This window comes from Streptomyces antibioticus (assembly GCF_002019855.1).
GTDB classification, from domain to species: domain Bacteria; phylum Actinomycetota; class Actinomycetes; order Streptomycetales; family Streptomycetaceae; genus Streptomyces; species Streptomyces antibioticus_B.
In genome coordinates this window covers 4,571,971-4,681,818 of the sequence record NZ_CM007717.1, presented here as the reverse complement: position 1 = coordinate 4,681,818, position 109,848 = coordinate 4,571,971, and the positions used below count along the sequence as shown (strand labels likewise).

The window sequence follows — 109,848 nt, the reverse complement described above, 5'->3', positions numbered from 1 at the left end:
AGACCGCCGCCCGCCTGGCCGTCGACCTCGGTGTTCGCCAGTTCCTCCTGGGCGCGGGCCAGGTCCTGCTGCATCTTCTGGGCCTGCTGGAGGAGCTGCTGCATATTGGGCTGGCCACCACCGGGAATCACGATCAGCTCCTGTTCCGTACCGCCGTCGGGGGCGGGTTTTCCCGCCTGGCACGAGCCTACGTGCTCTGTGCGGGTGTCGCCCCAGCACTCTTTCGAGTGAGTTCACCCGGCGGCGTATACCTGATCAAGGCCCACTTCCGGGCGGAAAGCAGGCGAAACCTTCCTCTTCGCCACCCATTGGGCGGTAGGAAGGATCCGGAGCATCAGCAGTATCGGTGTCATCGGACGTCACGGGAGTCCCACGCGGCGTCACCGTCCGTGATCGGTGACGGTCGGCCGTGTTCGGCTCGCGTTCGGTTCGCGTTCCGTTCGCGTTCCGTTCGGGACAGGCCGAGTCGGCCGGGATCGGCCGGGATCAGTCGTGACTGGCCGGGATCGGTCGGATCAGTCGGGATCAGTTCGGGATCAGTCGGGATCAGTTGGGAGTGCCGGGTGGCGCAGCAGCCGGAGATGCAGCCCGAGGGTCCGCCTCAGGACGGGCGGGGCGGTGAGGGCGCGGCCGGGCTGCGGCCGGGCGATCTGACCGGGCGGACGCTGCCGCTCGGGGACTGGGGCGAGCCCGCGGAGCGGCTGGACGAGCTGTACCGGTGGGTGGAGCGCGGGGCGCTCCAGACCGCGGCCTGGTATCTCTCCGACCGGGTGTGGAAGCGGCGCGGCGCGCGGGCGCTGCGCGGCGGGGCGGCGGCGGGGGCGGTGACCGGGGCGGCGCTGCCGCTGCTGGATCTGACCGGGGTGCTGAGCGGGTCGGCGCCGTGGGGGTATCTGGCGCTGCTGGTGGCGGTGGCGTGTGTGGGGGTGGACCGGTTCTTCGGGGTGACGTCCGGGTGGATGCGGGACGTGGCGACGGCGCAGGCGGTGCAGCGCAGGCTCCAGGTGCTCCAGTTCGACTGGGCGTCGGAGGGGGTGCGGGAGGTGCTGGGCCCGGCGGAGGGGACGGCGAGCGAGGCGGCGGAGCGGTGCCTGGGGGTGCTGCGCAGGTTCTCCGAGGACATGACCGAGCTGGTGCGCGCGGAGACGGCGGACTGGATGGTCGAGTTCAGGACCGGGTCGGCGCCGCTCGGCATCCAGGCGGCGAACGGCTTCGGGGGCCGGGCGGAGGGCACCGGCGGCCCGGGCCGCTTCCCACTGCCACCGGGGACGAACGCCAGACCGAACATGCCACGCCAACGACCACCGGAACCACGCTGAACGACCCACCGGCCGGGGCGGCGGCGGGCGCGGCCGACCGCACCGCCAGGACGGGGCGCTTCCCGCTACCGCCGGGGGCGAGCGCCCGGCCGAACATGCCACGCCAGCAACCCCCAGAGCCACGCTGAACGACCCACCGGCCCAGGGCCCCGCGGGCGTGACCGCACAAGGCGCCCCGCCACCACCAGAGCCGCGCTGAGCGGCCCCGTGGCCGGAGGTCAGCGGCGGGTGTAGGTGAGTTTCTCGCCGGTCTCCCCGTTGACGCGCTGGAGGCGACCGTCCGACAGCAGGCTGATCTGGGTGGCGGCGCCCGGGGTGCAGGAGGACAGGGGGCGGCCGGTGGTGACCGTGGACGGGCCGATCTCCAGGGGACCCGAGCCGTTGGGCTTCGCCGCGAGCTTCGCGGTGAACTCGCAGTGGTAGGAGTCGCCGTCGGCGATCAGGGTGAGGACCGCGTCGCCCACCTCGCCCTGGGTGAGGGTGAGGCGGCGGGTGTTGTTGCCGGTCTCGTTGTCGATGCTGGCGGTCCAGACGCCGAGGTAGCCGTCCGGGACCGTGCCCTTCTCCTTCTTCGAGGAGGACGGGGACGGGGACGCCGACTCCTCGTCCGTGGCGGCGGGGTCGGGGGTGTCCGGGCCGGCCGCGGCGGAGGTACGGGCGCCGGTCGGGGTGGCCGTGGTCCCGCCGTCGTCGCCGTTCAGGTAGGCGTACACCGAGCCGCCGGCCGCGAGCGCCACGATCACGGCGATCACCACGAGCAGGACGGTGCCGCGGCCGCAGCGCGGCGACTCCGGCTCCTCGAAGCCGGGGACGTGCGGGGCGGCGGGGCCGAAGGGGTCGAAGGGCTGCACGGCCCGGCCGGGGGCGGCGGGCTGGCCGGGGTGCGGGGCGTACGCGTTGTGCGGGGTGTACGAGTGGTGGGCGTTCGGCGTGGTGTACGGGTTGTGCTGGGCGGGGGTCGTCGGCCAGGGGGCGGACGGCTGGTGCTGCTGGGGGAAGGCGGGGGGCTGCGGGTGCTGCTGCGGGCCGCCGCCGTACGCCGGGTGCGCGGCGGGTGCCTGGGGCGGACGGGGGGCGACCATCGTGCGGATCCGGTCGCCGGAGGCGTCGTCGCCCTGCCGTCCGCCGTGCTCGGGCGTGGCGTCCGGGTCCTCCGCGTCCAGCAGTTGTACGGCGTGCCGGCCGAGCTGGGCGACCAGCGCGCCCGGCAGCCAGGGGTCACGGGAGTGGCCGTCGGTGACGGTGTCCTGGACGCCCGTGCGCTCCAGGATCCAGGCCAGCGAGGGCCGGTCCGCCGGGTCCTTGGCCAGGCAGGCCCGGACCAGCTCGGCTATGCCGCCGGGGACGCCTTCGAGGTCCGGTTCCTCCTCGGCGACCCGGAACAGCAGGGCGTGCACTCCGCTCTCGGTGCCGCCGAAGGGGAGGGTGCCGGTGGCGGCGTAGGCGAGGACGGAGCCCAGGCAGAAGACGTCGCTGGCCGGGGTGACCGCCTCGCCGCGGACCTGCTCGGGCGCCATGAAACCGGGCGAGCCGATCACCGCGCCGGTCATGGTCAGACCGCTCTCGGACACCGACTCCAGGGCCCGCGCGACACCGAAGTCGATGACGCGGGGGCCCTCGATGGTGAGCATCACGTTGGACGGCTTGAGGTCGCGGTGGACGATCCCGGCGGCGTGGATGTTGGTGAGGGCGTGCGCGAGTCCGGCGCCGAGGATGCGCACCGAACGCTCGGGCAGCGGGCCGAAGTCCGTGCCGACGACCTGCTGGAGGCTCGGCCCCGCGACATAGCCGGTGGCGACCCAGGGCACGGCGGCCTCGGTGTCGGCGTCGAGGACGGGCGCGGTCCAGTAGCCACCGACCCGCTGGGCGTTGCGCACCTCCTGCCGGAACCGGGCCCGGAACTCCTCCCGGGCCGCCAGTTCCGTCCGCACCAGCTTGACCGCGACGGTCCGCCCCCGGTCCGAACGCGCGAGGTAGACCTGCCCCATCCCACCGGCACCGAGCCGGCCCAGCAGCCGATAGGCGCCGATCCGCTGCGGATCCCCCGGGCCCAGCTTCTCCATCGCCGCCTCACCTTCTCCCCACACATGCGATCGGGGCGAGGATAATCGGCCTTTTCGGGGAGACGGGCGACACGGGGTCCACGATTGCGTAACAGGACCGGGCCGACGTCCGTCGGTGGACCCGGTCATTCCAGCTCGGCGGGCGTCGGGGGACCCAGTTCCTCCAAGACCCGGGTCAGGCGGTGCAGGCCCGCTACCAGGGCTGCCAGGTCCTGCTCGCCGTATGCCTCGGAGAGGCGGGTCGCGAAAGCCGCGTGGCCCGGGTCGATGCGGGTGATCGCTGTTCGGCCCTCCGGGGTGGGGGCCAGGAGTTTGGCTCGGCGGTGGGACGGGTTGGGGTGGTATGCGGCCAGGCCGCGGTCGACCAGGAGGTCGGCGATGCGCTGGACGCTCTGGCGGGTGATGCCCATGGCGCGGGCGATCCCGGACACCGGCAGCGGCTCGCCGAGCACCGCGCCGAGCACCTGCCACCAGGCGGCGGTGAGGCCGGCCGGGCGGGCCAGTTCCTCGGCGACGGCGAGGAACTGGCCGTTGAGGCGGAAGACCGCGAGGGCGCTGCCGCTCAGCAACTCCTGGGGTTCCCGGTCGCTCACCGCGCCCCGGCCTTCTCCAGGACGGCGTACGCCTCCGGGTCGGAGTCGTGGAACAGCCGGTACCAGGCGTCCAGCACCTCGCCCTCGTACACCCCGAGCAGCCCGAGGACCTCACGGGCGAACGCGACCGGCTCGGTGGGGCCCGCGGTGATCAGGCCCCGGTCGGTGACGGCGTCCTTCTCGACGTACCGTCCGCCGCCGTCGTAGCCCGTCGCGGCCAGGTAGAAGGAGACCGCGCTCGTGTGGTCCCGGTCGTCGAGCAGGCCCTCGCGGGCGAGCCCCGCGGTGGCCCCGCAGATCGCCGCGACCGGCGTGCCCGCGGCGAGGAACGCGCGGGCCGTGCGGGCGAAGGGCGCGAGGTCGTCCGAGGTGTCCCACAGGTCGGCGCCCGGGAGGATCAGCAGGGCGCCGTCCTCGGGGCGTACGTCGTCCAGTGCCAGGTCGGGCCGGACACGCAGCCCGCCGATGCTGGTCACCGGGTCCGTGGACGGGCCGACGGTGCGGATCTCGTACCCGCCCCGCGCGAGGTACGCCGTCGCGTGCCCCGTCTCCCAGTCGGCGAACGTGTCGTACACGGCGAGATACACGGGCTTGCGGCTCATCGTTCCTCCAAGGTCCGGTGTTTCTTCGTATGACAGGATGCTGTCAGTTATGCAGCATGCTGTCAATCCCTGCTCCCCGCTCCCCCACGCGCTCCCCCACGCCCGACAACCTGTCGCGGAAAGGCCCCGACCGCAGACAGGACGCCGATACCGCTTCCGCATCGCGGACATCTACGCTCGCGCCATGACCCCTCAGACCGACCCCCGGGCCGGCGCGGCCGTGAAGGCCGCCGACCGCGCGCACGTCTTCCACTCCTGGTCAGCGCAGGACCTCATCGACCCGCTCGCCGTGGCCGGCGCGGAGGGGTCGTACTTCTGGGACTACGAGGGCAAGCGGTACCTCGACCTCACCAGCGGGCTCGTCTACACCAACATCGGCTACCAGCACCCGAAGGTCGTCGCCGCGATCCAGGAGCAGGCCGCGCGCCTGACCACCTTCGCGCCCGCCTTCGCGGTCGAGTCCCGCTCCGAGGCCGCCCGGCTGATCGCCGAGCGGACCCCCGGCGACCTGGACAAGATCTTCTTCACCAACGGCGGCGCCGACGCCGTCGAGCACGCGATCCGCATGGCCCGCCTGCACACCGGCCGCCCCAAGGTGCTCTCGGCCTACCGCTCGTACCACGGCGGTACGCAGCAGGCCGTCAACCTCACCGGCGACCCCCGTCGCTGGCCCTCCGACAGCGGCTCCGCCGGGGTCGTACGGTTCTGGGCGCCGTACCTGTACCGCTCGCGCTTCTACGCCGAGACCGAGGAGCAGGAGTGCGCGCGGGCGCTGGAGCACCTGGAGACGACGATCGCCTTCGAGGGGCCCGCCACGATCGCCGCGATCATCCTGGAGACCGTCCCCGGCACCGCCGGGATCATGGTCCCGCCGCCCGGCTATCTCGCGGGCGTGCGGGAGATCTGCGACAAGTACGGGATCGTCTTCGTCCTGGACGAGGTGATGGCCGGGTTCGGGCGCACCGGTGAGTGGTTCGCCGCCGACCTCTTCGGGGTCGTCCCGGACCTGATGACCTTCGCCAAGGGCGTGAACTCGGGATACGTCCCGCTCGGCGGCGTCGCCATCTCCGGCGCCATCGCGGAGACCTTCGGCAAGCGCGCCTACCCCGGCGGCCTGACCTACTCCGGGCACCCGCTGGCCTGCGCCGCGGCCGTCGCGACGATCAACGTCATGGCGGAGGAGGGCGTCGTCGAGAACGCCCGGAACCTGGGCGCGTCCGTCGTCGAGCCCGGCCTGCGGGAACTCGCCGAACGGCACCCGAGCGTCGGCGAGGTGCGCGGCGTCGGCATGTTCTGGGCGCTCGAACTGGTCAAGAACCGCGAGACCCGCGAACCGCTGGTGCCGTACAACGCGTCCGGCGAGGCCAACGCGCCGATGGCCGCCTTCGCCGCCGCCGCCAAGCAGGCCGGCGTGTGGCCGTTCGTGAACATGAACCGCACCCACTTCGTGCCGCCGCTGAACACCGGCGAGGCCGAGTTGAAGGAGGGCCTCGCGGCCCTGGACGCGGCCCTCACGGCGGCCGACGCGCACACGGAGGGGTGAGGAGAGGGGTACAGAGGGCCGACGGAGGGCTGACAGAGAGCCGAGAGTGGAGTGACAGGCGGCGCACATGTTTCGCGCCCCGTTCGCACCGGCTCTTGAATTCCTCGAACGCGTAAGGTGGCGTGCTCGTACACAACGGCGAGCACGCCATCGACCCGTACGAGGGAGACACCCCGAACATGCCCGGCAGCAGTGGCAACGGCGCCGTGACGCGCAGCACCCTGCGGCAGCAGATCGCCGACGCGCTCCGCGACGAGGTGCTGGCGGGACGGCTCCAGGCCGGGCAGGAGTTCACCGTCAAGGAGATCGCCGAGCAGTACGGCGTCTCCGCCACCCCGGTCCGCGAGGCGCTGGTGGACCTCTCGGCGCAGGGGCTGCTGGAGGCCGACCAGCACCGCGGCTTCCGGGTGCACGCGTACTCGGTCGCCGACTACCGGGGCATGATCGAGGCCCGCGCCCTGATCATCGAGGGGATGTTCCTGCGCATGGAGCAGGACAGCGAACGCTTCCACCACCCCGACGACCCCCGGATAGCGGCCGCCGTCGCCGGGGTGCGGCGGCGCGGCGAGGAGGCCCAGCGGGCCGCGACCGCCGGCGACCTCACCGTGCTGATCGGCTACGACCTGCGCTTCTGGCGGGAGCTGTCCGCCCTGTTCGGCAACCCCTACCTCGCCGACTTCCTGCACCGGCTGCGGGTGCAGACCTGGGTGTGCACGGTGCAGCATCTGCGCCGGCTGAGCGATCTGCGCGGTCATCTGTGGTCCGGGCACACCGACCTCGTGGACGCCCTGTACCGCCAGGACACCGGCACCGCCCGCGCGATGCTCGCCGCGTACAACGCCGACTCCGTCGCGCTGATCGAGCGCCTGGCGGCCGGATGAGCGCGGAGGGCGCGCTGGAACAGCGGGCGGGCGACCTCCCCGGCCCCGCACCGGCCCACACGGCACCGGCCGACCCTCCACCGGCCCACACGGCACCGGCCGACCCCCCACCGGCCCCCTCCGGCACCGCCGTCCCCGACCTGTCCGTCGTCGTCCCCGCCTACGACGAGGAGCAGCGGATCGGCCCCACCCTCGACGCCGTCACCCGGTATCTCGGGGCGTCCGGCGGGAGTTGGGAGGTCGTGGTCGCCGACGACGGCTCCACCGACGGCACCCGCGAGGTGGTCACCGGCCGACGGGACCCCCGGATCCGGCTCGTCGGCGACCCGGTGAACCGGGGCAAGGGGCACGCCCTGCGGCTCGGGATCGCCGCGAGCCGGGGCCGCCGGATCCTCGTCATGGACGCCGATCTCGCCGCGCCCGTCGAGGAGTTGGCGCATCTGGAGCGGGCGCTGTCCGAGGGCCGCGCGGCGGCGATCGGCTCCCGTGCGGTGCCGGGCGCCACGCTCGGCGCGCGCCAGCGCCGGATCCGCGAACTCCTCGGCACCGCGGGCAACTTCCTCATACGCGGGACCACCCTGCGCGGCATCCGCGACACCCAGTGCGGCTTCAAGCTGTTCGACGGCGACAAGGCCCGCACCGCGTTCGCCGCCTCCCGGCTGGACGGCTGGGCCGTGGACGTGGAGGTGCTGCGCCACTTCCGGCGGGCCGGATGGCCGGTCGCGGAGGTCCCGGTGCACTGGTCGCACCGGCCCGGCTCCAAGGTCCGCCCGCTGGACTACCCGCGGTTCCTGCGCGACCTGGTACGGCTGCGGCTCCCCTCCGTACGGCCCGCGGACGCCCTGGCCGTCGCCCTCTTCCTGGTCCTGTCCGTCGCGCTGTACTCGGGGCGCGTGTTCGACCCGGCCCACCGCTATCTCACCGACTCCCTCCAGGACCAGAACCAGTGGGAGTGGTTCTTCGCGGTGACCGCCGACAACGTGGCGCATCTGCGCAACCCGCTCTTCACCGGCCTCCAGGGCTTCCCCGACGGGGTGAACCTGATGGCCAACACCACCATGCCGGGCCTGTCGGTCCCCCTCACGCCCGTCACCCTGCTCCTCGGCCCGGCCGTCACGCTCAGCCTGGTGATGGTGCTGGGCCTGGCCGCCACCGCCGCCGCCTGGTACCGGCTGATCCTGCGCCGGCTCGTCCGGGGGCGCGCGGCCGCCTTCACCGGCGCCGCGCTCGCCGCGTTCGCGCCCCCGTTGGTCAGTCACGCCAACGCGCACCCCAACTTCGTCGTCCTGTTCATGATCCCGCCGATCGTCGAACGCGCCCTGCGCCTCACCAGCGCCGGCACAGCGCGGACCCGGGACGCGGTCGTCCTCGGCCTGATGGCGGCCTACCAGCTCTTCCTGGGCGAGGAGGCCCTGCTGCTCGCCGCGCTGGGCATGCTGCTGTTCGCCCTCGCCCACGCCGCCGTACGCCCGGACGTGGCGCGCACCGCCGTACGGCCGCTGCTGCGCGGTCTGGCGGTGGCCGCCGCCGTCTGTCTGCCGCTCGTCGTCTACCCGCTGGCCTGGCAGTTCTCGGGACCGCAGAGCTACACCGGGATCGAGCACGGGCCGGGCACCGCCAACACCGTGCGCGCGCTGCTCACGTTCGCCGAGCGCTCCCTGCTCGCGGGCGACGCGGCCCGCGCCGACGCCCTGTCCCTCAACCCGACCGAACAGAACGCCTTCTACGGCTGGCCCCTGGTCCTGCTCGCCCTCGCGATCACCGTACGGCTGCGGCGGCGGCCCGTCGTCGTCGCGCTGGCCCTCACCGCGCTCGCCGCCGCCGTGCTCTCCCTGGGCTCCGCCGTGCACGTCCCGTTCACCCAGGTCACGGTCCCCGGACCGTGGGCGCTCCTGGCCGGGCGGCCGCTGTTCGAGTCGGTCATCGAGAGCCGGGTCGCGCTGGTCTGCGCCCCGCCGCTCGGCATGCTGCTCGCCCTGGCCGTCGACCGCCTCACCCACGCCCGCCGCCCCGGCACCCGGTACGCCGGACTGGCCGTCGTCTGCCTCGCGCTGCTCCCGCTCGTCCCCGCCCCGCTGCGGTCCGAGCCGCGCGCCGAGGTGCCCGCCTTCTTCACCGACGGGACCTGGCGGTCGTACGTCCGCGACGGCGAGACCCTGGTCCCGGTGCCGCTCGCCGAACCCGCCGACGCCGAGGCCCTGCACTGGCAGACCGCCACCGGCCTGGGCTTCCGGATGCCCGGCGGCTACTTCAACGGCCCCTACGGCGACGGCGACCGCAGCGGTGTCTACGGCGTCCCGATGCGGTTCACGGCCGGTCTGCTGCACGACGTCCGGCAGACCGGTGTCGTCCCGGTCGTCGACGACGGCGCGCGGGCCGCGGCGCGGGCGGACCTGGCGTACTGGCGGGCGGGGGCGCTGGTGCTCGGGCCGCAGCCGCACGCGGACGCGCTGCGCGAGACGGTCGACAAGCTCGTGGGCCGCCGCGGGGGGCGGGTGGGCGGAGTGTGGGTATGGGACCTGCACGGGAGGAGCTGAGAGGGGCTGTACCGACTACTCTTCCCTGACTGTCCGATGACTGTCCGACGCACCATGGGGTACACCGGGTGACACCGGCCCGCTGCCGCCGACCCGCTGAGTGAGGAGCTCTCTTTGGCCTGTGACCTGTGGCTGGTACCGCTCGTCGACGTGTTGTGCCACACCCCCGACAACCCCTTCGCCGACGAACTCGCGCAGTACAACGACGTGCTGGCCGCCTCGGGGCTCCCCCCGGTGCCGGTGTTCCAGTACATGCCGGGCCTGTCCGGCGAGGTCGCCCCGGTGGCCGGCTTCGACTACGACGCCCTGCACTTCCTGCGCCGCGTCTATCTGCTCCAGGTCTGCGGACTGCCGGTGACCCCCGTGGACGAGCTGGGCGGCGACTACGAACAGCTCCTGGAGATGTTCGAGTCGACGGCCCAGCAGTCGCATCTGGTCTGGCACTACGACCACGCGGGCGCGTACGTCCCGGTGGACTTCCCGCAGCCGCTGGCCAACGACGAACTGCTCGCCGGGGGCGGCCCGTTGGGCTCCGCGCAGGCCCTGCTGCGGGAACTGGAGTTCGTCGCGCCGGCCATCGGGATCGATCCGGCGAACCCGCCCTCCGCACCGCAGGCGCCGTCCGCGCCCACGGAGTTGGAGGAGCCCGCCGTCCCGGCGCCCTACGACCCGAGCCCCTTCGCGCGCGAGCGGCACGTCTGGCTCGGACTGCACGCGGCGGCGACCCGGAGCCTGGCCCAGGGATCGATGATCGTGTTCAGCTAGAGGCCGGCCGTGCGGCTCAACGCCCCAGCTCCGAGAGGCCCTTCTGCACGTCCGCCATGTCCATCACCGGGCTGTAGGTCAGCTCGCCGTTGAGGTTGAGGAAGAACGGCTCGCTGATCACCGGCAGCTTGGAGGGGTCCTCCAGGTCGAAGACGATGAAGGCGGTGCGCCGGCCGTGGTCGGTGGTGAAATAGGCGGCCTCGGGCTTGATCTGCTCCATCGTCTCCTGCATCAGCTTGCCCAGCGTGCCGTTGCGGATCGCCTCGTTCGCCTTCTCCGTGTCCATGCTCGCCTTGAGCAGTACGCGCATCGCGCTCACCTTCTCCGGGAGATTGCGGCAGTTTCAGGTTATTCCGGTTTGCCGGACATCACCCTCCGGCCGGTCCCAGCCGTAGATCAGCACGGCCCCCAGAGAGACCACCACCGCCTCGACGGCCGGGACCAGCCACCAGGCCAGGCCGGTCCACACGCCGAGGAGCCCCAGGGCGACGGACACGCTCACCGTCAGGATCAGCAGCCGCCTGCCGTACGGCCGCCAGGCGAACCACGGGTTCGGGCCCGGTCCCAGCAGCCGCGCGCCGCCGAACACCAGCGCCAGGGCGGCCAGCAGGCCGAGGCCGGTACCGAGTGCGGCCGGCATCTGGGGTTCGTCGCGCGGGGCGTCGGAGGTGCGCTGGCGGACGCCGCGGGCGTCGCTCTCGGCGATCGACACGACCTCGCCGCGCCAGACCGTGCCGGTGATCCGGTCCCCGGGCCGCAGCTCCTCCAGCACCGGGCCGGGATCGCCGAAGACCACGCCACCGTCCCAGTAGGGGGTGCCGGACAGGGTCGCGCGGAGTCCGCCCCTCTTCCCCCGGTCGACCTTCGTGGCGTCGACGGTGAACGTCACCGTCCGCAGACAGTCCTCGTAGGCCCGCACGGGCGCGCTGCCGGGGCAGGGCGGGGCCGTCTCGTAGGCCCGGTAGGTGACGCGGTCCGAGACCAGCCAGGTGGTGAAGGCCGCCCGGCAGCCCAGCGCGGCGAGCACGGACAGCGCGAGCAGCGCCAGCCCCTTGAGCCGGGTCCCGATCATCGCCGCCCCCTTCCGTCGGGGGGACAGACGATCACCAGGGGTCGAACAGTTGCACGGGCGGGTCAGGGCCGGCCGATCAGCGTGATCTCCGGCGGCCACAGCACCCCGCTCGCCAGCAGCAGACAGGGCCCCAGATGCACCGCGCAGACCCGCAGCGCGGGCAGCCGGTACCGGGCGACCTCGAAGACGGCGGGGTCGTCACAGCCGGTCCCGCCGGCCTGGTCGCCCTCACCGCCGTAGGGGCCGCGGCAGCGGGCGTTCCGGTGGACGCTCATCTCTCGATTGTCCTTCGCCGGAACGCCCGTCACCTGGCCTACAGGAACGAGTTGATCTCGATCGTCTCGTCCCGGCCCGGGCCCACGCCGATCGCGGAGATCGGGGCGCCGGACATCTCCTCCAGCGCCTTGACGTAGTTCTGCGCGTTCTTCGGCAGGTCGGAGAACGACTTGGCCTTCGTGATGTCCTCGGACCAGCCCGGCAGGGTCTCGTAGACCGGCTTCGCATGGTGGAAGTCGGACTGCGAGTACGGGAGTTCCTCGACGCGCTTGCCGTCGATCTCGTACGCCACGCAGACCGGGATCTGCTCCCAGCCGGTGAGGACGTCGAGCTTGGTGAGGAAGAAGTCCGTCAGGCCGTTCACCCGGGTCGCGTAGCGGGCGATGACCGCGTCGAACCAGCCGCAGCGGCGGTCCCGGCCGGTGGTGACGCCCCGCTCGCCGCCGATGCGGCGCAGCGCCTCGCCGTCCTCGTCGAACAGCTCGGTCGGGAACGGGCCCGAGCCGACGCGGGTCGTGTAAGCCTTCAGGATGCCGATGACCCGGCTGATCTTCGTCGGGCCCACGCCCGCGCCCGTGCAGGCGCCGCCCGCGGTCGGGTTCGAGGAGGTGACGAAGGGGTACGTGCCGTGGTCGATGTCGAGGAGCGTGCCCTGACCGCCCTCGAAGAGGACGACCTTGTCGTCGTCCAGCGCCTGGTTGAGGACCAGGACCGTGTCGGTGACGTACGGAGCGAGCTTCTCCGCGTAACCGAGCAGTTCCTCGACGACCTGGTCGACGGCGATCGCGCGCCGGTTGTACAGCTTGGTCAGGAGCTGGTTCTTGCCGTCGAGCGCCGCCTCGACCTTCTGGGTCAGGATCGACTCGTCGTAGAGGTCCTGGACCCGGATGCCGACCCGGTTGATCTTGTCGGCGTAGGTCGGGCCGATGCCGCGGCCGGTGGTGCCGATCTTGCGCTTTCCGAGGAAGCGTTCCGTCACCTTGTCGACAGTGACGTTGTAGGGCGTGATGATGTGCGCGTTGCCGCTGATGAGCAGCTTCGACGTGTCGACTCCGCGCTCGTTCAGACCGCTCAGCTCGGAGAGCAGGACCGACGGGTCGACGACGACGCCGTTTCCGATGACCGGCGTACAGCCGGGGGAGAGGATCCCGGAAGGGAGGAGGTGGAGTGCGTACTTCTGGTCACCGACGACGACCGTGTGGCCGGCGTTGTTGCCGCCCTGGTAGCGCACTACGTAGTCCACCGAGCCACCGAGCAGATCGGTGGCCTTTCCCTTGCCTTCGTCACCCCACTGAGCACCGAGCAGCACAAGTGCGGGCACGCGCGTACACCCCTTCCGGGTGGGGCATGTCCAAGGTCAGGGGCGTACGCGGCGGCTTTTCACACCACCGCGTGCACCGCGACCGTCGTTGGCCGCAGCTCGGCGACCGTCGTTGGCCGCACCGCGACCGTCGCCGGTCGCACACCGTCGGACCCGGATGCCCCGGAATAGACGAAGCCCCTGGCGCAATAGCGCAAGGGGCTCTTGCACAAAGATGCTACCCGAGGAAGCGAGGCAGGACCGAGGTGGCGACTTTCGCGACGCCGGACCAGCTACTGGTGATCATCGATCCGGTCGCTCGGAGCACGGACGGGGAGTCCGTACGGATCGCGAAAGACGTGCTCGGCGCGGGTGCGGCGAGTACGAAGGTCTGTCTGCCGGAGAGCCCCGAGGAGTTCGCCCGGATGCTCCAGCGGCGAGGGTCCCGGCGGCCGGTACTGATCGGTGACGACCGTGCGCTGGTGCGGACGGTGGCCCTGCTGCACCGGCGCCGGGAACTGGCCGGATGCGTGCTGTCGGTGGTGCCGGTGGGCCCGGTGCTGGGCGTCGCGCACGCGCTGGGGGTGCCCACGGGCGCGGTGGCGGCGGCCCGGGCCGTCCTGGACGGCACCGAGCGGCGTCTCGACGTGCTGGTGGACGACAGCGACGGGGTGGTCCTCGGCGCGCTGCGGATCCCGCCGCTGCCGGCGGAGTCCTCGGCGGCGGATCCGTCCGGCGCCGGTTCCTCCGGCGCTCCGTCCTCCGGCGGCGGGCCGCACGGGCGGCCCTGGCTGCACTCCCTGGTCCGCACCCTCGCGCACTCCCGGACCGCCCGGCCGTCGCGGCTCGCCGCGGCCCCGCCGTCGCCCGGCCCCGCCCGGCTGCGGGTCGAGGTGGACGGGGAGACGCTGGTCGACCTGGACCAGCCGGTGGAGGCCGTCTCGGTGACACCGGGCGCCTCCGGTACGGCGGAGGTGGTCGTCCGGCCGCTGTCGCTGGGCGCGGACGCGGCGCCGATCGAGGCCCGGGGGCGGACCGTGACCGTCTCCGGGGCGGACTTCCGCTACCGCGCGGACGCGTCGGTGGCGGGTCCGGTACGGCGACGGACGTGGACGGTGCGGGAGGGGGCGCTGGGGCTGATGCTGCCGGAGCGGTGAGACCTCGCGCTCAGGGCGTGCCCCGGCTCTCGCCGAAGAGCTGCTCGCGATGGGTGCGCCAGCGTTCCATCATGGCCGCGACCTCGCCCTCGACGAACTCGAAGAAGGCGAGGGTCTCGGCCATCCGGCGGCCCGCGGGCGTATCCGCGCCGAGGCTCGCCACGCCGTCGCGCAGGGCGGCCTCCCAGCGCTTGATGACCGCCTCACGGTTGGTCAGGGCCTCGTACCACTGGTCGCCGCGCACCCGGTAGCGCTCACGGCGCGAGCCGGGTTCCCGCTCGCGGGAGACCATGTGGGTCTGGGCGAGGTAGCGCACCGCGCCCGAGACCGCCGCGGGGCTGATCCGTAGCTGTTCGCCGAGTTCGGCGGAGCTGAGCACGCCCTCGTCGGAGGAGAGCAGCGCGGCGAACACCCGGGCGGGCATCCGCTGCATCCCGGCCTCGACGAGCTGGGCCGCGAAGCCCTCGACGAACCTCGACACCGCCTCCGCGTCCCGCCCGCTCTCGCTCATACGCCTCATCCTAACTTCGGTTCACGCACTTCCTTAACTTCACAAATTTCTGAAAGAAGCGTACGTTCGGAGCATGACGAAGGCCATCACCGTCTCCGGACTGCACAAGTCCTTCGGCCGCACCCACGCCCTCGACGGCCTCGACCTGGAGGTCGCCTCCGGTGAGGTGCACGGCTTCCTGGGCCCGAACGGCGCCGGCAAGTCGACCGCCATCCGGGTGCTGCTCGGCCTGCTGCGGGCCGACGCCGGCACCGCCCGGGTCCTCGGCCGCGACCCCTGGGCCGACGCGGTCGACCTGCACCGCCGTATCGCCTACGTCCCCGGCGACGTCACCCTGTGGCGCAACCTCTCCGGCGGTGAGGTCATCGACCTGTACGGCAGGCTGCGCGGGGGCCTGGACCCCGCCCGCCGCGCCGAGCTGACCGCCCGCTTCGAGCTGGACCCGACGAAGAAGGGCCGCGCCTACTCCAAAGGCAACCGGCAGAAGGTCGCGCTGGTCGCCGCGTTCGCCTCGGACGTCGACCTGATCGTCCTGGACGAACCGACCTCGGGCCTCGACCCGTTGATGGAGGAGGTCTTCCGGACGTGCGTCGAGGAGGAGCGGGCGAAGGGGCGCACGGTGCTGCTCTCCTCCCACATCCTCAGCGAGGTCGAGGAGTTGTGCGACCGGGTCAGCATCATCCGCAAGGGCCGCACCGTCGAGACGGGCTCCCTGGCCGACCTGCGCCATCTCACCCGGACCAGCGTGACCGCCGAACTCGCCACCGAGCCAAACGGGTTGACCGGGCTGCCCGGGGTGCACGACCTCGACATCCAGGGCAAGCGGGTGCGGTTGCAGGTCGACACCGATCAACTGGACGCCGTGCTGCGGTCGTTGACCGCCTCCGGCGTACAGTCGCTGACCTCGACCCCGCCGACGCTGGAGGAACTCTTCCTCCGCCACTACCGGGACGACGAGGTGACGGCCCGATGACCGCCCTCACCGGCACCGGCACCCTGCTGCGCTTCGCGCTCCGCCGCGACCGGCTGATGATCCCGGTCTGGGTGGCCGTCAACGCCCTGATGGTCCTCTCCATGCCGGGCACCCTGGAGAGCCTCTACGACAGCCCCGCCGACCGCGCGGACCTGCTGCGCCAGATGGACACCAACGCCTCCCTGCGCGCCCTGATCGGACCGGTCTTCGGCGACTCCGTCGGCGCGCTCACCGCCTGGCGGGTCGGCGTGTACGCGGGCGCGCTGGCCGCCGTGACCGGCCTGCTGGTCGTCGTACGGCACACCCGGGACGAGGAGGAGAGCGGCCGGGCGGAGCTGATCGCCTCCGGTGTGGTCGGCCGCCGGGCCTCGCTGACGGCGGCACTGCTCGCGGCCGGGGTCGCGAACGGCGTGCTCGCGCTGCTGGTGACCGCCGGTCTGGCCGACCGGGGTGCGGCGGGGGCGGCGGCGTTCGGGCTGGGGCTCGCCGGGGTGGGGGTGCTGTTCGCGACGACCGCCGCGATCGTCGCGCAGCTCACCGAGAGCGCGCGGCTCGCCCGGGGGCTCACGGCGGCGGTGCTCGGCGCGGCGTTCGTGCTGCGCGCGGCGGGCGACTCGGCGCGCGCGGACGGCTCCTCGCCGCTGACCTGGCTGTCCCCGCTCGGCTGGCTGGAGAACCTGCGGCCCTACGCCGGCGAACGCTGGTGGGTGCTGGGCCTGTTCGCCGCCGCCATCGCGCTCCAGACCACCGTCGCCTATGTGCTGGCCGGGCGCCGGGACGTCGGCATGAGCTTCCTGCCGACCCGGCCGGGACCGGCGTCCGGCCGCCTGGGCTCGGCGGGCGCCCTCGCCCGGCGGCTCCAGCGGGGCGCGGTGACCGGCTGGAGCGTCGGCTTCCTGCTGGCCGGCGTGGTCTACGGCGGACTCACGGACGGCGCCGCCGACCTGGTCCGCGACAACGACAAGGCCCGCGAGATCTTCGAGCGGATGGGCGGCACGGCGGGGCTCACGGACACCTTCCTCGCCTCGATGATCGGCATGCTCGGCCTCATCGCCTCGCTCTACATCGTGGGATCGGTGCTGCGGCTGCACGGCGAGGAGACCTCCGGACGCGCCGAACCCGTGCTCGCGAACGCGGTCGGACGGCTGCGCTGGGCCGCCGGCCATCTGGTGATCGCCTTCGGCGGCGCGGCCCTGATCATGCTGCTCGCCGGCCTCGGCTTCCTGACCGGCCTCGGCCTGGTCGGGGACCTCGGCGACCGGGCGGGCCCGGTCCTGGGCGCCTGTCTGGTGCAGCTCCCCGCGGTGTGGGTGATCGGCGGACTCACGGTCCTGCTGTACGGGACCGCCCCACGGCTCGCGCCCGCCGCGTGGGGCGTGGCGGGCGCGGTCCTGCTGATCGGCTGGGTCGGCCCGGCCCTGGACGCCCCGCGCGCGGTGCTGGACCTGTCACCCTTCGGCCATCTGCCCAAGCTGCCGGGCGGGGAGATGGAGTGGCGGCCGGTGCTGGTCCTGACGGGGCTCGCGGTGCTGCTGGTGGCGGGCGGGCTGGTGGGCCTGCGGCGCCGGGACGTGACGACCTGAGGCTCTTCCGACTGACGGCTGTTGGCTGACGGCTGTTGGCCTCCGGCTCACACGGTGACGTCGAGGCCCTCCAGTCCCCGGATCACGAAGTTCGGCTTGCGGCGGGGTTCGGAGGCGAGGGCCAGGCCGGGGGCGCGCTCCAGGAGGGCCGTCATCGAGGCGGCCAGCTCGATCCGGGCCAGCGGGGCGCCGATGCAGTAGTGGATACCGGCGCTGAACGAGATGTGCGGGTTGTCGGCGCGGGTGAGGTCCAGCCGCTCGGGGCGGTCGAAGACGGCCGGGTCGTGGTTGGCCGACCCGAAGAGCATGGCGATCTCCGCGCCCCTCGGGATCGTCGTGCCGTCGATCTCGATGTCGTCCAGCACCCAGCGCTCGAAGAGCTGGAGCGGGGTGTCGTAGCGCATCAGCTCCTCCACGGCGGAGGGGACCAGGGTGTGGTCGGCGCGCAGGGCCGCGAGCTGGTCCGGGTTGCGGAAGAGCGCCCACCAGCCGTTGACGGTGGCGTTGACCGTCGCCTCGTGCCCCGCGTTCAGCAGCAGCACGGCCGTGGAGATCAGCTCCTGCTCGGTGAGCCGGTCGCCCTCGTCGTGCGCCTCGATCAGGCCCGACATCAGGTCGTCGCCCGGCTCCTTGCGGCGGGCCGCGATCAGCTCGCGCAGATAGTCCGAGAACTCGACCGACGCCCGCACCGCCCGCGCCGCCGTCTCCTCGGAGGGGTTCAGCTCGTACATCCCGCAGATGTCCGCCGACCAGGGCCGCAGGGGTGCCCGGTCCGACTCCGGGATGCCCAGCATCTCGGCGATCACCGCGACCGGCAGCGGCTCGGCGACATCGGCGAGCAGATCCCCGCCGCCCGCCTCCACCAGCCGGTCGACCAGTTCCCCGGCGAGCCCGGCCACATACGGCTTGAGCCGCTCGACCGTGCGGGGCGTGAACGCCTTCGACACCAGCCGCCGGATCCGGGTGTGGTCCGGGGGCTCCAGGTCGAGCATCCCGTGGTCGTTCAGCGTGTGGAACGGCTCGTGCTCGGCCGGCGGCGCGGTCCGCCCGAAGTCCTCGTGCGTGAACCGGTGCTGGTAGGTCCGGCCCAGCCGCCGGTCCCGCAGCAGCGCCGACACGTCCGCGTGGTGCGGCACCAGCCACTGGTCCGTCGGCCCGTACCGGATCACCCGCCCGCGCTCCCGCAGCTCGGCGTAGGCCGGATACGGGTCGGCCACGAACGCCGGGTCCCAGGGATCGAAACGAAGCTCGTCGACTGCTGCCATGCACGGACGCTAGCCGCTCAGGGGCCCGCTGACCAGGGTGGTCCCACCCACCGCACCGCCCGCTGCCACACTGAGTCCCGGGCGGCGGCACTGGCCCGGTACCCGGCCTAGCCCGGTGTCACCAGGCGGGCCTCGTAGGCGAAGACGGCTGCCTGGGTGCGGTCGCGCAGGCCCAGCTTCACCAGGATCCGGCTGACGTGGGTCTTGATGGTGGACTCCGCGACCACCAGCCGGCCCGCGATCTCGACGTTGGACAGACCGTGGGCGATCAGGACCAGCACCTCCGTCTCGCGCTCGGTGAGGTCGCCGTAGGACGCCTGGGCGGGGGCGAGCCGGGGGACGTCCGCGAGCTTGGAGAACTCGGTGATCAGACGCCGGGTGACGGAGGGCGCGAGGAGCGCCTCGCCGGACGCCACCACCCGCACCCCGTCCGCCAGTTGCCGGGCCGAGGCGTCCTTGAGCAGGAAACCCGAGGCTCCCGCCCGCAGCGCCTGGTAGACGTACTCGTCCAGGTCGAAGGTGGTCAGCACCAGGACCTTCGCCGCGCCGTCCGCCGCCACGATCTCCCGGGTCGCCTCGATGCCGTTCAGCTCCGGCATCCGGATGTCCATCAGGACCACGTCCGGGGAGAGTTCCCGGACCCGCTCGACCGCCTCACGGCCGTTGACCGCCTCGCCGACGACCTCGATGTCCGGCATCGCGTTCAGCAGGACGGAGAAGCCCTCGCGCACCATCATCTGGTCGTCCGCGATCAGTACCCGGATCGTCATGCCGCACCCTCGCTCACGGGAGGCACCGGCAGGAACACCGTCACCTCGTAACCGCCCGCCGGGGTCGGCTCCGCCGTCATCTCGCCGTTCAGCATGGTGACCCGCTCGCGCATCCCCGTGATGCCGTGCCCCGCGCCGGGCGACGGCTTGACCAGGGACGGGTTGGGCGGCGGGTCGTTGACTATCCGCAGCCCCAGCCCGCCGAGCACATAGCCGATCTCGACCCGGGCGCCCGCGCCGGGCGCGTGCCGCAGGCTGTTGCTCAGCGCCTCCTGCACGATCCGGTACGCCGACAGCTCCACACCCTGGGGAAGCTCGCGGACCGCCCCGGTGACCGTCTTCTCCACGGCCAGGCCCGTCTCCCGGACGTTGGACAGCAGGCCCTCCAGGTCGGCCAGGGTGGGCTGCGGGGTGTCCGGCGCCTCGTAGTCCTCGGCGCGGACCACGCCCAGGACCCGGCGCAGTTCGGTGAGGGCCGCCACCGCGTTCTCCCGGATGATGGCGAACGCCCGCTCCAGCTCCTCCGGCGGGTTCTCCACCCGGTAGGGGGCGGCCTCGGCCTGGATGGCGACCACCGACATGTGGTGCGCGACCACGTCGTGCAGCTCACGGGCGATGGTGGTGCGCTCCTCCAGCAGCGTGCGCCGGGAACGCTCCACCGCGGTCACCGTCTGCTGGGCCGACACGTCCTCCTCGGCCTGCCGGCGGATGTGCCACACGGTGACCGCCAGCAGGAGGATCGCGGAGAGCACCAGCATCGGCGCGGCGTTCGACCCGTAGTAGCTCTGGAACGCCGTCTCGGCGACGAAACCGTAGAACGCGGTCAGCACCCACATCCAGGCCGCCGTGCGCGGCCGGGTGCGTATCGCGACGACCGTGAGCACCAGCAGGTGCGAGACGAAGCTCGGCGGCGGCCAGGGGTAGTCGCCGGACGAGCTGCCGACGGCGCCGACGACCACGGTCGAGACCAGCGACAGCCAGAACGCGCCGACCGGCCGCACCAGCGTCAGCAGCACCGGCGCCACCGCGAGCAGACCGATCACCGTGGAGAAACCGGTGCCCCCACCGGCCCCCCAGGCGACCATCATCGTCAGCAGCGCGCCCGCCACCACCAGAGCGTGCCGCGACCAGGTGGCGTACTCCCGCTTGCGGCCCTTGAGCCGGCCGCTGACCGGGCCCTTGGGCTCCCTGCGGGGCAGCGGGCGGTAGGCGAAGGCGTCGAGGAAGAGGTCCTGCCGCATGCCGCGCAGGGCGTCCATGGCCGCCCGGATCTCCGGGCTCCTCGGCTGATAGGCGCCGTGCGGGTCGTCCTGTGGCGTCATGTGCGTCTGCGTCGTCTCGGTCACGGTGAAAACGGTAGGCGGAGGAGGGTACCGCGGTCGTCACCAGCAAGAGGGGTTCCAGGGCGTCCGCCTCAAGTACTACGGGGCTGACGGGAGGCCCCTCAAGAGCGCCGCGGCATGCGGCCCGCTCAGTGTCCCGAGGGTCTCACCAGCCCCGATTCGTACGCGAACATCGCCGCCTGCGTACGGTCCCGCAGGCCCAGCTTCACCAGGATCCGGCCCACGTGCGTCTTGACGGTCTGCTCGGCGACGAAGAGGTGCCGGGCGATCTCCGCGTTGGACAGGCCCTGCGCGATCAGGGTGAGCACCTCCGTCTCGCGTTCAGTGAGATCCCCGACGCGCTCCTTCAGGGGCGCCCTCGGGGTGCCGTTCAGCCGGGAGAACTCCGCGATCAGCTTGCGGGTGACGCCGGGCGCGAGCAGCGCGTCGCCGGCCGCCACCACCCGGACCGCCTCGGCGAGCTGGTCCGCGGAGGCGTCCTTGAGCAGAAACCCGGACGCCCCGGCGCGCAGCGCCTCGTACACGTACTCGTCGAGGTCGAAGGTGGTGAGCACCAGCACTCTCGTGCCGGGGTGGGCGGCGGTGATGATCCGGGTCGCCTCGATGCCGCCCATCTCGGGCATCCGGATGTCCATCAGGACGACGTCCGGGGAGAGTTCGGCGGCCCGGGCGACCGCGTCCACCCCGTCCACCGCCTGCCCGATCACCTCGATGCCCGGATGGGCGTCGAGCAGCACGGTGAAGCCCTGCCGGACCATCTGCTGGTCGTCGGCGATCAGTACACGGATGGTGGCACCGCTGGTCATCGTCGCTGGTCTCCTGCTTCTCCTGCCGGGGGTTTCACGTCTGCGGTCGGGGACGAGTCGCCGTCTGCTGTCGAGGGCGGGTCGCCGTCTGCTGTCGGGGGCGGGTCGTCGTCCGGGAAGATCAGCTCCAGGCCGGGCGGTGGGTCCAGGTCCCGGACCGGCGGCTTGACGCCGTCCTTCGGGAGGAACGCCGAGACGATGAACCCGCCGTGCAGCGTCGGATGGGCCATCACATGCCCGCCTAGCATCACGGCCCGCTCCCGCATGCCGAGCAGACCGTGCCCGGCGCCCGGGGAGGGCCGCACCGGGGCCTCGGGGCGGGAGTTGAGTATCTCCAGATACAGCCCGTCGGCCATGTGGCTGACCGTGACACGCACCGCCGAACCCGGCGCGTGCCGCAGCGCGTTGCTCAGCGCCTCCTGCACGATCCGGTACGCCGAGAGCTGCACGCCCGGCGGGTACGCCGCCGCCTCGCCCGCGACGACGGAGGTGACGTCGAGCCCGGCGGCCCGGGTGTTGTCGAGCAGGGCGTCGAGCCGGTCGAGGGTGGGCTGCGGGGTGTCCGGCGCGGCACCGGTGCCGGCCGCGCCGAGACCGTAGGGGTCCTCGGGGTTCTCGGACCGCAGCACGCCGAGCACCCGGCGCAGTTCGGCGAGGGCCTCCAGGGCGTTCTGCCGGATGCCGGCGAGGTTTTCCTTCAGCTCCTCCGACGGGTTCTCCACGAGGTGGGGGGCGACCTGGGCCTGGATGGAGATCACCGACATGTGGTGCGCGACCACGTCGTGCAACTCCCGTGCGATGCGGTTGCGTTCCTCCAGCAGGGTCCGCCGGGCCCGCTCCTCGGCGGTGATGCCGGCCTGTTCCACCAGTTCGTGACGGGCCTCCCGACGGCCGCGCAGGGCGGCGCCTATGAGGACCACGACCGCGAACAGCGCCACCGCCAGCACACCGGTCGGCGTGTGGTTCGCGCCGCCGATTCCCCCCTGGATCAGGTACGTGAGCAGCGCGGTCAGCACCAGTGCCTCCACCGCCACCCTGGTGCGCACCCGCAGGGCGAGCAGCAGCAGCACCACGCAGTGCGCGACCATGCCGGGCGGGCCCCACGGCCAGCCCGGCAGCTCCGGATGCCCGGCCGGCCGCGGCGGGTCCAGGAGCCCGCCGCCGAGGGAGGGGAGATCGGCGAGCAGCTCCCCGCGGGCCCCCAGGGCGGTCAGCGCCCACACCGTGAGCGACAGCCACCAGGCAGGCACCGGACGCCACAGCGCCAGCACCACCGCACCGCCCTGCGCGAGCGCGCACAACGTGCCGAACTGCGGCCCGAGCCGGTAGCGGTCCGCCAACTGGTCGAGGTTGGCGATCGTCGTACCGAGCGCGACCAGACAGACCAGGCCGTGCGGCAGCCACCTCAGCCAGACGGACGGCGGGAGGGGGTCGGCCTTGGCCGTCCACAGGTCGTCACGCAGGATCCGCAGGGCCCGGATCATCCAGCTCTGCACCCTGGTCAGCACTCTCTCCACCCCGTTCGTCCGCCTCACCCTAGTCACGCCGTGCCCTCCGCGCGTCCACCAATTCCCGCCGCCCGCCGGTCAGTACGACCCGCGACCGGTCACGACGGTCCGCGCCGCTCCGGCCGTGCCGATCACGCCGGGTGCGCCGCCCTCCGCCGCTCTCGAAGCCGTGGAACGCCGCCCGGCAAACCCCTAGCACCAGCGCGAACACCGGCAGCCACAGCAGCCGGAGCGCGGCCCAGGCCGGTCCGTCGGGGACCGTGTGCAGGCCGGGCAGTCTGCCGACGAGGAGGCCCAGGGCGGTGGTGGCCATCAGAGCCGTCTGGTGCCAGAGGAACACCGTCATCGCGGAGAGGTTCACCAGCGCCACGGCCGCCCAGGCCAGGGGACGGCGCATCACGCGGCGCAGCCGGTCGCGCAGCAGCAGCGCCAGTCCGCACTGGGCGAGACCGAAGGTGACGGCGGCCAGCGTCGGCGGGTCGAGGTTGGAGACGGCCGCGCCGGGCACGCCGACCATCGACGCCGGATAGCCGGCGAAACCGACCAGGACCGCCGTCGTCACCGCACCGCCGAGCAGCAGGGTCCAGGCCGCGCGCGGCCGCTCCAGCTCACCCCGGGCCCAGGCGGCGCCCAGGGTGTACGGCACCAGCCAGCCCGCGAGGACGTTCACCCAGCCGAGCCAGGCGGGACCGCCCAGACCGAACCGCACCAGGTCGACATGGAGGACGACGGCCAGCGGCCACAGCGGACTGAGCCGGGCCAGCAACGGCGTCGCCGCCGTCAGCACCGCGAACACCAGCAGGAACCACATCGGGGACAGCGCCAGTTTGACGACGGTGTGCACGGTGACGAACGACGCGCCGCCGAGCAGCAGCCCGGCCGCGGCGACCGACCACACCGCGAGGACCGCGAGGACCGGCCTGAACAGACGCTTCAACCGGGCCGCCAGCCAGGTGCGGTGGACACCGGCGTGGATCCGGCCGTGAACGCCCGCGCGGGTGTGGGCCGAGGCAAGACCGCGGGTCGCCACATGGCCGCCCACCATGAAGAACACCGCCAGCGTCTGGAACACCCATGACACCGGGGCCAGCCAGGGCATGTGCCCGAGCGGGCTCGCGGCACGCAGCGCGCCGCCGTCCGCGACGAGCGCCGTCACCAGCCAGTGGCCCAGGACGACCCCGCCGATCGCCAGGGCCCGCAGGGCGTCCACCGCACGGTCCCGCCCGGGCGGGGTGGCGGCGTCGATCCGGACGGCCGCCCGCCTGATCGTCGTCGGCTCACGCACCGGTCACCTCCGCGGTCTCGCCGAGGACGATCCGGGCGAGGTTGGCCAGACAGACCGAGCCCGGAGCGAAGTAGTCGCTGTGCCCGCCGGGTCCGGCGGCGAAGACCCGGGCACCGAAGGACGGGGACACCGGGTCGGTGCCGAAGCCGACGGTCGTGCCGAACAGGCCGGCGCTGACGTGCGGGACGTTCTCCACCCAGTCGCCGCCTCCGATCGCGGCCCAGATCCGCGCGTCGGTGCGCAGGTCCGCCGCCGAGTCCACGCCCGTGCCCGGGCTGCCCAGCAGGACGATGTCGGACACCTCGAGCCGGGGCGCGGCACGGCCGCACACGACCGTGCCGTACGAGTGGCACAGGAGGGTGACCTGGGCCTTCGGCCCGCTGACGGACCGCAGTTCACGCACGAACGCCCGTAGTGCCGGGGCGGCTTCGGCGGCGCGGTCCGGGGTGATCGCCGTGGTGCTGACCGTGCCCGGTGTGGTGTAGCCGAGCCAGGCCACCACGGCGGTCCGGGTGCCGGGCGGAGCCTCCCGGGCGAGCTGTCTGTGCATGGCTGCGGCGGCCCGGTGGAAGCGCTCGTAGGTGTCCAGCGAGGTGTCCGAGCCGGGGACGAGGACGGCCGTGCGGTCCGCGTGCGCGAGGTCGCCGAACACCTCCACGGCGCGGCCCGCGCCTCTGCCGTCGAAGGCGAGCAGCTTGCGGGAGGGGGAGGCCAGGGTCCGGTCGGACGCGGCGCGATGCCGGTCGCCGTGCGCCTCGGCCATCCGCGCGGCCAGTGCGGCGTTGGCCCGGTTGGCGGTGTACGCCTCCTCCAGCGTGCCCGCCGTCAGGGGGCCGAGGCTGGCGGGTGCCGGGGCGGGGATGCGGGGGCGGACCGCTGCGGTGAGCGGGACGACCACGGCGGCGGTGACGAGCCCGGCGAGCAGCAGCCGTACCCAACGGCTCCAGCGGAACCCGCCCCGTCCGCGAGCCGTTCCTCGGAACCCGGCACGTCCGTGATCCGCTCCTCGGAACCCGCCCCGCCCGCGAGCCGTTCCTCCCTCGGCACGTCCTTCGACCGCTGCCATCCCGCCCCTCCCCCGCCGGTCGGCCCGCTCATCGGGCCTGCCTGACTGGGAAGTTACGGATCATCAGCCGTCACCCGCGTCCCACCGGGGAGCCGTTCTCCGCCGTAGCTCTCAGGTACTACGGGTACGACGGGGGCCCCTCGGACACCGACGCCACCGGGACACCCTCGCCCCCACCCCGACCCTCACCCCGACCCCCGCCCCCACCCTCACCAAGCCAACTGCGCGATCTCCTCCGCCACCACCGCGCACGCGTCCGCCGCCGGGTCGATCAGCGGGAAGTGGCCGACGTCCTCCAGCAGGGTCAGACCGACCACCTCGCCCGCCTTCGCCGCCGCGTCCGCGTACGCCTCGGCGACCGCCTGCGGTACGACGAGGTCCGTGCGTCCCTGGACCAGGGTCGTGGCGATGCCGGTCGGCAGCAGGAGCGCGGGGTCGGCGTACGGCCGCCGCTCCTCGAAGTGCTGCTCGCCGCCCAGGAGTTGGCGGACCGCGCCGCCGCAGACGTCCAGCTTCTCCGCGACCGCGAAGTCCGCGATCGGGGCGAGGGCGACCACGCCCCGCAGGGGGACGGGGCCGTCGGCCCGCCAGGGCGCACCGGGCGGCAGCACATGCCGGGCCGCCGCCCACAGGGCGAGGTGGCCGCCCGCCGAATGCCCGGTGAGGACCACGCGCCGGGCGTCGGCCTGGGGCAGGACCTTCGCCACCAGCGCCGGAACCGCGTCGAGGGCGGCGGCGACATCGTCGAAGGTGTCCGGCCAGCGCCCGGCGACGGCGGATGCGGCAACGGCGGGTGCGGCGTCGGCCGGCCCGCGCCGGTACTCCACGCTGGCCACGGCGAACCCGCGCCGGGCGAGGAAGTCCGCGAACGGGCTGACGTGCCGACGGTCGTACGGCGCGCGCCACGCCCCGCCGTGCAGGACGACGACGAGCGGCGCGGCACCGCCCGGACCGGCCTCGGTCTTCGGGGCGTAGAAGTCGATCACCTGGTCGGGGTGGTCGCCGTACGGGGCGGTGGCGTCGGGGTCGACCGGCGGGTGCGAGAAGGCCGACTCCTCCTCGGCGGCGGCCCGGGCAGCGACGACGTCGTCCGGCATGCTCCAACCTCTCAGCGGTTCAACGGATTTGGACGGGCAGGGGGTGGCCGACCAGGTGAGAATCCGGCCGTTGGCCGGGACGGTATCAGGCCCGTGACGTGCGCGAACATGCGGATGTCACGCACGGTGAAGGGGAGACGGCTCTGCCGATTTGTCGACTCGAACCGGCAGAACCGTTCCCCCGCACCACACCCCCTCCCCCCTCACCGCCTACAGCACAGCCGCCAGCGTCCGCGCCGCCCGCTCCACGTCCCCGAAACCGACGTACAGCGGCGTGAACCCGAACCGCAGCACGTCCGGGTGGCGGAAGTCCCCGACCACCCCGCGCGCGATCAGCCGCTCCATGACCTCCCCGGCGTCCGCGCAGCGCAGCGCCACCTGGCTGCCGCGCTCCTCGTGCCGTACCGGGGTGAGCGACTCGACGCGGCCCTCGGGGACGTACGCGGCCACGCACTCCAGGAAGAAGTCCGTCAGCGCGAGGGACTTGGCGCGGACGGTGTCGACGGAGACGCCGTCCCAGACGTCGAGCGCCGCCTCCAGGGCGAGCATCGACAGGATGTCCGGCGTGCCGACCCGGCCGCGCAGGGCACCCTCGGCGGGCCGGTAGGCGGGCCGCATGCCGAAGGGTTCGGCGTGCGAGTTCCAGCCGGGCAGCGGGGAGTCGAAACGGTCCTGGAGTTCACGGCGCACATACAGGTACGCCGGTGAACCCGGGCCGCCGTTCAGGTACTTGTAGGTGCAGCCGACCGCCAGGTCCACGCCGTGCGCGTCGAGGCCGACAGGCAGCGCGCCCGCGCTGTGGCAGAGGTCCCAGACGGCGAGCGCGCCCGCCTCGTGCGCGGCGGCGGTGAGACCGGGCAGATCGTGCAGCCGCCCGGTGCGGTAGTCGACGTGGTTGAGCAGCACGGCCGCCGTACGGTCGGACAGCGCCGCGGGCACCTCCGCCGGAGTCACCGGACGCACCGTACGCCCGGTCATCCGGGCCGCCGACTCGGCGATGTAGCCGTCGGTGGGGAAGGTCGTCGCGTCGACGAGGATCTCGTCCCGGCCGGCGTCCGCGAGGCGCACCGTGCCGACGAGCGCCTTGAAGACGTTGACGCTCGTGGAGTCGCCCACCACGATCTGCCCGGCCCCGGCGCCCACCAGCGGGGCGATCCGGTCGCCGATCCGCTCGGGCGCCGTCCACCAGCCGCTCTCCGTCCAGGAGCGGATGCGCAGCTCGCCCCACTGACGGCGGACGACGTCCTCGACCCGGCCGGGGACGGCGGCGGGCAGCGCGCCCAGCGAGTTGCCGTCGAGGTACACGGTCTCGTCGAGGAGGAACTCGGCGCGCTTGGCGGCCAGCGCGTCACCGGCGTCCAGCTCGCGCGCCTTGAAGGCGAAGTCCGCGGCATCGGACGCAGACGTGACAGAAACGATGGGCGGGGTGTCAGACATAGGACCGCGCCGTCCACAGCTCGGGGAAGACGTTGTTCCGCGCGCGCTTCTCCAGCCAGGCCACCCCGGCGGAGCCGCCCGTGCCGGTCTTCGCGCCCATCGCACGCCGCGTGGCGACGAGGTGGTCGTTGCGCCAGCGCCACACCAGTTCGGCGACATCGGTCAGCGCCTCGCCGAGACGGGCGACCTCGCTGTTCGCGTCACCGGAGTAGACGGCCGTCCACGCGCGCTCGACCTCGGGCGAGGGCTCGTAGCGCCGCGAGACGTCCCGCTCCAGGACGGACTGCGGGATCTCCGACCCGCGGCGGGCCAGCAGCCGCAGCACCTCGTCGTAGAGGCTGGGCTCGTGCAGGGCCTTCTCCAGCTCCGCGTGGACCCGGGGCGCGCCGCGGTGCGGTACCAGCATGGACGCGGACTTGTCGCCGAGCAGGAACTCCATCCGCCGGTACATCGCCGACTGGAAGCCGGAGCCCTCGCCGAGGGCGCCGCGGTAGGAGTTGAACTGGGCCGGGGTGAGCTGGCCGAGCGGGCGCCAGGAGGAGTTCAGGGCCTCCAGTTCCCGGACGGAACGCTTCAGCGCGTCGATCGCGACGGGCACGTCGTCCGCGCGCAGGGCACGGGCCGCGGTCTCCCACTCGTGCACGACGACGGTGAACCACAGCTCCATGACCTGGGTCGTCACCAGGAAGACCATCTCTCCGGGATCGTCGGAGAGGGTGTGCTGCAAATGGGTGAGTACGTCGGCCTTGACGTAGTCCTCGTACGGCGTGGTGCCGGCGAAGTCGAGATGCGGGGTCTCGGGCTCCGAAGCCTCGTGGGGCTGAGCCTGCTGGGACATCGCTGTCTCCTGATTGTGCTCCGGGTAGCGGTCCGCCCCTGCCGTTACCGACACGGGGGCCCCGGTCCCCACCCGCATCTTGCGCATCGCACCCGCGTTCGTGCAAGGCCCGCCCTGATCACACCGGATCCGGGGCGGGCCTTTCCGCACGCGGGACAGCTACACGTGAGACAGCTACACGCGGGACGGCTATCCGAGGGTCTGCGCCGCGGTCGGCGAGGAGTCCTTCAGGAACTGCGAGCAGCGCTCGTACTCGCCCTGCTCACCGATCGACTGCGCGGCACGCGCGAGGGCGTGCAGAGCGCGCAGGAAGCCGCGGTTCGGCTCGTGCTCCCACGGCACCGGGCCGTGGCCCTTCCAGCCGCCCCGGCGCAGGGCGTCCAGGCCGCGGTGGTACCCCGTACGGGCGTACGCGTACGACTCCACCACGCTGCCCCGCTCGAACGCGTCGTCGGCGAGCTGCGCCCAGGCCAGCGAGGACGTCGGGTACTTCGCGGCGACGTCGGCGGGCGCCGTGCCGTTCGCGAGCAGCTCGCGCGGCTCCGGGTCGTCGGGGAGGTGGGTCGGGGGCGGACCCCCGAGGAGGTTCTCGTGAATGGACATGCCTCCAGTCTCCTCCACGCGCGCGTGCGTCGGGCCTCCACCCGGCCCCCTCCACCCGGCCCCCTCCACCCGGCCCCCCCCTCCACCCGGCCCCCCTCCACCCGGCCTCCTTCCACCCGGCCTCCTTCCACCCGGCCCCCTGGAAAGCCCCTACCCGCCGATCCGTTTCCCCACCGGCCGCCCCTCCAGCGGAGGAGCCATGACACTCCCGTGGGTGCGGCATTCCGGGCGGGTGCAGTCGGGGGCCGGCCGGCGGACCGTCGCGAAGGCGAGGAACGAGCCCAGCACCAGCACCCCCGCGCACCACCCCATGGCCTGCCGGAACGCCGTGTCGAAGGCGTCCGGCGAGCGGTACGCCTCCGGGCCCATCCCGGTCAGCACGGGCAGCGCGGCGACGGCGACCAGGCCGGCCGCGCGGGCCGCCGCGTTGTTGATCCCGCTGGCCAGACCCGCGCGCGAGACGTCCACCGAGGCCAGCACGGTCGCGGTCAGCGGGGCGACCAGGGTCACCATGCCCAGGCCGAGGACCAGCACTGCGGGCAGCACATCGGCGGCATAGGAGGCGTCCGGCCCGACGCGCAGCATCAGCAGCATGCCCGCCGCGCACAGCAGCGGGCCGACCGTGAGCGGGATGCGCGGCCCGATCCGCTCCCCGAGCTGACCTGAGCGGGCGGAGAGCAGCAGCATCAGCAGGGTGGCCGGCAGCAGGGCCGTACCGGCCGCCAGCGCCGACCAGCCGGAGACGACCTGGAGCTGGACCACGGCGAGGAAGAAGAACCCGCCGAACGCGGCGTAGACGCACAGCGTGACCAGGTTGACGGCGGTGAACTGGCGGGACGCGAAGATGTCGGGCGGCATCATCGGATCGGCGCGCCGCCGCTCCACGACGACGAAGGCGACCCCGGCGGCCACCCCGCCCACCGCCGCGACGACGACGGCCGGGGAGAACTCGTCCGCCTCGATCAGCGCGTACGTCACCAGGGCGAGGGCCGCCGCCCCCAGGACCGCCCCGAGGACGTCGAACCGGCCGTGCGCGCGGCTGTCGCGGGACTCCGGTACGTGCCGCAGCGCGACCGGCACGCACACCAGCGCCAGCGGCACGTTCAGCAGGAACACCCAGCGCCAGCCGGGGCCGTCCACCAGCCAGCCGCCCACGAACGGGCCGACGGCCGCGCCGATGCCCCCGAAGCCCGACCACAGGCCGACCGCCCGGCCCCGGTCGTCGGGGTGGAAGGACGCCTGGATCAGCGCCAGCGAACCGGGGGTGAGGAGCGCGCCCCCGACGCCCTGGAGGGCCCGCGCGGCGACCAGTACCGCCGCGTTCGGCGCGAGACCGCACAGCAGCGAGGCGACGGCGAACCACACCACCCCGACGACGAAGACCTTCCGGCGCCCGTAGCGGTCCCCGAGCGAACCGCCGAGCAGGATCAGCCCGGCCAGCGTGACCATGTACGCGTTGACGGTCCACTGGAGATCCGCCAGATCGGCGTCGAGGTCGGCGCCGATGCGCGGGAGCGCCACGTTGACGACGGTGGAGTCCAGCAGGGCCATGCTGGAGCCGAGCACCGTGGTGAACAGGATCCACCGGCCCTGGGGCGACGCCGTCCGGACATCGGGCATGGTTCCAGGTATACCCACGTGGACGGACATACGGCGAGCCCGGCGCCGTGAACGGCCGCCGGGCCCGCCGCACCACCGCCGGAGCGGTTACTTGATCTTCGTGCCCGCCGAGCGCAGGTTCTGCGCGGCCTCGACGACGCGCGCGGCCATGCTCGCCTCGGCCAGCTTGCCCCAGGTGCGCGGGTCGTAGGTCTTCTTGTCGCCGACCTCGCCGTCGACCTTCAGGACGCCGTCGTAGTTGCGGAACATGTGGTCGGCCACGGGACGCGTGAAGGCGTACTGGGTGTCCGTGTCGATGTTCATCTTCACGACGCCGTTCTCCAGCGCGGTGCGGATCTCGTCCTCCGTGGAGCCGGAGCCGCCGTGGAAGACGAAGTCGAAGGGCTGCGAGCCGGCCGGCTTGCCGTACTTCGCGGCCACGCCCTCGTTCAGCTCCTTGAGCAGCTCGGGGCGGAGCACGACGTTGCCCGGCTTGTAGACGCCGTGGACGTTGCCGAAGGACGCGGCGAGCAGGTAGCGGCCCTTGTCGCCCAGGCCGAGCGCCTCGACCGTACGGATCGCGTCGTCGACGGTGGTGTAGAGGGAGTCGTTGATCTCGTGCGAGACGCCGTCCTCCTCGCCACCGGTCGGGGTGATCTCGACCTCGAGGACGATCTTCGCGGCGACGGCGCGCGCGAGGAGCTCCTGCGCGATCTCCAGGTTGTCGGCGAGGGTCTCGGCGGAGCCGTCCCACATGTGCGACTGGAAGAGCGGGTTGCGGCCGGCCTTGACGCGCTCCTCGGAGACCGCGAGCAGCGGACGTACGTACCCGTCGAGCTTGTCCTTCGGGCAGTGGTCCGTGTGCAGGGCGACGGTGACCGGGTACTTCTCGGCGATGATGTGCGCGTACTCGGCGAGGGCGACGGCGCCCGTCACCATGTCCTTGCTGTACTGACCGCCCAGGAACTCGGCACCGCCGGTGGAGATCTGGATGATGCCGTCGCTCTCCGCCTCGGCAAAGCCGCGCAGCGCCGCGTTCAGGGTCTGGCTCGAGGTGACGTTGATGGCCGGGTAGGCGAACTTGCCTGCCTTCGCCCGGTCGAGCATCTCGTTGTAGACCTCGGGGGTTGCGATGGGCATCTGTCCGCTCCTTGGTATGTGCGGGTGGGCGATCTGGCGTATCTGGCGTACTACGGCCCTGACCTAGACCTGGGGGTTCGACGTCGTCGTCGGCCCCATCTTTCCAGAGATGCGCGGATGGTCCATGCCCGGTCCACGACGGGCTGTGTCCCGGTCCGCGACCGGCAGTGCTCCGGTCCACGACCGGTCCACGACTCGCCGGCGTCCGGTCCGGCGCGCCGGACAAGTCCAGGTCAACCCGGCCCGTCAGTCCAGACCCAGTTCATCCTTCGAGAAGGCGAACCGGTACGGAACGCCCGCACCCTCGCGGATCTTCTCGCCGGCGCCGGTCGCCCGGTCGACGATCGTGGCGACGGCGACGACCTCGGCGCCCGCCTCGCGCACTGCCTCCACGGCGGCCAGCGGCGAACCGCCGGTGGTGGAGGTGTCCTCGACGACGACGACCCGGCGGCCCTTGATCTCGGGGCCCTCCACGCGCCGCTGGAGCCCGTGCGCCTTCGCCGCCTTGCGGACGACGAACGCGTCCAGGCGGCGCCCGCGCGCGGCGGCCGCGTGCAGCATGCTCGCGGCGACCGGGTCGGCGCCCATGGTCAGCCCGCCCACGGCGTCGAACTCCAGGTCCTCGGTCAGGTCGAGCAGCACCTGCCCGACCAGCGGGGCGGCCTCGCCGTCGAGGGTGATGCGGCGGAGGTCGACGTAGTAGTCCGCCTCCAGCCCCGACGACAGGGTCACCTTGCCGTGCACCACGGCCTTGTCCTTGATCTGCTGAAGCAGCGCGCCACGTACGTCCGTCATGCCCTCAGCTTAGAGGCGGGTCCAGGACCAGGTCGTCGTGGCCTCCAGCGGCTCCAGCGGTGTGACCAGGCGCGGGAGGGTGTTCAGTCCGTCCGGCGGGCCGGTCTGCGGCTCCACGCACACGGCCGCCTCCTGCTCGTCGTAGACGACGGCCCACTGCTCGGGGCTGGTGACCTTCAGTTCGAGCTGTCCGGGCCAGGTCAGGGTGACGTCGACCCCGCCGGGCATCCCGAAGCAGTCGTCCCAGGGCCCCGGCTTCGGCGCGATCCGGTTGCCGGTGGGCAGATGGTCGTCGCCGCGCTCCTCCTGCCACGCGGGCTCGAAGTCGACCTGTACGTCCTGGCCGCCGAGGTTGCGGTGGAACCAAGGGTGCCAGCCGATCTGCGCCGGGAAGGAGGAGTCGTGCGCCTCCACCCCGATGGTGAGCGTGAGGGAGTCGGCGGTCAGCGCGACCACCTGGGTGACCCGGCCGGGGTAGGGCCACGGCTCCACCAGGTCGTACGTCAGCACGGTCTCGGCCGCCGAGCGGCGCGCGACCTTCCAGGCGCCGTCGCGGGCGGTGCCGTGGATGGCGTGCGGGCCGGCGTTGAGGGGCATCTGGTGCACGGAACCGCCGTCCCGGAACCGGCCGTCCCGGATCCGGCCGCACCACGGAACCATCGGGAAGCAGCCGAACCGCTCGCCCTGCCGCAGCAGTTCGAGCCCGCCGACCCGCACCCCACCGATCCGGCCGCCGTTGCCCGGCAGCACGGTCACCTCCGCGTCGCCCGCGGCCAACGTGATCTCTTCAGCACTCACGGGTCGACCCTACTCGGACGATCAGGAGCGGGGCGGACGACGGGAAGGGCCACGGGGGCCGCCTGGCCGGAAGTCGATCCCTCGGCGGGGCTAGGCCCTGTCGTCACATTCCCGCCTGCCCCGCGACGCCATGCACGCTCCCCCACTGCCTGAAAGGCGTGGGAGGTGCCCCCACTCGCCGCACCGGGCCCAGACCCAAGTACGTCCAGTACGAGGGTCAGGGCCCGGCACTCCCCCAGCCTTCGGCCGGGGGGACCCCCAGAGCACGCACCTGACGCCGCAGAGCCGCCCTGCGGGCGACGGCGGGAATGTGACGACAGGACCTAGCGCCGTCGGCGCAGGGCCCGGCCCACGACGATCGCGGACGCCACGACCAGCGCGGCCGCGGGGGCGGCCCAGCGCAGGGTGCTGTTCTGGGCGACGGTCTGCGGGGCGGGCACCGGCGCGTACCGGCCGCGCGGCGGGGCGTGATCCACCTCCTCGGCACTGCGCCCGATCATGGTGCGGCGCGCGTGCGCGGCTTCGGCGGGGGGCTCCGCCGGGGGTTCGGCGGGGGCTTCGGCCGAGGGCTCGGCGGGGGCTTCGGGATCCTCTACGGCATCGGTTTCCGCGTCGGCATCGGCTTCCGCGTCGGCGGACTCGGCAGGCTCGGCGTCGGCGGACTCGGCGGGCTCATCGGCGGCCGTGGGTTCCGCCACCGGGGCTTCCGCCGTCACCGGGGACTCCCCGGCATCCCCCTCCACCCCCGAACTCCCCGCCCCCAAGTTCTCCGCGAACCGATTCAAGATGCGGGCCACCGCCGCGATCACCGCGTCCTGCGGGAGTTCCGCGACGCGGCCGTCCGCCGAGGCCGTGCCCTCGAAGCGCAGGGTCGTACCGCCGTCGGTGTCCCGGGGCCGCACCACGAGGGCGAGCTTGACCGCACCCGAGCCGCGCACCTCGGTCGCGTCGCCCTCCACGGCATACGCGCCGTCCTCGCGGGCGGTGATCCGGGCGGTGCCGCGATAGGTGATGGTGTGCCCGGCGACGCGGACCTTCAGACGGCCGGCGACGGGCTCGGTGCCCGCGTCCTGCTGGAGTCCGGGCACCGCACGGGCCACTTGGGCGGGGTCCGCGAGGGCCGCCCTGAGCCGCCGGGCGGGAACGGGAACGAACACCTCTTGCTCCATGCTGCGCGAGCCTACCCACGGGTCGCCCCGTCGCACCCGCCGAAACGGGGATTCGGCCCACGGGAGTCCGCAAGAGAGCGGGAGCCACGGCCCGTCCAACCCTCAGTACCGCGGATGCACCAACGTCGAGGCCCGCAGCCCCGCCACCCGGGTCCGCTCCACCGCGCGCGCGTCCGCCGCGAGCCCCTCCTCGGTGAGCGCTCCGGAGGCCGCGCCGCCGTGCGAGTCGAGGCGCAGGGCGGGCCGGGCAGCGGCGGCGGCCAGCACGAACCCCCAGTCGCGGGGCGCGTGGACGGCACGGCCGGCGTCCCCGGTCACGCGGTAGGGGACGGTGCGCAGGCCGGCCGCGCGCACGGTCGTCTCGACCGTCCAGAACGCGCGCGCACGCGTCGCCACCGGCCCGCCGTGCACCACGAGCCGGCCGCCGGGGGCCAGCGCGCGGCGGGCGAGGCCGTAGAACTCCTGGGAGTACAGCTTGGTGCTGTCGGTGATGCCGGGGTCGGGCAGGTCGGCGATCACCACGTCGTACGAGGCGGCGGGGGCCTCGCGCAGCCAGTGGAAGGCGTCGGCGACGGCGACCCGGACGCGCGGGTCGTCGTAGACGTGGGCGTTGAGGCGGGACAGGGCGGGGTCGGTGCGGGCGAGGCGGACCAGTCCGGGGTCGCGTTCGACGACGTCGACGCGGTGGACGCCGGGGTGGGTGAGGACCTCGCGGGCGGCGAGGCCGTCCCCGCCGCCGAGGACGAGCACGCGCGTGTGACGGCCGGTCATGGCGGGCTGGACGAGGGCCTGGTGGTAGAGGCGTTCGTCCTGGCCGGCGACGCGGAGCCGGCCGTCGAGATAGAGGTCGAGGGGGCGGCCGCCGGTGCCGCCGGTGAGGACGACCTCCTGGACGCCGGTGCGGACCGCCACCCGGACGTCGGCGCCGTAGAGCGCCTGGCGGGCGGAGCGCTCGAAGTCGTCGACGAGGACGGCGGCGGAGCCGAGGATGCCGAGGACGGTGAGGCCGGCGATGAGCAGCAGCCAGCGGGCGCGGCGGCTGACGTCCCGGCGGAACAGGCCGAGGACGAGGGCGCCGCCGGCGATGACGTTGACCGCGCCGGTGAGCAGGGAGCTGGTGAGCTGGCCGAAGAAGGGCAGCAGCAGGAAGGGGAAGGCGAGGCCGCCGACGAGCGCGCCGACGTAGTCCGCGGCGAAGAGGTCGGCGACCGCGCCGCCCGCGTCCTGGCGGCGGACGCGCTGGATCAGCTCCATGAGCAGGGGCACCTCGGCGCCGATGAGCAGACCGATGGCGAGGGAGAAGGCGACCAGGAGGACGCGGGGGCCGTCGGCCCACAGGCCGCCCCAGTCACCCGTCCAGGCGAACACGGCGTAGAGCGCCATGGCGCTGGATCCGCCGATCAGGGCGAGGCCGATCTCCAGCGCGCCGAAGCCGGCCGCGGCGAAGCGGCGCAGCCGTTTGGCGGCGAGGGAGCCGAGGCCCATCGCGAAGACCATGACGGACAGCACGACGGACGCCTGGGTGACGGAGTCGCCCATCAGATAGGAGGCGAGCGCGACCAGTTCGAGTTCGTAGACGAGTCCGCAGGCGGCGCAGACGAAGACGCACGTGAGAACCAGGAACCGCCCGGTGTCCGGCCGGACGGGCAGCCGCGCGGGGCTGCCCCGGGACGGCGGGGCACCGGGCGGGGCCGGCGCGTGCGGTTCGATCACGACTGCGACGTTACGTCACGGCCGCGGGACGCAACGTCACCCACACGTGTGGAACCTGCGCCTCAAACCTGCCCCGCGCCCGCCCCTGAACGCGCGCTCGAACGCGCCCCTGACGCACCTCGCACCCGGCCCCCCATGCCCGGCACGCCCCTCAAATCCTGGTCTCTCATGCCCCGGCCTCTCACGCCCCGGTCCGTCCCGCCGGAACCGGTACCCGGACGCCCACCCGGGTCCGGGTGGCGACGAGCTGGCCGTCCTGCGGGTAGGCGTGCCAGGTCCGCCAGTGGACCTGGCCGTCCTGGTACTGGGCGAGGAGGGCGGTGAAGGCGTGCGGGCTGCCGGGGAAGACGCCGGCGAGGCCGTGCGGATGGTCGGAGACCAGGGCCAGCAGTTCCTGGGCGCGGCCCGCGAACTGGTTCGGCGAGAGGACCTCGACGCGCGCGGCGAACTCGTACTCCCAGTCGCCGACGCGCTTGGCGACGCCCAGTGGCAGCGGGGTGCTGCTGCCGGGGATGCAGGCCACCGTCTCGGAGCACGAGCCCCGGTCCTCCTCCAGCAGCACCTGGTGGGAGGCTCCGAGCAGTCTCAACTGAAGCTTCGCACCACCCAGTTCGAGGTCCCGGGTGGCGAGCGCGGGCAGCGGCTCACGCCCCAGGGCCCAGGCGAGATCGGCCGCGCGCGTGTCGGTGTAGGAGGTGTTCAGGGTCGTGAGCATGGATCGGCTCCGCGGTGACGCAAAGAAGAGGGTAGGTCCGGCGCACCCCGGTCGACACCGGGTGTTCGGCCCCGGTCAGCCCGGTCCGGGAAGGGCGTCCGCGTGGGACGCCGGTTGGGGTCCGAGGGCTGCGTTGGTGTTTTAGAGGGAATCATGAACGGTGGCGCCGCCACAGCGTTTTTACCCAACTTCGTGGGGTTTCCATCCCTCAGAGGGCCCCACAGCTCAACTGTTCAATCACGGCGTACGCCGGGCGGCCCTGGCGTACGCCTCGCGCACATGATCGGGGCACGTGCCCGCACCGTCCCGCACCGTCCCGTGCCGGGCGTACGGCGGGCATACGGTACGACCGCGGAGCCCGTGGTCAGGTACGGGCTCCGCGGCCGCGCGCGGCGCTCCGCGGGAAGGCGAGCCGCCCCCGTCAGCTCCCCCCGTCAGCTCCCTCCGTCAACTCCCCCCGTCAGCTCCCTCCGCCGCATCCGCCGCCGCCACCTCCGCAGGACGAACCGCCGCCGCAGGACGACGACCCTCCCCCGCAGGAGTGACCCGAATGGCCGCCGGAGCCGCAGGAGGACGACCCGCTGTCCCCCACGTCCCCGGCCCACCAGCTCCCCGAACCGCTGCTGCTGCCGCTGCGTCCGCCGACGCCTCCCCGCGACCGGCCGCCGCGGTACGACGACCGCCCCGACCGGTACGCCGACGACCGGGCGGCGCCGGCGCGGGCCTTGGCCACCAGGGCCACCACGAAGAACACTGCGACGAACGTCAGGATGATGCCGATGACCATGGCGTCACCCTCCTTCCGAATCCCCCGAAGCGGCCCCCCGTGGGCGCCTCGCTTGGTGCGTGGGCCTTGCGTGAACGGGGGATGCCCGCGTGTCTCGCCTGCCAAAGCACACTTGAGGAACTCCAGAGCTTCGGCGCAGGATGACCGGCATGACCTCCACCGCACGCCCCTTCCTCAACCGCCGCCTCGCCGAGTTCGGGACGACGATCTTCGCCGAGATGTCCGCCCTGGCGGCGAGCACCGGGTCCATCAACCTCGGTCAGGGGTTCCCGGACACCGACGGTCCCGAGGAGATCCGTGAGGCGGCGGTGCGGGCGCTGCGGGACGGGCGCGGCAACCAGTACCCGCCGGGGCCCGGCGTCCCCGAACTGCGCACCGCGATCGCCGGGCACCAGGCGCGCCGCTACGGCCTGGTCGTCGACCCCGACACCGAGGTGCTGGTGACCGCGGGCGCCACGGAGGCCATCGCGGCCACCCTGCTGGCCCTGCTGGAGCCCGGTGACGAGGTGGTGGCCCTGGAGCCGTACTACGACTCCTACGCGGCGTGCATCGCGATGGCGGGCGCCACGCGCGTGCCGGTCACCCTGCGCCCGGACGCGGAGCGGACCCGGTTCCGCCTCGACCTGGACGAGCTGCGCGCCGCGGTCACGGACCGCACCCGCCTGCTGCTGATCAACACCCCGCACAACCCGACCGGCACGGTCCTCACCCGCGCGGAGCTGACGGCGATCGCCGAGCTGGCGGTCGAGCGGAACCTGCTGGTCGTCACGGACGAGGTGTACGAGCACCTGGTGTTCGACGACGCCGAGCACATCCCCCTGGCGACCCTGCCGGGCATGCGGGAGCGCACGGTCACGATCAGCTCGGCCGGCAAGACGTTCTCGTTCACCGGCTGGAAGGTCGGCTGGCTCACGGCCCCGCCGGAACTGGTCGCGGCGGTGCGGTCGGCGAAGCAGTTCCTGACGTACGTCTCCTCGGGCCCCTTCCAGTACGCCATCGCCGAGGCGCTGCGCCTGCCGGACTCCTACTTCGACGGCTTCCGCGCCGACCTGCTCCGCAAGCGCGACCTCCTCGCCGACGGCCTGCGCGCGGCCGGCTTCGAGGTCTACCTCCCCCGGGGCACCTACTTCATCACCACCGACATCACCCCCTTCGGCGAGAAGGACGCCCACACCTTCTGCCGCACCCTCCCCGAACGCGCCGGCGTCGTCGCCATCCCCAACTCCGTCTTCTACGACAACCACGAAGCCGGCCGCACCCAGGTCCGCTTCGCCTTCTGCAAGAAGGACGAGGTCCTCACGGAGGCCGCCGACCGCCTGCGCCGCCTGACGTCCTGACGGGCCGCTCGCCGGCTCAGCACTCCTGACGGCGCAGGGCGTGCCAGGAGCACGCCGCCGCCAGGAGCGTCCACAGCAGCAGGACGGCGCCGCCCGCCGCCGGGGTCAGGTCGCCGGCGTCCTGGTGCACCTGCATCAGGCGCAGGCCCGCGCGGTCCGGCAGCAGACGGGCCAGGGGGCGCAGGTGAGGGGTGGCGGCGAGGGCGCCCGAGACGACGAACAGGAGGGGGAGCAGCACGCCGAGGGCGGTGAGGGAGCGGCGTACGACGAAGGTGAGCGCCGCCGCGAGCACCGAGAGCAGTCCCGCGTAGACGCCCGCCCCGGCCAAGGCCCGTACCGCGTCCGCGTGGAACGGGGCCGGGGCTCCGAGCACGGCGCTGCCGGCGGTCAGGGCGACGGCGCCGGTGAGCAGACCCCAGACGAGCCCGGTCGCGCCGAGGACCGCGAGTTTGGCCGTGAGCAGTCGGCCCCGGCGCGGTACGGCGGCGAGGCTGGTGCGGATCATGCCGGTGCCGTACTCGCCGCCGACCGCGAGGACCGCGAGGACCACCAGGGGCACCTGGCCGAACTGGAGGCCGGTGAAGCTGAGCCCCACGGGGTCGAGCGCCCGCTGCCGTTCGGGGTCCGCGTCGCGGAACTCGGGGCCGATGAGCGCGCAGAACAGCAGGCTCACCAGGACGGTGAGACCCGAGCCGAGGGCGAGCAGGGTCCAGGTGGAGCGCAGGGTGCGCAGCTTCGTCCACTCGGCGGCGGCGAGGTCGCCGAGACCGCCGCCCGGGCTACGCCGGTCGGATGTGTCACGCATGAACCGCGGCCTCCTGCCGAGTCGACGGCGACACAGGAGTTGTCGCCCGGTACTCCACCGCTTCCGCCGTCAGGCGCAGGTACGTCTCCTCCAAGGAGGGCCGCAGCGGGGTGAGTTCGTGCACGCTCCACGCGTTCCGGGCGGCGATGTCGCCGATCCGGGCGGCCGTCAGGCCCGTCACGACGGCCTGTCGGGCGGTGCCTTCGCCGGTCTCGTCGTACGCCACCTGCCCTCCTTCGGTGCGCAGCGCGCCGGCCAGTTCGTGGAGTCGGGGCGTGACGAGGCGGACGGCCGGCGGATCGGTCGCAAGGAGCGAGGCGAGGCTGCCGTCGGCGAGGACCCGGCCGCGGCCGATCACCAGGACGTGGTCGGCGGTGACCGCCATCTCCCGCATGAGGTGGCTGGAGACCAGGACGGTGCGGCCCTCGTCGGCGAGGGCGCGCAGCAGGCCGCGCAGCCACTGGATGCCTTCGGGGTCGAGGCCGTTCATCGGCTCGTCGAGCAGCAGCGTCCCCGGGTCGCCGAGCAGCGCGACGGCGATGCCGAGCCGTTGCCGCATGCCGAGCGAGAAGCCCCGTACGGGCCGTCGCGCGGCGGGACCGAGGCCGACGAGGTCGAGCACCTCGGTCACCCGTTCCCGGGGGATCCGGTGGGTGCGGGCGAGCCAGCGGAGGTGGGCGTGCGGGCTGCGCGCCGGGTGACAGGCCGACGCGTCGAGCAGTGCGCCCACGGTACGGAGCGGGTCGCGGAGTGCGGCGTACGGGACGCCGTGGACCAGGGCATGGCCCGCGTCCGGGGTGCCGAGGCCCAGGATCATCCGCAGGGTGGTGCTCTTGCCCGCGCCGTTGGGTCCCAGGAACGCCGTGACGCGGCCGGGCACGGCGGTGAACGACAGTCCGTCCAGGACCCGCCGCGCGCCGTACGACTTCACCAGCCCGCCGACCTCGATCACGCGTCGGCCCCCGCGCTCTTCGCGGCGCCGAGGGTGAGGGAGGTGTCCACCAGGTCCGTCAGCGGGCCCTCGGAGTGCGAGACGACGATCAGGGTGCGGCCCTCCGCCCGCCAGCGGACGAGGTCGTCACGCACCGCCCGCTCGGCGGCCGCGTCCAGTCCGTTGAAGGGCTCGTCGAGCAGCACCAGGCGCGGCTCGTGCGCGGTGGCGCAGAGATAGCCGAGCTTCTTGCGCTGGCCCAGGGAGAGTTCGCCGACGAGCACGTCGAAGCGGTCGTCGAGCCCCAGGCTGGCGGCGCGCTCCCGCAGGTTCTCGGCCCGCAGTCCCCATACCCCCGCCACCAGCCCCAACTGCTCCTGTGCGGTGAGGTGTTCGTACAGCGGCGGCGGCTCCTGGACGAAGCCGCGCACCGCCCGTACGGCGGGGTCGGCGGGCGGCCGACCGGCGACGGTGACCCGGCCCGAGTCCGGCGTGAGAAGGCCGGCGATCACATGCAGCAGCGTGCTCTTCCCACTGCCGTTCGGGCCGGCGACGCGCACCGTCGTGCCCTCGGGCACATGGGCGGTGAGGCCGCGCAGGACGGATTCCTCGCCACGGCGTACGACGAGGTTCTCGATGTCGATCACGAGGTGCTCCGGGAGGTGCCTGAGGATGCGGAGGGTGCGGGTGCTGATGTGTGCGCGGGGTCGGGCCCGGTCCCGGCCGTCGGCGACCGCAGATCGCTGCGCGCCGTGGCCCGCAGGGCGGCCCCTCCGGCCCCGAGGGAGACGGCGAGCAGCGCCGCGTGCACGAGATCGGTGCCGGCGTCCCCGCCCGGGGCGAGCGCGGCGCTCAGCCCGGCGCCCGCGGTGACCGGCAGGGTGAGGAGCGCGACGAGCAGCCCCTCCGTGACCTCGGCGGCCGGGGCCCGGGTGATCCGGCCCTCGGCGAACGCCTCGGGGCGGGGCACGAGGAAGTACGTGAGGACGACGGCGCAGCCGGTGGCGACCGCCACGACGGTCTGCGCCAGGATCGCCCGCGCCCACCCGGCCGGGCCGTGCACACCGCACAGTGCTGCGGCCCCCAGGGCGAACGGACCGGTCGCCGCGGCCACCGCCACCGAGGCGGTGACGGCCTTCGCGGCGACCCAGGCGCCGACGGCGCGCGGTGCCTGCCGCAGCATGTCCCAGCCCGCCCGGTCCGCCTCGATGCCGCACACCTGCACGACCTCACCTGTCGTGACCAGCGCGGCGGCCACGAACACCCCGCCCACGACGGCGAACGGCAGGTCCCACAACGGCCCGCCGAGCCCGACGACGACACCCAGACATCCCGCGCCCGACAGCACGCTCAGCCGCTGGAGGCGCGCCAGCCCGCCGACCGTCTGCGGATGCCCGCGCAGGAACCGGAGCCAGGTCACCCGCCCGACCAGGGCGTACGGCGACGAGGACCAGGCCCGCCCGCCCCTGCCCGCGCCGGCCGGCCGCCCGGCGGCCACGGGGCGCCCGCCGCTCACGGCGGCGTCGCGGCGCACGGTGGCGCGCAGCCGGAACACGGCCGCGGCGACCAGGACGACCGTCACGGCGGCGTAGGCGACCGCCACCCGGCCTGCTGTCTCCGGCCGGTGCGCGACGGTCCACAGGTGGGGTCGGGCGGCAGTGAGCGCGTCGCCGACGAGCCGGGCCACGGCCTCCCGGGAGGGTCCGCCGCCGCCCGTCAGGGCACGTACGAACGGTGCCGCCACCGCGCCGACGAGCCCGCCGGCCAGCGCCGCGACGAGGACGCGCGGCAGGTGGGGGATCCGGACGACCCTGACCATCAGGGCCGTCACCAGCGCGATGTGCAGGGCCACCCCGGTCATGGCCGAGCCCGCGCAGTGCAGCAGGAACACGGGCAGCATCCGGCGGCCCTCCTCGCCCGCCGCCAGCCAGGGCGCGCCGACGGCGAGGGCTGCGGCCAGGACCAGAACGGCGATCCCGGCGGCGGGGACGACGAGCCGGGCGGTCACGAGCTGCGCGCGGGAGACCGGGAGCGTGCGCAGGACGCTCGCGTCGGGCGGGCTGACCAGGGCGCGGGCCTTCGCCGGTTCGGCGGTCAGGATCTGGTGGAGGAACCACACCGCGACCGGCGTCCACGTCCAGGCCGCCAGGTCCGTCCGTACGGCGGCCCCGGGCGGGACCAGCGCGCCGAGGGTGCGTCCGACGACCGTCAGCGCCCCGAGTCCGGCGGCGGCCCCGGCGCCGACGACCACCCAGGCGGCCCGGCGCCGCCCCCGCGCCGACGGGCCCGCGCCGACGAGGAGGTTGAGCCGTCGACGCGTGTCGGCGAGGCAGAGCGCGACGACGGTACGGAACCAGGCCGGGCGGGCGTACGGCGTGAGGGGGCGGGGCGGGGTCATGAGCCGGCGCCGGCGCGTGCCGTCCCGCCGAACCTCTGGGCGGGGCACAGCAGGGTCGCCGGGACGACCAGCGCCACGAACAGCGCGGCGAGGATCTTCGGCGCGGACGCGGTCGGCAGGTACAGGCCGAGAACGCCCAGCGGCGCCCACCACAGCACGCCGCCCACGATCATCACGACGCTGCCCCAGCGGGCGAGGGCGACGAGGAGGCCGAACGCGAGCAGGACGACACCGCTCACCAGCCAGACGACGCTGAGGAGTTGGAGGACCTCCATGACGTCCCCCGGCTCGCCCTTGAGATCGGGGGACGCCTCCACGGCACGCCGGGTCCCGCCCGTCGTGGCGCGGAAAACCACCCAGTACGCGACCGCGCAGACTCCGGCCGCCGCCGCGAGCACCCCACCCGCGATCCGCACGCCGGGACGGCCGACGCCGTCGGCCACCACCGTCCGGCAACGCAGCAGAAACCGGATCAGCTTGGGGTTCCCAAGGGTGCCGAAGAGAAGGCGGTGCAGCATGGTTCTCCGAAACGCGGGGGCGAGGCAGGGCGTGAAAACGAGGCACGCCTCGGTTCCCGCCGCCACGAACCGGCGAGGACTACCGCCAGGAAAGACAGCGAGATCGTCATCACGCCGAACGTGAGGACATCCAGGAAGAGGGACGCGTAGACGCCGACGTTCCGCACGAGCGTCTTCCGGCGCGAGAGGAATCCACGTCCGACGACCGGCACGTACGGCCCGGCTTCATCCGGGCATCCCTGCGCACTCAGAAGCGACGAAAGCCCGGCCCCGGCACACGACCGTGGTGGTCGTGCGCCGGGGCCGGGCTCTCGATCGTTTCCGAGTGCGTCCGGGTGGGGCCCCGGGACTACTGGTCCTCGCCCTCCCCAGGACGGTCTGTGTTGTCGACCTCCTGCTCCAGGCCGAGCTGTTCCACGAGCCACTTGTCGAACTCGATGGCCGCGCGGACCCAGCTCACGGTGGAGGAGACGAACAGCTCGATGTTCACCCCGGCGCCGATGAGGAGCTGTGCCTCGCCGATGAGACGGACCGTGCCGTCGTCGTGGGTGTGCGTGTAGACCTTGGGCCACAGGGTGCGGCGGTTCCAGTCGTCGATCGCCTCCAGGATCTGGGGCTTGTCGTCGATCTTGTGGGGCCGGTCGTAGAACGTCCGCACCGAGTAGACCGCCTGGTCACCCTCGCCGCGGAACATGAAGTACGTACGGAACTCCTCCCACGGCGCCGCGAGGTCACCCTCGTCGTCGACGACGTACTTCAGCTCCATCTGGTCGAGGAGCTGCTTCACGAGGTCCTGATCCGGGACTACGGGGCCCGCCGGTCCCTGGGGCTGCGGCTCGGGCTGCTGGCCCCCGAAGTTCGGAATCGAGGACGGGTCGATGCTCACCGAAATTTCCCTTCGTACGGATCCCGCCATCCTCCCCCATGCGGGGAGGGGGGTGGCAACCCCGACGGGCCCTGTCAGCCCTGAGCTGACATGATCCGGCCTGTCGTATCACGGGACGGTGACGCGCGGAGGGGGAGCGGATGGCGAACGGGCGAAGCGGAGTCAGGTGGGGCGTGGTGGCCGCGGCCCTGGCGTCGGCGGCCGTGGTGGCGGTCGGGATGCCGGTGCTCGCCGGCATGCCGGCGGCGGAGGAGGACCCCGCGCGCGGGCCGGTCCCGGTGTCGTGCGCAGAGGCGCTGGCCTTCGGCGGGGCCCGGCTGCCGGCCGGCGCGCGGGACGCCGAGTGCAGTGTGCAGTCGGCGATGGACACGCTGTATCAGGCCGATTTCCGTATGCCGCGCGAGGACGTGTGGACCTGGGTGGCGGACACCTACCCCGACGCGCCCGAGCCGGGCGGACCGGGCACCCTGGCCTGTCTCAAGGGCGTGGACCACTGCTTCCAGCTCGATGTGAACGGGCGCCCCGGGACGGACGCCTACTACGTCGACCTGGCCGTGACGTACGTGAACGCCGAGACCGCGCGCGTGCGGTTCTCGGCGTTCACCACATGAGCGGCGCTACAGCGTCTTCATCGACGCCGGGCCCACGATCAGCCCGTCGCCCGCCGCGTCCACCCGGACCGTGTCGCCGTCCTTGACCTCACCGGCCAGGATCTCCTTGGCCAGCCGGTCGCCGATGGCCGTCTGGACCAGGCGGCGCAGCGGCCGGGCACCGTACGCCGGGTCGTTGCCCTCGTCCGCGAGCCAGGCCAGGGCCGCGTCGGTGACCTCCAGGGTGAGGCGCCGCTCGGCGAGCCGGCGGGCCAGGCGGTCGATCTGGAGGCGGGCGATCCGGCTCAGCTCGCTCTTGTCGAGCGCCGAGAACACCACCAGGTCGTCCAGCCGGTTGAGGAACTCCGGCTTGAAGGACGCCCGGACCACCTCCAGGACCTGCTCCTTCTTCTCCGCCTCGGTGGTCACCGGGTCGACCAGGTACTGGCTGCCCAGGTTGGACGTCAGCACCAGGATCGCGTTGCGGAAGTCGACCGTGCGGCCCTGGCCGTCGGTGAGCCGGCCGTCGTCCAGGACCTGGAGCAGGACGTCGAAGACCTCCGGGTGCGCCTTCTCCACCTCGTCCAGCAGCACCACGCTGTACGGCCTGCGCCGCACCGCCTCGGTGAGCTGGCCGCCCTCCTCGTAGCCGACGTATCCGGGCGGGGCGCCGACCAGCCGGGCGACGCTGTGCTTCTCGCCGTACTCCGACATGTCGATGCGGATCATGGCCCGCTCGTCGTCGAACAGGAAGTCGGCCAGCGCCTTGGCCAGTTCGGTCTTGCCGACGCCGGTGGGGCCGAGGAAGAGGAAGGAGCCGGTCGGCCGGTCCGGGTCGGCGATGCCCGCGCGGGAGCGCCGTACGGCGTCGGAGACGGCCTGGACCGCCTCGGTCTGGCCGATGAGCCGGCGGCCCAGCTCCTCCTCCATCCGCAGCAGCTTCTGCGTCTCGCCCTCCAGCAGCCGGCCCGCCGGGATGCCGGTCCAGGAGGCGACGACGTCGGCGATGTCGTCCGAGCCGACCTCCTCCTTGACCATGGTGTCCTTCGCGGCCTCCTCCTCCGCCTCGGAGGCCAGCTCCAAGTCCCGCTCCACGGCCGGGATCTCGCCGTACAGCAGCTTGCTGGCGGAGTCGAAGTCGCCGTCGCGCTGGGCGCGTTCGGCCTGGCCGCGCAGTTCGTCCAGCTTCTCCTTCAGCTCGCCGACCCGGTTGAGGGACTGCTTCTCCTTCTCCCAGCGGGCGTTGAGACCGCGCAGCTCCTCCTCCTTGTCGGCGAGGTCGCGGCGCAGCTTCTCCAGCCGCTCGCGGGAGGCCGCGTCGGTCTCCTTGGCGAGCGCCAGCTCCTCCATCTTCAACCGGTCGACGGAGCGCTGGAGTTCGTCGATCTCGACGGGGGACGAGTCGATCTCCATCCGGAGCCGGGAGGCGGCCTCGTCCACCAGGTCGATGGCCTTGTCGGGCAGGAAGCGGGAGGTGATGTACCGGTCGGAGAGGGTGGCGGCGGCGACCAGCGCGGCGTCCGCGATCTGCACCTTGTGGTGGGCCTCGTAACGCCCCTTGAGCCCGCGCAGGATGGCGATGGTGTCCTCGACGCTCGGCTCGGCGACCAGCACCTGCTGGAAGCGCCGCTCCAGCGCCGGGTCCTTCTCGATCCGCTCGCGGTACTCGTCCAGCGTGGTGGCGCCGACCATGCGCAGCTCACCGCGGGCGAGCATCGGCTTCAGCATGTTGCCCGCGTCCATCGCGGAGTCGCCGCCGGCGCCCGCGCCGACGACGGTGTGCAGCTCGTCGATGAAGGTGATGATCTGCCCGTCGGAGTCCTTGATCTCGGCCAGGACGGTCTTCAGCCGCTCCTCGAACTCACCCCGGTACTTGGCGCCCGCCACCATCGCGCCGAGGTCGAGGGCGACCAGCCGCTTGTTCTTGAGGGACTCCGGCACGTCCCCCTTCACGATCCGCTGGGCGAGGCCCTCGACCACGGCGGTCTTGCCGACGCCGGGCTCGCCGATCAGCACGGGGTTGTTCTTGGTGCGCCGGGAGAGAACCTGGACGACCCGGCGGATCTCCTGGTCGCGCCCGATGACCGGGTCGAGCTTGCCCTCGCGGGCGGCGGCGGTGAAGTCGGTGCCGAACTTCTCCAGCGCCTTGTACTGGCCCTCGGGGTCGGGGCCGGTGACCCGGCGGGCGCCGCGCGCGGAGCGGAACGCCTCCTGGAGCGTCTTCGCGTCCGCGCCCTGCCGGGCCAGCACCTCACCGGCCTGGCCGCCCTTGGCCGCGATGCCGATCAGCAGGTGCTCGGTGGAGAGGTACTCGTCGCCGAGGTCCCGGGCCCGCTGCTGCGCGTCCGCGATGACGGCGAGCAGCTCCCGGTTGGGCTGCGGCGGCGCGACGGTGGACCCGGCCACGCTGGGCAGACCGGCCAGCACCCGCTCGGCACCGGCGCGCACGGCGGCCTGGTCGGCCCCGGCGGCGGCCAGCAGGTCGACGATGTTCTCGTTGTCCTGGCCCTCCAGCAGCGAGAGCAGCAGGTGGGCGGGGGTGAGGTCGGGGTTTCCCGCCGATACGGCGCGACTGCCGGCCGCGTTGATCGCGTCCCGGCTCCGGTTGGTCAGCTCGGCGTCCACGTTCGCTGTCTCCTCCTTGGGGCCTTGGGGTCCGTGCGTCAGCCGCTCCCGTCACCGACTCAGACTGACTCCATAAGCGTACACAAAGTTGAGTCCGTTCCGCTCAAGGTTCGGTGGGAGGCTCGCCGGGGGCTAGATTCCGGGCCCATGGAACCCGGATCCCTTCCCGATCTTCCCGATCTTCCCGACCGTCCCGGCCCCGCGTACCTCGCCTTCTGGCGCGAACGCCATGTGTGCACCCTGACGACACCACGCCCGGACGGCGGCCCGCACGTGGTTCCGGTCGGAGTGACGTACGACCCGGAGAGCGGAGTGGCCCGGGTGATCGCGGACGGCGGCAGCAAGAAGGTGCGCAACATCCTGGCGGCGGGCCCGGACGGCGCCCTCGTCGCGGTCTGCCAGGTCGACGGCCGGCGCTGGGCCACCCTGGAGGGCCGGGCCCGGGTCCGCACGGAGCCCGACCGGATCACCGAGGCTGAACGCCGCTACGCCGAGCGCTACGGCCGGCAGCCCCGGGTGAACCCGACCCGGGTGGCCGTCGAGATCGAGGTGACGCGGACGCTGGGACGGGGGTGACACCCCGCCGGGTCGCGCCCCGGCGATTTCCGGCCAGTTCCACGGCCCTGCCGATACCCCGAAATGTCGCCACAAATAACAGCGGCGTCACCGTGTTCAGGTCACGGTGACGCCGCTGCGGGGGGAAGCACCTGAGCGATCTGTTACGACGGGGGAATCGCGTCAGGCACTGCGGGGGGTGGCTGAGATGGTGCGGGGCACGGCCGAGGGGGCCGGCTCCGCCAACTGGTGGTCCCGCTGGTCGAGATTCACAAAGATCATTCCGTACCGGATGGCGCACCGGACGGGCTGCGGCGCCCCCCGGGGCCTTCGCAGACACCGGTAGGCCCGGACGTCGTCGTCCTCGTCCCGTGTGACGACGACCGGCTCTCCGAACACGGTCACCATCAGCGAGTCACCGCTGTGGGGGATGGCGGTGACCAGGTCGATGAAGTGCCAGCCGGAGCGGTAGGCCGTGGCCATCTCGCGTCGGAAGGAACGGTCGTCCGGAGGATTCGTCATGAGCCCGCGCCCGCCACGATCACGTCCCAGTGCAGGTCGGGCGGCGCCGCCTGCGTGTCGGTGGTACCCGCGCCGGCGGGCACGCTGTCCCACCAGAGGTCCTGAAGTCCGATCGCGCCGAAGACCAACCCTGCCGAGAAGGCCACGGCAAGCACCGAGCGAAGCATTCTCTTGCGCATGTTGGCTTCGTCCTCACTTCCCAAGTCTTCTCCCCCGCCCTCAAGACAATGGCTCATCCAGGCACGTCAAAGCCACAGAAGCGGTGCATCATGTTCCTGCATGTTCAGGACCCTGGGGGGTGGAGATTTGACGAATAACCATACAAAAGGGGCACATCTCCATGGGCTGGAAGACCTGTGCGCCGACGGAAAACGCCTGTATGCCGACGCTTTGCGCCTCGGACGCATCACTCGCACCGAAGTGGACCCCGCGCCGTGTCTGGTGGAGTTCGCCCTGTTGCACCCCGACCCCGACGACCCGAACTGGCTGCTCCCCGTCCCCCCCGTGGCCGCCCTCGCCCAGCGGCTGCACCCGCTGGAGCGCGAGATACAGGAGCGCCGGCACCTCGCCAACGAACTGTCCGACGCCTTCGAGCCGTTCATGGCCATCAGCGCGCAGGGCAAGCCCAACACCCATGCCATCACGGTGCTCGAAGGGTTCAGCCGGATCAACGCGGCCATCGAACTGGCCACCGCCGAATGCCGGTCGGAGATCCTGACCGTCCAACCCGGGGGCGGGCGCAGCGAGAACGCGCTCAACGAGGCCGTCAAACTCGGCCAGCACGTCATCGCGCGCGGCATCACCATGCGCACCCTGTACCAGCACACGGCCCGCCACAGCCAGGGCACGCTCGCCTACGCGGAGCGCATGAGCCACGGCAACGTCGAGATCCGCACCCTGGAGGAACTCATCGAGCGCCTCATGGTGTTCGACCGCACCGTGGCCTTCATCCCGGCCCGGGACGACCGCAAGATCGCGCTGGAGCTGCGCCACCCGGGGCTGGTCGACTACCTGGTGAAGGTGTTCGAGCAGCAATGGGCGCGTGCCGTCCCGCTGTTGGAGGAGACGCCGTACGCTCCCCCGATCGACGGCATCAGCGGAGTCCAGATGTCGATCGCGAAACTGCTGGTCGAGGGCCATGTGGACGAGGCCATCGCCCGCCGCCTGGGGATGAACGTCCGCACCTGCCGCGCCCACATCGCCAAGCTCGCCGCCGCCCTCGGCAGCGGAAGCCGGGCCCAACTCGGCTTTCTCATAGCCCAGTCGGGGATCCTGGACCGGGAGCAGCAGGACCAGTAGGACCGGCGCGACCGGTGGACCCGGCGGCCGGACAGGACATCGAGAGGGAGCGTGACGGTGACCGTGCCGCATCCGGAGCACGGCGTGGACGATCTGTGCGCCACGGGCGCCGACCTGTACCGGCGGGCCCTGCGCGAAGGCCGGCTCCCCGCGGGGGAGGCGAAACCGGCCCCCTGTCTGCTGGACCTGGGACTGCTGCACCCGGCCCTCGACGACCTCGACCGGCTGGAGCCCGTCGCCCCCGTGGTGGCCCTGCACCGGCTGCTGCGCGTCTCCGAGGCCCGGATCGCCGACGAACGCCGCCGCGAGGAACGGCTGTCGGAGCTGTTCGCCCCGCTGATGCGGCTCGCCCAGGGCCCCGCGGCCCCCGCGCAGGAGGCGCCCACCCTGCGCATCCTCAGCGGCACGGAGCCCATCAACCGGGCCATCACCGCCGCGACCATGGACGCCGCCCGCGAGGTCCTCTGCATCCAGCCCAGCACCCATTCCCGCGGCCCGCGCGGCGAGACCGCCCAGGGCGTCGCCATGGACCGGGACCAGGCCCTGCTGGACCGGGGCTGCCGGATCCGCACGCTCTACCAGCACACCCAGCGCCACCAGCCGATGACCGTCGCCCGCTACGAGCAACTGCGCGGCGACGTCCAGGCGCGCACCCTGGACGAGGTCACCGACCGGCTGATCATGATCGACCGCACGGTCGCCTTCATCCCGGCCGGCGAGGACGGCAGGCTCGCCCTGGAGGTCCGCCACCCGGCGCTGCTGACCTACTTCGCCACCACCTTCGACCGGCTCTGGCGCCTGGCCACCCCGATGCACCCGGAGGCGGTCCGCCGGCCCACCCTGAACGGCGTGACACCCCGTCAGCAGTCCATCGCGGCGCTGCTCGTCGAGGGTCACACGGACGCCGTGATCGCCGGCCGCCTCGGCATGAACGTCCGTACGGCGCGCGTCCACATCGCCAAACTCGCCGCCACCCTGGGCAGCGTGAGCCGCGCCCAGCTCGGCTACCTCATCGCCCGCTCGGGAATCCTGGACCAGGAAGGTCAGGAAGGTCAGGACGGCCAGGACGGCCACCAAGGCCGAGACGGCGACCAGGACGGCCGGGACGGCCGGGCCGACGGACCGGGTTAGGACGAGGACCGGGACCGAGGCACCCCCACCGCCGCCTCACCCACCGGCCCGTCCAGCCCCACCTGCGCGATCCGCACCCCCAGTTGGGTCCGGCTCGCCGCGCCCAGCGTCTCCGACAGCCGGGCGATATGGGCGCGGCAGGTGCGCACGCTGATGCCGAGCCGCTCGGCGATGACCGCGTCCTGGTGACCCTCCGCGAGCAGCGCCGCGATGGACTGCTCCCGGTGGGAGATGCCCTCGATCCGGGGGTCGGGCAGCGCGGCGGTCAGCGGGATCGCGAGCCGCCACAGCCGCTCGAAGACGGTCTCCAGGTAGGCGATCAGCGCCGGGTGGCGCAGCTCCAGGGCCATCGTGCGGTCGCTGTTGGCGGGGATGAAGGCCACCGTGCGGTCGAAGAGGATCAGCCGGTCGATCACCTCGTCCAGGGTGCGCGCCTCGACCGAAGGGCCCATCAGCTCCAGGTAGTTCAGCAGGCCCTGCCCGTGCCGGGCCACATGGGTGTAGAGGTCGCGCATCCGCACGCCCCGGCCGCGCAGCTCCAGCGCCCGGTGCAGCCCCTCCGACAGTTCGTGCTCGCGCCGGATGCCGCCCGGCTGCACGGTCAGCACCTCCGTGGTGCACGCCTCCGTGGCCCGGTCCAGCGCCGCCTGGATCCGGGAGGCGCCGTCCAGCACCCGGATCGCCGCGCCCTCACCGGCGGCCGGTGCGGAGGACGGGCCGCCGAGACCGGCGTACCACTCGAAGGCGGCGACCGCCGAGCCCATACGGCGCTGCCCGGCGCTCATCTCGTCGTACAGCCCGTGCAGCAGCCGGGTCATGACCTCCTGCGGGGAGGTCGGCACCAGCCAGGCCATGTCGTCGGGGTCCGGGTGGAGCAGGGCGAGATCCAGCAGGCAGGGGACCTGTTCGGCGTCGGCGCGCGGCACTCTGCCCCGCCGTACGGCCCGGGAATACACGCGATCCCCGGCCTCGCACAGTCGGTCGGCGCCGTGTGGATGGTCCTCCGCCCCGTGCCCGGCCATCGCCCATCCCACCCCCGCCTGACACCCTTCCTACGGCTCTTCGCAGCGCAACTATGCGCGGCCCGGACCGGCTCCGCAACACGGCTCCCCCGGCCAGGGCCGTGGAAAACCTTCCATATGCGTGAGTTTCTCCCGGCCTCCGCCCCTCCCCTTGCAACAAGCTGACGGTGGTGCGCCTCGCGCGCGCGGTGCATCGTGGAACCCACTTCCCCCCGGGTGCCTGACACCCGCGGAGTCCCGGCCGGGCGACGGGGGAGTCCGGCCGGGCGGGAGTCCTCCCGCCGCTTTCGCGCGTACGCTCCCGGAAACCGGCGAGTGATCGCCGCGTCACGTACCGGCTCTAACGTCCCCTCATGGCGGACATATTCGACGCGTACGCGTTGGCCGATGCGTGGGACGAGATGTTCGAACGGCCGGGTGAGGTCAGGGCCGCCTATGAGCCGGTGCTGGCCGCACTCCAGCCGATCGAACCTGGGGAACTGCGCTTCCGGGCCGACCAGATGGCCCGTTCGTTCACCGACCGCGGCGTGACCTACGCCTTCGCGGGCGAGGAGCGGCCCTGGCCGCTGGACCTCGTCCCCCGGATCCTCGACGCGGTCGAGTGGGATTTCGTACAACGCGGGGTGGGCCAGCGGGTGCGGGCCCTGGAGTCCTATCTCGCGGACGCCTACGGGCCCTGCCGGGCCTTCGAGGACGGGGTGGTGCCCTGGCGGCTGCTGCTCGGCTCCCCGCACTTCCACCGGGCGGCCCACGGGATCGAGCCACCGGGCGGGGTCCGCATCCATGTGGCCGGGATCGACCTCGTCCGGGACGAGGCCGGCGCCTTCCGGGTCCTGGAGGACAACGTGCGGGTGCCCAGCGGGGTGTCGTACGTGATCGAGAACCGGCGGGCCATGACCCGGGTGTTCCCCTCGCTCTTCGACGGGCAGCACGTCGTCCCCGTCGACGGGTACGCGCAGCGGCTGCTGGCCGCGCTGCGGGCCGCCGCGCCCGAACGGACCGCCGATCCACGGGTGGTGGTCCTCACCCCCGGGCCCGGCAACGCCGCCTACTTCGAACACGCGCTGCTGGCCCGGCTGATGGGCGTCCAGCTCGTCGAGGGCCACGACCTGGTGTGCCGCGGCAACCGGGTGTGGATGCGCACCACGCGGGGCGAGGTGCCGGTGCACGTCGTCTACCGGCGGCTCGACGACGACTTCCTGGACCCGCTGCACTTCCGGCCGGACTCGGTGATCGGCTGCCCGGGCATCCTGGGCGCGGCGACGGCCGGGAACGTCACCCTGGCCAACGCGGTGGGCAACGGCATCGCGGACGACAAGCTGCTCTACACGTACGTCCCGGACCTGATCCGGTACTACCTCCGTGAGGAACCGATTCTCCCCAATGTCGAGTCCTACCGGCCCGACGAACCCGGCCAGCTCGAAGCCGTCCTCGACCAGATCGACCGGCTGGTGGTCAAACCGGTGGACGGCGCCGGCGGCCAGGGCATCGTCATCGGGCCGAAGGCCGACGCGCGGACCCTGGAGCGCACCCGCAAGGCGGTCGCCGCCGACCCGCGCGGCTTCATCGCGCAGCGGCCGGTCGCCCTGTCCACCTCCCCGACCCTGGCCGGCGACCGCATGGCGCCGCGCCACATCGATCTGCGGCCGTTCGCCGTGAACGACGGCGACAGCGTCTGGGTGCTGCCCGGCGGACTCACGCGCGTCGCGCTCCAGGAGGGCAACCTGATCGTCAACTCCAGCCAGGGCGGCGGCTCCAAAGACACCTGGGTGCTCGCCGAGGGCCCCGTCGAGGGCCCCTCCCGCACCGCAGGCGACGGCCCGCCGCCGCCCGTCGTCCCCCGCCAGCTCGGCCCCGACGGCACCCCCGCCCTCGTACCGGAAGGGGCGCGGCAGCAGTGAACGACGTGATCCTCTCCCGTATCGCGGAGGCGCTGACCTGGACCGGCCGGTACGTGGAACGGGCCGACGCCACCGCGCGCATCCTCGACGCCTACCTCCACCGGATGCTGGAGGACCCCTGGCGCGACGAGGACATGGCCTGCCGGTCGCTGTACGCGATCCTCGGCATGGACGCGGGGCCCGCCCCGGTCGACATGCAGCAGGTCCTCGACCAGCTCGCCTTCGACGCCCGCTCCACCGGCGCCATCGAGGGCGCCCTGGGCGCCGCCCGGCTCAACGCCCGCAGCGCCCGTGAGGCGGTCTCCTCGGCCATGTGGGAGTGCCTGAACGCCACCTGGCACGCCCTCGCCGAACAGCGCCGCGCGGCCCGCCGTACCGGCCCCTACGGCTATCTGGAGCTGGTCCGCAGCAGGGCGGCCCTGTTCTTCGGGCTCGCCGACTCCACCATGAGCCGCGACGACAGCTGGCGGTTCGTGGTGCTGGGGCGGAGCCTGGAGCGGGTGGACATGACCGTACGGCTGCTCTCGGTGCGGGTCCTGGACGCCGCGCACGCCCCGGACTGGCCGACCCTGCTGAGCGCGTCCGGCGCCGACGAGGCGTACGCGCGCGTGTACGGCGGTTTCGGCGACACCCCGCGGGTGGCCGAATTCCTGCTCCTGGACCGGGACTTCCCGCGCTCCGCGCTGCACGCCCTGACCACCGCCGAGGAGTGCCTGGCCGCCCTCGGCCGCCCCCGCCAGGACCCGGCGCGCCGCCCCATCGGCCGGCTGCGCACCCGCCTGGAGTACCTCGACACCCACGCCCTGGAAGAACAGCTCCCGCCGCTCCTGAAGGACCTCCAGACCGCCTGCATGGCCTCGGCGGAAGCGGTCGCGGAACGGTTCTTCCCGTACCAGGGGCCCGTCGTGTGGGCCCGGGAAGGAACGTGAGCGCGATGGCCGCCGCCACGACCCGCAGGCTCCGCATCCGGCACACCACCCGTGTCTCCTACGCGCGGGCCGCCGTCTCCTCGCACAACGAGGTCCGGATGACCCCGCTCACCCTGCCGGGGCAGACCACGCTGGACGCCCGGGTGACCGTCCGCCCGGCGGCCACCACCTGGTCGTACTGGGACTACTGGGGCACCCAGGTCACCGCCTTCGAGCTGATCGACCCGCACGCCGATCTCACCATCACGGCCTCCAGCCTGGTGGAGACGGCCCCGCCGGAACCGCTGCCGCCGCCCCTGGACTGGGCCGCGGTGGCCGAACGCACGGCCGGCTCCCGGCTGCTGGAGTTCGCCTCCCCGACGGCCCGTACGACGGTCCCGAAGAAGCTGGTGAAGAAGGCGCGCGGGGCGGCCGCGGGCCTCGATCCGCACGGGGCGGCGGTCGCCGTGTCCGCCCTGGTCGCCGACCGGGTGACCTACCTGCCGGGCGCCACCGGGGTGAACACCTCGGCGGCGGAGGCGTGGCAGCAGGGCGCCGGGGTCTGCCAGGACATCGCGCACCTCACCATCGCCCTGCTGCGCGGCCTGGGCCTGCCCACGCGCTATGTCTCCGGCTATCTCCACCCGGAGCGGGACGCGGAGCTCCACCGTCCGGTGGCCGGCCAGAGCCACGCCTGGATCGAGTACTGGGCGGGCGACTGGCACGGCTACGACCCCACCAACCGCACCCGCGCCGACGAGTCCCATGTGGTCGTCGGCCGGGGGCGGGACTACGACGACGTCACCCCGCACAAGGGCGTCTACCGGGGCGTGGCCGGCGGACCGCCGGACGTGACGGTGGAGTTCACGCGCGTGGCGTGAACTCCACCGGGGACCTCAGGACTACGGGTACTACGGGTACTACGGGTACTGCGGGTGCTGCGGGTGCTGCGGCTACTTCAGGCCGAGGGAGTTGCAGGCCGACTTGTACTTCTCGGTGCAGATGTCCTGCGCCGTGAAGACGCCGTCGGCGATCACGGTGTCCTTGAGGTTGCTCTTCGTCAGGGCGACCACCTGCACCAGCTTCGCCGGGATGTCCTTGTGGGTCGGGCTGTCGACCTTGTCGCGGGTCAGGGCCTCGAACTGGAGGGCGCGGCCCTGGACCTTGGCGACGGCGGCCTCGGCGGCGGCCTCCGCCTCGGCGCGGTAGGGCTTGTAGACCGTCATGTACTGCTCGCCGCTGACGATCCGCTGCACGCCCGGCAGCTCGGCGTCCTGGCCCGTGATGGGCGGCAGGTCGCTGCCGCTCAGACCGGCCGCCTCCAGCGCCTTGATGATGCCGCCGGCCATGGTGTCGTTGGCGGAGTAGACGGCCGCGATGTTGTCCTTGCCGATCTTCCCGATCGCCTCGGTCATGTGCTCCTGGGCCTTCTCCGGGCTCCAGTCGGCGGTGTCGTACTCCGCGGCGATGGTCACCCGGCCGCTCAGCTCGCTGAGCGCGCCCTCCTTGAACTGCGCGGCGTTCGGGTCGGTCGGCGAACCGTTGATCATGACGATCTTGTCGCTGGTGTCGGCGGTGCCGAGGGCCTCGGTGAGGGAACGGCCCTGCACCTCGCCGACCAGCTCGTTGTCGAAGGAGACGTACGCGTCGATCGGGCCCTGCGCGAGACGGTCGTAGGCGATGACCGGGATGTTCGCGTCCTTGGCCTTCTGCACCATCCCCGCGATCTTCTTCGAGTCGACCGCGTCGAGCAGGATGCAGTCGACCTTGTCGTCGATCATCTTCTGCATCTGCTCGTCCTGGACCTTGGCGCTGTTGGCGGCGTTGGCGTACGCCGTCTTGCCCTTGCCGTCGGTGAGCGCGGCGATCTTCTCCTTGATGATCGGGTAGTCGAACTCCGCGTACCGGGTGTTCGTCTTCTCCGGCAGGAGCACGCCGATGGTGACGTCGTTGCTGCGGGTCGGGGTCGCGTCCGCGCTGTCCGAACCGGCGTCGAGCATGCCGCACCCGGCGAGCGAGAGAGTCATCGTGGAGGCGACCACGGCTATGGCGATACGACGCATTCAGGGGCTCACTTCAGGTGCGTTCCGGACATGGGTGCGACATGTTGACCCAGGTGTCAGAAAAGACAACGCGTCGGCGCCCCCACCAGTCAAGCCGTACTACTTAACGAAGTGACAACATCACACTCCGCTTAGCATGTGAAGACGCATGGAGACCGAGCGAAGAGGGTACGCACTTCTCTTTACGGACTCTCCGCGCCGCCGGAAGCGCACGGAAAAGGGGCCCGGAGATCTCTCCGGGCCCCTTTTCCGTGTGTGTATCGCCTCAGTCGGACTGCGGGCGCTTGGGCCGCCACACCACCAGCGCGCTGGTCTGCTGGACCTCCTGGTACGGGACCAGGTCGCGACGGTAGGAGGCGTGGACCGCGGCCTCGCGCTGCTGCATGGCCGCCGCCGCGCCGTCCACGGCCGACTCCAGTTCGGCAACCCGGGACTGGAGCGCGGCGACCTGGTTCTCCAGCTCGATGATGCGCTTGATACCGGCCAGGTTGATGCCCTCGTCCTGCGACAACTGCTGGACGGTGCGCAGCAGCTCGATGTCACGGGCCGAGTAGCGGCGGCCCCGCCCGGCGGTGCGGTCGGGGGAGACCAGCCCCAGGCGGTCGTACTGGCGCAGCGTCTGCGGGTGCAGGCCGGAAAGCTGGGCCGCCACCGAGATGACGTAGACCGGGGTCTCCTCGGTCAGTTCATACGGCCCACGAAAAGTGTCACCGCGTCGACGGCCATCCATCCCTATGCTCCCTTCGCGGCCTCGAACAGGTCCGCCCTCGGATCCTCGTCCGCGGTCGCCTCGCGATACGCCTCGAGCGCGTCACGAGCCTTCCCCGTCAGGTCCTTGGGGACACTCACCTCCACGGTGACCAGAAGGTCGCCGCGGGTGCCGTCCTTGCGGACCGCGCCCTTGCCCCGCGCCCGCATGGTGCGGCCGTTGGGGGTGCCGGGCTGCAGCTTGAGGGTGAGCGACGGGCCGCCCAGGGTGGGCACCCTGATCTCCCCGCCGAGCGCCGCCTCGGTGAACGTCACCGGCACGGTCACCGTGAGGTTGTCCTCCTTGCGGCCGAACACCGGGTGCGCGCCCACATGGACGACGACGTACAGATCGCCGGCCGGGCCGCCGCGCTCGCCCGGCGCGCCCTTGCCGCGCAGCCGGATGCGCTGCCCGTCCGTCACCCCGGCCGGGATGCGGACCTGCATGGTGCGCGAGGACTTGGCGCGGCCGCTGCCCTTGCAGTCCAGGCAGGGGTGCTCGGCGATCAGCCCGCGGCCCTTGCAGTCGGGGCACGGGTCGGTCAGGGAGAAACCGCCCCCCGAGCCCCGGGCCACCTGGCCGGTGCCGACGCAGGTCGGGCACACGCGCGGTGTGCCGTTCTTGTCGCCGGTGCCGGAACACGCCTTGCACGGGGCCTGCGAGGACATCCGCAGCGGGACGGTCGCACCCTCGATGGCCTCGGTGAAGGTCAGGGTGACCTCGGTGTCGATGTCCTGGCCGCGCCGGGGCTGGGTACGGGTCGTGCCCCCTCCGCCGCGGTTGAACAGGCCGCCGAAGACATCGCCGATACCGCCGCCGAAGCCGCCGGCTCCCCCGCCCTGGGGGTTGCCTCCGAAGAGGTCGCCCAGGTCGAAGTTGAAGGAGCCGCCGCCGGCGCCCGGCCCCGGGCGGAAGCCGCCGTTGCCGAAGAGGGCGCGGGCGTCGTCGTACTCCTTGCGCTTCTTGGGGTCACCGAGGACGTCGTTCGCCTCGGAGATCTCCTTGAAGCGCTCCTCCGCCTTGGCGTTGCCCTTGTTGGCGTCCGGGTGGAACTCGCGGGCGAGCTTCCGGTACGCCTTCTTGATCTCGGCCTCGGTGGCGTCCTTGGGGACGCCGAGGACCTTGTAGAAGTCCTTCTCGATGAAGTCCTTGGTGCTCATCCTCGACGTCCCTCCTTCCGTGTCGGTTCAAGCTCAGCCCTCGTCCGGGCCACCGCTCTCCTTGTCGTCGGCCGCGGTCTCGGTCTCCTCCGAGGACTTCACGGTCTGCGCGCCCGGCTGCGGCTCGGCGACGGCCACCCGCGCGGGGCGGATGGTGCGCTCGCCGATGCGGTACCCGGGCTGGAGGATCGCCACGCACGTCGTCTCGGTGACGTCGGGCGCGTACGAGTGCATCAGAGCCTCGTGGATCGTCGGGTCGAAGGGCTCGCCCTCCTTGCCGAACTGCTGGAGGCCCATCTTCGCCGCGGTGGTCTCCAGGGACTCCGCCACCGACTTGAAGCCGCCGACGAGTTCGCCGTGCTCCCGCGCGCGGCCGATGTCGTCGAGCACGGGCAGGAGCTCGGTCAGGAGGTTCGCGATGGCGATCTCCTTGACCGCGATCCGGTCGCGCTCGACCCGGCGGCGGTAGTTCTGGTACTCGGCCTGGAGGCGCTGGAGGTCCGCGGTGCGCTCGCCGAGCGCGGTACGCACCTGGTCCAGCTGGGCCACCAGAGCCGCTGTCTGGTTCGCGTCCCCGGCCGGGGCCGCCCCCTCCGCCGAGGCGGAGGAGGGAGCGGCCGTCGGCTCGGCGTCTTCAGGGGTGGCGCCGGAGGGGACGTCGGGCTTCTCCTCGAAGCCCGGGGTCTCCTCCGTCACGCGGCACCGTCCTTGCGCTCGTCGTCGACGATCTCGGCGTCCACCACGTCGTCGTCGGCCTTCGGGGCCTCGGCGCCGGGGGCGGCCTGACCGGCCTGGGCGTCGGCGTACATGGCCTGGCCGAGCTTCTGGGAGACGGCCGCGACCTTCTCGGTGGCGGTGCGGATCTCGGCGGTGTCCTCGCCCTTGAGCTTCTCCTTCAGCTCGGCGAGAGCGTCCTCGACCTCGGTCTTGATCTCGCCCGGGACCTTGTCCTCGTTGTCCTTGAGGAACTTCTCGGTCTGGTAGACGAGCTGCTCGCCCTGGTTGCGGGCCTCGGCGGCCTCGCGGCGGCGGTGGTCCTCGTCCGCGTACTGCTCGGCCTCCTGGCGCATGCGGTCGACCTCGTCCTTCGGCAGCGAGGAGCCGCCGGTGACGGTCATCTTCTGCTCCTTGCCCGTGCCCAGGTCCTTCGCGGTCACGTGCATGATGCCGTTGGCGTCGATGTCGAAGGAGACCTCGATCTGCGGGACACCGCGCGGGGCCGGCGGCAGACCGGTCAGCTCGAACATCCCGAGCTTCTTGTTGTACGCCGCGATCTCGCGCTCGCCCTGGTAGACCTGGATCTGCACGGACGGCTGGTTGTCCTCGGCGGTGGTGAAGATCTCGGACCGCTTGGTCGGGATCGTCGTGTTCCGCTCGATGAGCTTGGTCATGATGCCGCCCTTGGTCTCGATACCGAGGGACAGCGGGGTGACGTCGAGGAGCAGGACGTCCTTGACCTCGCCCTTGAGGACACCGGCCTGGAGGGACGCGCCGATGGCGACGACCTCGTCCGGGTTGACGCCCTTGTTGGCGTCCTTGCCGCCGGTCAGCTCCTTGACCAGCTCGGCGACGGCCGGCATACGGGTCGAGCCGCCGACCAGGACGACGTGGTCGATCTCCGAGAGGGAGATGCCGGCGTCCTTGATGACGTTGTGGAACGGCGTCTTGCAGCGCTCCAGGAGGTCCGCGGTGAGCTGCTGGAACTGGGCGCGGGTGAGCTTCTCGTCCAGGTGCAGCGGGCCCTCGGCGGACGCCGTGATGTACGGCAGGTTGATCGTGGTCTCGGTGGACGAGGACAGCTCGATCTTCGCCTTCTCGGCGGCCTCGCGCAGGCGCTGGAGCGCCATCTTGTCCTTGGAGAGGTCGACGCCGTGGCCCGCCTGGAACTGCTTCACCAGGTAGTCCATGACGCGCTGGTCCCAGTCGTCACCACCGAGGTGGTTGTCACCGTTGGTGGCCTTCACCTCGACGACGCCGTCACCGATCTCCAGCAGGGACACGTCGAAGGTGCCGCCACCGAGGTCGAAGACCAGGATGATCTGCTCGTCCTTGTCGAGGCCGTACGCCAGGGCGGCGGCGGTCGGCTCGTTGACGATGCGCAGGACGTTCAGGCCCGCGATCTCGCCGGCCTCCTTGGTGGCCTGACGCTCCGAGTCGTTGAAGTACGCGGGGACGGTGATGACCGCGTCGGTCACCTTCTCGCCCAGGTACGCCTCGGCGTCACGCTTCAGCTTCTGCAGGATGAACGCGGACATCTGCTGCGGGTTGAACGGCTTGCCGTCCAGCTCGATCTTCCAGTCGGTGCCCATGTGGCGCTTGACCGAGCGGATGGTCCGGTCCACGTTCGTGACCGCCTGGCGCTTGGCGACCTCGCCGACGAGCACCTCGCCGTTCTTGGCGAAGGCGACGACGGACGGCGTGGTCCTGGCGCCCTCTGCGTTGGTGATGACGGTGGGCTCGCCGCCCTCCAGAACGCTGACGACGGAGTTAGTCGTGCCCAGGTCGATGCCGACCGCACGTGCCATGGTGATCTTCCTCCAACTGACTTGAGTGGAACGGACTCAAGTGTGCACGACGGCTCCCGCCCGGTCAACAGACCTGAGTCGCACGCACTCAACTCTTATCCGTTCCTTACACGCAAGGAGGCGCTGACCTGCGGAGACATCCGCTGTCCATGACGACTGTCACTCGATTCGGGGAGCCGTACGGCGGACTCGGATTGACGGCGCGGGGCGAAGAGGGGCGCCCTGCGGGGGTGAGTACGTGGGTTCTTGCGGGCACGCGTGTGTGCGGTCTCCTTTTCACGGGCACGCGTGTGTGCCGGCGCCTCGGACGCCGCCTCACCACCGCCCCGCGCGCGGGGCGCCTTCCGCGCCGGGACACGCAGCAGGCCCAGGACGGCGGCCAGCGCCCCGCCCGCCACCCACCACACGGCGTACGGCCCGGCCCAGCCGCTGTGCACCAGCGTCCCGACGAGCACCGCCGAGAAGGCCGCCGCGCCGAGCAGCACGGTCGCCCCCTGCGGGGTGATCCCGAGCCGCCGCAGCCGGTGGGCGAGATGGTCCGGGCCGCCGCGCAGCAGGGGCCGTCCGGCCAGCCGCCGCGCCACCACGACCAGGACGGCGTCGGCGCCGGCCACCGCGGTGAGCGCGAACAGCACGCCCGCCCCGACGGCCTCCTCGTAGCCCGCGCGGGCGGTCACGGCCGCCGAGGCGAGCAGAAACCCGGCGAACAGCGATCCGCAGCCGCCGAGCGCCACGCGCGCGGGGGGCCAGTTGTGCATGAGGAAGCCGGTCAGCGCGGCGGCGAGCACACTGAGCAGCACCGCGAGACCGTCCAGGACCTCGAACGCCGCGCACGCGGCCACCCCGAACGCGGTGACCACGCCGACCGTGCCGGCCACGCCGTCCGCGTGGTCCAGGGCCCGGAAGGCGAGCGCGACGAAGGTGATCCAGGCGACGGCCACCGCCCCCGCCCAGGCGCCGGTGTCGCCGTACGGCACGACGAAGGCCGCCGCCACGGCCGTACCGAGGACCAGGAGCCGGGTCCTGAGCCGCCACAGGTCCGCGATCAGCCCGAGCGCGGCGACGGCCGCGGCGGCCAGCACCAGGGCGCCGATGTCCGGGCCGAGCGGGGCGATGCCGGACCAGTCCCCGGCGCCCGCGACCAGACAGGTGGTGACCACCACGGCGACACCCCCGGACAGCGGTACGCGGCGCTGCCGCCGGCGCCGGTCGACGAGCCCGAGACGCAGGGCGGGCGGACGCAGCAGCGCGGCGAGGACGGCGGCGAGGAGCAGGGCGGTGGTGGCGGCGGCGATCCCGTAGAGCACGGATATAAATTAGTCATAAATGTACCAATTTGGTACGAATAACACGAAGAGATCGTGCCCGCCTGATACCCCTTTGACCGCTACGGTGACCGCGTCGGCACCCATGCGAACTGAGGTGACCCTCAGCGATTCAGATCACCCCATGGCCCGCTACAGTGCGACGCGGGTTGGGGGTAGTCTCAGACGGACTGCATAAGTTACCGCTTAGTAATTTCCCTCGCAGGCCCGAGGAGCCCCCTCATGCAACTCGCCGCGATCATCGTGTCGCTGGTCCTGACCGTGGTCGGCGTCGCGCTGCTCGCACGCGCCATCGGTCAGTTCGTCCGGTACTTCAAACTGGGCCAGCCGGTTCCGGCGGGCGCCCGTACGGACAACCCCTACGCGCGCAGTGTGACCCTGGTACGGGAGTTCCTCGGCCACACCCGGATGAACCGCTGGGGCATCGTGGGCTTCGCCCACTGGTTCGTCGCGGTCGGCTTCCTGACCCTGCCGCCGACCCTGGCGCAGGCGTTCGGCCAGCTCTTCCAGGCCGACTGGACGCTTCCGGTGATCGGCGGCTTCCTGCCGTTCGAGCTGTACATCGAGTTCATCGGCGTGATGACGATCCTCGGCATCGCCGTCCTCATCGCGATCCGCCTGCTGAACCTGCCGAGCCGTCCGGGCCGCAAGTCCCGCTTCGCGGGCTCCAAGGCCGGCCAGGCGTACTTCGTCGAGTACGTCATCCTCACCATCGGCCTCGCCATCTACGCGCTGCGCGGCCTCGAGGGCGCGATCCACCACGTAGAGCACTACGAGGCCGCGTACTTCGCCTCGTACCCGCTGGTCCTGGCCTTCAAGGGACTGAGCGTCGGCACGCTCCAGAACCTGATCTACCTCACCGCGATGGTGAAGATCAGCACCTCGTTCATCTGGATGATCGTGGTCTCGCTCAACACCAACATGGGCGTGGCCTGGCACCGCTTCCTGGCGTTCCCGAACATCTGGTTCAAGCGCGAGGCGACCGGCGGCACGGCCCTCGGCGGCCTCCAGCCGATGACCTCCGGCGGCAAGCCGATCGACTTCACCGACCCCGGTGACGACGACGTCTTCGGCGTCTCCCAGGTCGAGCAGTTCTCCTGGAAGGGCCTGCTGGACTTCTCCACCTGCACCGAGTGCGGCCGCTGCCAGTCGCAGTGCCCCGCCTGGAACACCGGCAAGCCGCTCTCCCCCAAGCTGCTGATCATGTCCCTGCGGGACCACGCCCACGCCAAGGCGCCCTACCTGCTCGCGGGTGGCGGCAAGACCATGGAGGGCGAGGAGAAGGCGAGCGAGGAGCAGCTCAAGGACGTTCCCGCCGCCGCCCTGGCCGAGGCCGAGCGCCCCCTCATCGGCACCGCCGAGGAGAACGGCGTCATCGACCCGGACGTCCTGTGGTCCTGCACCACCTGCGGCGCCTGCGTCGAGCAGTGCCCGGTGGACATCGAGCACGTCGACCACATCGTCGACATGCGCCGCTACCAGGTCATGATCGAGTCCGCGTTCCCGTCCGAGGCGGGCACGATGCTCAAGAACCTGGAGAAGAAGGGCAACCCCTGGGGCCTGGCCAAGAAGCAGCGCCTGGAGTGGCTCAAGGAAGTCGACTTCGAGGTGCCGGTCGTCGGCAAGGACATCGAGGACCTGTCCGAGGTCGAGTACCTGTACTGGGTCGGCTGCGCCGGTGCCCTGGAGGACCGGGCCAAGAAGACCACCAAGGCGTTCGCCGAGCTGCTCCACATCGCGGGCGTCAAGTTCGCGATCATGGGCGGCGACGAGAAGTGCACCGGTGACTCCGCCCGCCGCCTCGGCAACGAGCCCCTGTTCCAGGAACTCGGCATGGAGAACGTGGCCGCGCTGAACATGGCCTTCGGCGAGGACGACGAGGACGAGTCGACCAAGAAGCCGAAGTCGGCGAAGAAGATCGTCGCGACCTGCCCGCACTGCCTCAACACGATCGGCAACGAGTACCCGCAGCTCGGCGGCGACTACGAGGTCATCCACCACACCCAGCTTCTCCAGCACCTGGTGGACGAGGGCAAGCTCATCCCGGTCACCCCGGTCGAGGGCATCATCACCTACCACGACCCCTGCTACCTGGGCCGTCACAACAAGATCTACACGCCGCCGCGCGAGATCATGACCGCCGTCCCGGGCCTGCGCCAGCAGGAGATGCACCGCCACAAGGAGCGCGGCTTCTGCTGCGGCGCCGGCGGCGCGCGGATGTGGATGGAGGAGCGGATCGGCAAGCGCATCAACAACGAGCGCGTCGACGAGGCTCTGTCCCTCAACCCGGACATCGTCTCCACCGCCTGCCCGTTCTGCCTGGTCATGCTCACGGACTCCGTGAACGGCAAGAAGAACGACGGCAAGGCCAAGGAGTCCATCCAGGTCGTGGACGTCGCCCAGCTCCTCCTGGAGTCCGTCAAGACCCCGGTCGACGACGAGCCCCCGGCGGGCACGGCGGAGGCGGAGAACGCGCCGGAGCCGGAGCCGGTGAAGTAGGGCGTCGAGGTTCCCCGGGGGTCCCTCAGGGACCCCTTAGGGGATGTCACAGCTCGGCCGCAAAGCCGGGTCCGGGAGCCCGGGCCCGGCACGTCACTCTCCGGGACCAGGTACGTTCGATGACGTGGCTGGATTCAGGATCGGACGCGGCGGACGGAACGACCGCGCCCCGCAAGCGCGACCGCAACACCCTCCCTACGGGCAGCAGGCGCCCCAGGGCCCGTCGGCCGGGCCTTCGGGGCCGTCGTACGGCTACCCGCAGGCACCGCAGCCGCCGTACGGCAGACCGTCCGGGAACGCCGGAGGCGGCTGGCCGGCGGCCCGCGGCGGACACGGCGGCGGTCATGGGGGCCATGGCGGACACCACGGCGGCCAGGGCGGCCAGGGCGGTGAACCGGAGTACTTCGGCGACGGCGGCTACCCGCCCGGCCCCGGCGGACACGGCGGTCCGGACCCGTACGCGGCGAACAACCCGGGTCACACCCAGGCGTTCTCCGTCGACGACCACCACCACGCGCCCTACGGCCCGCCGCAGCCGTCCGGACCCATCGGTCCGCGCCTGCACTGGAAGGACCTGTTGCGGGGGATCGTGACCTCCCCCGACCGCACGTTCCTCCAGATGCGCGACTACACGATGTGGGGCCCCGCCCTCGTCGTCACGTTCCTGTACGGCCTGCTCGCGGTGTTCGGCTTCGACACCGCGCGCGAGGACGCGATCAACGCGACGCTGTCCAACGCCATCCCGATCGTCCTGACGACGGCCGTGGCGATGGTGGTGTCGTTCTTCGTCCTGGGCGTGGTCACCCACAGCCTGGCCCGCCAGCTCGGCGGCAACGGCGCCTGGCAGCCGACGGTCGGCCTCTCCATGCTGATCACGTCGCTCACGGACGCCCCGCGTCTGATCGTCGCGATGTTCTTCGGCGGCGACGCGTCCTTCGTCCAACTCCTCGGCTGGGCCACCTGGGTGGCCGCGGGCGCCCTGCTGACCCTCATGGTCCGCCGCTCCCACGACCTCCCCTGGCCGAAGGCCCTGGGCGCGTCGGCGATCCAGCTCATCGCGCTGCTGTCGATCGTGAAGCTGGGCACGTTCTAGAGGCGTAGAGGGCTTACAGGCATACGACGGGAAGGGCCCCGGTTCCTCTTCAGGAACCGGGGCCCTTTACGTCGTTCACGGTGTCGAGGCCCGGGACGCGGTACGGTCCGGCCCGCCCTGCGCGGGTACGGTTCCGGATCCCGCCGCCGGTCCGGGCACCTCCGGTGGCCTGCCCGTCCGCCGCAGCACGCGCCGGCAGAGGCGAGGCAGGGACGCGTAGAAGCGGTCCGGAAGGAAGACGGCGTCCGCGACGATCATCGCGCCGGAGAAGAGCGGCAGCCCCATGAGCACCGCGATGCCGAGGTGCATACCCAACAGCATGGTGAGCACCGGGTACTTGAGCCTGCCGAAGAGCACGAAGGGGAAGGCCACCTGGAGGAGCACGGTCGTATAGCCGGCGACGGCGATCGCGAGCGTGTGCTGGTCCACGAAGTGGGAGAGCGCCGGCCAGGGTCGGAAGAGTTCGAGGTTCAGGACGAAGTGGAGGGCGGTGCCGTCGCCCCAGGAACCGCCCTGGACCTTGTACAGGCCGGCGGAACCGTAGAGAAGACAGACCTGGGCCGCGATGACGAGCATGCCGCAGTTGTGCAGCACGGTGACCAAGGTGGTGCGGGCGTCGAGGAGTTGTGTCCGTACGCCCGAACGCTCACCCTCGCGCCCCGCCTTCCTCCGCCGGTGTCGGCGCGCGTCCAGGGACCAGCGGCGGCCGCACGCGGTGAGGACGAGGTAGAGGGCCATCAGCAGGACCAGGTTGTCGCCCCCGTCCGTCATGAAGATCGCGCGGGCGTGGAACGAGGTCACCATGACGGCGAAGAGGACGGACAGGACGCGGGTCCGCCAGCCCAGCGTGAACAGCGCGGCGGTGACGAGCGCGAGCGCGTAGCACAGCTCGAAGTAGGCGCGGCTGTCGGACAGGGTCAGGACGCTGAACCAGCCGGTCTGCTCGAAGAGTTGCTTGGACAGGGCCGGCGTCCACGGGGAGTCGGGGCCCCAGATCTCGGCGCGGTGCGGGAACTCGCGCAGCAGGAAGACCAGGTAGAGCAGTCCGTAGCCGATGCGCAGCACCGCCGCGCCGTACAGGGACACCGGGCGGCCGGTCAGGAGGTCCCGTCCGGCGGCGATCCGGTCGGCGAGCCTCGGGCCGACGCCTGCGGCCGCGGTCCTCCGTGTCTCACTGTGCATGGCCGGACACCTTCCACCAGGGCAGACGCCGGTTCTCGACGGGCGTCCGCGAGCGATCTCCGGCGGCGGAGCCGGACGCGGCGATGGGCAGGGTGACGACGCGGAGCTGGATGAACTCGAAGGGGTCGCCGGTGTGGGCGGCGACGCGGTCCGCGGCGATGTTGCTCAGGTACGTCCGCATCATCCGGGCGCGTTCCGTGTGCGCCGTGTCGTCGCCGCCGTGCGATTCGACGTATCCGGCCCAGGCGCGCCGCAGCATGTTCTGCGCCGTGTGGCTCGGGAACGGCTGGTGCTCGACCGCCGCCGTGTCCACGGCGGTCAGGTCGAACCAGGAACTCACCCGCGTCGATCCGTCGGAGCCGGTGTGCGCGGTTCTCACCAGAATCTGCCGGTTGACGGATTCGGGATCGGGGGCGAAAAGCCGCCAATTCTGTTCGAAAAGGGGATACACCCATGCGTTGATCAGGGGGCTGTATCGCTTGGAGACGGTATTGGCCGGTGCCACGTGAAGAAACAGCAGAAACACATGGACCAGGGCCATCGCCAGGCACAGGATCGGGAACAGAATCGCGGTGGCCCGCAGCCCGGATCTCCCCGCACGGGCGCTTCTTCGCACCTTCCCGTCCGTGCCGACATCCGCGCCGGCATCTGTGCCGGTCTCCACGCCGACGTCCACTGAGTCGATTGCGCTCGACACCCGCCTACCTGTCTTTCTCGTACGACTGCCGTCGGCGACCGCCGACGGCGCGGGGCGGACTCGGTGAGGATTCCGCCGCGCGCCGTCATCCGGTGAGCGGACTGGCCGCGGTGCGCTGTCTAGCCGTTGTGGCCCTTGGCGTGGCTGTCGCCGCCGTAGCCCTTGGGCAGGTCGCCGTAGCCGTAGTCCTTGTCGGGCTGCTTGCCGTGATCGGGCTTGCCGTGGCCGGGCTTGCCCTGGTCGTGCTTGCCCGGGTGGATGTGCGGGCCGAGGTCGGGCTTGCCGCCGTGGTGCGGCTTTCCGGGCTTGCCGGGCTTGACGCCGTGGGCGGGTCGGCCGGGCGCGTGGTCGTGTCCGCCACCGTTGCCGCCGGAGGTGTTGCCGAGGGTGGCGTTGCCGGCCGTGTTGCCCGCGGTGTTGCCGGAGGTCGTGTTCCCGGCGGTGTTGCCCGCGGTGTTCCCGGACGTGTTGCCGGCGACGTTGCCCGAGGTGCCGCCGGTCCCGACGATGGGTCCGCCCAGGAGGCCGCCCGAGACGAGTCCGCCGCTCAGGAGCCCGCCGCTGGTGGTCGTGCCCGCGGTGGTGCCGGTCGTCGTACCGGTGGTGGTGCCGGCGGTGGTACCGGTCGTCGTGCCGCCGGTGGTGGACGTCGAGCAGCCGTTGAGGAAGATCCGGTTGTTGTTCAGCGTCACTTCGCCGTTACGGGCCAGCGCCCGGCCCTCGATGGTCGCTCCCGATCCCACGAAGATCGAGGTCAGAGCCATGATGGTGCCGACGAAGGTGGAGCTGCCGCCGATGGTCGCCGAACTGCCGATCTGCCAGAACACGTTGCACGGCGAGGCGCCGTTCGTGAAGAGGATCCGGCTGCTGACGGCCGTCGTCAGGGCTTCCGGGATCTGGAAGACCCAGACCGCGTTGGGGTTGCCGCCGGCGTTCAGGATCAGGTCGCCGGTGAGTCCGACACCCGAGGTGGCCCGGTGGACGCCCGGGAGCAGCTCCTGGCCCCCGCCGATTCCCGCGGCGAGCGGGAAGTCCGGTGCCTGGCCCTCCAGTTGGCCGGCCGCATTGTTGTACGCCACGACCAGATCGCTCTTGGCCTGCGCGGCCGCGGCGTCCGCCGGGTGTACGGCCCCGAGCACCAGGCCGGGCGGGAATCCGGTGAACGCGCCGTTCGGGTGCGATCCGAGGTCGTGGTCGAGCACCGTGGGGCCGACGTTGGTGACTCCCTGGCCCGCCAGGACGGAGTAGCTGGCGGTCGTGCCCAGGGGTACGGGCAGGGCGATCGCCGACGCCGGGGTGGGCGTCACGGCGACCATCACGGTGGCGACGGTCGCGGCGAGGGCGGAGCCCAGCACGCCTGACACGGTGCGGCGGCCACCGCCTGGTTGAGGGAATTTCGGGAACTTCAGCTTCATCGAAAGGCCATTTTCTGTGGGCCGTGGCGTACCGGGCCCTACCGATCGCCCGGAAAGCCTTGATGCTGTTGCTGCCGCCGCATATTACGCACAAATAAACACGTCTCGTCACAGAAGGGACATGCGAAATGGCCACTCATTCAATCGGCGCACGACGCTACGGAAATATTGATCCGAAACGGTTTGGGTTCTGGGTCGTTGGAGGGGTGTGAGCGATCTGGTGGGGGACGCGCGGCATCTGTCGCCGTCGGCGCAGGAGGCCCTGCGGCTGCGGGCGGTGGCCGCGTTGGTGGCGGGGCGGGACCGTGAGGACGTGGCGGCGGTGTTCGGGGTGTCGCTGAAGGCCGTCGACATCTGGTGGGCGAAGTGGCTGGCCGGCGGTCGGGAGGCTCTGGTGATGCGGCCGCGTGGTAAGCCGGTCGGGGTGCACCAGGTGCTCGGGGAGGCCGAGCAGGCCGCTGTGCGGCAGGCGGTCCTCGATCACCGGCCCTGTGACGTGGGGCTGAGTGGGCAGTTGTGGACGCGGCGGCTGATCGGTGACCTGATCGCGAAGCTGTACCGGGTACGGCTGACCGAACCGGGGGTGGGCAAGTACCTGAAGCGGTGGGGTCTTTCCTTCCAGCGCCCGGACAAGAGGGCCGTCGAGCAGGACCCCGAGGCCGTCCGGCGCTGGCACGCCGAGACCTGGCCCAAGATCCGGGCGAGGGCGAAGGAGGACGGTGGGGAGATTCTCTTCGCCGACCAGGTCGGCATCCGCTCCGACCAGGTCACAGGCCGCACCTGGGGAGAGAAGGGCAAGACCCCCGTCGTGCGACGGGCCGGGAACCGGTTCTCGGTGAACGCGATGTCGGCGATCAGCACCAAGGGCCGGATGCACTTCATGGTCTTCACCGAGAGTTTCACCGCCGAGGTGATGTGCCGCTTCCTGGACCGGCTCGCCGGCCACTTCGACCACAAGGTCCATCTCGTGGTCGACGGGCACTCCGCCCACCGCTCGAAGAAGGTCCGCGACTGGCTCGCAGCCCACCCCGACGACGTCGAGCTGCACTTCCTGCCCCCGTACTCGCCCGAGCTCAACCCCGACGAACTCGTCAACGCCGACCTCAAGCACAGCCTGCCCAAGCAGCACCGAGCCCGGAACCAGGCCGAACTCGCCGCCGAGACCCGCCGCTTCTTCCGCAGACGCCAGCGCCAGCCGCACATCGTCCGCGGCTACTTCGGCGGCCCACACGTCCGCTACGTCCTGGACGAGAACCCCATGAGTTTCTGATCAATATGCTCATTCACATTTCCGACCATCACTTCGACCCTCGTCGGCGCCCTCACCTCGGCCCTCGTCGGCGCCCTCGCCCCGGCCCCCGAACGGCCGTATCAGTCGGGCCGTTGGGTGCGGTTCTCGTGGGCAAGCCCGTCCGGGTTGGCGGCGCCGAGCGCCCCGGTCCCGGCCCCGAGGGCGAGCACCAGGGCCCGCAGCACGACGGCGTCCGGCGGCAGCAGACTCGACCGGCTCGACCCGTCCGACGGCCGCAGGACCGCCCCGATGTCCTGCCAGCCCCAGGAGAGGAAGGCGTCGTGGACCACCCGGTCGGCCTGATCCACCAGGGTCGCCCCGAGCGAGGCGTGGTGGTCGGCGAGCAGGCGTCGCTGGAGCCGACGGGCGACGCCCGGGGCGTCCGTGTGCGGGTGCACCAGCGTCTCGGTGATCGCGAAGACGTGTCCGGACGCGGTGAGCTGTTCGACGCTCGGCGGAAGGGGCCCGTCGAACCCCCGCCACCAGGTCCCGTCGCGCCGCACCGGGAAACCGTAGGCGCACCCGGCGAAGGCCGTCCCTTCCGCGATCAGCAGGGCGAAGCCGGGCTGCCGTACCGCGCCGGTCAGCCGCCGCAGAAACGCCTCCCGGTCCCGGTACTCCTCGCCGGGCTGCGCCTGGGAGGACTCCACGTACAGATCGGCCAGGTCCTCCTTGAGCGTCTCGGCCTGCCAGCGGTTGAGCCGACGGAGGCGTAACGCGTCCATGGGGGTCGCGGCGCCCGCGGCGCCCGCGGCGCCGTACGGCGGCCGCTCCGGCCGGGGCGGGACGGTCACCACGCACCGCCGGCGGCGGTGAGGGGCATCCGGCGCGAGCGGGTGCGGCCGGTGAGCGCCGGGTGCAGCAGGAATCCCGAGCCCGTGATGTCGATGACGCGGGCCATGGTCTGGGACGGGTAGTGCAGCCTCAGGGACGTCCCGGCATCCGTGACGAGCCTGAACGACGCGAGAAAGGCGTTGAGTCCGCTGGCGTCGCAGAAGGTGACCTCCGTGAGGTCGACGTCGATGCCACGGATGCCGTCGCCGAGGCACCCGGCGAGCGCCGCGGACACGAGGGGTGCGGTGGTCAGGTCGATCTCTCCGGCGAGGGTGATCAGAGCGTGGTTGTCGCGGTCGTGCCGGTGAACGTTCAGTTGGGGAGGGTGCATGGGTCCTCTGTTCGGACGCAGGGGGGTGAAGGCGGGGGCGGACGCAGGGTGTGGGGGCGGACGGTGGTCGCGGTGACGGTCGCGCTGAACTTCCGTTGGGGCGGACGCTGTTACTCAGCGCGGCAGCCGAACTCGGTCATCGAACCCGGTCACCGAACCCGGTCACCGAACTCGGTCACCGAACTGGGTCACCGGACCCGGTCGTCCGCACCGCGGCCGCGTCGCGGCTGGGGCTCGGGCTCGGCCGGCCGCCTTCGGAGTCCCAGACGGCTTCCACGGCCCGGTCGGTCTCGGACACTGCCGCCCGCGTGCGCGCCGCCGCCTCCTCCATCAACCGGCTCGCGGTCGACGTACCCGACGGGTCGCTCGCGGCGGCCATCAGCCAGGCGGCCGACGCGGGATCCGTCTCCGGCGGGATCACCAGGAGATTCCAGCGGCCCGTTCCGTAGGAGAGCAACATCAGTTCGTGCGGGTCCTGTTCGGCCCCGAACCAGCCGACGTGCATCACATGCCCGGCGACGGGCACCTTGCGCGGGACGACCGGCCAGTGGGTCGGATTCACCGTGACGCGGGTGATCCGCCCCCACAGCGGATCCAGTACGGCGGCCAAGGCGGGGAGTTCCGCTTCGAGATCACGGGAACGGGGCCACCACGCACCGTCCAGCAGGGCCGGTGCGGGGCCGTTGGGAGCGAGCGACAGTCGTAGCGAGGACGAGGATGCCTGGGCGGACCGGGCGGACCACGTGGACGGGTCTTCGGCTTCGAGTGTCGGCGAGAGGGAGATGGTCGCAGTCATGACGCGAACCCTGCCCCGGGTCGACCACAGCCGACCCGGCATATTGGATCGCCGAAAACGACACGAGCTCGGAAGCCGGTGCACAAAATATCCTCGGTGCCTTCGAGCCTACTCCCCGAACCGGCCGAACGGACCGTGGCGTCGGCCGTTGTCCGAAAGAGGCCGACCGAGGAAGGCGCCTAGAGCGACGCACGAGGGGGAACTACGCACGAGGGGGAGGAGTAGCCTGAAAGTGGGTCGGAGCACTCTCACGTGCGACCGCCCGGAAGGGCGACCCCGGTGTGTATACGCCGGGGTCGTTGAAGCGTCGGGATGTCGGGCCGTCGGGGTGTCGACGTACGCCGCCCGCCCGCCCGTCAGGCGTCCAACACCTGCCCGCTCCGCCTGACCACCGGAGGCAGGACACTCCACGGGAAGTTGATCCACTCGTCGGTGCGCTTCCACACGTACTCGCATTTCACGAGGGAGTGGGACTTCTCGTAGATGACCGCGCTGCGGACCTCGGCGACGGTGTCGAGGCAGAAGTCGCGGACCAGTTTCAGGGTCTTGCCGGTGTCGGCGACGTCGTCGGTGATCAGGACCTTCTTGTCGGAGAAGTCGATCACGTTCGGCACGGGCGCGAGCATGACCGGCATCTCAAGGGTCGTGCCGACGCCCGTGTAGAACTCCACGTTCACCAGGTGGAGGTTCTTGCAGTCGAGGGCGTAGGCCAGCCCGCCGGCGACGAAGACGCCGCCGCGGGCGATGGAGAGGACGATGTCCGGCTCGTAGCCGTCGTCGGCGATGGTCTGCGCCAGCTCACGGACGGCGGTGCCGAAACGCTCGTAGGTCAGGTTCTCGCGGAGGTCGGTCATCCGGCCCTCACACCTGCGTGCGGTGGAAGTTGAGGAAGGACCGGGAGGCGGTCGGCCCACGCTGCCCCTGGTAGCGGGAGCCGTACCGCTCACTGCCGTAAGGGTGCTCGGCCGACGAGGAGAGCCGGAACATGCAGAGCTGCCCGATCTTCATGCCGGGCCAGAGCTTGATGGGCAGGGTGGCGAGGTTCGACAGTTCGAGGGTCACGTGCCCGGAGAAGCCGGGGTCGATGAACCCGGCGGTCGAGTGCGTGACCAGTCCGAGCCGGCCGAGGGAACTCTTGCCTTCGAGACGCGACGCCAGGTCGTCCGGGAGGGTGATCACCTCGTACGTGGACGCGAGCACGAACTCACCCGGGTGCAGGATGAACGGCTCGTCCCCCTCCGGCTCCACGAGCCGCGTCAGATCGGCCTGCTCGACGGCGGGGTCGATGTGGGGGTACCGGTGGTTCTCGAACACCCGGAAGAAGCGGTCGAGACGTACGTCGATGCTCGACGGCTGCACCATGGATTCGTCGTAGGGATCGATCCGCACGCGCCCGGCGTCGATCTCGGCCCGGATGTCCTTGTCTGAGAGAAGCACGTCCCGAGGATACGCAAGGCGCGCGGACCGCCCGCCACCGGACGTCCGCGCGCCTCTGGCCTACGACCTGTCTCCTACGCCTTCCCGATGCCCACGGCCACCGGCACGGGCACCGCGCTGCGGAGCCGCGCACAGCGGGGACACCGGACGAGCCGTCCGGGACCGAGCCGCTCGGCCTGCTGCATCGGGAACGAAGTGGTGCTGAACACGTGCCCATCGGCACAACGGACGACGGTGCGCTCCATCAAGTCCTAGAGTCCCTTCCCCAAGAGCCGCGTCCGACTGCTGCTCGCCGGACACCGAAAGCCACATTACGGGACGAACGGGACGACCCTCCAGGCGGCACTCCGACCCCGTCGGACCCCGCTCGCGGGCCCCCACGGTACGCCCCAACTCCGCCCGCCCGCACCCGGATCCCACCCCCTGAAACGCACTCAGCCCCCGGGCTTCGACGCCGGGGGCCGCGCATGAGGTAGAGTGACGGGGCGATCGGACACCGGACGAATCCGGCGTCTTACGCGGGTGTAGTTTAATGGTAGAACATCAGCTTCCCAAGCTGAGAGCGCGAGTTCGATTCTCGTCACCCGCTCCAACATCCCAGCCCCTAGGTCACTGACCCGGGGGTTGTTTGCTGCCCGAGATCGGCCGTACGAATCGTCCGCCTCACGACGGCCAGGCATCGGCGACCACGAACGAGACCACCGTTCCGCCGAAGCGGCTGGGTCCGGAATGCCACGACTCGGCGATCGAGTCCACCAGGAGCAGCCCGCGCCCGTGTGCGTCGTTGGCGTCCGGGTGCCGCAGTCGCACGTTCGCCGGAAAGCCGGGGTTGTGGACCTCGATCCGGAGTGCGGTGCCGACTCTGAACCACTCCACCCGCACCAGCCACGGCTCGTCGGCGTGCCCATAGCGGATGGCATTGGTCACCAGCTCCGAGATCATCAAGGAGCAGTCGTCGATGGAGCAGGCCGGGTTGTACGGGGCGATGAACTTCCGGAATCAGCGCCGCGCCCGAGGAACCGACTCCGGAGCCGGATGCAAGGTCATCGCGCCGAGCCGAGGCGAGTCCTCGCAGGGGTAGCGGTCGATCGTGTAAGCCATTCGCGCTCACTCCTTGCCGCTGCCGCCGCAGTCGGGACAGCGCCGCTTCGATGTGGCACGGACGCGGTCGGCGACTCGTCACTCCATGCACTTCCGATCAAGTGGCCTTAGCCACTTACTGGATAGTGGCATTGGCCACTTGCGGCGCGCAAGCAGTTCTCCCGGACGACAGCCCATCAGGTGAGCGGATAGCCCTGTTCGAACGCCCAGCGATGCGGCGGATAGGTGGCTTCGGCGAACTCCAACGGCCGGTCCTGGAGGTCGAAGACGACGTGGTGCACGATCAACACCGCTGTTCCCGCGTCAAGCTGGAGGTCAGCCGCCTCCTCCTCGGTCGCCTGCCGAGCACACATGCGGTCCTCGGCGTAACTCCCCTGCCGTCCGGTCATGTTCTCGACGTACAGCAGAGTGCCCTCCTGGATCCGTTCCGGCTCCAGGAGCTTGGGCGCACGCCGACCGGTCTCCGGCGCGAACCACGAGGTGGACAGCGTGATGGGCCCGTCCTGGTCGCTGGTCACCCGTCGGCGGCGCACCGCCCGCCGGTCCTTCACCAGGCCCAACGCCTCGGCAACATGATCCGGCGCATCCCGCCACCCCGCCGACGTGATCACGGCGTACTCACCAGACGTGTAGATCTTCCCGGTCTGCCGAGCCCGCCCGTACAACTCCCGCGCCCGCCGATTCACTTCGAGGTTCCGCACGTATGTGCCGGATCCCTGCCGCTTCTCGACAAGCCCCTGGTGACTCAGCGCCTCCAGTGACCGTGCGGCCGTAGGCCGGGACACCTTCCAGTCCGACGCCAACTGCCGCTCCGAGGGGACCTCGTCTCCGGGCCGCAGATCGCCCCGCAGGATCTGATCGCGGATGAAGTGAGCGATCTGGAGATACTTCGGCTGCGTCTCCTCGATCTGAGGCATGTGCCCTCCTGGTACAAGTGGCTATAGCCTCTAGCCACTATAGGGTGAGTGGCCGACGGGCAGCCCCGTAGTCTTGGCCCCATGACGCGGTTGATCGTCGCAGCAGGAGGAGGGGGCGACGCGGTCGCCGCCGCAATGCTTCACGCCGCCCTGTACGGCGACGAAGGCCCGGCGGTAATCCTCACGTACGCGTGGGACCGCCTACTGATCGACCCGGTACCGGGCCCTCGATACGCCGACGACTTCACCGGCCTCGAACCCCTCACCCCGGCCGTCTGGAAGGTGCCGGAGGAGGCCCGCCCGATCGCACCGGCAGGCTCGACGCTCCCACGCCTGGCGGCAGAACTCCCGCACACAATGGTGCTGCTGGACCCGATCCGCGGCGCCGAGGGCATCACGCGCCAGCTCGCCGAACTGGTCACTCACCTACGGCCGGCCTCGGTCGATCTCCTGGACGTCGGCGGCGACGTGCTGGCCCGGGGCGACGAACCGACCCTGAAAAGCCCACTGGCCGACTCACTGACACTGGCAGCGTGCGGCCAAGTGAACGTACCTGTCCGTCTGTTGATCGCCGGCCCCGGCTTGGACGGCGAACTGTCCCACGAGGACCTGCGAAACCTGCTCGGCCCCACCGTCCACACCTTCACGACGAAAGACACGGACCCGATCGCCCCGGTCCTGGACTGGCACCCCTCCGAGGCGACAGGCATGCTCGCGGCAGCCGCCCGAGGCGTACGCGGCACATGCGAGGTCCGGGACGCCGGCCTCCCCATCCCTCTGACCGACGAGAGCCCGACCGTCCACGAAGTCGACCTGGACGAGGCCCTGAGCCGCAACGAACTCGCCCACGCACTCATGTCGACCACCACCCTGGCCGAGGCAGAGTCCCTCAGCCGCGAGATCTGCGGCTTCTCCGAAATCGACTACGAGCGCAGCAAGGCCTTCCGGCTCCAGGGGCAAAAGCCGACGATGCTCGACCCCGAATCGGCACTCCGCCAACTCGCCGAGTTCGAGGCAGAGGCCCGAAGCCGCGGAGTCACTCACACAACGTTCCGCCACCTCACCGAGATCCTGAACCTCGACGGCTCACAGCGTGACGACCTACGTCGGCTTCTCATCAGTAGCCGACCAGAGCAGCACGCGGCTCCATTGTGGAGCGTGAACCAATGAGTGCCTAGGGCGGCAGTCCGGACCTTCGAATACAGAACATGACTGGCACGGCGCAGAAATCGACGTTGTCACCAACCTCCTTCACAGGTTCAAGACGGCTCACTCCGCTCCCGACCCAAGGTCCCGCTCCCACCCGGCCGTGCAGCTTTCCAAGCTGAGAGTGCGAGTTCGATTCTCGTCACCCGCTCCAACATCCCCACGCCCAGGTGACAAACCCCGGGCCAGTTCGCTGCCCGACCCAGGTCACCGAGACCGGCCATCACGGCGCACGGAAGGGCTGCGCCTCGAACACACGTGCCTGATGGCCCATGACCACGTCATGCTTGGACATGGTCTCTGAACCTGACGCTGCTCCGTCGACGACCACTCACGTGAACGTGGTGACCGATGGGGTCACCCGCGTCTTCACCTGGGAGGACGACGCACGCATCGAGGTCCGCAACCTGGGTGGGGAGATCATGATCGAGGCCAACGCTGCCGGGCTGAGGACCCTGGCGGCCACCTCCTCCCGCTCGCCCAGGACGGCACACCAGATGGCGCCCACCTCCACGTGGAAGACAGCAATGGGCTCGAAAGGGGCTCCGCGAGCCTGGTCCTGGAAAGGTGCGACGGCGAATGAGTCGGGCCTGGCCCTGCCAGGATCCGGATACCGGTATTCCGGATCAGACCTTCTCCGCGCTCACGCGTGAGTGGTCGGCGGTGAGCAGTTCGATGTCTTCCACGTCCGAGGTCAGGATCGTCACCCTGCCGGGATGCTGGAGGGCGGTCGCGCACAGTATGGCGTCGATGGCGTACTTGTGGCCGTGCAGTCCTGCCGCGCGCAGCAGGGCGGCAGCGGATTGTGCGACGGATTGGGTCACCGGCTCGACATTCAGGCGGGACAGGGTCCACTTCAGCGCGGCGTCGTTGATCTTCGGGTGGATCACCTCGACCAGTACGGCGGCCGACGTGATCACCGGCAGGTCCGCGTCGCGAGCCGCAGTCAGCCACTCGTGGATCTCCCGATCGCGCTGTACGGCCTTCGCAAGGCTCTCGCTGTCCAGGACCAGGGCACCGCTCATGCGGCCGCGCCGGCGTTCGAGGCGCCGCCGGTCAGGCGGGCGCGCTTGGCCGCCACGGCGTCGGGGTCGGCCGGGCCGTGTGTCTTGTCGAAGTCCGCGATCAGCTCGTCCAGGTTGTCCCGCTCGATCTGCCGCTGGGCCGCCTTCTCCAGATAGGCGGAGACGCCTCGCTTGCCGACCCGCTCACGGATCGCCTGCAGAGTTCCGGCGGTCAGGGTGACGGAGATACCGCTGGTAGGGCCGTCGCCCGGCTGGAAGTCCATGTCGTCACCAGTCATGGTTCGAGTATGCCATTTTGCATGGCATAGCGTGGACGGCTATCGCTTTGCTCTTCGCGTCAGCTGTCGGCCGTGCGTGCCGTGATGTGTCCCCGGTGGCGGTCCGCGCGGAGTACTGCTCTGGCCGCTGTGAGGATGTCTTCGTCCAGGTTCAGTTGGGTGGTGAGGACCTGGAGGAGGCGGGTGTGCCAGACGTCGGGGTCCGTGTCGTAGGCGTGGAGGACTCGGGTGCCGTAGGAGTCGCGTAGGCGGTGGTGGAGTTTTTCCTTCAGTGTGGCGTGGAGGTCTTGGACGGTTCCTGGGGCGGTGCCGGTCAGGCCGGGTGCCGCTCCTGTGGCCAGTGCCGTGGCCACCAGCTCCGCTTCGGTCACGCGGGCCCCTTCGGTTGTGCGGGTTGTGCGATGTCGTGGCCGTCACGATGGTCGGGGGTGCTGCAATTCTGATGAAATTCCGATGACGTCGGCGTGAGAGAGCGGGGGTTCCGGGTGTTGCGGTTCGAGGTGCTCGGGCCGTTACGGGCGTGGCGTGGCGGGGATCCGCTGGAGCTGGGGCCGGTCAAGCGGCAGGCCGTGCTCGCCGCTCTGTTGCTGCGGCGGGGCGCCGTGGTCAGTCATGGCCGGCTGCTCGACTCGGTGTGGGGTGAGGAGCCTCCCGCCGGGGGTCACAAGGTGCTGGCCACGCACGTCAACTCGCTGCGCAGGGTGGTCGATTCGGCTCACACCCCGCCCGCGCAGTCGGCGATTCGCAGCGGCAAGGGGTGGTATCGGTTCGTCGTCGACGGGGTTGGGCTCGATACGGCGGATCTGGAGGAACGGGGCGACCGTGCGCTGCGGGCGGCCCGGGGTGGTGATCTGCCCGCCGCTGTCGGCCAACTCTCCGATGCGCTCGCGCTGTTCCGGGGGGAGCCGCTCGCCGGGGTGCCCGGGCCCTTCGCTCAGGAGGAGCGGGAGCGGTGGGAGGAGCGGCGGCGGACGTTTCGGGTGGAGTGGCTCAAGTGCCTCGTCACGTTGGAGCGGTTCGGGGAGGCGCTTGATGATCTGAGTGGGTTGTCTGGTTCCGACCGCTACGACGAGGCTTTGACCGGCTTGCGGATGCGGGCCCTCTACGGGCGGGGGCGGCCCTCGGAGGCGCTCCGCACCTACGAGGAGCTGCGCGTACGGCTGCGGGACGAGCTGGGGACCGATCCCGGTGAGGAGCTGCGCCGGGTGTATGAAGCCGTGCTGCATCAGGATGATTCGATGCTGCTGCGGTCTCCGCCGGCTGTGGGTTCCCTGCCCCGTGTGGACGTCGTTCCTGCCGAACTTCCCCATGACATACCTGGGTTCTCGGGGCGTTCCGATGAGCTGGGGGTGCTTCACTCGCTGCTCGGGCCGGAGTCGGCGCATGCGGCGGGCAGTGCCGTCGTCGTCTCCGCGATCGGTGGTGCCGCCGGTGTCGGCAAGACCGCGTTGGCCGTGCACTGGGCGCATCAGGTCCGTGATCGTTTCCCGGACGGGCAGCTCTACGTCAATCTGCACGGGTTCGACCACGACCGGCGGCCCCTCGAACCCGGCGAGGCCCTTGAGTTGCTGCTGCGGAGTCTGGGGCTCGCGGCGTCGGAGATCCCCGCGCACCATGAGGCCCAGGGGAGGGTGTTCCGGACGCTGTTGGCCGGTCGGCGCATGCTCGTGCTGCTGGACAACGCGGCCTCCGCGGAGCAGGTGCGTCCGCTGCTGCCGTCCAGTCCGACCTGCTGTGTTGTGGTGACCAGCCGTAATCGGCTCGGTGACCTCGTCGCCCGGGACGGCGCGCAGGTTCTGGCCCTGGGGCTGCTCCAGGCGGACGAGGCGCGTGTGTTGCTTCGGCGGATCCTCGGGGCCGAGCGGGTCGACGGAGGAGGGGACGGGGACGCCGTTGGTGAGTTGATTCGGCTCTGTGGTGGGCTGCCGCTGGCCCTGCGCGTGGCCGCCGCGCGGCTCGCCGGGGATCCCGCCCTGCGGACGGCCGACCTCGTCGCCGAGATGAGGGAGGGCGGGAAGCTGGAGGCGTTGGAGTGGGATGCCGACGCCAACTCGCCTCTCCGTACGGCGTTTTCGGTGTCGTATCGGGTGTTGGCGCCCGGTGCGCGGCGGCTCTTCCGGCTGCTCGGGCTGTTTCCGGGGGCGGAGTTCACCGGGGAGACGGCAGCGGCCCTGCTGGATGCGCCCCTGCCTCAGGCTCGGCGGCTGCTGGGGGCGCTGGTCTCGGCTCATCTGGTCGAGCCTGTGACGGTGGGGCGGTATCGGTTCCACGATCTCCTTCGCGACTACGCGCGGGAGTGTGCGCTGGCGGAGGAGACGGCGGCGGACCGGGACGCCGCGCTCGAACGGCTGTTGGTCTGGTACCTGTGCGCCGCTCGGGCCGTCGCGGGGCCCGGGCTTTTCCCCGAGCTGCCCGACGGGATCCGGGACACCGGCGCGTATCCAGGGGTGCCGTCGGACCGCGGGCCGTGGCTCGACGCCGAGCGGGGGAATCTGATCGCCGTCATCAGGCATGCCGCCCAGCACGGGCCCCGGCCCGTCGCCTGGTATCTGACCTCGACGCTGTTCAGCCACTTCTGGGTCCATCTGCCGCGGAAGACCTGGCAGACCGTCGCGCAGACGGCGCTGGACGCGGCCGTGGCGGAAGGGGATCCGCGGGGGCGGGCGGCGACGCACTCCAGTCTCGCGGCGGCGCAGTGGGACCGGGGGCATGTCCGGCAGGCGATGGAGCACGCCACGCAGGCGCTGGACCTCAGCCGGGAGAACGGCTGGGTCATGGGCGAGGCGTCGGCTCTCGGACTGCGGGGGTTCGCGCGCTGGAGCATGGCTCAACTCAGCGGTGCGCACGACGACTTCTCCTTCGGTCTGCGCATCTTCCGTGAGGTCGGCCATCGTTACTTCGAGGGCTTCGGGTTGATCGGTCTCGGTCTGGCCTGCCGGGATCTGGGCCGGCTGCGCGAGGCCGCCGAGTGCCTCGAAGGCGCCGTCCGGCTGGAGGCGGAGGACTTCTGGTGGGACGCCGGCTCGGCCCTGCAGATCCTGGGCGGGGTGTACTGGGAACTCGGCCGGCTCACCGACGGACTCGCGCTCCTCGGAGCGGAGTTGGACTCCGGGAAGCGGGCGGGGTATCGGGACGGGCGCGCGATGATGCTCGACGCCCTGGCGAAGATCAACGTCGAACTCGGTTGCCATGGTGAGGGGTTGGAGCAGGCGGAGCGGGCGTTCGCGCTGGTCGAGGACACGAAGCGGTACTGGGTCCAGTCGGGCATCCTCACCACGGTCGCCATGGCCCGGCGGCGGCTGGGCCACCTGGACGGTGCTCTCGCGGCCGGCGAGCAGGCCCTCGCCCTGGCCCGCGAGGCACGCTTCAGACGCGCGGAGGCGGACAGCCTCCTGTCCCTCGCCGTCACCCACAAGGAAGCGGGCCGGTACGACGACGCCCGCGCCCACGCCGATCAGGCGCTGAAACTGGCTCGCGCCCACTCGTTCCGCGTGGTGGAGGGCCAGGCCCTGACCGCCCTGTGCGAAACGGCGCTGACCGAAGCGGCACACGGCTTAGCCGTCGAACTGGGCCGGGACGCCCTCGCCGTACACCGCGAAACCGGCCACCGCCTCGGCGAGGCCCACACCTTGCTGGCCCTCGCCCACGCTCACGCTCACAGCAAGGCCGACGAATCCAACGCCCAACTGCTGGAGCAGCAAGCGCGGTTGATCTTCTCGGACATCGGTGTTCCCGAGACGGAGTACGAGCGTCCGGACCGGTGAGCCCGGCGAAAAGTCAGTTGTCCACGCGGACCCGGCCCAAGCGGCTGACCATCGTCGGATCGCGGTGGTCGAAGAAGGCCGACCTGCCTGTGTCCAGGGTCGCGAGGGTCGTCATGTCGGTGTCGGTGAGGTGGAAGTCGAAGACGTTGAAGTTCTCCTCCATGCGGGCGCGGCGGACGGACTTCGGGATGACGACGATGTCGCGTTGGATCAGCCAGCGCAGGACGATCTGGGCGATGGTCCGGTCGTGGGCCTGGGCGATGGGGGCCAGGACCGGGTGGGTGAAGAGGTCGTTCTTGCCCTCGGCGAAGGGGCCCCAGGATTCGAGTTGGACGCCGTGTTCCCGCATGAGGTGCTGGTCGGCGGTGCGCTGGTGGAAGGGGTGGGTCTCGATCTGGTCGACGGCGGGGACGACGTCGTTGTGGTCGATCAGGTCGACGAGCCGGTCGGCGTGGAAGTTGGAGACGCCGATGGCCCGGGTGCGGCCCTCGCGGTAGAGGTCCTGCATGGCGCGCCACTCGCTGTAGACGTCACCGTAGGGCTGGTGGATGAGGTAGAGGTCGACGTGGTCGAGGCCGAGCTTGCGCAGGGAGGCGTCGAAGGCGCGCCGGGTGTTGTCCTCGCCCGGGTCCTGGACCCACAGCTTGGTGGTGATGAACAGGTCCTCGCGCGGGACGCCGCTCTTCGCGACGGCCCGGCCGACGGCCTCCTCGTTGCCGTACGCGGCGGCCGTGTCGAGGAGCCGGTAGCCGACGGCGAGGGCGTCGGTCACCGCCTGTTCGGTCTGCTCGGGCGGGATCTGGTAGACGCCGAAGCCGAGGATCGGCATCTCGACGCCGTTGTTCAGGGTGACGGTCCGCATGGTGGTCCTGCCTCCTTCGGGGGCCGGGTCAGGAGAGGCCGCCCTGTTCACAGACGCGGCGGGCGACCTCGCGGAGTTTGAGGTTGTTCTCCTGCGAGTAGCGGCGCAACACGGCGAAGGACTGCTCCTCGGTCAGCCGGTGGCTGCCCATGAGGATGCCCATCGCCTCGCCGATGACATGGCGGGTGGCGACGGCCTGCTCCATCTGGGCCTGCGTGCGGGCGCTGGAGAAGGCCACCGCGGCGTGCGAGGCGAGCAGCCAGCCGGCCAGCTCACTGGTCTCGGTGAAGGCTCCCGGCCGGCGCGAGTAGAGGTTCAGCGCGCCCAGCTCCTCGTCCTCCGTGAAGAGCAGGAAACCCATCATGCTGCCCACCCCGAGAGCGCGGGCCCGCGGCGTGTAGGCGGGCCAGCGCCGCTCGGTGGTGAGGTCGGCGATCCGGAAGACCCGCTCGCCCTCCCCGCTGCGGACGGCGTCGAAGCACGGGCCCTCCCCGGCCTTCCCCTGCGCCTGGTCGCTGTCGACGACCAGCGGGGCGGTGGGGGCGAGGGAGCGCACCTCGGTGCCGTGCAGCATGAGGATCCCGGCCTCGTCGCACCCCTCCACCAGCTCGGTGGCCGAGGCGGTGATCCGCTCCAGCGTGTCACCGACCGAACTCTGCGCCAGCAGATCGCGCGCCATGGCCGCCATCCGCTGCGCGAACTCCGCCCAGTCCATCCCGCTCGCCAAGGCTCGCCTCCGGCCTGTCGTGCGTCGCCGCGCGTCTCGGCGTACGACCCGGTTCCCAGCCTGCCACGACCACCCCGCCCACGGACGGCTACGACGGCAACGACGGCTCCCGCAGCTTCGGCGGCGCGGGCGGAGCCTTCAGTGGGAGATCAGATCGTCATCAGCGGTTCCGCGGCCTCCTCCGTGGTGTCCGGGGGTACGACCAGCAGGTCCCAGCGGCCCTGGCCCGGGGCCAGCAGGGTGACGGTGTGCGGGGCGGACGCCGTCTCGGTTCTGCGCAGTCGTACGACCTGGTTGCAGACGAGTATCCGGCCGGGTGTCGCGGACCATGTCGAGCCGTTGACGGTGACGATGGTGATGTTCCCCCAGTCCGGCGGCAACCCGCCCAGGAGCAGAGGGAGTTCGGTGAGCAGGTCGTAGGAGCGGGGCCACCACGCGCCGTCGATGAGCCGGGGCGGGGTGTCGTGCGGCGCGAGGCTGAGGCGGAGGAGGGGCCGGGGCGGGGTGGTGAGTGGGGCGGTGGTCATGTCTGCTCCTGTACGGCGGTGGTGGCGGTGGCGGCGGACAGTCGGTCCGCGGTCGGTTCACGTGCGGCGGGCGGCAAGGCGGTCCGGGGTCGGCCAGCGCACGTCGTACGCCCAGCCGAGGCGTTCGAGAAGGCGGATGACGGCGGCCGAGAGGTCGATCTGGCCGCGGTCGACACCGTGCCGGGCGCAGGTCGGGTCCGCGTGGTGGAGGTTGTGCCAGCTCTCGCCGAACGACAGCAGGGCCAGCGGCCACAGGTTGGTCGCCCGGTCGTGGCGCCGGGTACGGAAGGGGCGCTCGCCGATCAGATGGCAGAGGGAGTTCACGCTCCACGTGACGTGGTGGAGCAGCGCGATCCGGACAAGTCCCGCCCACAGCAGGGCCGTCAGACCGTAGATCCAGGTGCCGCCGATGGCCCAGCCCGCCGCGAACGGCAGGGCGAGGGTGAACAGGCACAGGAGCGGGAAGGCGCGGGCGACCGCGCGGATGTCGGGGTCGGCCAGCAGGTCGGGGGCGTACCGGTCGGCCGACGTGCGGTCGTTGCGGAACAGCCAGCCGACGTGGGCGTGCAGCAGCCCGCGCAACTGGCCGCGCAGATGGGTGCCGTAGCGGTACGGGGAGTGCGGGTCGCCGGGCCGGTCGGTGAAGGCGTGATGGCGGCGGTGGGTGGCGACCCAGCCGATGACGTCGCCCTGGAAGGCCATGGACCCGGCCACCGCGAGCGCGACGCGTACGGGGCGGACGGCCCGGTAGCCGCCGTGGGTGAGACCCCGGTGGAAGCCGACCGTCACACCGAGACCGGTCACGGTGTAGAGGACGAGCGCGAGGACGATGTCCGTCACGTGGATGAAACTGCCCCACAGCAGCCAGCCGGCCAGACCGACGGCGACGAACGGTACGACGACGATCACCGCCGTCACCGCCAGGTACAGCCGGTCGCCGCCGTCGCGTGCGGGGGCGGGTCCGTCCGGTGGGAAGGGGGACGTGCCGTCGTAGGCACGGGAGGGCGTGGCGGTGTTCGGCGGGCGCGCCGCCGGGGCGGGCGAAGAGGTGAGTGACATGCCGGGCTCCTTGGCCTCGGTGACGGTGGACCGCTCGGTCAAGGGCGCGTACGGCTGGTGCGGAAGCAGAAGCAGAAGCAGAAGCGGAGAGCCGCTACCGGTACGGCGGCGAGTGCGGGGGCGGGTGCGGCGTCGGCGGCCATCGGGCGGAACCTGCCTCGAGCGCGAAGCACCCGGTGTGGTCGGACCACGAGGACGAAACCGGCCTGATTACCGGTGTACGAAGGGCCCTCGTACCCCCCAACCTACTCCGCCGCGCCCCCGAACGACGGCGGCCCGCGACGACGCACCGCCGCGGCCCAGGTCAGGGCCGTGCCGGTGAGGAAAGCCGTGCCCGTCCCCCGCCCCAGGAACCCAGGAACCGGGGAACCGGGGAACCGGGGAACCAGGCCCCCGCGTCAGCCGGTCACGGGCCGAGGACCAGCGCCCGGCACGGCGCGTAGCGGAGCATGTCGCGGGCAACGGAGGCGTCGGGCGCGACGGAGCGCCAGCCCCAGGAGCGCAGGGCGCGCAGCGTCATGGCGTCGTCGCGCTCCACCAGCGTGACACCGAGGACGCCGATGACGTCGACGTCGTCGACAACGTGGACAACGTCGACGGCGCCCGTACCGTCGGCGCGGTCGGCGAGGCCGGCCGTGTGGTCGGCGAGCAGGCGGCGCTGGAGACGGCGGGCGAGGTTCCAGTCGAGGCCCTGATGGTGGGTGCGCACCCGCGAGTGGACCACGAGCCCGGAGATCGCGAAGAGCCTTCCGGAGGCGGCGAGCCCGAGCACGTCCCGGGGCAGGTACCCGTCCAGACCCCGCCACCAGGGGCCGTCCGCGCGGACCGGGAAGCCGTACGCGCACCCCGCCAGGACGGCGCTCTCCCCGCCGGCCGGGGTCCCGGGCACGCTGCGCTCCGCGACGAGGAGGGCGAAGCCCGGCCGCTGCACCTCACCGGCGAGCCGGCGCAGGAACAGTTCACGATCGTGGTTCCAGGCCCGCGAATCGCCGCCGGCGGTCTGCGCGTACAGGTCGCCCAGTTCCGCCAGCCGGTCCTCGATCTGCCATCGGGACAGGGGGCGGATGCGCTCCCCTTCCAGGGGCGACGGCCCCTGCGGGCCCCTCCGGCCGGGCACGTTCACGGTCATGTGGCGCGTCCTGCCCCAGGTCCGGACAGAGCCGGCCCGGCGTCGTGGTTCGCCGAGAACGGCGCCGCGTGGGAGCGGGCGCGCGAAGAGCCCTCGGCCACTTCACCGTACTCCCGCGTGCGGCCCGCCAGGACGAGTCGGGCGGGACGGGGCGGGAGTACGGTGGACATACCGGGGGCGGCGGCAGAGGAGAACGCAGTGACGTCCACGCACGCGACACGGCCGGGCCACTCGGACGGCGCCGACGGCACCGGCACGGCCGCGGGCGCCCCCGCGTTCCCCGAGAACCCGCCCGAGGACGAGGGTCTCGCCGAGGTACGCATCATCGCGGCCGACCCCGATGTCGCCCGGCGGGTCGCGCTCGTCCTGCGCGAGGTCTTCGCCTGCGACGAACCGCGCAGCTACCCCACGGGCCCGGACGGCCGCGGCACCCTGCTCCATCTGACGGTCGACACCCGCACCGCCGACGACCTCCCCTCCGCGCCCTCGGACTGGCTGGACACCAGCCGCTCCCACGCCCGCCGCTCGCACACCGACGAACCCGGCTGACCTCGGCTTCCAGGCCGCACGCCCCGCGCCCCACGAGACAGGCAGGTGAGCACAGTGCCCGGCACCGATCCCCCGCCCGCCCCGCCCGCCCGGTCCGCCCCGCCCGCCCGGTCCACGCCGCCGGCCACGGGACTCCTCTCGGAGGGCGTGCACACCTCCGTACGCCCCGGGACGGCCCTGTTGCGGCTGGAGACGACCGCCGACCGCCGGGGTGTCCTCGACGGCGCGTGGTGGCCGCGCTCGCGTGATGTCGCCGTCGAACTGCCCGGTCTGATCAGTGTGCTGACCGAACACCTCGGGCCCGTCGTCCGGGTCGGACTGGACTCCGCCGCCTGGGACGGGCTGCCGACCCGGCTCGTCGTCGACGACCGCGTCGTCCACATCGACGCGTCGCCGGTGGGTGACGACACGGTCATGGTCACCCGGGGCGACCAGGACCTGTTCTCGCTGCTCGTCGTCCCGCCGGACACCCCGCCCGACGCGGCACGGACCGCGATGGCGCAGGCCGCCCGCGCCGACAACCGGGAGAACGCCGAGCACATCCTCGCCGTCACCCGCGCAGAACCCACCGACACCGACACCATCACGGAGGACCGCACATGATGCATGCCGCGGACGTCAGGGAGTGGCGGGACCACGACGTGGTCGACGCCAAGGGAAAGAAGATCGGCGTCCTCGAAGCCGTCTACGTGGACACGGCCACCGACGAGCCGGCCATGGCGACGGTCCGCACCGGCCTGCCCACCCGCCAGCGCCTGGTCTTCGTCCCGCTCGACGACGCCGTCCTCGGACCCGACTACCTCAGGGTCCCGCACGGCAAGGGCAAGGTCCGCAAGGCCCCCTCGATCGGGACGGACGACATCCTGCCCGCGGAGCAGGAGGAGTCGGTCTTCCTCTACTACGACATGGCGTACCGGCCGGGGGTCAACGGTGAACGTCAACTCGCCCGCCGCTGATCACCCGAGCAACCCGCACAGCCCGAGGAGCTGGTCCGCTTGCTGGTGACGTTTCTGCTGCTTCTGCTCGTCGCCGTCGTGCTCGGCATCATCGGCGTGGCGGCGGAGGGTCTGGGCTGGCTGCTGGCCGTCGGCATCGCGCTGCTGGTGGTCGATGTGGTTCTCGCCGTGACGGTGTGGGCACGGCGCGCCCGCAGCCACCCGGCGCGCTGACCAGGGGCACGCCGCGCTGATCAGGAGCACGCGGCGTGCCGATCACCTGGATGTGCGCACATCCACGAAATCCTGTCACGCTGACGACACCTTTTCGTACCCTGCGGAGTTAGGGTTGGGGCAGGTCCCCGAAACGAAGGTGCCATGCCCGCTGAGAAGACCCCGGCCGCCGGGAATCTCGATGACGACGACTACCCCGCGTACACCATGGGGCGGGCCGCCGACCTCCTCGGCACCACTCCCGCCTTCCTGCGGGCGGTCGGCGAGGCCGAACTGATCACCCCGCTGCGTTCGGAGGGCGGCCACCGCCGGTACTCGCGCCGCCAGTTGCGCATCGCGGCCCGCGCCCGCGAGCTGGTCGACCAGGGCACGCCCATCGAGGCCGCGTGCCGGATCGTCTCACTGGAGGACCAGCTCGACGACGCCCTCCGGCAGAACCAGGACATGCGCCGGCGGCTCGACGAGAACCGCGCGAATATCTAGTCCGGCCGTTACAGATACGCCAGAGCCGGCCGGATGACATTCCCCGACCCGTGCCGAAAAATCCTGGGGCCCGCCGGGCGACCTGTGTTAGCGTGATAGCAGTTGCAGTTTTGGTTACCAGAGATTTGTTTTCTTTGCAGAGCTTTCCGGATCTTTCCGGAGGGGTGATCATCGCGGCGACTCGGATCCGCAAAGTGCGGGTTCTGGCACTGCCCCCCAAGGGAGATTCAATATGGCATCTGGCACCGTGAAGTGGTTCAACTCGGAAAAGGGCTTCGGCTTCATCGAGCAGGAGGGTGGCGGCCCGGACGTGTTCGCCCACTACTCGAACATCGCCACGTCTGGTTTCCGTGAGCTTCAGGAAGGCCAGAAGGTTACCTTCGACGTCACGCAGGGCCAGAAGGGCCCGCAGGCCGAGAACATCGTTCCCGCCTGACGCTGACGCGAACATCCTGTGACTGGGGCCCGCACCATTGGGGTGCGGGCCCCAGTCAGTTGTTTTCCCGGCCGTCCCGTGCGTCGTCGACGCCGCTGACGTCCCGGAGGCCCCTCATTCGCAGGGGCTCGCGGGTTTCCCGCTCAATCGCCGACCCGGCTTCTTCACGCCGCGTGACTCGGCCTTCGCTTTTTACCCGGCTCATTCTTGTGATTCTCGGCGCGGCCTCCGCCGCCGACCGGAATTCCTCGATACGCCGCATCGAGGAAGGTTCCCCCATGAACCGCACCCGCCGAACCGGTGGCTCCGACCGCCTCCGCGCCGACCGCACCGACCGCAGTTCCACCCGTACGGCGGGATCGGCCCGCGTCGGCCGCTCCCGTGCCCAGGAGCCGGGCCGGCAGGGTTCCCGCCCGGGCACCGGCCGCTCCAGCGGCCGACGGCCCGGCGCCTCCGCCCGCCGGCAGGAGTTCGCCCCGCCGGTCACCCTCACCGAACCGCTGCCCGCGGTCGAGACGTTCGCCGAACTCGCCATGCCCGCACGGCTGCTGGCGGCCCTCGGCGCCGAGGGCGTGACCGTGCCCTTCCCGATCCAGGCGGCCACCCTGCCGAACGCGCTGGCCGGCCGGGACGTCCTGGGCCGCGGGCGCACCGGCTCGGGCAAGACCCTCGCCTTCGGCCTCGCCGTCCTGGCCCGGCTCGACGGACGGCGGGCCCAGCCCCGTCAGCCGCTCGCGCTGGTCCTCGTCCCCACCCGGGAACTGGCCCAGCAGGTCACCGACGCGCTCACCCCGTACGCCCGCGCCCTGCGGCTGCGGATCGCCACGGTCGTGGGCGGCATGTCCCTCGGCCGCCAGGCGAGCGTGCTGCGCGGCGGCGCCGAGGTCGTCGTCGCCACGCCCGGCCGCCTCAAGGACCTCATCGAGCGCGGCGACTGCCGGCTGGACCAGGTCGAGGTCACCGTCCTCGACGAGGCCGACCAGATGGCCGACATGGGCTTCATGCCGCAGGTGACCGCGCTGCTCGACCAGGTCGCCGACGGCGGCCAGCGGCTGCTGTTCTCGGCCACCCTGGACCGCAACATCGACCTCCTGGTGCGGCGCTATCTGCACGACCCGGTGGTGCACTCGGTCGACCCGTCCGCGGGCGCCGTCACCACCATGGAGCACCATCTGCTGCACCTGCGCGAGGACGACAAGCACGCCGCCGCGACCGAGATCGCCGCCCGCGAGGGCCGAGTGATCATGTTCCTGGACACCAAGCACGCGGTGGACCGGCTGGCCAAGCACCTGCTGTCGGTCGGCGTGCGGGCCTCGGCGCTGCACGGCGGCAAGTCCCAGCCGCAGCGCAACCGGACGCTCTCGCAGTTCAAGGACGGCCATGTCACCGTCCTGGTGGCGACCAACGTCGCCGCCCGCGGCATCCACGTCGACAACCTCGACCTCGTCGTCAACGTCGACCCGCCCACCGACCACAAGGACTACCTGCACCGCGGCGGCCGTACGGCACGGGCCGGCGAGTCCGGCACGGTCGTCACCCTCGTCCTGCCGCACCAGCGCCGCACGATGGACCGGCTGATGGCCGACGCCGGCATCACGGCACGTACCGCCCGGGTCCGCCCCGGCGAGGCCGAGCTGAGCCGCATCACCGGCGCCCGCACCCCCTCCGGGGTGCCCGTCACGGTCACCGCGCCCGCCACGCCGTCCGCCGGCGGGCGGAGCGAGCGCGCGGGATCCGGGCGCAGCCGCAGGGCACGGGCCGCCGGTCGCGGTGGCGGCGGCGGGCGCGGTGCGAACGGCGGCCGTGGTGGCAGTGGCGCCAACGGCAGCGGCGGCAACGGCGGTGGCGCGGGCGGCACGCGGACCGCGGCCCGGACCCGGCGTCCCGCCCCGAGGGACACCCCGTAGCGCCCGGCACGGCCGCTCCCCGGTCCGGCCGACCCAGGACCGACGTCCGGCCCGCCCCGTCCCGCCCCGACGCAGAGGAGAAGCTCTTGACGCCGACCACGACCCACGCACCGCCTGCCGCAGCGACCATCGACGGCACCGGCCTGACCGCCCGTGACGCCATGTACGCCCTCGGCCCGCAGGTCGACGACCACATGACCGTCGACGTGGCCCTGTCCGTCCTCATCGGCGCACGCGTCCCGCACCTGCTCCTGCGGGACGACGACGGCCGGTGCGCGGGACTGGTCACGCGGGCCCAGCTCGCCGCCCACCGCGGCGGCTCCTGGTACAGCGACCGCACCCGGCTGCGGGACATCCCGCTCGACCGCGGGCCGTTCACCTCGTCCGCGACCGTGCTCGGCGAGGCGGAGGACGCCATGCGGGTGCGGACCCAGGACGTCTCGCCCGTCGTCGACGAGCACGGCTATGCCCTGGGCGTCCTCAGCCTTCCTCTGTGACTAGGCTGTTCAGGTATGACGCACCCTGACGACCTGCTCGTCGCGATCGCCGCGATGGTGGAGTCGCGGCACAGCAGCCAGATGTCCCTGACCGTGGTGGTTCCGGGAGCCGTCATCACGGGACGGCTCGCCCCCGAGGCCCTGTGGAAGGAGCGGGTGGCCGAAGTCCTGCGGGACTCCGATCACCTGGGGCGGTTCGCCACCGCCTTCACCCCCTCCCGCGGCGACAAGGAACCCACTCACCTGCACTTCCATGTGGCCCGCATCCTCCAGGGCAGCTTCGGCATCCCCGACTCGGGGGGCATGTACCGCGTCGCGCTGGAGGACGTGAGCGCCTGGACGATCGGGGACATCGGCTACTCGGACCAGTGAGGCACGTGCGGATCGGACGGGCCGTGCGGATCCGGACGGCCCGCGTGGATCCGGACGGGCCGTGCGGATCGCGGCGGCCTGTTCCGGCCGTCGTCGGCCGGTGCCCCCGTCGTAGGCTTGGGGGCACCGAGAGCATCTCGCGCAGCGCGACCACGGCGGTGCCGTTCCCGGCGAGCGACGGAGACCGGCGGTCCACGGGCCGCCCAGGACGGGATCGCATGACGGACGTCACCGGCACGCCGGCCGAGGGTGCTTCGCCGTACCGCGCACGGACCTATCGGATGCCCGTGGCCCGGCTGGCCCTCGCCCCGGGCTCCGGCGGCGGCCGGGGCCCGCTGGACGGGGCCTGGTGGCCGCGCTGCGACCTTCTCGAACTGGAGCTGCCCGCGCTGCTCGGCTCACTGGCCCCGGGCCTCGGGGCCGTCGTACGGGTCACCGTGGACGCCGTCGCCTGGCCCGACGCCCCGCGTACGGTGCGGGCGCCCGGCCGGGTCGTCGAGGTGGCCCTGTCGGCCGTCGACGCCGAGGCGCACGCCATCGCCCTCCACTACGGCACCGCGGACCGCCGTCAGCTACTGGTCATCCCGCCCCGCGAATCCCTCGCGGCGGCGACCTGGCTGCTGGCCACGGCCTCCGATCCGCTGAACGCCCTGACCGCCACGCACATGCTGGCGCTCGCCCAGGCGGAGTTCGAGGCGGACTTCGACAGAGACTTCGACGGCAGAAACTTCGACGGCAGAGGCTTCGACAGCGGCCGGGAGTCCGACGGCGACGACGGATGAGATCCGGTTCCCGCGTGTGGAACACCGCACGAGGTGCACCCGGTGGGGGAGCGGGCCGGAAACACCCACCGCGCCCCGTCGGGCAGGACGGTTCGGCCATGAGCCGCACGCCGCGCGGGGCCGCTCGGCCCGCGACACCCGGTTGCCGCCGTGTCCAGCTCATCCGGCGGCAACCGGCGCCGACCTGCGGCGTCCGGGTTTGTGCCGAACCTGTGATGTGGTCGACCGGAGCCAACGGGACCCCTCCGGGCGCATACTGGGGTCAATGACTAAGCCTGCTGCTCCGAAGCGCCATCTGCCCACCAGCCCGTTCAAGGCTCCGGCCCTGCCGGCGCCCAAGCACTTCGCCGTGGGCGACCAGGTCACCCACGACATGTACGGCCTCGGCCGGGTCATCGGCATCGAGGACGGAATCGCGGCCCTCGTCGATTTCGGCTCGGCGCAGGAACGGATCCTGAGCCCGTACGCCAAGATGACCAAGCTCTGACCGTTCCACCGCACCACGCACACGAAAAGGGAGTCCTCCCATCGAGATGACCTCGCTGTTCTCCGCCGTCGAAGGCGCACACCACCGTTCCACGGCAGTGCTGCCGCCTCCGGCGACCGACCCCTTCCAGGCCCCCGACTTCGGGGACGACGAGACCTTCGCGCCCGACGACGCGCCGGGACAGGTCTCCGGCAGGGGCGTGGCCTGACCCGGGATCGGTAGCGCCCGAACCCACCGGACGGAGTCAGCGGGGCCGACAGCGGGACCAGACCCGCGCCGCCTCCTCCGCCGCGCCCGGCGCCGACAGCAGCAAGGGCTCGTCGTAGGCGGGAAGGCCGGGCAGCGCGAGCGCGCCCGCCTCCTGGGCGATCAGCAGGGCCGGCAGCCCGTCGACCGGGTGGAACTCACCGATCGCCGCCGCCGTCGCCCGTCCCGCCGCCACCTGGACCAGCGACAGGGCCGTCGAGCCCATCACCCGCACGGTGCAGTGGCGGGCCGCCAGTTCCGCGAGCAGCGCGTCCATGCCCGGCCAGTGGGCGTGCGCGGCCCACTCGGTGAGAAAGACATGGCCGGTCAGCGTGGTATGACCGGCGGCGCGCACCGGGGCGCCGTTCAGACGGGCGCCTCGGCCGCGGACCGCGGTGAACGTCTCGCCGCGCCACGGATCCGCCACCACGCCCAGCAGCGGTGCGCCGTCGGGCGCGGCCAGGCCCAGCGAGAAGGAACACCAGCCGAGGCCGTGCGCGAAGTTGGTCGTACCGTCCACCGGGTCGACCACCCAGTGCGGGGCGTCGGGGCGGCCCTCCGTGGTGCCGTACTCCTCGCCCACGATCCCGTGTCCGGGGAACGCCTCGGCCAGCACCCTCCTGACGTGCGTCTCCACCGCCTCGTCGGTGTCCGTGACGATGTCGGCGGGGCCGTCCTTCTGGCGTACCGACGCGGCACCGTACGGGGCGCCGGTCCCGGCGTCGCGGATCGTCTCCGCCGCCCAGGCGGCCAGTTCCGTGGCGACGGCGAGCGCGCGGTCCAGATCCACGAACGTCTCCTCTCTCCACCGATGAGTTCCCGCTCGCGCGCCGGTCATACGGAACGACCGACATCGCCACCGACGGGAGAACCGCTGCCATGACCGACGCCGTGAAGGGCCCCGCGAGCTACTTCCCCTCCATCGAGAAGAAGTACGGCCGGCCGGTCGCCGAGTGGAAGGACCTCATCCGCGCCTCGCCGCTGACCCGGCACATGGAACTGGTGACCTGGCTGAAGTCCGAGCACGGTCTCGGGCACGGTCACGCCAACGCCCTCGTCGCCCACACGCTCGCGGAGCGCGCCGGGTCGTGAGAGGCGCGCTACTGTCCGTCCCATCAGCCCGATATGCACCGTTCAGGGAGATTCTCATGGCCTCGCGACTCAACCCCTACCTCAGCTTCTCGGGCGACGCCCGGCAGGCGCTGGAGTTCTACCAGGAGGTCTTCGGCGGCACGCTGAACCTCAACACCTTCGGCGACTTCGGCCAGGCCGGCACCCCGCACGCCGACCAGATCATGCACGGCATGCTGGAGACCCCGGGCGGGTTCACCCTGATGGGCGCCGACACGCCGCCGGGCATGGAGCAGACGGCGGGCGACAACTTCTCCGTGAGCCTGAGCGGTGACGACGACGCCGAACTGCGCGGCTGGTGGGAGAAGCTGTCCGCCGGCGGCACGGTGTCCGTACCGCTGGAGAAGCAGATGTGGGGCGATGTGTTCGGCATGTGCAAGGACCGCTTCGGCATCCCGTGGATGGTCGACATCGCCCAGCCCCGCTGAGCCGGGATCCCCGCCGGGCCTGAAATGCGGGCGTCCGGGACCCCTCGTACGGTTTAGGGGCATCGCCGATGCATCCCCCGGAGCACGCACAGGAAGGTCTCCCCATGGCCACTGATTCCGAGGCGCCCGTCCTCGAAACGCTCGCCGCCATGACCGTCGACTCGCTCGAACGGTGCGGACTGGACGACGAGACGCTGATCGTCACCCGGCTCGCGGCCCTCGTGGCGATGGACGCCCCGGCGGTGTCGTACCTGGCCCACATCGATCCCGCGATCAAGGCCGGGATGACGGTCGAGCGGCTCCAGGACGTCCTGGTCGCGATCGCCCCCGTGGTGGGCACCGCGCGCGTGATGTCCGCCGCCGGTCATCTCGCCGAGGCGTTCGGGTTCGCCATCGCGCTGGCCGAGACCGAGGCGGAGGCGATCGCGCGGGCGGAGGAGCGGAGCCGGGGCGCCAAGGGCTGATCCCCCGCTCCCGCTCGGTACGCGTCGAGGGCGGCCCGGGCCCGGCGTTCGGTGAGGATCGGGACGAAGGCGCGGACCCGGGCGTCCCGGAAGACCTCGTACGCGTCCCGGACCGCCGCCTCGACGGTGGCGGTGTCGAGGAAGTCGTAGGCGAGGAGCAGACGCCCCACGACATCGCGTACGGCGTCGGACTCCCCCAGTCCCTGCTCTCCCTGTCCCAGCTCTCCCTGCCCCTGCTCTCCCTGTCCCTGCGAGGTCGTAGGCGGCATGGATCTCACCGACCTCCCGGGCGCCCGACGCAGTTCCGCCACCCACATTGTGCGGCGGTCCCCGTAAGATCGCCCGCCGTGGCGTCACGCGCCGCCGCGCGCCACCGCCACGAACGATCTGATCAGGGCCGGGTCCTTCACACCGCGGGTCGCCTCGACGCCGCTGGAGACGTCGACGCCCCAGGGGCGGGCCGCGTCGACGGCGGCCCGTACGTTCTCCGGGGTGAGACCGCCGGCGAGCAGCCACTTCTCGCCCGGGGCGGGCGCGGGGCCGCCGGACCAGTCCCAGGCGACACCGGAACCCGGCACCGGCGCGTCGAGGAGCAGCAGGTCCTCGCCCATCTCCCCGCAGCGCGGCACCGTGTCGCCGAACGCCGCCGCGCGGATCAGCGTCCAGCCGCCGGCGCCCAGGTCGTCGTAGTACTCCCGGCCCTCGGAGCCGTGGAGCTGGACGGCCCTGATGCCCGCCTCGGCGGCGACGGACCGGACGTCGGCCAGCGGCTCGTCGCGGAAGACGCCGACCGTCAGCACGTGCTCCGGCACTCGCCGGCACAGCCGTGCGGCCGTCGCGGGGTCGATCCGGCGCGGGCTGGCGGAGAAGACGAACCCGACGGCGTCCGCGCCGGACTCGACGGCGGTGTCCACGTCCCGCTCGGTCTTCAGCCCGCAGATCTTGACGAAGAGGTGATCACTGGAGTCGCTCACGGCCCCAGCCTGCCGTATCGGGCCCCCTGACCTGCCGACCGGAACCCCGTAAGCGGTTACGTAGTTCTACCGACGTGGGCGCTCCCCGCCCGCCGGTACGGTCCGGGAGGGCGCCGCGACCGCGCGTCAACGTCCGTCTGTGATCGCGCAGTTCAGGAGGGTCGGCCGTGCTCGGCTGTCTGGGTGTCGTGCTGTTCCTCGTCGTCGTCGGCGAGTTCCTCGTCCTCCCGGTCTGGATGCACGATCTACTGGCGGCGCAGACCCCGCCCCAGGAACTGGGCATCGGCGAGACCGCGCTGCTGACCCTGGGTTCGCTGCTGGCGGCGCTGGTGGTCGTGTGGACGTCGGGCCGTCGCAGGCCGGGGATGCTGTGGGCGGCGGCCGGGCGGGCGGTGCTGCTCCTCGGGCTGTGCGTCGCGGCGGCGCTGGCGGTGCGGCAGCAGTTCGGCACGGAGTACTGGAATCTGCTGGCGGCCGCCGAGAGCCTGGCGGCGGGGGCGACCGCGTTCGCCTTCCGGCGGCTGCTGCGGCGCTGGGAGCGCGGCCGGCCGCAGCCCGGTGAGGTGTGGCTGGCGCTGGTGCCGTTCCGGGAGCGTGACGAGGAGGCGCAGCACTACTGCGTGGTCGTCGGACGCGGCCCGGCGCACGCCCGGGTCCTCCAGATCACCTCGCAGAACAAGGACGGGCGGGCCGGGTTCGTCCGGCTGCCCAACGACGGCTGGGACGTGCGCTCCGGGAAGGACCACTGGATGGAGCTGGGTCCGGTGCCGCGCGAGGTGCCGTACCGGAAGTTCCTCAAGGAGTACCCGCAGGGGCCGTGCCCGCGGCCCGCCTGGCGGCAGATCCGGGCCGGCTGTCCGCAGGAGGACCCGCTGCGGGCCGTGCTGGCGGGTGTGCGGCGGGTGCGGGGGAGGATCGCGCGGCTGCGGGCGGCCGGGGGGTGACGCCTCGGCGTTCGGTTCAGGGGCTCGTGGCGTATCCGGGGAGCGACGGCCAGCGCACGGTCAGGACGACCGACTCCTCCTCCGCGTACCAGGAGTGGCCGACGCCCCGGCCCCAGACCACGTAGTCGCCCTGTTCGGCGAGGAGGACGGTGCGGCCCGGGAGTTCGACGCGGAAGCGGCCGCTGACGAGGACCAGCAGGGCGGTGCGTTCCTCGCCGGTCACCCAGTGGGCGCGCTCGTCGCCGCGCGGGTGGACGCCCCACTTGATCTCGACGTCCTCGCTGTGCCGGGGATCGGCGGGGTCCTTGAAGTGGCCGAGGAGCCAACCCCGGTCCAGGGCGGCGTCCTTGCCCGCGTTGCCGACGTACACCGTGTCGTCGTTGTCGTTCATGGACCGGGAACGTAGCACCCGCCGCTGCCGGACCGTCCGAGCGAGCGCAGCTCGTGCAGGAACTCCTCCGCCAGCAACTCGGCGTCCTCGGCACCGGAGTTGGTCGTCACGCTGAGGGTGTGGCCGCGGGCGCAGCCGCCCAGCGCGAAGGTGACCGTGTCGGCCGGCGGGATCATCGGCACGAGGTTCACCGCGCGCAGCCGGCGTCCGGCGAGGGTGCGGCCGCCCTCGCGCAGATGGACGTAACTACAGGCGGCGGGAGCGTAGTCGGGGGCGAAGAGGCGGTCGCGGGCCAGCGCCGCGGTGGTGCCGGGGAGGGCCGTGACGAGGCCCTCGACGAGCCGTTCCACCGCGCTACGGCGTCGGATCGTGGTGGTGAGCAGTCCGGCGCAGGCGGCGAGCCGCGCGGCCGGGTCGGGGAGGGAGACGGGCGCCGGGACGCGGACGTTCGTGAAGGCGTTGCCGAGGAAGTCGCCGTTGTCCGGCGGGCGTTGGTCGACGGGGACGGAGAGCCAGACCTGACGGGAGGCGCCGTCCGGGTCGGCGCCTGGGCCCCTGAGGAGGCAGGACCGCAGGACGCCCGAGACGGCGGCGAGGAACACCTCGTTGGTCGTGGCGCCGCGGTGCCCGTCGGCGCTGTGCGCGAGCCGTGCGGCCCGGACCTCGTCGGGCGGGAGGCGGACAACCGTGTACGCGGGTGCGCGGTCGCCCTTGGCGGGGAGGGGCACCGGCAGTCCGACGGTGAACACGCCGGGACCGCCGACGGGCGTGCGCCGCAGCGGTCCTGGCTCCGCGAGGGACGCCGGGACGTCCACGGGCGGGGCGCCGTCGAGGAGGGCGCGCAGGAGGGTGGTGACGGAGCGGCCGTCGCAGAGGCTGTGGTGCATCCGGAACAGCAGGGTGAAGTCGCCGTCCGCGGTGCCGCGCAGGAGGTGGAGGTCCCAGGCCGGGCGGCCGTCGGGGAAGGGGGTGTGGAACCAGGTGCCGACGGCGTCGGGGAGCGTGACGTCGTCGTGGCGGAGGTGCTCGGAAGGATCAGCGCGGTGGCCGTGGGCGTCCGCCGGGAGCCAGCGGTGCCGGCGGGCGCCGCGCCGGTCGCGGACCAGCGTCTGCCCCAGCCGGGGCACGCCGGCCCATCGCTCGGCGACCAGGTTCCGCAGTTCGGCGGGGGTGGGCGGGGTGCCCGTGAAGTCCAGGGCGACCCCGGCGTTGGGCGGGCCGAACGGCCAACGGGCCATGCCCTCCTCCATGAAGGGCAGGCGTGCTCCGGCTCCGGGCATGGGCGGCTCCTGTCGTGAGGTCCGGACACCTCAACTGCCGTACGGGGCCGCCGGTCACGCTGTCAACGCGGCGGGGGCCCGTGCTCCCTGATGGAGTGACGTTTCGGCGCGGGAGGGTCACGGACGGGTCCGACGGGTCGTTGAGCAGAGCCGCGCACCGCACCCGCACGCCGTACCCCGCACAGGACAGGACCCTCGCAACGTGTCTGGCACGAGTCCCTCTCACATCGCCTTCGTCAACCTGCCGATGCAGGGGCACGTCAACCCGACCCTGGGCGTGGTCGAGGCGCTCGTACGGCGGGGCCACCGGGTCACCTACGCGATCACCGAGGACTTCGTGCACCCGGTGAAGGCGGCGGGCGCGGAGCCGGTGCTGTACCCGGTGGACCGGGGCGACGGCTCGGAGCCTCCGGAGCGGCTGTCCGAGGGCCTGGCCCTGGCCGTCCATGTCTCCCTGGGCTCCCTCCCGGCGCTCACCCGTGCCTGGGCCGGCGACCGGCCCGACCTGATCGTCCACGACGTCTACGGTTTCGCGGGCCTCGTCCTCGGCGCGCAGTGGGACATCCCGGCGGTCCTCTTCTCCCCCACCCACCTCAACTACGACGGCATCATCCCGGAACTCTTCGACGGCACCCCGGACCTGACCGCCCTGCCCGGCTACTCCGCCCTCGCGGCCGCCTTCACGGAACGCGGTCTGGACAGCGCCCTCATCCGGCGGACCGAGGCCCCGCCGTACGCGGTCGCCACGCTGCCCCGGGCCTTCCAGCGCCGCCCGGAGACGGTGCGGGCGCGGCGGGTCGCCTACGTCGGTCCGGCTCTGGACGACCGTTCGTACCAGGGGTCCTGGCAGCCGCCGTACCCGGGCGCGCCGGTGCTGCTGATCTCCCTGGGCTCACAGTTCACCCGGCGGCCGGACTTCTACCGGGCGTGCGTGGAGGCGTTCGCGGACGGCGACCACCATGTGGTGATGGCGGTGGGCCAGGGGGTTCCCGTGTCCCAACTCGGCCCGCTCCCCGCTAACTTCGAGGTGCACGAGCAGGTGCCGCAGCTCGCCGTCCTCGGCCACGCGGACGCGTTCGTCACGCACGCGGGGATGGGCGGCACGATGGAGGCCGTCCACCACGGCGTCCCGATGGTGGCGGTTCCGCAGATGGCCGAGCAGCGGGTCAACGCCCGGCAGATTGAGGACCTACGGCTCGGCGTGCACCTCCCGCGCGAGGAGGCGACCCCGGCGGCGCTGCGTGACGCGGTACGGCGGGTGACGTCCGATCCGCGGATCCGGGCGGGAATCTCGGCCCTGCGGTCCGAACTCGCCTGTGCGGGAGGGGCGTCGGCGGCGGTCGAACTGATCGAGGAGGCCCTCGGCCACCCCCGCTGACCGATCAGCGCCGGGTGGACGCGGCGGACTCCCCCGTCTCCGTCTCGGCCTTCTCCAGCCAGTCCAGGTACCAGTCGGCGAAGGTCGTGTGGAGGGGTTCGAGGTCCAGGTCGTCGGCCCGGGGGTCGGACCAGACGGTGCCTCGGTGGACGCCGGTGACGACGAGCCATTCGCGCTGGGCGCAGCCGAGGTGGCAGATCGGTATCGCCCCGGCCGTGCGCTCGGGGGCGAACAGCGGGCCCTCGTACCAGCGTTCCTCCCACGCCTCGTAGGCGTCGTCGAAGGCGTCGAGGTCGTCCCTGTCCGCGTACTCCTCCTCGTCGGGGCGTTCGGCGAGGAGCGCGGCCACCGTCTCCGGGTCCGGGCCGTGTTCGGGGAACGGGTGGGACAGCAGGGTGAGGTCGGCGAGGTCCGCGCCGTCGCCCTCCCAGCGCCAGCGGCCGTCCACCCGCCGGACCGGGAAGAGCCCGTACGCCGGGCCCACGCCGCCCGCTCCGACCTCCCGCAGGAAGGAGCGGTACTCCTCCGGCAGCCGTACCCCGAGCTGCGTCTCCAGGTCGGTGAGCTGTGCCTCGGTGAGCGGGTCGGCCAGCTCCCACCCGTGGCCGTGCGCCCCGAAGACCTCACCGCTCGCCGGCCGCGCGCCCAGCTCCGTCACGCGTCGCCGGACGTCCGTCCATGTCCGTGTCCCGTCGATCATGTCCCGACCGTACGGCCCACCACTGACAGTCGCGCACAACGAACGAGTCCCACCCCGCCTGACACGGGATGGGACTCGTTCTTCCGGAGCGCCGGGCAGGGCTTGCACCTGCATTTCCCCGCAGGAAGCGGGGCGTCTTACTTGGACCACCAACGCAGAGGGCGTTCACCGTTTCTCTGTGTCCCGGTGACCGGCTCAACGAGATTGATCATAAGTACGACCGGGATCTCGGCGCAAGCCCCGCCTCGCACGTCAGGCCACGTCACCGGTCTTCAGCTCGGGCCCCACGGTGAGGGTGACGACCCCGGCGGCGGCCGCGGGATCCGTGGTGGCCTTGACGCCGGGCAGCCGGGAGGCGATGGCCGCGGCCTGCCGCTCCAGGCCGGGCGGGGCGGTGACGGTCGTCTTCGACACGGAGGCGGGCGCGTTGCCCGTGCCGGCGACGGTGTAGCCGGCCAGCCGCAGCTTGTCCGCGACGGCGGCGGCGCGGCCGCCGATGCCGGTGCCGTTGAGGACCTGGACCTTCACCTGGGAGGCGTACAGCAGGTCCTCGACGTCCGCCTTCAGCTCCGCCTTGGTCGTCTCCTTGTCCCGGGCCAGCGCGGTGAACAGGTCGGTGGCCTGCGGGTACTGCCAGACGACGTTGGCCTTGTCGGTCGGTACGTCGGCCTCGCGCGGGTAGTTGGGCACGGTGAGGAAGGACAGCCGGTCGCTCGGGATGCCCTTCAGCTCGTCGGCCAGGCCGTAGAGCTGCTTGATGCCGGCCAGGTCGGGGTCGGCGGTGAGGGACTTGGTCGCGGCCTGCATGAAGCCGTACAGCGCGTCGGGGCTGGTGAGCTTCTTCTGCGCCTTCCCGGCGAGGGCGTCCATGAACTCCTGCTGGCGGCCGATGCGGCCGATGTCGGAGTTGTCGCCGACGCCGTAGCGGACCCGGACGTAGCCGAGGGCGGTCTCGCCGTCGACGGTCTGGCAGCCGGCCTTCATGTTCAGCTTGGCCTTGTCCGACTTGATGGGCTGCTCGGGGCAGACCTCGATGCCGTCCAGCGCGTCGACCATGCCCTTGAAGCCGGAGAAGTCGATCGACATGAAGTGGTCGATGCGCAGTCCGGTGTGGGCCTCGACGGTCTTGATGCTGCACGCGGCCGCCTCGGCGACCTCGCCGCTTATGCCGCCTATCGCGAACGCCTCGTTGATCTTCCCCTTGTGCGGGGAGGACGTCTTGCCGCCGCCCATCTGGCAGGCGGGTATGTCCACATAGGAGTCGCGCGGGAACGACACCACCGCGGCCCACTTCCGGTCCGCCGGGATGTGCAGCACCATCAGCGTGTCCGACTGCATGGTGGTCAGGTCCTTGCCGTACTTGGCGTTGGCGCCGTCCCGGCTGTCGGAACCGACCAGCATGATGTTCTTCGAGCCCGGGCTGAGGTTCTCGGGCCGGTCGCCGCCGAGCTTGTCGTCCACGTCGGCGGAGCTGATGTTGTCGTTGAGGTCCTGGTAGATCCAGGCCCCGACGCCGCCGATGCCCAGGACGACCAGGGCGGTCACTCCCGCGCCCCAGGCGAGGATCTTTCCGCGCCGGGTCAGCCGCGTGCCGCCGGTGCGTCCGGTGCCGCCGGTACCACCGTTGCCGGTCCTCCGGGCCGCGCCGCGACCCGACGGTGCGTGTCCCCGCCTTCTCGTTCCGCTCACCGGCGTTCGCTCCTCCGCATCGGCCGTCTCACCCCGTACACCGTGCTCGGATCGTCGGCGTCGGTCACCGCCGGACGTCGGAACCTTACACGCGACGTGACATACGTCCCGAGAGCATCGGACGACTCAGGAGACTCACGGAACATCAGAACGGTTGCCCGAATGTGGTGTTCGGCACGTGGGGCCGCGGGTGCCCGCCGTCCCGGCCCCGCGCGGTGCGGGACCGGGGCGGCAGGCGTGCCCTCAGGGCGTGTCACCGTGTGTCACGGGGCGTTGATCAGGTCGAACGGCGGGACCTTCACGGTGCGGGCGCCCGGGGTGCCGCCGAGGACGACCTTGCGCAGCGAGACGTTGTTCTTGAGGTTCGTCTCCTTCAGCCGCTTGGCCGGGTTGGCGACGACCTCGATGTAGTACGTGCCGTTCGGCAGGTCGGTGATGTCGAAGGACTGGCCGGGACGGTACTGGGTGTAGGTGTCGCCGGAGCCTACGTCGAGGACCTCACGGACCGAGATGGAGTTCTGCTGGCCGCAGGCGGTCGACAGGTCGGTGTTGTAGGGGTGCCAGTTGGCGTTCTTCACCGTGTAGTCGATCGCGTCGGTGTTGGCCAGGCAGAACGCCTCCTTGCCGCTCTTGACGATCTCCTTCTTGTCTGCGGCGAGCAGGTGGTAGCTGGCGAAGTCCGTGAAGTGCCAGTGCTCGTGCCCGATGCGCGGGTCCCACTCCATGGTGCCGGTGGGCGTGTAGCCGATCTGCTTGCCCTTGGCGTCGTAGAAGTACTGGTACGCGTCCATCAGACCGGCGCCCGGCTTGCGGAAGCCGTCGACGACGAGGGGTGCGGGGCCCGCGTTCCACACGTTGGCGCTGAAGGCGAGGTAGTCCTTGCCGGGGGCGTCGCCGTCCTCGCCGTCGGTGACCGCGATGTCCCAGGCCGGGAGCGAGCGCAGGTCCGGCTTGGGGGCGTCGGCCGGCACGGAGGCCCGGCCGGTGGGCCGCGCGGCGGCGGCCTTCAGCGCGGGCGAGACCCGGGAGCCGTCGGTGTGACCGGGGCCGTCGCCCAGGTGGTGGGCGAGCCCGCGGTCCTCCAGCGCGTGCGAGAGGGCACCGGGGGTGGGGGCGTCGGCGCCGCGGGGGCCGTAGTGATGCCCGCCTCCTTGGGAGTGAGCACCGGCGTGGGTGCCGCCGTGAGTGCCGCCATGGGTGCCGCCGTGAGCCATGGCGGAACGCCCAGCGGCACCGGCGCGGCCCTCTCCGCCGCCCTCCCCCTCGCCGACCTGCCGCACCGTCACCTTGATGGTGGGCCGGGTGTCGGGGATCCCGAACAGGTCGCGGTACTTCTTGGCCACGGACACCTTGGCCGTGTACTCGCCGGCCGGCAGATCGACCGGGTGGTCGTAGTCGACGGCGGTGGTGTTGGCCGCCCAGCCCTTCTCGACGCCCCAGACGGAGCCGAGCGTGAAGGGGTTGCCGGGGCAGCTCTGCGGATAGCGCGAGGTGGCCGGGGCGTCCGGGCGGAGCCGGCCGGAGGCGTTGTTCGGACAGAAGGTGCCGGTGGTCTTCCGCACCTCGGCGCCGGAGGCATCCTTGACGGACACCTCCAGGAAGCCGGGCAGCCCGGAGAAGTCCTTGACGGTCCCGGCGGGCAGGGTCTTCGTCGTGGTCCGTGTGCCGTCGCGCAGGATCTGCTGGGCGACCACGGGGTCCTTGTACGACGTGCGCGTCACCTTGAACTCCAGCGGAGCCTTGTCGACGGTGACGTAGGTGCCGAGGTCGAGGTAGACCCCCGGCTCGCCCTCCCAGCGGTCGAGGGTCACGGCCTCGGACGCGGCCACGAGCTTGAGCACCGGTTTGCCGGGCGTGGCCGGCGCCGCACCGGCGCCGGGGGCGGCCCCGGCGACGGCGGCGACGACGGTCAGCGCGGCCCCCGCGGCAAACGCCCCGCGCTTGATTCCCTTGCGGTGTTGCGGTCTGGTCATCGGTTCCTCGTCTGCGAGTGCCATGGTCAGTGGCAGCGGACCGGACAGCCCACCCCGGCCCTCTCACGAACGCGTCCCCACGCGCCCCGGCCGAAACGGTGAGCACCCTGTCAGAGAGGCAAAGGGCTTGCGAGGGTTGCCTGTTGCCCCGAACTCCCGCGAAACACCACCCCTCCGAGTGAGCCGTGAACCGATCCGCCCCCGGGAAACGATGAGGCGGGTGAGGACACGCAGAACCCGCGGACACTCTGGTGACACGGGAGCCGCCCGCCGACCGAAGAAAATCCGGGACGTGATGTCGAGAAGCGGCAGGCCGCTCCGTCCCCGGGGTGAGCGTGGCCGGAACGGGGTCGCGTCGGGTGTGTCAGAAGGAGAAGGACGATGGCCAAGTATCTGCTGCTGAAGCACTACCGGGGCGCCCCGGCCGCGGTGAACGACGTGCCCATGGAGCGGTGGACGCCGGAGGAGATCTCGGCGCACATCCAGTACATGCGGGACTTCGCGGACCGGCTGGAGCGGAGCGGGGAGTTCGTGGACGGGCAGGCGCTCGCTCCCGAGGGGCTGTGGGTCCGTTACGACGGTGAGGGGCGGCCGCCGGTCACCGACGGGCCGTTCGCCGAGACCAAGGACCTCATCGCCGGCTGGATGGTGATCGACGTCGACAGTCAGGAGCGTGCCCTGGAGCTGGCCGGGGAGCTGTCGGCCGCCCCCGGCGCGGGCGGGAAGCCGATCCACGAGTGGCTGGAGGTGCGTCCGTTCCTGGCCGCGCCGCCCACGATCACGGACTGATCCCGGTGCTGGACGAGGCGCTGCTGCGAAGTCTCACGCCGGGTGTGCTGGGGATCCTCGTCCGCCGCGGAGCCGACTTCGCGGCGGCCGAGGACGCCGTACAGGACGCGCTGGTCGAGGCGGTCCGGGTGTGGCCGGAGGATCCGCCGCGGGACGCGAAGGGGTGGCTGGTCACCGTGGCCTGGCGCCGGTTCCTGGACGCGACCCGGGCGGACACGGCCCGGCGCCGGCGGGAGGACCTGGTCGAGGAGGAGCCGGCGGCGGGGCCCGCGTCCGCCGTGGACGACACGCTCCGGCTCTACTTCCTGTGCGCGCATCCGTCGCTGACGCCGTCGTCCGCCGTCGCGCTCACCCTGCGGGCGGTCGGTGGGCTCACCACCCGCCAGATCGCCCGCGCCTATCTGGTGCCCGAGGCGACGATGGCGCAGCGGATCAGCCGGGCCAAGCGCACCGTCTCCGGGGTGCGCTTCGACCGGCCCGGCGATGTCGCCACCGTGCTGCGGGTCCTCTACCTGGTGTTCAACGAGGGCTACTCGGGCGATGTCGACCTCGCCGCCGAGGCGATCCGGCTCACCCGGCAGCTCGCCGCCCGGGTCGACCACCCCGAGGTGGCGGGGCTGCTCGCGCTGATGCTGCTCCACCACGCCCGGCGTGCCGCGCGGACCGCGTCCGACGGCAGCCTGGTGCCGCTCGCCGAGCAGGACCGGAGCCGCTGGGACACCGCGTCGATCGCGGAGGGCGTGGCGATCCTCCAGGCGGCCCTGGCCCGGGACCGGCTCGGTGAGTTCCAGGCGCAGGCCGCCGTCGCCGCCCTGCACGCCGACGCGCCCAGCGCCGAGGACACCGACTGGGTGCAGATCGTGGAGTGGTACGACGAGTTGGTGCGGCTGACGGACAACCCGGTCGTCCGGCTCAACCGCGCGGTGGCCGTCGGCGAGGCGGACGGACCGCGCGCCGGACTCACCGCCCTCGCGGCGCTGGACGACTCGCTGCCCCGCCACACCGCGGCCGCCGCCTACCTCCACGAACGCGACGGCGACCTGGCGACGGCGGCACGCCTGTACGCCGAGGCGGCCCACAAGGCACCCGACCTCGCCGAGCGCGACCACCTGACCCGTCAGGCCGCCCGGCTGAACGCCCGCCTCGGCCGATGACCGGGTCCCGGCGAGGGCGTCCTGACGGCGTACCCGGCGAGGGTGCCTTGTCGGCGTCCCTGGCGAGGGTGCCTTGACGGCGTACCCGGCAAAGATGTGTTGACGGCATCCCCGATACGGGTGTTTCGGGGGCGAATCGGGCGCATACGCGGGGCGCGTGGCGTCATCATGAGCCGGTGTCCCCACCGGTGGCTTCCTCGCCTCGCCCCCCGCGCGCCCTGCTGACCTTGATCCTCGTCGTCCTCGTCCTGCTCACGGGACCCGCCTGTGCACCGGGCGGGGAGCGGGCGACGGGCACGCCCGACGCGAAGGCGCCCGACGGCCCGCGCCCCCGGGCGACTACACGGCCCGCGCCCCCACCCTTCGGGGCGTATCTCGGGCACGGCCAGGAGGGAGTGCAGCGGGTCTCCGGGCTCGACGGCTGGCTGGGCCCGGCCACCCCCAAGGTCGGACACGCCTATCTGCCGGGCGACCGCTGGTACAACATCGCGGGCGCCACGAACGACCTCGAACACTGGGCGCGCTGGCGCAAGGCCCGCTCCGACCGGCTGTTCGTGCTGAACGTGCCGATGCTGGAGCGCGCCGAGGCCCATCTCCCCGACTCCGTCGTACGGCGCGAGCTGCGCAGGGGCGCGGACGGGGCGTACGACGGGCACTTCCGCACGCTGGCCCGGCGGCTGATCTCGGTCGGGCTGCCGGACACCGTGCTCGTCGTCGGCTGGGAGATGAACGGCATCACCTACACCCACCGGTGCGGCCCCGACCCCGCGGCCTGGAAGGCGTACTGGGTGCGGATCGTGACGGCGATGCGGTCGGTGAAGGGGCAGCGGTTCCGGTTCGAGTTCGCGCCCAACCGGGGCATCGACGCCGTCCCGTGGCCCCGGTGCTACCCCGGCGACCGGTACGTCGACGTCATCGGCATGGACGCCTACGACCAGCCGAACGGCATGACCTTCGCCCAGCAGCGCGACGAGCCGTACGGCCTGGCCGAGCACGTGCGGTTCGCGCGGGCGCACGGCAAGCCGATCGCGTACCCGGAGTGGGGGCTGTTCCGCAACGGCGACAACCCGGCCTATGTGCGCGGCATGCTGAACTGGTTCGCCCGGCACCGGCCGCTGTACCAGACCATCAGCGACTACTGCCCGCACGGCGTGTGGTGGTGCTCCGGGAACCCGAAGTCGTCGGCGGAGTACCACCGGCTGATGACGGGGCGGTGAGGGCGGGGGCGTGAGGGCGGGGCCGTTCGGTTGAAAGACCCGCGCGTGTCCTGCCCCGTGTCCCGCCCTGAGGGCCCCACCGGTCCGATGATCCCAAGATGCGACGAGTCTCTTGCGCCCGCGTCCTCCCACTGGCCCTCCTGCTGGTGACGCTCGCCGCCGTGCCCGCCGACGCGGGGGCCGGCGGGGCGGGGGCCGGTGCAGGTGTCGGTGCCGGTGCCGGTGTCGGTGCCGTCGGGACTGTCGACGCCGTCCGGGGCGAGGCCGCGCGTGCCGTCCGCGCCCATGAGACGGCTCGCGCGCGCGTCGACCGGCTCCGTGCGGCCGACGCCCTGCCCACGAAGATCAAGTCCGCCGAGCGGCGCCGCAAGAAGATCCGCGCGGACCTGTGGGACATGCTGTGGGCGGCGGGGCGCGCCTCCGGCGATCCGGTCGCCGTGAACAAGTCCGGCCGGGGCGGGAAGTGCGCGTTCCAGAGCCGGAACAAGAAGAAGAGCAAGAACAAGAGCAAGGCGAAGACGAGCCCGAAAGCGAAAGCCTCGAAAGCCCCGAAAGCCCCGAAGGCTCTGAAGGCTCCGAAGGCGAAGCAGGACAAGGCGGCCGCGGAGAAGAAGGCCCGGGACACCGCCCGTTCCTGGACCGCCCCCACCCGTGACTACTGGCTCTCCGCCGGATACGCCGCCTCGGGCGCCCGTTGGGCCCACCGGCACACCGGGCAGGACTTCGCGGTGAGCACCGGCACCCCCGTGTACGCGGTCGGTCCGGGCACGGTCCGTGCGACGACCTGCGGTGACGGGTTCGGCAACCAGGTGGTCGTACGGCATCCCGACGGCTACTTCACGCAGTACGCGCATCTCTCCCGCATCGACGTCCGCGCCGGCAAGCGCGTCAAGGCGGGCCAGCGGCTCGGACTGTCCGGCGCCACCGGCAACGTCACCGGCCCCCATCTCCACTTCGAGGTACGGATCACGCCGTATCTGGGCTCCTCGGTGCCGCCCCTGCCGTGGCTGCGCCGGAAGGACGTACGGGTGGTCCGCTGACCGCAGGTGGCACACTGCGCACGTCGCACGTCGCACGTCA

The 109,848-nt window shown here is 72.0% G+C and carries 113 protein-coding genes and 1 tRNA gene (1 of these 114 only partly in view); 44 read left to right on the top strand and 70 right to left on the bottom strand.

Going from position 1 to position 109,848, the window contains the following annotated elements; all coding sequences use genetic code 11:
- Positions 1–131: the 5' portion of a YbaB/EbfC family nucleoid-associated protein gene (locus tag AFM16_RS21220; RefSeq protein WP_078634285.1), read on the bottom strand. The gene continues 211 nt to the left of window position 1, outside the view; only the first 131 of its 342 coding nucleotides appear in the window; the start codon lies at positions 129–131; its stop codon lies off the left edge, out of view.
- A 450-nt stretch (positions 132–581) separates the two neighbouring features.
- Here AFM16_RS21220 and AFM16_RS21215 point away from each other — a divergent pair, with 450 nt between their 5' ends.
- A complete protein-coding gene (locus tag AFM16_RS21215; protein WP_078637041.1) occupies positions 582–1,319 on the top strand; it encodes an SLATT domain-containing protein in 738 nt (245 codons plus the stop codon).
- 218 nt (positions 1,320–1,537) lie between these two features.
- On the opposite strand, the gene AFM16_RS21210 is transcribed toward AFM16_RS21215, so the two are convergent.
- The 3 genes from AFM16_RS21210 to AFM16_RS21200 form a co-directional block, all read right to left on the bottom strand.
- Positions 1,538–3,382 carry a protein kinase domain-containing protein gene (locus AFM16_RS21210; protein ID WP_078634284.1) on the bottom strand — a complete coding sequence of 615 codons (1,845 nt, stop codon included), beginning with the start codon at positions 3,380–3,382 and terminating at the stop codon, positions 1,538–1,540.
- 125 nt (positions 3,383–3,507) lie between these two features.
- Positions 3,508–3,975: a MarR family winged helix-turn-helix transcriptional regulator gene (locus AFM16_RS21205; protein ID WP_078634283.1), complete on the bottom strand. Its 468-nt coding sequence runs from the start codon at positions 3,973–3,975 to the stop codon at positions 3,508–3,510.
- Complete coding sequence (locus AFM16_RS21200; protein ID WP_078634282.1) at positions 3,972–4,577, bottom strand: type 1 glutamine amidotransferase family protein; 606 nt, start codon at positions 4,575–4,577, stop codon at positions 3,972–3,974. Before AFM16_RS21200 ends, AFM16_RS21205 begins: the two co-directional genes overlap by 4 nt.
- 184 nt (positions 4,578–4,761) lie before the next feature.
- On the opposite strand from AFM16_RS21200, the gene AFM16_RS21195 reads away from it, so the two are divergent.
- From AFM16_RS21195 to AFM16_RS21180, 4 genes are all read left to right on the top strand, one after another.
- Positions 4,762–6,120 (top strand): aspartate aminotransferase family protein, encoded by a 1,359-nt coding sequence (locus AFM16_RS21195; RefSeq protein WP_078634281.1) that lies wholly within the window; start codon positions 4,762–4,764, stop codon positions 6,118–6,120.
- A gap of 179 nt (positions 6,121–6,299) precedes the next feature.
- The gene (locus AFM16_RS21190) at positions 6,300–7,001 is read left to right on the top strand and encodes a GntR family transcriptional regulator (RefSeq protein WP_030782026.1); all 702 of its coding nucleotides are present in this window, start codon (positions 6,300–6,302) and stop codon (positions 6,999–7,001) included.
- Positions 6,998–9,538: a dolichyl-phosphate beta-glucosyltransferase gene (locus AFM16_RS21185; protein ID WP_078634280.1), complete on the top strand. Its 2,541-nt coding sequence runs from the start codon at positions 6,998–7,000 to the stop codon at positions 9,536–9,538. The genes AFM16_RS21190 and AFM16_RS21185 overlap by 4 nt, the downstream gene beginning before the upstream one ends.
- Positions 9,539–9,652: 114 nt before the next feature.
- Positions 9,653–10,303, top strand: a complete 651-nt coding sequence (locus tag AFM16_RS21180) for a putative DNA-mimic protein (RefSeq protein ID WP_030782020.1) — start codon at positions 9,653–9,655, stop codon at positions 10,301–10,303.
- Positions 10,304–10,319: 16 nt separating this feature from the next.
- Here AFM16_RS21180 and AFM16_RS21175 read toward each other — a convergent pair whose 3' ends face one another.
- From AFM16_RS21175 to AFM16_RS21160, 4 genes are all read right to left on the bottom strand, one after another.
- A complete protein-coding gene (locus tag AFM16_RS21175; protein ID WP_078634279.1) occupies positions 10,320–10,613 on the bottom strand; it encodes a DUF3303 family protein in 294 nt (97 codons plus the stop codon).
- 33 nt (positions 10,614–10,646) lie between these two features.
- Positions 10,647–11,375 (bottom strand): hypothetical protein, encoded by a 729-nt coding sequence (locus AFM16_RS21170; protein WP_078634278.1) that lies wholly within the window; start codon positions 11,373–11,375, stop codon positions 10,647–10,649.
- A 62-nt stretch (positions 11,376–11,437) separates the two neighbouring features.
- The gene (locus AFM16_RS21165) at positions 11,438–11,650 is read right to left on the bottom strand and encodes a hypothetical protein (protein ID WP_030782103.1); all 213 of its coding nucleotides are present in this window, start codon (positions 11,648–11,650) and stop codon (positions 11,438–11,440) included.
- A gap of 38 nt (positions 11,651–11,688) precedes the next feature.
- Complete coding sequence (locus tag AFM16_RS21160; protein ID WP_030782010.1) at positions 11,689–12,972, bottom strand: adenylosuccinate synthase; 1,284 nt, start codon at positions 12,970–12,972, stop codon at positions 11,689–11,691.
- A gap of 245 nt (positions 12,973–13,217) precedes the next feature.
- Here AFM16_RS21160 and AFM16_RS21155 point away from each other — a divergent pair, with 245 nt between their 5' ends.
- Positions 13,218–14,108 (top strand): diacylglycerol kinase, encoded by an 891-nt coding sequence (locus AFM16_RS21155; RefSeq protein WP_078634277.1) that lies wholly within the window; start codon positions 13,218–13,220, stop codon positions 14,106–14,108.
- A gap of 10 nt (positions 14,109–14,118) precedes the next feature.
- Here AFM16_RS21155 and AFM16_RS21150 read toward each other — a convergent pair whose 3' ends face one another.
- Entirely contained in the window at positions 14,119–14,619 is a 501-nt protein-coding gene (locus AFM16_RS21150; protein WP_078634276.1) for a GbsR/MarR family transcriptional regulator, read from the bottom strand.
- 73 nt (positions 14,620–14,692) lie between these two features.
- On the opposite strand from AFM16_RS21150, the gene AFM16_RS21145 reads away from it, so the two are divergent.
- A complete protein-coding gene (locus AFM16_RS21145) occupies positions 14,693–15,592 on the top strand; it encodes an ABC transporter ATP-binding protein (protein WP_078634275.1) in 900 nt (299 codons plus the stop codon).
- Complete coding sequence (locus tag AFM16_RS21140) at positions 15,589–17,175, top strand: ABC transporter permease (RefSeq protein ID WP_078634274.1); 1,587 nt, start codon at positions 15,589–15,591, stop codon at positions 17,173–17,175. The genes AFM16_RS21145 and AFM16_RS21140 overlap by 4 nt, the downstream gene beginning before the upstream one ends.
- Before the next feature lie 47 nt (positions 17,176–17,222).
- On the opposite strand, the gene AFM16_RS21135 is transcribed toward AFM16_RS21140, so the two are convergent.
- From AFM16_RS21135 to AFM16_RS21045, 19 genes are all read right to left on the bottom strand, one after another.
- Positions 17,223–18,440 carry a cytochrome P450 gene (locus AFM16_RS21135; protein WP_078634273.1) on the bottom strand — a complete coding sequence of 406 codons (1,218 nt, stop codon included), beginning with the start codon at positions 18,438–18,440 and terminating at the stop codon, positions 17,223–17,225.
- Between the two features lie 107 nt (positions 18,441–18,547).
- Positions 18,548–19,210 (bottom strand): response regulator, encoded by a 663-nt coding sequence (locus tag AFM16_RS21130; RefSeq protein ID WP_030781993.1) that lies wholly within the window; start codon positions 19,208–19,210, stop codon positions 18,548–18,550.
- A complete protein-coding gene (locus tag AFM16_RS21125; protein ID WP_030781991.1) occupies positions 19,207–20,556 on the bottom strand; it encodes a sensor histidine kinase in 1,350 nt (449 codons plus the stop codon). Before AFM16_RS21125 ends, AFM16_RS21130 begins: the two co-directional genes overlap by 4 nt.
- 125 nt (positions 20,557–20,681) lie before the next feature.
- On the bottom strand, positions 20,682–21,359 hold the full coding sequence (locus AFM16_RS21120; RefSeq protein ID WP_078634271.1) for a response regulator: 678 nt from the start codon (positions 21,357–21,359) through the stop codon (positions 20,682–20,684).
- Positions 21,356–22,843, bottom strand: coding sequence for a sensor histidine kinase (locus AFM16_RS21115; protein WP_078637040.1), 1,488 nt, complete (start codon positions 22,841–22,843; stop codon positions 21,356–21,358). The genes AFM16_RS21120 and AFM16_RS21115 overlap by 4 nt, the downstream gene beginning before the upstream one ends.
- 52 nt (positions 22,844–22,895) lie before the next feature.
- Positions 22,896–24,152 carry an acyltransferase family protein gene (locus AFM16_RS21110; RefSeq protein ID WP_078634270.1) on the bottom strand — a complete coding sequence of 419 codons (1,257 nt, stop codon included), beginning with the start codon at positions 24,150–24,152 and terminating at the stop codon, positions 22,896–22,898.
- Positions 24,145–25,218, bottom strand: coding sequence for an alpha/beta hydrolase (locus AFM16_RS21105; protein WP_078634269.1), 1,074 nt, complete (start codon positions 25,216–25,218; stop codon positions 24,145–24,147). Before AFM16_RS21105 ends, AFM16_RS21110 begins: the two co-directional genes overlap by 8 nt.
- Before the next feature lie 209 nt (positions 25,219–25,427).
- Positions 25,428–26,315, bottom strand: a complete 888-nt coding sequence (locus tag AFM16_RS21100) for an alpha/beta hydrolase (protein WP_078634268.1) — start codon at positions 26,313–26,315, stop codon at positions 25,428–25,430.
- A gap of 210 nt (positions 26,316–26,525) precedes the next feature.
- Entirely contained in the window at positions 26,526–27,752 is a 1,227-nt protein-coding gene (gene kynU / locus AFM16_RS21095; protein WP_078634267.1) for a kynureninase, read from the bottom strand.
- On the bottom strand, positions 27,745–28,590 hold the full coding sequence (locus tag AFM16_RS21090) for a tryptophan 2,3-dioxygenase family protein (protein ID WP_078634266.1): 846 nt from the start codon (positions 28,588–28,590) through the stop codon (positions 27,745–27,747). The genes kynU and AFM16_RS21090 overlap by 8 nt, the downstream gene beginning before the upstream one ends.
- A 189-nt stretch (positions 28,591–28,779) precedes the next feature.
- A complete protein-coding gene (locus AFM16_RS21085) occupies positions 28,780–29,193 on the bottom strand; it encodes a DUF3151 domain-containing protein (protein ID WP_030781965.1) in 414 nt (137 codons plus the stop codon).
- 150 nt (positions 29,194–29,343) lie between these two features.
- The gene (locus AFM16_RS21080) at positions 29,344–30,813 is read right to left on the bottom strand and encodes an MFS transporter (protein WP_078634265.1); all 1,470 of its coding nucleotides are present in this window, start codon (positions 30,811–30,813) and stop codon (positions 29,344–29,346) included.
- Positions 30,814–30,900: 87 nt separating this feature from the next.
- A complete protein-coding gene (gene fbaA, locus AFM16_RS21075; protein ID WP_030781960.1) occupies positions 30,901–31,932 on the bottom strand; it encodes a class II fructose-bisphosphate aldolase in 1,032 nt (343 codons plus the stop codon).
- 246 nt (positions 31,933–32,178) lie between these two features.
- A complete protein-coding gene (pyrE, locus tag AFM16_RS21070) occupies positions 32,179–32,727 on the bottom strand; it encodes an orotate phosphoribosyltransferase (RefSeq protein ID WP_030781957.1) in 549 nt (182 codons plus the stop codon).
- A gap of 9 nt (positions 32,728–32,736) precedes the next feature.
- Complete coding sequence (locus tag AFM16_RS21065; protein WP_030781952.1) at positions 32,737–33,525, bottom strand: aldose epimerase family protein; 789 nt, start codon at positions 33,523–33,525, stop codon at positions 32,737–32,739.
- A 323-nt stretch (positions 33,526–33,848) separates the two neighbouring features.
- Positions 33,849–34,694, bottom strand: a complete 846-nt coding sequence (locus AFM16_RS21060) for an SRPBCC family protein (protein WP_078634264.1) — start codon at positions 34,692–34,694, stop codon at positions 33,849–33,851.
- 102 nt (positions 34,695–34,796) lie between these two features.
- Entirely contained in the window at positions 34,797–36,407 is a 1,611-nt protein-coding gene (locus tag AFM16_RS21055) for a polyamine aminopropyltransferase (protein WP_078634263.1), read from the bottom strand.
- Positions 36,408–36,588: 181 nt separating this feature from the next.
- A complete protein-coding gene (locus tag AFM16_RS21050) occupies positions 36,589–37,122 on the bottom strand; it encodes a DUF2617 family protein (RefSeq protein WP_030781942.1) in 534 nt (177 codons plus the stop codon).
- Positions 37,123–37,582: 460 nt separating this feature from the next.
- Entirely contained in the window at positions 37,583–37,909 is a 327-nt protein-coding gene (locus tag AFM16_RS21045) for a hypothetical protein (RefSeq protein WP_179123292.1), read from the bottom strand.
- 140 nt (positions 37,910–38,049) lie between these two features.
- Between AFM16_RS21045 and AFM16_RS21040 the strand changes: the two genes are divergently transcribed.
- Positions 38,050–39,246 (top strand): pyridoxal phosphate-dependent aminotransferase, encoded by a 1,197-nt coding sequence (locus AFM16_RS21040; RefSeq protein WP_078634262.1) that lies wholly within the window; start codon positions 38,050–38,052, stop codon positions 39,244–39,246.
- Between the two features lie 16 nt (positions 39,247–39,262).
- On the opposite strand, the gene AFM16_RS21035 is transcribed toward AFM16_RS21040, so the two are convergent.
- The 6 genes from AFM16_RS21035 to AFM16_RS21015 all read right to left on the bottom strand — a co-directional run bounded on the left by AFM16_RS21035 (position 39,263) and on the right by AFM16_RS21015 (position 44,784).
- On the bottom strand, positions 39,263–40,051 hold the full coding sequence (locus AFM16_RS21035) for an ABC-2 transporter permease (protein ID WP_078634261.1): 789 nt from the start codon (positions 40,049–40,051) through the stop codon (positions 39,263–39,265).
- The gene (locus tag AFM16_RS21030) at positions 40,044–41,003 is read right to left on the bottom strand and encodes an ABC transporter ATP-binding protein (RefSeq protein ID WP_078634260.1); all 960 of its coding nucleotides are present in this window, start codon (positions 41,001–41,003) and stop codon (positions 40,044–40,046) included. Before AFM16_RS21030 ends, AFM16_RS21035 begins: the two co-directional genes overlap by 8 nt.
- A complete protein-coding gene (locus AFM16_RS39435) occupies positions 41,000–41,629 on the bottom strand; it encodes an ABC transporter ATP-binding protein (protein ID WP_167797229.1) in 630 nt (209 codons plus the stop codon). The genes AFM16_RS21030 and AFM16_RS39435 overlap by 4 nt, the downstream gene beginning before the upstream one ends.
- Positions 41,626–43,380, bottom strand: coding sequence for a hypothetical protein (locus AFM16_RS39430; protein ID WP_167797228.1), 1,755 nt, complete (start codon positions 43,378–43,380; stop codon positions 41,626–41,628). The genes AFM16_RS39435 and AFM16_RS39430 overlap by 4 nt, the downstream gene beginning before the upstream one ends.
- Complete coding sequence (locus AFM16_RS21020; protein ID WP_078634259.1) at positions 43,377–43,898, bottom strand: hypothetical protein; 522 nt, start codon at positions 43,896–43,898, stop codon at positions 43,377–43,379. The genes AFM16_RS39430 and AFM16_RS21020 overlap by 4 nt, the downstream gene beginning before the upstream one ends.
- Positions 43,899–44,247: 349 nt before the next feature.
- On the bottom strand, positions 44,248–44,784 hold the full coding sequence (locus AFM16_RS21015; RefSeq protein ID WP_030781933.1) for a type III secretion system chaperone family protein: 537 nt from the start codon (positions 44,782–44,784) through the stop codon (positions 44,248–44,250).
- A 140-nt stretch (positions 44,785–44,924) separates the two neighbouring features.
- Here AFM16_RS21015 and AFM16_RS21010 point away from each other — a divergent pair, with 140 nt between their 5' ends.
- A complete protein-coding gene (locus AFM16_RS21010; RefSeq protein ID WP_078634258.1) occupies positions 44,925–45,395 on the top strand; it encodes a hypothetical protein in 471 nt (156 codons plus the stop codon).
- Positions 45,396–45,401: 6 nt separating this feature from the next.
- Here AFM16_RS21010 and clpB read toward each other — a convergent pair whose 3' ends face one another.
- Positions 45,402–47,999: an ATP-dependent chaperone ClpB gene (gene clpB / locus AFM16_RS21005; protein ID WP_078634257.1), complete on the bottom strand. Its 2,598-nt coding sequence runs from the start codon at positions 47,997–47,999 to the stop codon at positions 45,402–45,404.
- A gap of 147 nt (positions 48,000–48,146) precedes the next feature.
- Here clpB and AFM16_RS21000 point away from each other — a divergent pair, with 147 nt between their 5' ends.
- Positions 48,147–48,575, top strand: a complete 429-nt coding sequence (locus AFM16_RS21000) for a pyridoxamine 5'-phosphate oxidase family protein (protein WP_078634256.1) — start codon at positions 48,147–48,149, stop codon at positions 48,573–48,575.
- A gap of 162 nt (positions 48,576–48,737) precedes the next feature.
- Here AFM16_RS21000 and AFM16_RS20995 read toward each other — a convergent pair whose 3' ends face one another.
- Entirely contained in the window at positions 48,738–49,076 is a 339-nt protein-coding gene (locus AFM16_RS20995) for a Rieske (2Fe-2S) protein (protein WP_078634255.1), read from the bottom strand.
- Positions 49,073–49,255 carry a hypothetical protein gene (locus AFM16_RS20990; protein WP_051780133.1) on the bottom strand — a complete coding sequence of 61 codons (183 nt, stop codon included), beginning with the start codon at positions 49,253–49,255 and terminating at the stop codon, positions 49,073–49,075. Before AFM16_RS20990 ends, AFM16_RS20995 begins: the two co-directional genes overlap by 4 nt.
- Before the next feature lie 100 nt (positions 49,256–49,355).
- Here AFM16_RS20990 and AFM16_RS20985 point away from each other — a divergent pair, with 100 nt between their 5' ends.
- Positions 49,356–50,375: a helix-turn-helix domain-containing protein gene (locus tag AFM16_RS20985; RefSeq protein ID WP_037874738.1), complete on the top strand. Its 1,020-nt coding sequence runs from the start codon at positions 49,356–49,358 to the stop codon at positions 50,373–50,375.
- Between the two features lie 57 nt (positions 50,376–50,432).
- The gene (locus tag AFM16_RS20980) at positions 50,433–51,506 is read left to right on the top strand and encodes a helix-turn-helix transcriptional regulator (RefSeq protein ID WP_245177753.1); all 1,074 of its coding nucleotides are present in this window, start codon (positions 50,433–50,435) and stop codon (positions 51,504–51,506) included.
- On the opposite strand, the gene AFM16_RS20975 is transcribed toward AFM16_RS20980, so the two are convergent.
- Entirely contained in the window at positions 51,503–52,528 is a 1,026-nt protein-coding gene (locus AFM16_RS20975) for a helix-turn-helix transcriptional regulator (RefSeq protein ID WP_078634253.1), read from the bottom strand. The genes AFM16_RS20980 and AFM16_RS20975 overlap by 4 nt on opposite strands.
- Positions 52,529–52,881: 353 nt before the next feature.
- Here AFM16_RS20975 and AFM16_RS20970 point away from each other — a divergent pair, with 353 nt between their 5' ends.
- Genes AFM16_RS20970 through AFM16_RS20960 form a run of 3 tightly spaced genes read left to right on the top strand, consistent with a single transcriptional unit; the run spans position 52,882 to position 56,218 of the window.
- Positions 52,882–54,429, top strand: coding sequence for a circularly permuted type 2 ATP-grasp protein (locus AFM16_RS20970; protein WP_078634252.1), 1,548 nt, complete (start codon positions 52,882–52,884; stop codon positions 54,427–54,429).
- A complete protein-coding gene (locus AFM16_RS20965) occupies positions 54,426–55,358 on the top strand; it encodes an alpha-E domain-containing protein (RefSeq protein ID WP_030781912.1) in 933 nt (310 codons plus the stop codon). Before AFM16_RS20970 ends, AFM16_RS20965 begins: the two co-directional genes overlap by 4 nt.
- 5 nt (positions 55,359–55,363) lie before the next feature.
- The gene (locus AFM16_RS20960; protein WP_030781909.1) at positions 55,364–56,218 is read left to right on the top strand and encodes a transglutaminase family protein; all 855 of its coding nucleotides are present in this window, start codon (positions 55,364–55,366) and stop codon (positions 56,216–56,218) included.
- Positions 56,219–56,290: 72 nt separating this feature from the next.
- Here the strand turns inward: AFM16_RS20960 and AFM16_RS20955 are convergent, their stop codons facing one another.
- The 6 genes from AFM16_RS20955 to AFM16_RS20930 form a co-directional block, all read right to left on the bottom strand.
- Positions 56,291–57,400 carry a sugar ABC transporter substrate-binding protein gene (locus AFM16_RS20955; RefSeq protein WP_030781906.1) on the bottom strand — a complete coding sequence of 370 codons (1,110 nt, stop codon included), beginning with the start codon at positions 57,398–57,400 and terminating at the stop codon, positions 56,291–56,293.
- A 265-nt stretch (positions 57,401–57,665) separates the two neighbouring features.
- The gene (locus tag AFM16_RS20950; protein WP_030781903.1) at positions 57,666–58,130 is read right to left on the bottom strand and encodes a heat shock protein transcriptional repressor HspR; all 465 of its coding nucleotides are present in this window, start codon (positions 58,128–58,130) and stop codon (positions 57,666–57,668) included.
- A 2-nt stretch (positions 58,131–58,132) separates the two neighbouring features.
- Complete coding sequence (dnaJ, locus tag AFM16_RS20945) at positions 58,133–59,308, bottom strand: molecular chaperone DnaJ (protein ID WP_078634251.1); 1,176 nt, start codon at positions 59,306–59,308, stop codon at positions 58,133–58,135.
- Between the two features lie 33 nt (positions 59,309–59,341).
- Positions 59,342–60,004, bottom strand: coding sequence for a nucleotide exchange factor GrpE (gene grpE / locus AFM16_RS20940; protein WP_030781898.1), 663 nt, complete (start codon positions 60,002–60,004; stop codon positions 59,342–59,344).
- Positions 60,001–61,833: a molecular chaperone DnaK gene (gene dnaK / locus AFM16_RS20935; RefSeq protein WP_030781894.1), complete on the bottom strand. Its 1,833-nt coding sequence runs from the start codon at positions 61,831–61,833 to the stop codon at positions 60,001–60,003. Before dnaK ends, grpE begins: the two co-directional genes overlap by 4 nt.
- Before the next feature lie 95 nt (positions 61,834–61,928).
- Complete coding sequence (locus AFM16_RS20930) at positions 61,929–63,140, bottom strand: MraY family glycosyltransferase (RefSeq protein ID WP_078634250.1); 1,212 nt, start codon at positions 63,138–63,140, stop codon at positions 61,929–61,931.
- A 240-nt stretch (positions 63,141–63,380) separates the two neighbouring features.
- On the opposite strand from AFM16_RS20930, the gene AFM16_RS20925 reads away from it, so the two are divergent.
- A complete protein-coding gene (locus tag AFM16_RS20925; RefSeq protein ID WP_078634249.1) occupies positions 63,381–65,657 on the top strand; it encodes a heterodisulfide reductase-related iron-sulfur binding cluster in 2,277 nt (758 codons plus the stop codon).
- A 43-nt stretch (positions 65,658–65,700) separates the two neighbouring features.
- Positions 65,701–66,750: a Yip1 family protein gene (locus AFM16_RS20920; protein ID WP_078634248.1), complete on the top strand. Its 1,050-nt coding sequence runs from the start codon at positions 65,701–65,703 to the stop codon at positions 66,748–66,750.
- 75 nt (positions 66,751–66,825) lie between these two features.
- Here AFM16_RS20920 and AFM16_RS20915 read toward each other — a convergent pair whose 3' ends face one another.
- The 3 genes from AFM16_RS20915 to AFM16_RS20905 form a co-directional block, all read right to left on the bottom strand.
- On the bottom strand, positions 66,826–67,932 hold the full coding sequence (locus tag AFM16_RS20915) for an HTTM domain-containing protein (protein ID WP_078634247.1): 1,107 nt from the start codon (positions 67,930–67,932) through the stop codon (positions 66,826–66,828).
- A complete protein-coding gene (locus AFM16_RS20910) occupies positions 67,922–68,608 on the bottom strand; it encodes a DUF5819 family protein (RefSeq protein ID WP_370628054.1) in 687 nt (228 codons plus the stop codon). Before AFM16_RS20910 ends, AFM16_RS20915 begins: the two co-directional genes overlap by 11 nt.
- A 140-nt stretch (positions 68,609–68,748) precedes the next feature.
- Positions 68,749–70,044, bottom strand: coding sequence for an ice-binding family protein (locus tag AFM16_RS20905; RefSeq protein WP_030781872.1), 1,296 nt, complete (start codon positions 70,042–70,044; stop codon positions 68,749–68,751).
- A 208-nt stretch (positions 70,045–70,252) separates the two neighbouring features.
- On the opposite strand from AFM16_RS20905, the gene AFM16_RS20900 reads away from it, so the two are divergent.
- Positions 70,253–71,314: an IS630 family transposase gene (locus tag AFM16_RS20900; protein ID WP_209313206.1), complete on the top strand. Its 1,062-nt coding sequence runs from the start codon at positions 70,253–70,255 to the stop codon at positions 71,312–71,314.
- Positions 71,315–71,415: 101 nt separating this feature from the next.
- Here AFM16_RS20900 and AFM16_RS20895 read toward each other — a convergent pair whose 3' ends face one another.
- The 5 genes from AFM16_RS20895 to dcd all read right to left on the bottom strand — a co-directional run bounded on the left by AFM16_RS20895 (position 71,416) and on the right by dcd (position 74,733).
- The gene (locus tag AFM16_RS20895) at positions 71,416–72,129 is read right to left on the bottom strand and encodes a hypothetical protein (protein ID WP_256861334.1); all 714 of its coding nucleotides are present in this window, start codon (positions 72,127–72,129) and stop codon (positions 71,416–71,418) included.
- Entirely contained in the window at positions 72,126–72,500 is a 375-nt protein-coding gene (locus tag AFM16_RS20890; protein ID WP_078634246.1) for an STAS domain-containing protein, read from the bottom strand. The genes AFM16_RS20895 and AFM16_RS20890 overlap by 4 nt, the downstream gene beginning before the upstream one ends.
- A gap of 175 nt (positions 72,501–72,675) precedes the next feature.
- Positions 72,676–73,296: a DUF5994 family protein gene (locus AFM16_RS20885; protein ID WP_078634245.1), complete on the bottom strand. Its 621-nt coding sequence runs from the start codon at positions 73,294–73,296 to the stop codon at positions 72,676–72,678.
- Positions 73,297–73,652: 356 nt separating this feature from the next.
- Entirely contained in the window at positions 73,653–74,150 is a 498-nt protein-coding gene (locus AFM16_RS20880; protein ID WP_078634244.1) for a phosphoribosyltransferase, read from the bottom strand.
- Between the two features lie 7 nt (positions 74,151–74,157).
- On the bottom strand, positions 74,158–74,733 hold the full coding sequence (gene dcd, locus AFM16_RS20875; RefSeq protein ID WP_030781856.1) for a dCTP deaminase: 576 nt from the start codon (positions 74,731–74,733) through the stop codon (positions 74,158–74,160).
- Between the two features lie 518 nt (positions 74,734–75,251).
- Here dcd and AFM16_RS20870 point away from each other — a divergent pair.
- A tRNA-Gly gene (locus AFM16_RS20870) sits at positions 75,252–75,325 on the top strand.
- Positions 75,326–75,396: 71 nt separating this feature from the next.
- Here the strand turns inward: AFM16_RS20870 and AFM16_RS20865 are convergent.
- A complete protein-coding gene (locus tag AFM16_RS20865) occupies positions 75,397–75,720 on the bottom strand; it encodes an ATP-binding protein (RefSeq protein ID WP_245177992.1) in 324 nt (107 codons plus the stop codon).
- Between the two features lie 290 nt (positions 75,721–76,010).
- Positions 76,011–76,751, bottom strand: coding sequence for a GntR family transcriptional regulator (locus AFM16_RS20860; protein ID WP_078634243.1), 741 nt, complete (start codon positions 76,749–76,751; stop codon positions 76,011–76,013).
- Positions 76,752–76,832: 81 nt separating this feature from the next.
- Here AFM16_RS20860 and AFM16_RS20855 point away from each other — a divergent pair, with 81 nt between their 5' ends.
- Positions 76,833–77,921, top strand: a complete 1,089-nt coding sequence (locus AFM16_RS20855; protein WP_078634242.1) for a DUF1152 domain-containing protein — start codon at positions 76,833–76,835, stop codon at positions 77,919–77,921.
- Positions 77,922–78,471: 550 nt separating this feature from the next.
- Positions 78,472–78,540, top strand: a complete 69-nt coding sequence (locus AFM16_RS40795) for a hypothetical protein (RefSeq protein WP_489433993.1) — start codon at positions 78,472–78,474, stop codon at positions 78,538–78,540.
- Positions 78,541–78,583: 43 nt separating this feature from the next.
- Here AFM16_RS40795 and AFM16_RS20845 read toward each other — a convergent pair whose 3' ends face one another.
- The 3 genes from AFM16_RS20845 to AFM16_RS20835 are packed head-to-tail and all read right to left on the bottom strand — an operon-like array spanning position 78,584 to position 79,631.
- The gene (locus AFM16_RS20845; RefSeq protein WP_078634241.1) at positions 78,584–78,982 is read right to left on the bottom strand and encodes a PIN domain-containing protein; all 399 of its coding nucleotides are present in this window, start codon (positions 78,980–78,982) and stop codon (positions 78,584–78,586) included.
- Entirely contained in the window at positions 78,979–79,260 is a 282-nt protein-coding gene (locus AFM16_RS20840; protein ID WP_078634240.1) for a hypothetical protein, read from the bottom strand. Before AFM16_RS20840 ends, AFM16_RS20845 begins: the two co-directional genes overlap by 4 nt.
- Before the next feature lie 59 nt (positions 79,261–79,319).
- The gene (locus tag AFM16_RS20835; RefSeq protein ID WP_078634239.1) at positions 79,320–79,631 is read right to left on the bottom strand and encodes a hypothetical protein; all 312 of its coding nucleotides are present in this window, start codon (positions 79,629–79,631) and stop codon (positions 79,320–79,322) included.
- A 93-nt stretch (positions 79,632–79,724) separates the two neighbouring features.
- On the opposite strand from AFM16_RS20835, the gene AFM16_RS20830 reads away from it, so the two are divergent.
- On the top strand, positions 79,725–83,024 hold the full coding sequence (locus AFM16_RS20830; protein WP_245177750.1) for an AfsR/SARP family transcriptional regulator: 3,300 nt from the start codon (positions 79,725–79,727) through the stop codon (positions 83,022–83,024).
- A 13-nt stretch (positions 83,025–83,037) separates the two neighbouring features.
- Here the strand turns inward: AFM16_RS20830 and AFM16_RS20825 are convergent, their stop codons facing one another.
- The 5 genes from AFM16_RS20825 to AFM16_RS20805 all read right to left on the bottom strand — a co-directional run bounded on the left by AFM16_RS20825 (position 83,038) and on the right by AFM16_RS20805 (position 87,328).
- Positions 83,038–83,886, bottom strand: a complete 849-nt coding sequence (locus AFM16_RS20825; protein ID WP_078634238.1) for an aldo/keto reductase — start codon at positions 83,884–83,886, stop codon at positions 83,038–83,040.
- A gap of 28 nt (positions 83,887–83,914) precedes the next feature.
- On the bottom strand, positions 83,915–84,601 hold the full coding sequence (locus AFM16_RS20820; RefSeq protein ID WP_030781825.1) for a GAF and ANTAR domain-containing protein: 687 nt from the start codon (positions 84,599–84,601) through the stop codon (positions 83,915–83,917).
- Between the two features lie 161 nt (positions 84,602–84,762).
- Positions 84,763–85,140, bottom strand: a complete 378-nt coding sequence (locus AFM16_RS20815; protein WP_030781822.1) for a DUF5994 family protein — start codon at positions 85,138–85,140, stop codon at positions 84,763–84,765.
- A 57-nt stretch (positions 85,141–85,197) separates the two neighbouring features.
- Positions 85,198–86,199, bottom strand: coding sequence for an acyl-CoA desaturase (locus AFM16_RS20810; RefSeq protein ID WP_078637035.1), 1,002 nt, complete (start codon positions 86,197–86,199; stop codon positions 85,198–85,200).
- Between the two features lie 406 nt (positions 86,200–86,605).
- Positions 86,606–87,328, bottom strand: coding sequence for a hypothetical protein (locus AFM16_RS20805; protein WP_051780123.1), 723 nt, complete (start codon positions 87,326–87,328; stop codon positions 86,606–86,608).
- A gap of 198 nt (positions 87,329–87,526) precedes the next feature.
- On the opposite strand from AFM16_RS20805, the gene AFM16_RS40495 reads away from it, so the two are divergent.
- From AFM16_RS40495 to AFM16_RS39420, 12 genes are all read left to right on the top strand, one after another.
- Positions 87,527–87,877 (top strand): hypothetical protein, encoded by a 351-nt coding sequence (locus AFM16_RS40495; RefSeq protein WP_306293478.1) that lies wholly within the window; start codon positions 87,527–87,529, stop codon positions 87,875–87,877.
- A gap of 54 nt (positions 87,878–87,931) precedes the next feature.
- Positions 87,932–88,480: a DUF5994 family protein gene (locus tag AFM16_RS20795; protein WP_370628142.1), complete on the top strand. Its 549-nt coding sequence runs from the start codon at positions 87,932–87,934 to the stop codon at positions 88,478–88,480.
- Positions 88,477–88,833: a PRC-barrel domain-containing protein gene (locus AFM16_RS20790; protein WP_030781808.1), complete on the top strand. Its 357-nt coding sequence runs from the start codon at positions 88,477–88,479 to the stop codon at positions 88,831–88,833. The genes AFM16_RS20795 and AFM16_RS20790 overlap by 4 nt, the downstream gene beginning before the upstream one ends.
- A 39-nt stretch (positions 88,834–88,872) precedes the next feature.
- Positions 88,873–89,046 (top strand): hypothetical protein, encoded by a 174-nt coding sequence (locus tag AFM16_RS39425; protein WP_167797115.1) that lies wholly within the window; start codon positions 88,873–88,875, stop codon positions 89,044–89,046.
- Positions 89,047–89,190: 144 nt separating this feature from the next.
- A complete protein-coding gene (locus AFM16_RS20785; protein ID WP_030781806.1) occupies positions 89,191–89,529 on the top strand; it encodes a MerR family transcriptional regulator in 339 nt (112 codons plus the stop codon).
- A gap of 232 nt (positions 89,530–89,761) precedes the next feature.
- Positions 89,762–89,965 carry a cold-shock protein gene (locus tag AFM16_RS20780; protein WP_005483357.1) on the top strand — a complete coding sequence of 68 codons (204 nt, stop codon included), beginning with the start codon at positions 89,762–89,764 and terminating at the stop codon, positions 89,963–89,965.
- Positions 89,966–90,243: 278 nt separating this feature from the next.
- On the top strand, positions 90,244–91,872 hold the full coding sequence (locus AFM16_RS20775) for a DEAD/DEAH box helicase (protein WP_078634237.1): 1,629 nt from the start codon (positions 90,244–90,246) through the stop codon (positions 91,870–91,872).
- 161 nt (positions 91,873–92,033) lie between these two features.
- Positions 92,034–92,369: a CBS domain-containing protein gene (locus tag AFM16_RS20770; RefSeq protein WP_051780160.1), complete on the top strand. Its 336-nt coding sequence runs from the start codon at positions 92,034–92,036 to the stop codon at positions 92,367–92,369.
- A gap of 15 nt (positions 92,370–92,384) precedes the next feature.
- The gene (locus AFM16_RS20765) at positions 92,385–92,741 is read left to right on the top strand and encodes a GvpU-like protein (protein WP_030781798.1); all 357 of its coding nucleotides are present in this window, start codon (positions 92,385–92,387) and stop codon (positions 92,739–92,741) included.
- Positions 92,742–92,959: 218 nt separating this feature from the next.
- A complete protein-coding gene (locus AFM16_RS20760) occupies positions 92,960–93,523 on the top strand; it encodes a DUF5994 family protein (RefSeq protein WP_063754111.1) in 564 nt (187 codons plus the stop codon).
- A gap of 265 nt (positions 93,524–93,788) precedes the next feature.
- Positions 93,789–94,010 (top strand): hypothetical protein, encoded by a 222-nt coding sequence (locus AFM16_RS20755; protein ID WP_030781792.1) that lies wholly within the window; start codon positions 93,789–93,791, stop codon positions 94,008–94,010.
- Positions 94,011–94,056: 46 nt separating this feature from the next.
- Positions 94,057–94,218, top strand: a complete 162-nt coding sequence (locus tag AFM16_RS39420; RefSeq protein WP_167797225.1) for a hypothetical protein — start codon at positions 94,057–94,059, stop codon at positions 94,216–94,218.
- Positions 94,219–94,254: 36 nt separating this feature from the next.
- Here the strand turns inward: AFM16_RS39420 and AFM16_RS20750 are convergent, their stop codons facing one another.
- Positions 94,255–95,094, bottom strand: a complete 840-nt coding sequence (locus AFM16_RS20750) for an inositol monophosphatase family protein (RefSeq protein WP_078634236.1) — start codon at positions 95,092–95,094, stop codon at positions 94,255–94,257.
- A 41-nt stretch (positions 95,095–95,135) separates the two neighbouring features.
- Here AFM16_RS20750 and AFM16_RS20745 point away from each other — a divergent pair, with 41 nt between their 5' ends.
- The 3 genes from AFM16_RS20745 (at position 95,136) to AFM16_RS20735 (ending at position 96,279) form a co-directional block, all read left to right on the top strand.
- A complete protein-coding gene (locus AFM16_RS20745; RefSeq protein ID WP_078634235.1) occupies positions 95,136–95,348 on the top strand; it encodes a DUF4287 domain-containing protein in 213 nt (70 codons plus the stop codon).
- A 56-nt stretch (positions 95,349–95,404) separates the two neighbouring features.
- Positions 95,405–95,815, top strand: a complete 411-nt coding sequence (locus AFM16_RS20740; protein ID WP_078634234.1) for a VOC family protein — start codon at positions 95,405–95,407, stop codon at positions 95,813–95,815.
- A gap of 104 nt (positions 95,816–95,919) precedes the next feature.
- Positions 95,920–96,279 (top strand): carboxymuconolactone decarboxylase family protein, encoded by a 360-nt coding sequence (locus AFM16_RS20735; RefSeq protein WP_030781776.1) that lies wholly within the window; start codon positions 95,920–95,922, stop codon positions 96,277–96,279.
- On the opposite strand, the gene AFM16_RS20730 is transcribed toward AFM16_RS20735, so the two are convergent.
- Positions 96,180–96,548, bottom strand: a complete 369-nt coding sequence (locus AFM16_RS20730; RefSeq protein ID WP_143648411.1) for a three-helix bundle dimerization domain-containing protein — start codon at positions 96,546–96,548, stop codon at positions 96,180–96,182. The genes AFM16_RS20735 and AFM16_RS20730 overlap by 100 nt on opposite strands.
- An 84-nt stretch (positions 96,549–96,632) precedes the next feature.
- Complete coding sequence (locus AFM16_RS20725) at positions 96,633–97,253, bottom strand: phosphoribosylanthranilate isomerase (RefSeq protein WP_245177749.1); 621 nt, start codon at positions 97,251–97,253, stop codon at positions 96,633–96,635.
- A gap of 167 nt (positions 97,254–97,420) precedes the next feature.
- On the opposite strand from AFM16_RS20725, the gene AFM16_RS20720 reads away from it, so the two are divergent.
- Positions 97,421–98,197: a hypothetical protein gene (locus AFM16_RS20720; RefSeq protein WP_078634231.1), complete on the top strand. Its 777-nt coding sequence runs from the start codon at positions 97,421–97,423 to the stop codon at positions 98,195–98,197.
- 16 nt (positions 98,198–98,213) lie between these two features.
- Here the strand turns inward: AFM16_RS20720 and AFM16_RS20715 are convergent, their stop codons facing one another.
- Together AFM16_RS20715 and AFM16_RS20710 are read right to left on the bottom strand one after the other, a co-directional pair.
- Positions 98,214–98,588, bottom strand: coding sequence for a cupin domain-containing protein (locus tag AFM16_RS20715; protein ID WP_078634230.1), 375 nt, complete (start codon positions 98,586–98,588; stop codon positions 98,214–98,216).
- Positions 98,585–99,868 carry a wax ester/triacylglycerol synthase domain-containing protein gene (locus AFM16_RS20710; RefSeq protein WP_078634229.1) on the bottom strand — a complete coding sequence of 428 codons (1,284 nt, stop codon included), beginning with the start codon at positions 99,866–99,868 and terminating at the stop codon, positions 98,585–98,587. The genes AFM16_RS20715 and AFM16_RS20710 overlap by 4 nt, the downstream gene beginning before the upstream one ends.
- 202 nt (positions 99,869–100,070) lie before the next feature.
- Between AFM16_RS20710 and AFM16_RS20705 the strand changes: the two genes are divergently transcribed.
- Complete coding sequence (locus AFM16_RS20705) at positions 100,071–101,246, top strand: macrolide family glycosyltransferase (RefSeq protein WP_143648409.1); 1,176 nt, start codon at positions 100,071–100,073, stop codon at positions 101,244–101,246.
- Positions 101,247–101,250: 4 nt separating this feature from the next.
- Here the strand turns inward: AFM16_RS20705 and AFM16_RS20700 are convergent, their stop codons facing one another.
- From AFM16_RS20700 to AFM16_RS20690, 3 genes are all read right to left on the bottom strand, one after another.
- The gene (locus AFM16_RS20700; RefSeq protein WP_078634227.1) at positions 101,251–101,946 is read right to left on the bottom strand and encodes an SMI1/KNR4 family protein; all 696 of its coding nucleotides are present in this window, start codon (positions 101,944–101,946) and stop codon (positions 101,251–101,253) included.
- Positions 101,947–102,198: 252 nt separating this feature from the next.
- Entirely contained in the window at positions 102,199–103,530 is a 1,332-nt protein-coding gene (locus AFM16_RS20695; protein WP_435837650.1) for an LCP family protein, read from the bottom strand.
- A 368-nt stretch (positions 103,531–103,898) separates the two neighbouring features.
- A complete protein-coding gene (locus tag AFM16_RS20690; protein WP_078634226.1) occupies positions 103,899–105,608 on the bottom strand; it encodes a lysyl oxidase family protein in 1,710 nt (569 codons plus the stop codon).
- A gap of 381 nt (positions 105,609–105,989) precedes the next feature.
- On the opposite strand from AFM16_RS20690, the gene AFM16_RS20685 reads away from it, so the two are divergent.
- The 4 genes from AFM16_RS20685 to AFM16_RS20670 all read left to right on the top strand — a co-directional run bounded on the left by AFM16_RS20685 (position 105,990) and on the right by AFM16_RS20670 (position 109,808).
- Complete coding sequence (locus AFM16_RS20685; protein ID WP_030781751.1) at positions 105,990–106,397, top strand: YciI family protein; 408 nt, start codon at positions 105,990–105,992, stop codon at positions 106,395–106,397.
- Between the two features lie 8 nt (positions 106,398–106,405).
- Positions 106,406–107,551: an RNA polymerase sigma factor gene (locus AFM16_RS20680; protein WP_078637033.1), complete on the top strand. Its 1,146-nt coding sequence runs from the start codon at positions 106,406–106,408 to the stop codon at positions 107,549–107,551.
- A 176-nt stretch (positions 107,552–107,727) separates the two neighbouring features.
- Entirely contained in the window at positions 107,728–108,768 is a 1,041-nt protein-coding gene (locus AFM16_RS20675; protein ID WP_078634225.1) for a glycoside hydrolase family 26 protein, read from the top strand.
- Between the two features lie 98 nt (positions 108,769–108,866).
- The gene (locus tag AFM16_RS20670; RefSeq protein ID WP_078634224.1) at positions 108,867–109,808 is read left to right on the top strand and encodes a M23 family metallopeptidase; all 942 of its coding nucleotides are present in this window, start codon (positions 108,867–108,869) and stop codon (positions 109,806–109,808) included.
- Positions 109,809–109,848: the final 40 nt, after the last annotated feature.

Excerpts from the sequence above, each read along its gene's own strand:
- AFM16_RS21215 (WP_078637041.1), top strand. The coding sequence starts at position 582 with ATGCAGCCCGAGGGTCCGCCTCAGGACGGGCGGGGCGGTGAGGGCGCG.
- AFM16_RS21210 (WP_078634284.1), bottom strand. The coding sequence starts at position 3,382 with ATGGAGAAGCTGGGCCCGGGGGATCCGCAGCGGATCGGCGCCTATCGG.
- AFM16_RS21200 (WP_078634282.1), bottom strand. The coding sequence starts at position 4,577 with ATGAGCCGCAAGCCCGTGTATCTCGCCGTGTACGACACGTTCGCCGAC.
- AFM16_RS21195 (WP_078634281.1), top strand. The coding sequence starts at position 4,762 with ATGACCCCTCAGACCGACCCCCGGGCCGGCGCGGCCGTGAAGGCCGCC.
- AFM16_RS21190 (WP_030782026.1), top strand. The coding sequence starts at position 6,300 with ATGCCCGGCAGCAGTGGCAACGGCGCCGTGACGCGCAGCACCCTGCGG.
- AFM16_RS21185 (WP_078634280.1), top strand. The coding sequence starts at position 6,998 with ATGAGCGCGGAGGGCGCGCTGGAACAGCGGGCGGGCGACCTCCCCGGC.
- AFM16_RS21175 (WP_078634279.1), bottom strand. The coding sequence starts at position 10,613 with ATGCGCGTACTGCTCAAGGCGAGCATGGACACGGAGAAGGCGAACGAG.
- AFM16_RS21170 (WP_078634278.1), bottom strand. The coding sequence starts at position 11,375 with ATGATCGGGACCCGGCTCAAGGGGCTGGCGCTGCTCGCGCTGTCCGTG.
- AFM16_RS21165 (WP_030782103.1), bottom strand. The coding sequence starts at position 11,650 with ATGAGCGTCCACCGGAACGCCCGCTGCCGCGGCCCCTACGGCGGTGAG.
- AFM16_RS21150 (WP_078634276.1), bottom strand. The coding sequence starts at position 14,619 with ATGAGCGAGAGCGGGCGGGACGCGGAGGCGGTGTCGAGGTTCGTCGAG.
- AFM16_RS21145 (WP_078634275.1), top strand. The coding sequence starts at position 14,693 with ATGACGAAGGCCATCACCGTCTCCGGACTGCACAAGTCCTTCGGCCGC.
- AFM16_RS21140 (WP_078634274.1), top strand. The coding sequence starts at position 15,589 with ATGACCGCCCTCACCGGCACCGGCACCCTGCTGCGCTTCGCGCTCCGC.
- AFM16_RS21135 (WP_078634273.1), bottom strand. The coding sequence starts at position 18,440 with ATGGCAGCAGTCGACGAGCTTCGTTTCGATCCCTGGGACCCGGCGTTC.
- AFM16_RS21130 (WP_030781993.1), bottom strand. The coding sequence starts at position 19,210 with ATGACGATCCGGGTACTGATCGCGGACGACCAGATGATGGTGCGCGAG.
- AFM16_RS21120 (WP_078634271.1), bottom strand. The coding sequence starts at position 21,359 with ATGACCAGCGGTGCCACCATCCGTGTACTGATCGCCGACGACCAGCAG.
- AFM16_RS21115 (WP_078637040.1), bottom strand. The coding sequence starts at position 22,843 with ATGATCCGGGCCCTGCGGATCCTGCGTGACGACCTGTGGACGGCCAAG.
- AFM16_RS21105 (WP_078634269.1), bottom strand. The coding sequence starts at position 25,218 with ATGGCAGCGGTCGAAGGACGTGCCGAGGGAGGAACGGCTCGCGGGCGG.
- AFM16_RS21100 (WP_078634268.1), bottom strand. The coding sequence starts at position 26,315 with ATGCCGGACGACGTCGTCGCTGCCCGGGCCGCCGCCGAGGAGGAGTCG.
- kynU (WP_078634267.1), bottom strand. The coding sequence starts at position 27,752 with ATGTCTGACACCCCGCCCATCGTTTCTGTCACGTCTGCGTCCGATGCC.
- AFM16_RS21090 (WP_078634266.1), bottom strand. The coding sequence starts at position 28,590 with ATGTCCCAGCAGGCTCAGCCCCACGAGGCTTCGGAGCCCGAGACCCCG.
- AFM16_RS21085 (WP_030781965.1), bottom strand. The coding sequence starts at position 29,193 with ATGTCCATTCACGAGAACCTCCTCGGGGGTCCGCCCCCGACCCACCTC.
- AFM16_RS21080 (WP_078634265.1), bottom strand. The coding sequence starts at position 30,813 with ATGCCCGATGTCCGGACGGCGTCGCCCCAGGGCCGGTGGATCCTGTTC.
- fbaA (WP_030781960.1), bottom strand. The coding sequence starts at position 31,932 with ATGCCCATCGCAACCCCCGAGGTCTACAACGAGATGCTCGACCGGGCG.
- pyrE (WP_030781957.1), bottom strand. The coding sequence starts at position 32,727 with ATGACGGACGTACGTGGCGCGCTGCTTCAGCAGATCAAGGACAAGGCC.
- AFM16_RS21060 (WP_078634264.1), bottom strand. The coding sequence starts at position 34,694 with ATGGAGCAAGAGGTGTTCGTTCCCGTTCCCGCCCGGCGGCTCAGGGCG.
- AFM16_RS21050 (WP_030781942.1), bottom strand. The coding sequence starts at position 37,122 with ATGCTCACGACCCTGAACACCTCCTACACCGACACGCGCGCGGCCGAT.
- AFM16_RS21045 (WP_179123292.1), bottom strand. The coding sequence starts at position 37,909 with ATGGTCATCGGCATCATCCTGACGTTCGTCGCAGTGTTCTTCGTGGTG.
- AFM16_RS21040 (WP_078634262.1), top strand. The coding sequence starts at position 38,050 with ATGACCGGCATGACCTCCACCGCACGCCCCTTCCTCAACCGCCGCCTC.
- AFM16_RS21035 (WP_078634261.1), bottom strand. The coding sequence starts at position 40,051 with ATGCGTGACACATCCGACCGGCGTAGCCCGGGCGGCGGTCTCGGCGAC.
- AFM16_RS39430 (WP_167797228.1), bottom strand. The coding sequence starts at position 43,380 with ATGACCCCGCCCCGCCCCCTCACGCCGTACGCCCGCCCGGCCTGGTTC.
- AFM16_RS21020 (WP_078634259.1), bottom strand. The coding sequence starts at position 43,898 with ATGCTGCACCGCCTTCTCTTCGGCACCCTTGGGAACCCCAAGCTGATC.
- AFM16_RS21010 (WP_078634258.1), top strand. The coding sequence starts at position 44,925 with ATGGCGAACGGGCGAAGCGGAGTCAGGTGGGGCGTGGTGGCCGCGGCC.
- AFM16_RS21000 (WP_078634256.1), top strand. The coding sequence starts at position 48,147 with ATGGAACCCGGATCCCTTCCCGATCTTCCCGATCTTCCCGACCGTCCC.
- AFM16_RS20995 (WP_078634255.1), bottom strand. The coding sequence starts at position 49,076 with ATGACGAATCCTCCGGACGACCGTTCCTTCCGACGCGAGATGGCCACG.
- AFM16_RS20990 (WP_051780133.1), bottom strand. The coding sequence starts at position 49,255 with ATGCGCAAGAGAATGCTTCGCTCGGTGCTTGCCGTGGCCTTCTCGGCA.
- AFM16_RS20985 (WP_037874738.1), top strand. The coding sequence starts at position 49,356 with ATGTTCAGGACCCTGGGGGGTGGAGATTTGACGAATAACCATACAAAA.
- AFM16_RS20975 (WP_078634253.1), bottom strand. The coding sequence starts at position 52,528 with ATGGCCGGGCACGGGGCGGAGGACCATCCACACGGCGCCGACCGACTG.
- AFM16_RS20970 (WP_078634252.1), top strand. The coding sequence starts at position 52,882 with ATGGCGGACATATTCGACGCGTACGCGTTGGCCGATGCGTGGGACGAG.
- AFM16_RS20960 (WP_030781909.1), top strand. The coding sequence starts at position 55,364 with ATGGCCGCCGCCACGACCCGCAGGCTCCGCATCCGGCACACCACCCGT.
- AFM16_RS20955 (WP_030781906.1), bottom strand. The coding sequence starts at position 57,400 with ATGCGTCGTATCGCCATAGCCGTGGTCGCCTCCACGATGACTCTCTCG.
- AFM16_RS20950 (WP_030781903.1), bottom strand. The coding sequence starts at position 58,130 with ATGGATGGCCGTCGACGCGGTGACACTTTTCGTGGGCCGTATGAACTG.
- dnaJ (WP_078634251.1), bottom strand. The coding sequence starts at position 59,308 with ATGAGCACCAAGGACTTCATCGAGAAGGACTTCTACAAGGTCCTCGGC.
- dnaK (WP_030781894.1), bottom strand. The coding sequence starts at position 61,833 with ATGGCACGTGCGGTCGGCATCGACCTGGGCACGACTAACTCCGTCGTC.
- AFM16_RS20925 (WP_078634249.1), top strand. The coding sequence starts at position 63,381 with ATGCAACTCGCCGCGATCATCGTGTCGCTGGTCCTGACCGTGGTCGGC.
- AFM16_RS20920 (WP_078634248.1), top strand. The coding sequence starts at position 65,701 with ATGTCACAGCTCGGCCGCAAAGCCGGGTCCGGGAGCCCGGGCCCGGCA.
- AFM16_RS20915 (WP_078634247.1), bottom strand. The coding sequence starts at position 67,932 with ATGCACAGTGAGACACGGAGGACCGCGGCCGCAGGCGTCGGCCCGAGG.
- AFM16_RS20905 (WP_030781872.1), bottom strand. The coding sequence starts at position 70,044 with ATGAAGCTGAAGTTCCCGAAATTCCCTCAACCAGGCGGTGGCCGCCGC.
- AFM16_RS20890 (WP_078634246.1), bottom strand. The coding sequence starts at position 72,500 with ATGCACCCTCCCCAACTGAACGTTCACCGGCACGACCGCGACAACCAC.
- AFM16_RS20885 (WP_078634245.1), bottom strand. The coding sequence starts at position 73,296 with ATGACTGCGACCATCTCCCTCTCGCCGACACTCGAAGCCGAAGACCCG.
- AFM16_RS20880 (WP_078634244.1), bottom strand. The coding sequence starts at position 74,150 with ATGACCGACCTCCGCGAGAACCTGACCTACGAGCGTTTCGGCACCGCC.
- AFM16_RS20860 (WP_078634243.1), bottom strand. The coding sequence starts at position 76,751 with ATGCCTCAGATCGAGGAGACGCAGCCGAAGTATCTCCAGATCGCTCAC.
- AFM16_RS20855 (WP_078634242.1), top strand. The coding sequence starts at position 76,833 with ATGACGCGGTTGATCGTCGCAGCAGGAGGAGGGGGCGACGCGGTCGCC.
- AFM16_RS20845 (WP_078634241.1), bottom strand. The coding sequence starts at position 78,982 with ATGAGCGGTGCCCTGGTCCTGGACAGCGAGAGCCTTGCGAAGGCCGTA.
- AFM16_RS20840 (WP_078634240.1), bottom strand. The coding sequence starts at position 79,260 with ATGACTGGTGACGACATGGACTTCCAGCCGGGCGACGGCCCTACCAGC.
- AFM16_RS20825 (WP_078634238.1), bottom strand. The coding sequence starts at position 83,886 with ATGCGGACCGTCACCCTGAACAACGGCGTCGAGATGCCGATCCTCGGC.
- AFM16_RS20820 (WP_030781825.1), bottom strand. The coding sequence starts at position 84,601 with ATGGACTGGGCGGAGTTCGCGCAGCGGATGGCGGCCATGGCGCGCGAT.
- AFM16_RS20815 (WP_030781822.1), bottom strand. The coding sequence starts at position 85,140 with ATGACCACCGCCCCACTCACCACCCCGCCCCGGCCCCTCCTCCGCCTC.
- AFM16_RS20810 (WP_078637035.1), bottom strand. The coding sequence starts at position 86,199 with ATGTCACTCACCTCTTCGCCCGCCCCGGCGGCGCGCCCGCCGAACACC.
- AFM16_RS20805 (WP_051780123.1), bottom strand. The coding sequence starts at position 87,328 with ATGACCGTGAACGTGCCCGGCCGGAGGGGCCCGCAGGGGCCGTCGCCC.
- AFM16_RS20790 (WP_030781808.1), top strand. The coding sequence starts at position 88,477 with ATGATGCATGCCGCGGACGTCAGGGAGTGGCGGGACCACGACGTGGTC.
- AFM16_RS20785 (WP_030781806.1), top strand. The coding sequence starts at position 89,191 with ATGCCCGCTGAGAAGACCCCGGCCGCCGGGAATCTCGATGACGACGAC.
- AFM16_RS20780 (WP_005483357.1), top strand. The coding sequence starts at position 89,762 with ATGGCATCTGGCACCGTGAAGTGGTTCAACTCGGAAAAGGGCTTCGGC.
- AFM16_RS20775 (WP_078634237.1), top strand. The coding sequence starts at position 90,244 with ATGAACCGCACCCGCCGAACCGGTGGCTCCGACCGCCTCCGCGCCGAC.
- AFM16_RS20770 (WP_051780160.1), top strand. The coding sequence starts at position 92,034 with ATGTACGCCCTCGGCCCGCAGGTCGACGACCACATGACCGTCGACGTG.
- AFM16_RS20765 (WP_030781798.1), top strand. The coding sequence starts at position 92,385 with ATGACGCACCCTGACGACCTGCTCGTCGCGATCGCCGCGATGGTGGAG.
- AFM16_RS20760 (WP_063754111.1), top strand. The coding sequence starts at position 92,960 with ATGACGGACGTCACCGGCACGCCGGCCGAGGGTGCTTCGCCGTACCGC.
- AFM16_RS20755 (WP_030781792.1), top strand. The coding sequence starts at position 93,789 with ATGACTAAGCCTGCTGCTCCGAAGCGCCATCTGCCCACCAGCCCGTTC.
- AFM16_RS39420 (WP_167797225.1), top strand. The coding sequence starts at position 94,057 with ATGACCTCGCTGTTCTCCGCCGTCGAAGGCGCACACCACCGTTCCACG.
- AFM16_RS20750 (WP_078634236.1), bottom strand. The coding sequence starts at position 95,094 with ATGACCGGCGCGCGAGCGGGAACTCATCGGTGGAGAGAGGAGACGTTC.
- AFM16_RS20745 (WP_078634235.1), top strand. The coding sequence starts at position 95,136 with ATGACCGACGCCGTGAAGGGCCCCGCGAGCTACTTCCCCTCCATCGAG.
- AFM16_RS20740 (WP_078634234.1), top strand. The coding sequence starts at position 95,405 with ATGGCCTCGCGACTCAACCCCTACCTCAGCTTCTCGGGCGACGCCCGG.
- AFM16_RS20735 (WP_030781776.1), top strand. The coding sequence starts at position 95,920 with ATGGCCACTGATTCCGAGGCGCCCGTCCTCGAAACGCTCGCCGCCATG.
- AFM16_RS20730 (WP_143648411.1), bottom strand. The coding sequence starts at position 96,548 with ATGCCGCCTACGACCTCGCAGGGACAGGGAGAGCAGGGGCAGGGAGAG.
- AFM16_RS20715 (WP_078634230.1), bottom strand. The coding sequence starts at position 98,588 with ATGAACGACAACGACGACACGGTGTACGTCGGCAACGCGGGCAAGGAC.
- AFM16_RS20710 (WP_078634229.1), bottom strand. The coding sequence starts at position 99,868 with ATGCCCGGAGCCGGAGCACGCCTGCCCTTCATGGAGGAGGGCATGGCC.
- AFM16_RS20700 (WP_078634227.1), bottom strand. The coding sequence starts at position 101,946 with ATGATCGACGGGACACGGACATGGACGGACGTCCGGCGACGCGTGACG.
- AFM16_RS20690 (WP_078634226.1), bottom strand. The coding sequence starts at position 105,608 with ATGACCAGACCGCAACACCGCAAGGGAATCAAGCGCGGGGCGTTTGCC.
- AFM16_RS20685 (WP_030781751.1), top strand. The coding sequence starts at position 105,990 with ATGGCCAAGTATCTGCTGCTGAAGCACTACCGGGGCGCCCCGGCCGCG.
- AFM16_RS20670 (WP_078634224.1), top strand. The coding sequence starts at position 108,867 with ATGCGACGAGTCTCTTGCGCCCGCGTCCTCCCACTGGCCCTCCTGCTG.